The sequence below is a fragment of the Lysinibacillus sp. FSL R5-0849 genome, assembly GCF_038595075.1.
GTDB classification, from domain to species: Bacteria; Bacillota; Bacilli; order Bacillales_A; family Planococcaceae; genus Lysinibacillus; species Lysinibacillus fusiformis.
The window spans coordinates 3,397,368-3,512,710 of record NZ_CP152004.1 but is presented as its reverse complement, the minus strand read 5'-3'; the positions used below and the strand labels follow the sequence as shown (position 1 = coordinate 3,512,710).

Annotated in this window: 114 protein-coding genes, 2 riboswitches and 2 other annotated features (1 of these 118 only partly in view); of the genes, 93 read left to right on the top strand and 21 right to left on the bottom strand. The window is 37.7% G+C overall.

Annotation, left to right across the window (positions count from 1 at the left end; all coding sequences use genetic code 11):
• Positions 1 to 226: 226 nt before the first annotated feature.
• Positions 227 to 538: a hypothetical protein gene (locus MKY80_RS17265; RefSeq protein WP_342530429.1), complete on the bottom strand. Its 312-nt coding sequence runs from the start codon at positions 536 to 538 to the stop codon at positions 227 to 229.
• Between the two features lie 329 nt (positions 539 to 867).
• Here MKY80_RS17265 and MKY80_RS17260 point away from each other — a divergent pair, with 329 nt between their 5' ends.
• From MKY80_RS17260 to tnpA, 4 genes are all read left to right on the top strand, one after another.
• Positions 868 to 1,452, top strand: coding sequence for a DUF4352 domain-containing protein (locus tag MKY80_RS17260; protein ID WP_089985673.1), 585 nt, complete (start codon positions 868 to 870; stop codon positions 1,450 to 1,452).
• A gap of 143 nt (positions 1,453 to 1,595) precedes the next feature.
• Positions 1,596 to 1,850, top strand: a complete 255-nt coding sequence (locus MKY80_RS17255; protein ID WP_089985675.1) for a YolD-like family protein — start codon at positions 1,596 to 1,598, stop codon at positions 1,848 to 1,850.
• Positions 1,843 to 2,094: a hypothetical protein gene (locus MKY80_RS17250; RefSeq protein WP_089985677.1), complete on the top strand. Its 252-nt coding sequence runs from the start codon at positions 1,843 to 1,845 to the stop codon at positions 2,092 to 2,094. The genes MKY80_RS17255 and MKY80_RS17250 overlap by 8 nt, the downstream gene beginning before the upstream one ends.
• A 240-nt stretch (positions 2,095 to 2,334) precedes the next feature.
• Complete coding sequence (gene tnpA / locus MKY80_RS17245; RefSeq protein WP_342530425.1) at positions 2,335 to 2,811, top strand: IS200/IS605 family transposase; 477 nt, start codon at positions 2,335 to 2,337, stop codon at positions 2,809 to 2,811.
• Positions 2,812 to 3,178: 367 nt separating this feature from the next.
• Here the strand turns inward: tnpA and rpsD are convergent, their stop codons facing one another.
• The gene (gene rpsD, locus MKY80_RS17240) at positions 3,179 to 3,781 is read right to left on the bottom strand and encodes a 30S ribosomal protein S4 (RefSeq protein ID WP_008176787.1); all 603 of its coding nucleotides are present in this window, start codon (positions 3,779 to 3,781) and stop codon (positions 3,179 to 3,181) included.
• A gap of 469 nt (positions 3,782 to 4,250) precedes the next feature.
• Between rpsD and MKY80_RS17235 the strand changes: the two genes are divergently transcribed.
• Entirely contained in the window at positions 4,251 to 6,134 is a 1,884-nt protein-coding gene (locus MKY80_RS17235; RefSeq protein ID WP_043990210.1) for a sensor domain-containing diguanylate cyclase, read from the top strand.
• An 82-nt stretch (positions 6,135 to 6,216) separates the two neighbouring features.
• Here the strand turns inward: MKY80_RS17235 and MKY80_RS17230 are convergent, their stop codons facing one another.
• Together MKY80_RS17230 and hisJ are read right to left on the bottom strand one after the other, a co-directional pair.
• Entirely contained in the window at positions 6,217 to 6,696 is a 480-nt protein-coding gene (locus tag MKY80_RS17230; RefSeq protein ID WP_342530422.1) for a GAF domain-containing protein, read from the bottom strand.
• 24 nt (positions 6,697 to 6,720) lie between these two features.
• A complete protein-coding gene (gene hisJ, locus MKY80_RS17225) occupies positions 6,721 to 7,515 on the bottom strand; it encodes a histidinol-phosphatase HisJ (RefSeq protein ID WP_089985679.1) in 795 nt (264 codons plus the stop codon).
• 162 nt (positions 7,516 to 7,677) lie between these two features.
• On the opposite strand from hisJ, the gene ezrA reads away from it, so the two are divergent.
• The 5 genes from ezrA to MKY80_RS17200 all read left to right on the top strand — a co-directional run bounded on the left by ezrA (position 7,678) and on the right by MKY80_RS17200 (position 12,789).
• The gene (ezrA, locus tag MKY80_RS17220; protein WP_008176795.1) at positions 7,678 to 9,381 is read left to right on the top strand and encodes a septation ring formation regulator EzrA; all 1,704 of its coding nucleotides are present in this window, start codon (positions 7,678 to 7,680) and stop codon (positions 9,379 to 9,381) included.
• A gap of 83 nt (positions 9,382 to 9,464) precedes the next feature.
• Positions 9,465 to 9,932 (top strand): GNAT family N-acetyltransferase, encoded by a 468-nt coding sequence (locus MKY80_RS17215; RefSeq protein WP_043990211.1) that lies wholly within the window; start codon positions 9,465 to 9,467, stop codon positions 9,930 to 9,932.
• A gap of 118 nt (positions 9,933 to 10,050) precedes the next feature.
• The gene (locus tag MKY80_RS17210; protein ID WP_008176799.1) at positions 10,051 to 11,205 is read left to right on the top strand and encodes a cysteine desulfurase family protein; all 1,155 of its coding nucleotides are present in this window, start codon (positions 10,051 to 10,053) and stop codon (positions 11,203 to 11,205) included.
• Entirely contained in the window at positions 11,205 to 12,419 is a 1,215-nt protein-coding gene (gene thiI / locus MKY80_RS17205; RefSeq protein ID WP_008176801.1) for a tRNA uracil 4-sulfurtransferase ThiI, read from the top strand. The genes MKY80_RS17210 and thiI overlap by 1 nt, the downstream gene beginning before the upstream one ends.
• 151 nt (positions 12,420 to 12,570) lie before the next feature.
• Positions 12,571 to 12,789: an alpha/beta-type small acid-soluble spore protein gene (locus MKY80_RS17200; protein WP_008176803.1), complete on the top strand. Its 219-nt coding sequence runs from the start codon at positions 12,571 to 12,573 to the stop codon at positions 12,787 to 12,789.
• Positions 12,790 to 12,862: 73 nt separating this feature from the next.
• Here MKY80_RS17200 and thiE read toward each other — a convergent pair whose 3' ends face one another.
• Genes thiE through thiM form a run of 3 tightly spaced genes read right to left on the bottom strand, consistent with a single transcriptional unit; the run spans position 12,863 to position 15,073 of the window.
• On the bottom strand, positions 12,863 to 13,504 hold the full coding sequence (gene thiE, locus MKY80_RS17195; protein ID WP_342530415.1) for a thiamine phosphate synthase: 642 nt from the start codon (positions 13,502 to 13,504) through the stop codon (positions 12,863 to 12,865).
• Positions 13,494 to 14,318 carry a bifunctional hydroxymethylpyrimidine kinase/phosphomethylpyrimidine kinase gene (gene thiD, locus MKY80_RS17190; RefSeq protein ID WP_107922394.1) on the bottom strand — a complete coding sequence of 275 codons (825 nt, stop codon included), beginning with the start codon at positions 14,316 to 14,318 and terminating at the stop codon, positions 13,494 to 13,496. The genes thiE and thiD overlap by 11 nt, the downstream gene beginning before the upstream one ends.
• The gene (gene thiM, locus MKY80_RS17185) at positions 14,306 to 15,073 is read right to left on the bottom strand and encodes a hydroxyethylthiazole kinase (protein ID WP_008176807.1); all 768 of its coding nucleotides are present in this window, start codon (positions 15,071 to 15,073) and stop codon (positions 14,306 to 14,308) included. The genes thiD and thiM overlap by 13 nt, the downstream gene beginning before the upstream one ends.
• Positions 15,074 to 15,159: 86 nt before the next feature.
• Positions 15,160 to 15,258: riboswitch (TPP riboswitch) on the bottom strand.
• 187 nt (positions 15,259 to 15,445) lie between these two features.
• On the opposite strand from thiM, the gene MKY80_RS17180 reads away from it, so the two are divergent.
• From MKY80_RS17180 to MKY80_RS17160, 5 genes are all read left to right on the top strand, one after another.
• Positions 15,446 to 17,029: an acyl--CoA ligase gene (locus MKY80_RS17180; protein ID WP_342530412.1), complete on the top strand. Its 1,584-nt coding sequence runs from the start codon at positions 15,446 to 15,448 to the stop codon at positions 17,027 to 17,029.
• Positions 17,030 to 17,213: 184 nt separating this feature from the next.
• Entirely contained in the window at positions 17,214 to 18,227 is a 1,014-nt protein-coding gene (sppA, locus tag MKY80_RS17175) for a signal peptide peptidase SppA (RefSeq protein ID WP_008176810.1), read from the top strand.
• A 12-nt stretch (positions 18,228 to 18,239) separates the two neighbouring features.
• On the top strand, positions 18,240 to 18,866 hold the full coding sequence (locus MKY80_RS17170) for an RDD family protein (protein ID WP_008176812.1): 627 nt from the start codon (positions 18,240 to 18,242) through the stop codon (positions 18,864 to 18,866).
• A 137-nt stretch (positions 18,867 to 19,003) separates the two neighbouring features.
• Entirely contained in the window at positions 19,004 to 19,507 is a 504-nt protein-coding gene (gene tpx / locus MKY80_RS17165; protein WP_036119564.1) for a thiol peroxidase, read from the top strand.
• Positions 19,508 to 19,596: 89 nt separating this feature from the next.
• Complete coding sequence (locus MKY80_RS17160; protein ID WP_342530408.1) at positions 19,597 to 20,526, top strand: class I SAM-dependent methyltransferase; 930 nt, start codon at positions 19,597 to 19,599, stop codon at positions 20,524 to 20,526.
• Between the two features lie 58 nt (positions 20,527 to 20,584).
• Here MKY80_RS17160 and MKY80_RS17155 read toward each other — a convergent pair whose 3' ends face one another.
• Positions 20,585 to 21,034 carry a universal stress protein gene (locus MKY80_RS17155; protein WP_008176818.1) on the bottom strand — a complete coding sequence of 150 codons (450 nt, stop codon included), beginning with the start codon at positions 21,032 to 21,034 and terminating at the stop codon, positions 20,585 to 20,587.
• 402 nt (positions 21,035 to 21,436) lie between these two features.
• Between MKY80_RS17155 and ald the strand changes: the two genes are divergently transcribed.
• Positions 21,437 to 22,552, top strand: a complete 1,116-nt coding sequence (ald, locus tag MKY80_RS17150) for an alanine dehydrogenase (protein WP_008176820.1) — start codon at positions 21,437 to 21,439, stop codon at positions 22,550 to 22,552.
• Between the two features lie 183 nt (positions 22,553 to 22,735).
• Here ald and MKY80_RS17145 read toward each other — a convergent pair whose 3' ends face one another.
• A complete protein-coding gene (locus MKY80_RS17145) occupies positions 22,736 to 23,824 on the bottom strand; it encodes a Xaa-Pro peptidase family protein (RefSeq protein ID WP_089985694.1) in 1,089 nt (362 codons plus the stop codon).
• A 231-nt stretch (positions 23,825 to 24,055) separates the two neighbouring features.
• Here MKY80_RS17145 and MKY80_RS17140 point away from each other — a divergent pair, with 231 nt between their 5' ends.
• Both MKY80_RS17140 and MKY80_RS17135 read left to right on the top strand, forming a co-directional pair.
• The gene (locus tag MKY80_RS17140; RefSeq protein WP_089985696.1) at positions 24,056 to 24,739 is read left to right on the top strand and encodes a metal-dependent hydrolase; all 684 of its coding nucleotides are present in this window, start codon (positions 24,056 to 24,058) and stop codon (positions 24,737 to 24,739) included.
• Positions 24,740 to 24,891: 152 nt separating this feature from the next.
• Positions 24,892 to 26,199: a DRTGG domain-containing protein gene (locus tag MKY80_RS17135; RefSeq protein WP_008176826.1), complete on the top strand. Its 1,308-nt coding sequence runs from the start codon at positions 24,892 to 24,894 to the stop codon at positions 26,197 to 26,199.
• Between the two features lie 52 nt (positions 26,200 to 26,251).
• On the opposite strand, the gene MKY80_RS17130 is transcribed toward MKY80_RS17135, so the two are convergent.
• The gene (locus tag MKY80_RS17130) at positions 26,252 to 26,557 is read right to left on the bottom strand and encodes a YtpI family protein (RefSeq protein ID WP_008176828.1); all 306 of its coding nucleotides are present in this window, start codon (positions 26,555 to 26,557) and stop codon (positions 26,252 to 26,254) included.
• 90 nt (positions 26,558 to 26,647) lie between these two features.
• Between MKY80_RS17130 and MKY80_RS17125 the strand changes: the two genes are divergently transcribed.
• The 8 genes from MKY80_RS17125 to MKY80_RS17090 all read left to right on the top strand — a co-directional run bounded on the left by MKY80_RS17125 (position 26,648) and on the right by MKY80_RS17090 (position 36,976).
• A complete protein-coding gene (locus tag MKY80_RS17125; RefSeq protein WP_083796489.1) occupies positions 26,648 to 27,592 on the top strand; it encodes a bifunctional oligoribonuclease/PAP phosphatase NrnA in 945 nt (314 codons plus the stop codon).
• 21 nt (positions 27,593 to 27,613) lie between these two features.
• Positions 27,614 to 30,697: a DNA polymerase III subunit alpha gene (gene dnaE, locus MKY80_RS17120; protein ID WP_342530400.1), complete on the top strand. Its 3,084-nt coding sequence runs from the start codon at positions 27,614 to 27,616 to the stop codon at positions 30,695 to 30,697.
• A 132-nt stretch (positions 30,698 to 30,829) separates the two neighbouring features.
• Entirely contained in the window at positions 30,830 to 31,471 is a 642-nt protein-coding gene (locus tag MKY80_RS17115; protein WP_008176833.1) for a GntR family transcriptional regulator, read from the top strand.
• Positions 31,472 to 31,495: 24 nt separating this feature from the next.
• The gene (gene accD, locus MKY80_RS17110) at positions 31,496 to 32,353 is read left to right on the top strand and encodes an acetyl-CoA carboxylase, carboxyltransferase subunit beta (RefSeq protein WP_342530397.1); all 858 of its coding nucleotides are present in this window, start codon (positions 31,496 to 31,498) and stop codon (positions 32,351 to 32,353) included.
• On the top strand, positions 32,346 to 33,302 hold the full coding sequence (locus MKY80_RS17105; protein ID WP_008176839.1) for an acetyl-CoA carboxylase carboxyltransferase subunit alpha: 957 nt from the start codon (positions 32,346 to 32,348) through the stop codon (positions 33,300 to 33,302). The genes accD and MKY80_RS17105 overlap by 8 nt, the downstream gene beginning before the upstream one ends.
• Positions 33,303 to 33,614: 312 nt before the next feature.
• Positions 33,615 to 34,574 (top strand): 6-phosphofructokinase, encoded by a 960-nt coding sequence (pfkA, locus tag MKY80_RS17100; RefSeq protein WP_008176840.1) that lies wholly within the window; start codon positions 33,615 to 33,617, stop codon positions 34,572 to 34,574.
• Positions 34,575 to 34,599: 25 nt separating this feature from the next.
• On the top strand, positions 34,600 to 36,360 hold the full coding sequence (pyk, locus tag MKY80_RS17095; protein WP_008176842.1) for a pyruvate kinase: 1,761 nt from the start codon (positions 34,600 to 34,602) through the stop codon (positions 36,358 to 36,360).
• A 226-nt stretch (positions 36,361 to 36,586) separates the two neighbouring features.
• Entirely contained in the window at positions 36,587 to 36,976 is a 390-nt protein-coding gene (locus MKY80_RS17090) for an FxsA family protein (RefSeq protein WP_008176844.1), read from the top strand.
• Here MKY80_RS17090 and MKY80_RS17085 read toward each other — a convergent pair.
• Positions 36,960 to 37,925 (bottom strand): AI-2E family transporter, encoded by a 966-nt coding sequence (locus tag MKY80_RS17085; RefSeq protein ID WP_089985702.1) that lies wholly within the window; start codon positions 37,923 to 37,925, stop codon positions 36,960 to 36,962. The genes MKY80_RS17090 and MKY80_RS17085 overlap by 17 nt on opposite strands.
• 238 nt (positions 37,926 to 38,163) lie before the next feature.
• Here MKY80_RS17085 and citZ point away from each other — a divergent pair, with 238 nt between their 5' ends.
• The 19 genes from citZ (at position 38,164) to dnaI (ending at position 57,677) form a co-directional block, all read left to right on the top strand.
• Complete coding sequence (gene citZ, locus MKY80_RS17080; protein WP_025114482.1) at positions 38,164 to 39,279, top strand: citrate synthase; 1,116 nt, start codon at positions 38,164 to 38,166, stop codon at positions 39,277 to 39,279.
• Positions 39,280 to 39,358: 79 nt separating this feature from the next.
• A complete protein-coding gene (gene icd / locus MKY80_RS17075; RefSeq protein ID WP_025114483.1) occupies positions 39,359 to 40,621 on the top strand; it encodes an NADP-dependent isocitrate dehydrogenase in 1,263 nt (420 codons plus the stop codon).
• Between the two features lie 183 nt (positions 40,622 to 40,804).
• Positions 40,805 to 41,743 carry a malate dehydrogenase gene (mdh, locus tag MKY80_RS17070; RefSeq protein ID WP_342530390.1) on the top strand — a complete coding sequence of 313 codons (939 nt, stop codon included), beginning with the start codon at positions 40,805 to 40,807 and terminating at the stop codon, positions 41,741 to 41,743.
• Between the two features lie 285 nt (positions 41,744 to 42,028).
• Positions 42,029 to 42,469 (top strand): MaoC/PaaZ C-terminal domain-containing protein, encoded by a 441-nt coding sequence (locus MKY80_RS17065; protein WP_008176852.1) that lies wholly within the window; start codon positions 42,029 to 42,031, stop codon positions 42,467 to 42,469.
• A gap of 53 nt (positions 42,470 to 42,522) precedes the next feature.
• Positions 42,523 to 43,239 (top strand): response regulator transcription factor, encoded by a 717-nt coding sequence (locus tag MKY80_RS17060; protein ID WP_008176854.1) that lies wholly within the window; start codon positions 42,523 to 42,525, stop codon positions 43,237 to 43,239.
• Entirely contained in the window at positions 43,236 to 44,768 is a 1,533-nt protein-coding gene (locus tag MKY80_RS17055; RefSeq protein WP_089985705.1) for an ATP-binding protein, read from the top strand. Before MKY80_RS17060 ends, MKY80_RS17055 begins: the two co-directional genes overlap by 4 nt.
• A 381-nt stretch (positions 44,769 to 45,149) precedes the next feature.
• On the top strand, positions 45,150 to 45,518 hold the full coding sequence (locus tag MKY80_RS17050) for a CidA/LrgA family holin-like protein (protein WP_036119530.1): 369 nt from the start codon (positions 45,150 to 45,152) through the stop codon (positions 45,516 to 45,518).
• Positions 45,515 to 46,228, top strand: coding sequence for an LrgB family protein (locus MKY80_RS17045; RefSeq protein ID WP_008176859.1), 714 nt, complete (start codon positions 45,515 to 45,517; stop codon positions 46,226 to 46,228). The genes MKY80_RS17050 and MKY80_RS17045 overlap by 4 nt, the downstream gene beginning before the upstream one ends.
• A gap of 99 nt (positions 46,229 to 46,327) precedes the next feature.
• Positions 46,328 to 47,290, top strand: coding sequence for an FtsH protease activity modulator HflK (gene hflK / locus MKY80_RS17040; protein ID WP_089985707.1), 963 nt, complete (start codon positions 46,328 to 46,330; stop codon positions 47,288 to 47,290).
• The gene (locus MKY80_RS17035; protein WP_008176863.1) at positions 47,290 to 48,300 is read left to right on the top strand and encodes a protease modulator HflC; all 1,011 of its coding nucleotides are present in this window, start codon (positions 47,290 to 47,292) and stop codon (positions 48,298 to 48,300) included. Before hflK ends, MKY80_RS17035 begins: the two co-directional genes overlap by 1 nt.
• Positions 48,301 to 48,485: 185 nt before the next feature.
• Positions 48,486 to 48,902, top strand: a complete 417-nt coding sequence (locus tag MKY80_RS17030) for a DNA polymerase I (RefSeq protein WP_225316117.1) — start codon at positions 48,486 to 48,488, stop codon at positions 48,900 to 48,902.
• A 250-nt stretch (positions 48,903 to 49,152) separates the two neighbouring features.
• Positions 49,153 to 49,281 carry a hypothetical protein gene (locus MKY80_RS17025; RefSeq protein ID WP_258954920.1) on the top strand — a complete coding sequence of 43 codons (129 nt, stop codon included), beginning with the start codon at positions 49,153 to 49,155 and terminating at the stop codon, positions 49,279 to 49,281.
• Between the two features lie 57 nt (positions 49,282 to 49,338).
• Complete coding sequence (gene polA / locus MKY80_RS17020; RefSeq protein ID WP_342530382.1) at positions 49,339 to 51,966, top strand: DNA polymerase I; 2,628 nt, start codon at positions 49,339 to 49,341, stop codon at positions 51,964 to 51,966.
• 12 nt (positions 51,967 to 51,978) lie between these two features.
• A complete protein-coding gene (gene mutM, locus MKY80_RS17015) occupies positions 51,979 to 52,851 on the top strand; it encodes a bifunctional DNA-formamidopyrimidine glycosylase/DNA-(apurinic or apyrimidinic site) lyase (protein ID WP_089985709.1) in 873 nt (290 codons plus the stop codon).
• Between the two features lie 13 nt (positions 52,852 to 52,864).
• Positions 52,865 to 53,458, top strand: coding sequence for a dephospho-CoA kinase (gene coaE, locus MKY80_RS17010; RefSeq protein ID WP_089985710.1), 594 nt, complete (start codon positions 52,865 to 52,867; stop codon positions 53,456 to 53,458).
• Positions 53,459 to 53,663: 205 nt separating this feature from the next.
• Positions 53,664 to 54,686, top strand: coding sequence for a glyceraldehyde-3-phosphate dehydrogenase (locus MKY80_RS17005; protein ID WP_008176871.1), 1,023 nt, complete (start codon positions 53,664 to 53,666; stop codon positions 54,684 to 54,686).
• Between the two features lie 182 nt (positions 54,687 to 54,868).
• Positions 54,869 to 55,339, top strand: a complete 471-nt coding sequence (gene nrdR, locus MKY80_RS17000) for a transcriptional regulator NrdR (RefSeq protein ID WP_008176873.1) — start codon at positions 54,869 to 54,871, stop codon at positions 55,337 to 55,339.
• Between the two features lie 16 nt (positions 55,340 to 55,355).
• The gene (locus MKY80_RS16995) at positions 55,356 to 56,720 is read left to right on the top strand and encodes a DnaD domain protein (RefSeq protein WP_008176875.1); all 1,365 of its coding nucleotides are present in this window, start codon (positions 55,356 to 55,358) and stop codon (positions 56,718 to 56,720) included.
• 27 nt (positions 56,721 to 56,747) lie between these two features.
• The gene (gene dnaI, locus MKY80_RS16990) at positions 56,748 to 57,677 is read left to right on the top strand and encodes a primosomal protein DnaI (protein WP_225316173.1); all 930 of its coding nucleotides are present in this window, start codon (positions 56,748 to 56,750) and stop codon (positions 57,675 to 57,677) included.
• Between the two features lie 198 nt (positions 57,678 to 57,875).
• On the opposite strand, the gene MKY80_RS16985 is transcribed toward dnaI, so the two are convergent.
• Entirely contained in the window at positions 57,876 to 58,070 is a 195-nt protein-coding gene (locus MKY80_RS16985) for a hypothetical protein (RefSeq protein ID WP_089985711.1), read from the bottom strand.
• A gap of 35 nt (positions 58,071 to 58,105) precedes the next feature.
• Between MKY80_RS16985 and thrS the strand changes: the two genes are divergently transcribed.
• The 5 genes from thrS (at position 58,106) to MKY80_RS16960 (ending at position 61,998) form a co-directional block, all read left to right on the top strand.
• Positions 58,106 to 60,037 carry a threonine--tRNA ligase gene (gene thrS / locus MKY80_RS16980; protein WP_089985712.1) on the top strand — a complete coding sequence of 644 codons (1,932 nt, stop codon included), beginning with the start codon at positions 58,106 to 58,108 and terminating at the stop codon, positions 60,035 to 60,037.
• Positions 60,038 to 60,207: 170 nt separating this feature from the next.
• Positions 60,208 to 60,356, top strand: a sequence feature (ribosomal protein L20 leader region).
• A 95-nt stretch (positions 60,357 to 60,451) separates the two neighbouring features.
• Complete coding sequence (gene infC / locus MKY80_RS16975; protein WP_008179268.1) at positions 60,452 to 60,955, top strand: translation initiation factor IF-3; 504 nt, start codon at positions 60,452 to 60,454, stop codon at positions 60,953 to 60,955.
• 31 nt (positions 60,956 to 60,986) lie between these two features.
• On the top strand, positions 60,987 to 61,187 hold the full coding sequence (gene rpmI / locus MKY80_RS16970) for a 50S ribosomal protein L35 (protein ID WP_004226312.1): 201 nt from the start codon (positions 60,987 to 60,989) through the stop codon (positions 61,185 to 61,187).
• A gap of 55 nt (positions 61,188 to 61,242) precedes the next feature.
• Entirely contained in the window at positions 61,243 to 61,602 is a 360-nt protein-coding gene (gene rplT / locus MKY80_RS16965) for a 50S ribosomal protein L20 (RefSeq protein WP_004226314.1), read from the top strand.
• Between the two features lie 132 nt (positions 61,603 to 61,734).
• Entirely contained in the window at positions 61,735 to 61,998 is a 264-nt protein-coding gene (locus MKY80_RS16960; protein ID WP_008179262.1) for a DUF1294 domain-containing protein, read from the top strand.
• Positions 61,999 to 62,025: 27 nt separating this feature from the next.
• Here the strand turns inward: MKY80_RS16960 and MKY80_RS16955 are convergent, their stop codons facing one another.
• The gene (locus tag MKY80_RS16955) at positions 62,026 to 62,418 is read right to left on the bottom strand and encodes a sigma-w pathway protein ysdB (protein ID WP_089985713.1); all 393 of its coding nucleotides are present in this window, start codon (positions 62,416 to 62,418) and stop codon (positions 62,026 to 62,028) included.
• Between the two features lie 105 nt (positions 62,419 to 62,523).
• Between MKY80_RS16955 and MKY80_RS16950 the strand changes: the two genes are divergently transcribed.
• The 12 genes from MKY80_RS16950 (at position 62,524) to MKY80_RS16895 (ending at position 74,110) form a co-directional block, all read left to right on the top strand.
• Positions 62,524 to 63,009, top strand: a complete 486-nt coding sequence (locus tag MKY80_RS16950; RefSeq protein ID WP_008179258.1) for a dUTP diphosphatase — start codon at positions 62,524 to 62,526, stop codon at positions 63,007 to 63,009.
• Positions 63,010 to 63,106: 97 nt separating this feature from the next.
• The gene (locus MKY80_RS16945) at positions 63,107 to 64,195 is read left to right on the top strand and encodes a M42 family metallopeptidase (protein WP_008179256.1); all 1,089 of its coding nucleotides are present in this window, start codon (positions 63,107 to 63,109) and stop codon (positions 64,193 to 64,195) included.
• Positions 64,196 to 64,408: 213 nt separating this feature from the next.
• On the top strand, positions 64,409 to 65,920 hold the full coding sequence (locus MKY80_RS16940) for a thiol-activated cytolysin family protein (protein WP_107922399.1): 1,512 nt from the start codon (positions 64,409 to 64,411) through the stop codon (positions 65,918 to 65,920).
• A 336-nt stretch (positions 65,921 to 66,256) separates the two neighbouring features.
• Positions 66,257 to 67,222, top strand: a complete 966-nt coding sequence (gene argF / locus MKY80_RS16935) for an ornithine carbamoyltransferase (protein WP_043990574.1) — start codon at positions 66,257 to 66,259, stop codon at positions 67,220 to 67,222.
• Positions 67,223 to 67,526: 304 nt separating this feature from the next.
• On the top strand, positions 67,527 to 68,423 hold the full coding sequence (locus tag MKY80_RS16930; RefSeq protein ID WP_008179249.1) for a LysR family transcriptional regulator: 897 nt from the start codon (positions 67,527 to 67,529) through the stop codon (positions 68,421 to 68,423).
• A 185-nt stretch (positions 68,424 to 68,608) separates the two neighbouring features.
• Positions 68,609 to 69,937 carry an LLM class flavin-dependent oxidoreductase gene (locus MKY80_RS16925; protein WP_043990573.1) on the top strand — a complete coding sequence of 443 codons (1,329 nt, stop codon included), beginning with the start codon at positions 68,609 to 68,611 and terminating at the stop codon, positions 69,935 to 69,937.
• 46 nt (positions 69,938 to 69,983) lie between these two features.
• The gene (locus tag MKY80_RS16920; RefSeq protein ID WP_090002318.1) at positions 69,984 to 70,997 is read left to right on the top strand and encodes an LLM class flavin-dependent oxidoreductase; all 1,014 of its coding nucleotides are present in this window, start codon (positions 69,984 to 69,986) and stop codon (positions 70,995 to 70,997) included.
• A 12-nt stretch (positions 70,998 to 71,009) separates the two neighbouring features.
• Positions 71,010 to 71,288: a glutaredoxin family protein gene (locus MKY80_RS16915; protein ID WP_008179243.1), complete on the top strand. Its 279-nt coding sequence runs from the start codon at positions 71,010 to 71,012 to the stop codon at positions 71,286 to 71,288.
• A gap of 19 nt (positions 71,289 to 71,307) precedes the next feature.
• Positions 71,308 to 72,132 carry a transporter substrate-binding domain-containing protein gene (locus MKY80_RS16910; RefSeq protein WP_090002316.1) on the top strand — a complete coding sequence of 275 codons (825 nt, stop codon included), beginning with the start codon at positions 71,308 to 71,310 and terminating at the stop codon, positions 72,130 to 72,132.
• 24 nt (positions 72,133 to 72,156) lie between these two features.
• Positions 72,157 to 72,861, top strand: coding sequence for an amino acid ABC transporter permease (locus tag MKY80_RS16905; RefSeq protein WP_090002314.1), 705 nt, complete (start codon positions 72,157 to 72,159; stop codon positions 72,859 to 72,861).
• Positions 72,862 to 72,872: 11 nt separating this feature from the next.
• Positions 72,873 to 73,580 carry an amino acid ABC transporter permease gene (locus MKY80_RS16900; RefSeq protein WP_342530363.1) on the top strand — a complete coding sequence of 236 codons (708 nt, stop codon included), beginning with the start codon at positions 72,873 to 72,875 and terminating at the stop codon, positions 73,578 to 73,580.
• A 17-nt stretch (positions 73,581 to 73,597) separates the two neighbouring features.
• Positions 73,598 to 74,110 carry a GNAT family N-acetyltransferase gene (locus MKY80_RS16895; protein WP_025114512.1) on the top strand — a complete coding sequence of 171 codons (513 nt, stop codon included), beginning with the start codon at positions 73,598 to 73,600 and terminating at the stop codon, positions 74,108 to 74,110.
• Between the two features lie 40 nt (positions 74,111 to 74,150).
• On the opposite strand, the gene MKY80_RS16890 is transcribed toward MKY80_RS16895, so the two are convergent.
• Complete coding sequence (locus tag MKY80_RS16890; protein ID WP_090002310.1) at positions 74,151 to 75,530, bottom strand: FAD-linked oxidase C-terminal domain-containing protein; 1,380 nt, start codon at positions 75,528 to 75,530, stop codon at positions 74,151 to 74,153.
• Between the two features lie 78 nt (positions 75,531 to 75,608).
• Positions 75,609 to 75,818 carry a small acid-soluble spore protein SspI gene (gene sspI, locus MKY80_RS16885; protein ID WP_008179231.1) on the bottom strand — a complete coding sequence of 70 codons (210 nt, stop codon included), beginning with the start codon at positions 75,816 to 75,818 and terminating at the stop codon, positions 75,609 to 75,611.
• Between the two features lie 188 nt (positions 75,819 to 76,006).
• Here sspI and MKY80_RS16880 point away from each other — a divergent pair, with 188 nt between their 5' ends.
• Both MKY80_RS16880 and MKY80_RS16875 read left to right on the top strand, forming a co-directional pair.
• Positions 76,007 to 76,597: a sigma-70 family RNA polymerase sigma factor gene (locus MKY80_RS16880; RefSeq protein WP_170844094.1), complete on the top strand. Its 591-nt coding sequence runs from the start codon at positions 76,007 to 76,009 to the stop codon at positions 76,595 to 76,597.
• A 190-nt stretch (positions 76,598 to 76,787) separates the two neighbouring features.
• Positions 76,788 to 78,938 (top strand): EAL domain-containing protein, encoded by a 2,151-nt coding sequence (locus tag MKY80_RS16875; RefSeq protein WP_342530358.1) that lies wholly within the window; start codon positions 76,788 to 76,790, stop codon positions 78,936 to 78,938.
• 50 nt (positions 78,939 to 78,988) lie between these two features.
• Here the strand turns inward: MKY80_RS16875 and MKY80_RS16870 are convergent, their stop codons facing one another.
• The 3 genes from MKY80_RS16870 to MKY80_RS16860 form a co-directional block, all read right to left on the bottom strand.
• Positions 78,989 to 79,180 carry an H-type small acid-soluble spore protein gene (locus MKY80_RS16870; RefSeq protein WP_089985723.1) on the bottom strand — a complete coding sequence of 64 codons (192 nt, stop codon included), beginning with the start codon at positions 79,178 to 79,180 and terminating at the stop codon, positions 78,989 to 78,991.
• Positions 79,181 to 79,192: 12 nt separating this feature from the next.
• Positions 79,193 to 79,360: a YfhD family protein gene (locus MKY80_RS16865; RefSeq protein ID WP_107922400.1), complete on the bottom strand. Its 168-nt coding sequence runs from the start codon at positions 79,358 to 79,360 to the stop codon at positions 79,193 to 79,195.
• Positions 79,361 to 79,477: 117 nt separating this feature from the next.
• Complete coding sequence (locus MKY80_RS16860; protein WP_342530355.1) at positions 79,478 to 80,887, bottom strand: LysM peptidoglycan-binding domain-containing protein; 1,410 nt, start codon at positions 80,885 to 80,887, stop codon at positions 79,478 to 79,480.
• Positions 80,888 to 81,050: 163 nt separating this feature from the next.
• Here MKY80_RS16860 and MKY80_RS16855 point away from each other — a divergent pair, with 163 nt between their 5' ends.
• From MKY80_RS16855 to MKY80_RS16845, 3 genes are all read left to right on the top strand, one after another.
• Positions 81,051 to 82,400, top strand: coding sequence for an FAD-binding oxidoreductase (locus MKY80_RS16855; RefSeq protein ID WP_090002308.1), 1,350 nt, complete (start codon positions 81,051 to 81,053; stop codon positions 82,398 to 82,400).
• A 150-nt stretch (positions 82,401 to 82,550) separates the two neighbouring features.
• A complete protein-coding gene (locus MKY80_RS16850; RefSeq protein WP_090002306.1) occupies positions 82,551 to 83,342 on the top strand; it encodes an alpha/beta hydrolase in 792 nt (263 codons plus the stop codon).
• Between the two features lie 27 nt (positions 83,343 to 83,369).
• Positions 83,370 to 84,347, top strand: coding sequence for a sensor domain-containing diguanylate cyclase (locus MKY80_RS16845; RefSeq protein WP_008179216.1), 978 nt, complete (start codon positions 83,370 to 83,372; stop codon positions 84,345 to 84,347).
• A gap of 7 nt (positions 84,348 to 84,354) precedes the next feature.
• Here MKY80_RS16845 and MKY80_RS16840 read toward each other — a convergent pair whose 3' ends face one another.
• Complete coding sequence (locus MKY80_RS16840) at positions 84,355 to 84,750, bottom strand: (deoxy)nucleoside triphosphate pyrophosphohydrolase (RefSeq protein ID WP_342530352.1); 396 nt, start codon at positions 84,748 to 84,750, stop codon at positions 84,355 to 84,357.
• 196 nt (positions 84,751 to 84,946) lie between these two features.
• On the opposite strand from MKY80_RS16840, the gene MKY80_RS16835 reads away from it, so the two are divergent.
• The 3 genes from MKY80_RS16835 to pheT all read left to right on the top strand — a co-directional run bounded on the left by MKY80_RS16835 (position 84,947) and on the right by pheT (position 89,572).
• Complete coding sequence (locus MKY80_RS16835) at positions 84,947 to 85,711, top strand: RNA methyltransferase (RefSeq protein WP_096365028.1); 765 nt, start codon at positions 84,947 to 84,949, stop codon at positions 85,709 to 85,711.
• 393 nt (positions 85,712 to 86,104) lie between these two features.
• On the top strand, positions 86,105 to 87,142 hold the full coding sequence (gene pheS, locus MKY80_RS16830) for a phenylalanine--tRNA ligase subunit alpha (protein WP_008179193.1): 1,038 nt from the start codon (positions 86,105 to 86,107) through the stop codon (positions 87,140 to 87,142).
• 12 nt (positions 87,143 to 87,154) lie between these two features.
• Positions 87,155 to 89,572: a phenylalanine--tRNA ligase subunit beta gene (gene pheT, locus MKY80_RS16825; protein ID WP_239354830.1), complete on the top strand. Its 2,418-nt coding sequence runs from the start codon at positions 87,155 to 87,157 to the stop codon at positions 89,570 to 89,572.
• A 203-nt stretch (positions 89,573 to 89,775) separates the two neighbouring features.
• On the opposite strand, the gene rnhC is transcribed toward pheT, so the two are convergent.
• Positions 89,776 to 90,702, bottom strand: a complete 927-nt coding sequence (rnhC, locus tag MKY80_RS16820; RefSeq protein WP_342530348.1) for a ribonuclease HIII — start codon at positions 90,700 to 90,702, stop codon at positions 89,776 to 89,778.
• Between the two features lie 135 nt (positions 90,703 to 90,837).
• Between rnhC and zapA the strand changes: the two genes are divergently transcribed.
• The 14 genes from zapA to MKY80_RS16750 all read left to right on the top strand — a co-directional run bounded on the left by zapA (position 90,838) and on the right by MKY80_RS16750 (position 107,546).
• Positions 90,838 to 91,098: a cell division protein ZapA gene (gene zapA, locus MKY80_RS16815; protein ID WP_008179187.1), complete on the top strand. Its 261-nt coding sequence runs from the start codon at positions 90,838 to 90,840 to the stop codon at positions 91,096 to 91,098.
• 5 nt (positions 91,099 to 91,103) lie between these two features.
• Positions 91,104 to 91,643 (top strand): CvpA family protein, encoded by a 540-nt coding sequence (locus MKY80_RS16810; protein WP_012295574.1) that lies wholly within the window; start codon positions 91,104 to 91,106, stop codon positions 91,641 to 91,643.
• Positions 91,644 to 91,702: 59 nt separating this feature from the next.
• Positions 91,703 to 93,412: a DNA polymerase/3'-5' exonuclease PolX gene (gene polX, locus MKY80_RS16805; RefSeq protein WP_342530345.1), complete on the top strand. Its 1,710-nt coding sequence runs from the start codon at positions 91,703 to 91,705 to the stop codon at positions 93,410 to 93,412.
• An 18-nt stretch (positions 93,413 to 93,430) separates the two neighbouring features.
• The gene (locus tag MKY80_RS16800; protein ID WP_008179182.1) at positions 93,431 to 95,797 is read left to right on the top strand and encodes an endonuclease MutS2; all 2,367 of its coding nucleotides are present in this window, start codon (positions 93,431 to 93,433) and stop codon (positions 95,795 to 95,797) included.
• 22 nt (positions 95,798 to 95,819) lie between these two features.
• Positions 95,820 to 96,233: a DUF350 domain-containing protein gene (locus tag MKY80_RS16795; protein ID WP_008179180.1), complete on the top strand. Its 414-nt coding sequence runs from the start codon at positions 95,820 to 95,822 to the stop codon at positions 96,231 to 96,233.
• Positions 96,234 to 96,659: 426 nt separating this feature from the next.
• A complete protein-coding gene (locus tag MKY80_RS16790; RefSeq protein ID WP_342530342.1) occupies positions 96,660 to 98,354 on the top strand; it encodes a long-chain-fatty-acid--CoA ligase in 1,695 nt (564 codons plus the stop codon).
• Positions 98,355 to 98,502: 148 nt separating this feature from the next.
• Positions 98,503 to 99,084 carry a TetR/AcrR family transcriptional regulator gene (locus MKY80_RS16785; protein WP_025114529.1) on the top strand — a complete coding sequence of 194 codons (582 nt, stop codon included), beginning with the start codon at positions 98,503 to 98,505 and terminating at the stop codon, positions 99,082 to 99,084.
• A 14-nt stretch (positions 99,085 to 99,098) separates the two neighbouring features.
• Positions 99,099 to 99,872: an enoyl-CoA hydratase gene (locus MKY80_RS16780; RefSeq protein WP_008179175.1), complete on the top strand. Its 774-nt coding sequence runs from the start codon at positions 99,099 to 99,101 to the stop codon at positions 99,870 to 99,872.
• Between the two features lie 116 nt (positions 99,873 to 99,988).
• A complete protein-coding gene (locus MKY80_RS16775) occupies positions 99,989 to 100,762 on the top strand; it encodes an electron transfer flavoprotein subunit beta/FixA family protein (RefSeq protein ID WP_008179174.1) in 774 nt (257 codons plus the stop codon).
• Between the two features lie 37 nt (positions 100,763 to 100,799).
• Positions 100,800 to 101,777: an electron transfer flavoprotein subunit alpha/FixB family protein gene (locus MKY80_RS16770; RefSeq protein ID WP_008179173.1), complete on the top strand. Its 978-nt coding sequence runs from the start codon at positions 100,800 to 100,802 to the stop codon at positions 101,775 to 101,777.
• Between the two features lie 152 nt (positions 101,778 to 101,929).
• Positions 101,930 to 102,162 (top strand) — a binding site (T-box leader).
• 95 nt (positions 102,163 to 102,257) lie between these two features.
• On the top strand, positions 102,258 to 103,568 hold the full coding sequence (locus MKY80_RS16765; protein ID WP_043990579.1) for an amino acid permease: 1,311 nt from the start codon (positions 102,258 to 102,260) through the stop codon (positions 103,566 to 103,568).
• Positions 103,569 to 103,695: 127 nt separating this feature from the next.
• On the top strand, positions 103,696 to 104,007 hold the full coding sequence (gene trxA / locus MKY80_RS16760; protein WP_008179170.1) for a thioredoxin: 312 nt from the start codon (positions 103,696 to 103,698) through the stop codon (positions 104,005 to 104,007).
• A gap of 119 nt (positions 104,008 to 104,126) precedes the next feature.
• The gene (gene uvrC, locus MKY80_RS16755) at positions 104,127 to 105,917 is read left to right on the top strand and encodes an excinuclease ABC subunit UvrC (protein ID WP_008179169.1); all 1,791 of its coding nucleotides are present in this window, start codon (positions 104,127 to 104,129) and stop codon (positions 105,915 to 105,917) included.
• 92 nt (positions 105,918 to 106,009) lie between these two features.
• Positions 106,010 to 106,188, top strand: a riboswitch (Lysine riboswitch).
• 131 nt (positions 106,189 to 106,319) lie between these two features.
• Positions 106,320 to 107,546 (top strand): aspartate kinase, encoded by a 1,227-nt coding sequence (locus tag MKY80_RS16750; RefSeq protein ID WP_096365032.1) that lies wholly within the window; start codon positions 106,320 to 106,322, stop codon positions 107,544 to 107,546.
• 90 nt (positions 107,547 to 107,636) lie between these two features.
• Here MKY80_RS16750 and MKY80_RS16745 read toward each other — a convergent pair whose 3' ends face one another.
• Positions 107,637 to 108,071 carry a YslB family protein gene (locus MKY80_RS16745; RefSeq protein WP_008179166.1) on the bottom strand — a complete coding sequence of 145 codons (435 nt, stop codon included), beginning with the start codon at positions 108,069 to 108,071 and terminating at the stop codon, positions 107,637 to 107,639.
• 272 nt (positions 108,072 to 108,343) lie between these two features.
• Between MKY80_RS16745 and MKY80_RS16740 the strand changes: the two genes are divergently transcribed.
• From MKY80_RS16740 to MKY80_RS16700, 9 genes are all read left to right on the top strand, one after another.
• The gene (locus tag MKY80_RS16740) at positions 108,344 to 108,952 is read left to right on the top strand and encodes a succinate dehydrogenase cytochrome b558 subunit (RefSeq protein ID WP_008179164.1); all 609 of its coding nucleotides are present in this window, start codon (positions 108,344 to 108,346) and stop codon (positions 108,950 to 108,952) included.
• A 65-nt stretch (positions 108,953 to 109,017) separates the two neighbouring features.
• Positions 109,018 to 110,772: a succinate dehydrogenase flavoprotein subunit gene (gene sdhA, locus MKY80_RS16735; protein ID WP_008179162.1), complete on the top strand. Its 1,755-nt coding sequence runs from the start codon at positions 109,018 to 109,020 to the stop codon at positions 110,770 to 110,772.
• A gap of 5 nt (positions 110,773 to 110,777) precedes the next feature.
• Entirely contained in the window at positions 110,778 to 111,557 is a 780-nt protein-coding gene (gene sdhB, locus MKY80_RS16730; RefSeq protein WP_008179159.1) for a succinate dehydrogenase iron-sulfur subunit, read from the top strand.
• Positions 111,558 to 111,805: 248 nt separating this feature from the next.
• Positions 111,806 to 112,270: a thioesterase family protein gene (locus MKY80_RS16725; RefSeq protein WP_008179157.1), complete on the top strand. Its 465-nt coding sequence runs from the start codon at positions 111,806 to 111,808 to the stop codon at positions 112,268 to 112,270.
• Between the two features lie 188 nt (positions 112,271 to 112,458).
• A complete protein-coding gene (locus tag MKY80_RS16720) occupies positions 112,459 to 112,680 on the top strand; it encodes a LuxR C-terminal-related transcriptional regulator (RefSeq protein WP_004226437.1) in 222 nt (73 codons plus the stop codon).
• Positions 112,681 to 112,754: 74 nt separating this feature from the next.
• Positions 112,755 to 113,207, top strand: a complete 453-nt coding sequence (locus MKY80_RS16715) for a MarR family transcriptional regulator (RefSeq protein ID WP_008179154.1) — start codon at positions 112,755 to 112,757, stop codon at positions 113,205 to 113,207.
• A gap of 10 nt (positions 113,208 to 113,217) precedes the next feature.
• The gene (gene racE, locus MKY80_RS16710; protein ID WP_008179152.1) at positions 113,218 to 114,015 is read left to right on the top strand and encodes a glutamate racemase; all 798 of its coding nucleotides are present in this window, start codon (positions 113,218 to 113,220) and stop codon (positions 114,013 to 114,015) included.
• A 131-nt stretch (positions 114,016 to 114,146) separates the two neighbouring features.
• Positions 114,147 to 114,893: a ribonuclease PH gene (gene rph / locus MKY80_RS16705; protein ID WP_025114540.1), complete on the top strand. Its 747-nt coding sequence runs from the start codon at positions 114,147 to 114,149 to the stop codon at positions 114,891 to 114,893.
• Between the two features lies 1 nt (position 114,894).
• Positions 114,895 to 115,343: the 5' portion of an XTP/dITP diphosphatase gene (locus MKY80_RS16700; protein ID WP_089985737.1), read on the top strand. The gene runs 145 nt beyond the window's last position; only the first 449 of its 594 coding nucleotides appear in the window; it begins with the start codon at positions 114,895 to 114,897; its stop codon lies beyond the right edge, outside the window.

Below are 115,343 nucleotides of genomic sequence, written 5' to 3'. Positions count from 1 at the left end.
GTATGACTTTAACCAGAATGGAGAAATTCATTTTGGTTTTTTCTTTTATCGATAAGTGACTGGACTGCAAACAGATTTACTCTTTATTCACTTATACTTGTAGTAGTAAATAATTTTGTTGAAGTAAGAACGCGTAGTTATAATATGAAAGGCTGAAGTACGCGAGGATAAATAAGAAGATAATTATACTCCTGTCTGCCCCCTTAAAAATCCCCTAAAATAAAAACTAAATACCCATCTTTTCTGATAAACGTTTGAATGCATAAAATAGACAGTTATCTGCATACGGCTCTTTAGTATGTGAACCACTTTCTTTAAGTTGTTCACCATCTTCTAATAGAATTCCAGAACTCCACACTCTAATGGCATAAGAGGTTAAAGGTTCAGCTAATTCTGCAATTTCAAGTAATCGATTAAGCTGCTGGATATTCAGTACATTAGGTTCTTCTCGTTCTTCGTCGTTAATAACTACTTTAGTAAAACGATTACGAGGGATTAATTCCGCATCAACAGCCACATTAACTGTAACTTTAAACACGATGAAATAGTCGAAATATTGAAGGTTTGTAATCCTTCAATAAGGGTGTAATAACATAGGGTATTGGTGGCAGGAGTCAGTAGAAAAAATGAGCGACCTCAGTTATTGAATCTTAAAAATTTTGGTTTCTTTTCTAAAAGCAATCAGCCAAATCTTAAGCGAATGAACCAGTTATTAATAAAGCAAATCGAAAAAAGACAACTATTAAGCACTCTCATTTGAGGGTGTTTTTTCAATGAAAAGAGTGATGAAAAATGTAGAAATATGAAAAAAGTAATAGATTTACCTCGATTATCCATGTATATTTGTGTATAAGGAGGGATATTTTAATGAAAAAATTTTTAAAAATAGGTTGTGGTGGTTTTATTGCTTTATTTATCTTGTTAATAATTATCGGGATGTTTGTTGGCGATGATAATAAAGAAACAACAGATAAAGAGAAAGAACCAGTTACGGCATCAACTAACACTGATTCAAAAAATGATAAACCAGATGCTGGGAAGGACAAAAAGGTTAGTATAGGTGAAGAATTATCAGTTGGAAAAGTTATTTTTAAAGTTAATTCAATAAACGAAGTTAATGAGATTAGTGCTGCTAATGGATACATGAAATATAAACCTGATGCAGAAGGTGCAGTATTTTTGAATGTAAATGTGACTGTAAAAAATAGTGGAACAGAAATGATTCAAACAGATTCGAGTTTCTTTAAATTAAAAGCTGCTAATGGAGCATCATATTCACCATCAACTATTATCGTAGCGGATGATAAATATTTTACTTTTGAAGGAATTAATCCTGGATTAGCACTTACAGGTAACGTACTATTCGAAGTTCCAACTGGATTAACAGGTCTAGACTTACAAGTACAAACAGGTTTTTGGGGTACAGAAACAGGAATTATAAAATTAAATTAATTAATAAAGCCACCTTTGAGTGGCTTTTTATTATGCCAAAAAAGGATGTGATGACATGGCAACCATCCAAACAGCAATTCAGATTGAAGATCGTTTAAGTCAACCGATGCGTGCGATGCAGAATGCAGTATCTATGATGGTTAATCAAATATGATAAAAAACGTGACCTAACTCAGTGGGAGTTAGAGGAAATAGAACAAACCATACAGCGAGCGTTTAAATTGCAAAAATTAGTTAAATTAATGCTATGGCACCAGAATAAACTTCTAGGCCAGGTAGGGTTAATAACTGGCACCGATGTTTATAAAAAGCAATTACTATTAGAAACAGATTTATCAATTAAGCATATTACCTTTGATATGATCCGAAAGGCGTCATTGGTAGACGCTGATGATTAATCCAGAGCAACGCCAGCTTTTACACAAATACTTATTAATAGAACTAGCAGTAAAGTCACTACAGATGGATTATCAGAAAGTCGAACAACTTAAAATTAAAAAAGTCTTTGTGCCCCTAATTAGTTATAAGGAATGGAATGAATATATTCGTGCTGAGTGGGCAGAAGGATCATTTATCGGGAGAAGTAATGATAAAGAAATAAATAAAAGAGTATATGTTAATAAACATTGTAAGATTAAATGATTCTCTTATTTAAAATACAGAACAAATAAGCCATATTTACATTGTGTAAAAAGCTTAAAGTAATTATTAGTTATTATTTAAGTCGCTCATTTGAAAAATGAGTGACTATTATTGTATCTTTTGAAAACCCCTTGCTATGCGAGGGGTTCTAAAGAGCTTCTAGCTATGGACAAGAAAAAAACCCCAGCCGTACAATGAATTCAGGTCTGGTCAACCGACTTCGTACGAAAGGGGATCCAAATGGATAATAAAAGTTTAGCATACACAACATGGAATTGTAAGTATCACATCGTCTTTGCGCCAAAATATAGAAGGCAGATTATTTATGGACAAATTAAAGTAGATGTAGGTAGAATTCTTCGCCAGTTATGTGAAAGAAAAGGAGTAGAAATTATTGAAGCAACAGCATGTCCTGATCATATTCATATGTTGGTAAGTATCCCACCCAAATTAAGTGTTTCATCGTTTGTGGGTTATTTGAAAGGGAAAAGTAGTTTAATGATATTCGATCGACATGCGAACCTAAAATACAAATATGGAAACAGGAAGTTTTGGTGTCGCGGATATTATGTAGATACAGTAGGAAGAAACAGAAAAATCATTCAGGAATATATAAAAAATCAATTACAAGAGGATATTCTTGAGGATCAAATGACCATGAAAGAATTCATTGATCCATTTACAGGAGAAGAAATAAAAGCAAAAAAAGGAAAATGATAAAACCACTTTAGTGGTAGCGTGAAAACGGAGTGCGGTTGGCGGACCTTTCAGTGTGTCTTTAGACATGGGCCAGTACCCCAGCGTTTCACGCGTAGAGCAAACCACCAGTTAGACTGGTGGTTCTGATTAGGCTTAACTTTGAATAGTCGAAATACCTAGGGCTTAAAATAAAAATAAAGTACACCTGTCCGTTGTTTGTTTTTTAAAAACTAAGTAAGCAAAAAACGCTCCTCCAGTCGCTCCCCTAAACCCCCAGTAAGAAATACTAAATATCGAAAGTGAAATACAAAACAAAAACCCCGTAAACACTTGGTATACCAAGGTTACGGGGTTTAAGAATCCGAAGATTTCTATCGTTAAAAAATTAACGAGAGTAGTACTCTACGATGAATGATTCGTTGATTTCTGCTGATAACTCAGAACGCTCTGGAAGGCGAGTGAATGTACCTTCTTTTTTGTCAGCGTCAAATGTTAAGTAGTCAGGTACGAAGTTGTTTACTTCGATTGCTTCACCTACAACAGCAAGGTTTTGAGATTTTTCACGAAGAGAAATCGTTTGACCTGGTTTTACGCTGAATGATGGAATATCAACGCGTTTGCCATCTACTAAGATGTGACCGTGGTTAACTAATTGACGAGCTCCACGACGAGTACGAGCTAAACCTAAACGGTAAACTAAGTTGTCAAGGCGAGTTTCAAGAAGGATCATGAAGTTTTCACCGTGTACACCTTTCATTTTACCAGCGCGGTTAAACAGTGTACGGAATTGACGTTCGTTCATGCCGTACATGTGACGAAGTTTTTGCTTCTCTTGAAGTTGTAAACCGTATTCTGATAATTTTTTACGTTGGTTTGGACCGTGTTGTCCTGGTGCGTAAGGACGTTTTTCGATTTCTTTACCTGTACCGCTTAGTGAGATACCAAGACGACGAGATAATTTCCAAGATGGACCTGTATAACGAGACATATTGTTGTCTCCTCCTTTAAATTTGGTTTTTTTGTTGTAAAACAAAAACCAGTAGTACCCATTCTTACACGCATTTTATTTTCATGTATTTTCGCCTATGCAGCCGTTAGGTTACACAATACACCATCTATTTTTAATAGCTGACTATCTAAGTAGTTGTACAGAAGAAAATAGAGGAATAAAATACAATATAAGCTTATACCACTGCTGCGTTTATTTTACACAACCCTCATTGTAACTGCTTAGGACTTGTACGTCAATTATTAGTATTTAAAATTTTGTAACAGGCGTATAGTAGAAAATTCCTCACTGTACATTCCTAATGTGTCAGAAATAGTTAAAGATACGCTGTGAAATCTAAAATGTAAAAGTAAGGGAGAAATTACATAGTCAAAATGACACAAATTATGTATAATATATTATAAGTTAATAGTAATTGATTTGGACGTTATATAGAAAAGGTGATTTCATGACAGACCATTTACAAACGCTAAAATATATAAAATCTGATGTTTTGAGCTTTTGGGTGAGTTCTAATGAAGAACAAGCTAGTTTTAATGGGTATTTTTATTCATTAAAACAGTGTCTTAAGAAACACTTGGAAATTGATAATGCAGCTTTTCTTAGTTTTGAAGGTAATTCTTTAATACCTATTGAGGAGATGGCTTCATTAACAATTGAAACAAAGCTAAATGCTGTGTCATGGCTGATGATCGAAGCTAGTTTTTATCAACAAAAAGTAGTGAAAATTCCTTATATATTAAAGGCAAGACAGGCCTATTCAATGATGACAGATATGGTGCTTTTCCAAGCAGAGGGCAATAATCCCATTGGTGTATTACTTGTGGAGGCAACAGAGTCTTGGACAGACTTTATGACCTCAGATTACGGCGAAAAATGTATAGAAATACTTTCTCAGGTTCTTCAAATGATGAGAGATAATTTAGATGTAAAAATAAATGAAGACCAATATAGAAAACTATATAACATGACTGATTTATTTCATTCAACAATGGATATCGATTTAATTTTAGAAAATGTATTGAAAAATATAAGGGATAACTTCCCTGAATTTAATGTAGAGCTTATATTATCGAATGATCAAGACCGACACACGACCATCGATATTAAGCTTTTTGATTATTTATCCGAAAGACCTACAACTATCGAGGCTTTTGTATCAGGAGAGTTAACAACTGAACTTGCGAGTGATTTAAATTGCCGATTATTAAATGCACCTATTAAAGGAAGGCAGGCAATTTATGGCATATTACAAGTAAGTGCTCCAACTACTTACCTTTTTTCAACGACTGAAAAAGATTTTGTACGGATGCTTGCACAGGCGTCAGGAAATGCACTAGAAAATGCAAAGTTATATCATCAGTCGCATCGCCTCGTCAGTGACTTACAACTTATCAATGAAACATCACATCGTTTAAATATGAGGATTGACATTCATGAAATGTTACTTTTCCTACAAAAGCAGTTACTAAAATCTTTTCAACCAATGGAAGTTTGCTTCGCATTTAAAAAAGATGACACCTTTGAAGTAACGGGGGCAAGTACTTCGTTATTTAGTTCTGAAGAGGGTCAAACGTATATTAAGCATGTTGAACAACATTTTACTCAAACTAATGATCCGCTGTTTATAGCTGATTTTAGTCGATTAACCTCTAAACAAATTGATTATCGTTCCATAATGGCTATCCCTATTCTAATGGAAGAAAAGATCAATGGCTTTAGTATCGTCTTACATAAAGAGCCGTATTTCTTTTCGTTTGATAGCTTTAAATTAATGCAGTCTTTAATCCACCACTCATCTTTAGCAATTGCAAACTCTATTTTACGAACACAGCTTCAGGAAATGGTCGATTTGGATCATTTAACAAAACTATATGCACGTAGTTACCTAGATCATTTTGTAGAAAAGTCGCTTGAATATGATCAATCAGGGATGTTTTTACTTATTGATATTGATAATTTTAAACGTATTAATGACACGTATGGTCACCAAGTAGGTGATAAAATTCTTATGCAGATTGCCGTTCAGTTGAGGGAAACAATAGGTAGTCGAGGGATTTGTGCAAGGTGGGGCGGCGAAGAGATGTCTGTATATGTACCTAATATCAGTGAAAAAGAAGCTTTAGAATTAGCAGCAGCCATCGTTGAGGTAATCCCAAGTGCCACGGACCCTCAAGTAACGATTTCAGCAGGTCTCATTACATGGAATGATCAAGACCGACCGGCATTCCAATCTGTTTTCTTACATGCCGATACTGCTCTATATGAAGCAAAAAATAGTGGTAAAAATCGTTTTTGCATCCATGGTGATTCTTTTCAAACAAACCAATAAGATGGATGGCGTTAATGTAAATGGTACTATAAAATAAATTGCCCTGAAATGACAATGCATTTCAGGGCAATTTTTTAACACCTTATATGTGAAGCAGTAATGTTTGAACAAATTGCTCTAAGCCATCTTGATCATCCTGAGAGAAGCGATTTACAGTAGGACTATCGATATCAAGTACACCAATAATCTCACCTTGCTTCATTAAGGGTATGACAATTTCAGATTGGGAGGCAGCATCGCAGGCGATATGTCCTGGGAAATCGTGTACATCTTTGACAACAATCGTTTCTTTTGTTGCCACTGCAGTTCCACAAACTCCACGGCCAACCGGAATTCTAACACAGGCAGGCAGACCTTGGAATGGTCCAAGTACAAGCTCATCATCTTGTAAGAGATAGAAGCCAACCCAGTTAATATTTGTTAAAAATTGATTAAGAATGGCAGAAGCATTGCTTAAATTTGCAATCTGATCTGTTTCGCCAGTTAGTAGTGCATCTAATTGCTTAGATAGTGTAAGATATTGGTCAGCAATAGATCCTTCATAATTAATTAGTGTAAACATATATGCACCTCGTTTAAAAGTTATTTAGATCGGTAATATAACATTATAATGTTGATGTAAATCAGCCACGCTATGGGCATCTGAACCAAATACATAAGGTAATTCAATAGCATGACAATAATTGATAAAGGCAAATGGTGGATAGGGCTCCTGACAAAATGGCTTACTTAAACCAGCACTATTTACATCTAATTCATAGCCATCTTGCTTCATAATGTCTAAAACCTGGTGAATTCGAGTGTCGTCATTTATTTTCTCATGATGTGCTAGCTGAAATTTATGAATAAGTGATGGGTGTCCAATCCGTTTTGGTTTATAGGGACCAAGATCTGCCTTTATAGATTGTAGGACTGTATCATAATATAAATGATATACCTGTTCAACAGAGCCAACTTTCTTAGAGAAATCAATAAAGCATTCGGGAGAGTAGTCGATACATTCAAAGGTGTCCTGCCACTGTAAAAAATGAACTGACAAGATGGCATCATCTAAAAAATGTCCATATGTATCAAGAAAATGACGAGTTTCTTGTTCAAATCCTTTGATATAATCCACTTCTAACCCAATACGAATGTGAATATCTTTCGCATATTGTTTTTGCAGGCATTGTAATTCTTCAATATATGGCATAAGATACCCGGCTTTCATCCCACTATCTTGCTGTGGTGTAGGATCAATAAAACCGTCTGGTAATGGGGCGTGTTCTGTAAACGTTATATCTGTGAAATTATGAGAAATTGCTTTTTCAATATATTGAATGAACGTGTCCGAACTGCCATGTGGACAATAAGGACTATGTATATGCCCATCACGTTTCAAAATGTACCACTCCTTTAGATCTATAGACCGCTATTTTAATATTTTACAATAGCAAAAATACAGTTTTCTGAAAATCACTTAAATTTTAGTACAAAAGGCGAAAACATAGTATATAATAAATACAACTAGCCAATTCGTTTATTGTAGAATAGGAGGCTTACGATGGAGTATATCATCATTCCGATAATCCTACTATTAATTTTAGCCATAGTAGGATTTATGATGCGAAGAAAACATGTTGCAATTATTGCAAAACTTGAAAATGAAAAATTACAAATACAACATAAACCTATAAATGAAGAAATTTCAAAAGTAAAATCTTTGAACATGAACGGTGAAACGGAAGAAATGTTTGAACGATGGCGCAATATTTGGGATGAAGTCATCGATGTACATATGACTAAAATCGATTCACTTTTATTTGATGCAGAAGATCAAATTAATCGACTTCGTTTTAAAAAAGCGACATTAATTGAACGTGAAATCGAAGACTATATCGAAAAATGTGACCAAGATAAAGATAAAATTTTAGAAGAATTAAATGAATTAATTGGCAGCGAAGAAAAAAATAGAATTGAAATTGAACAGTTAAAGGAATATTACCGTTCTGCGAGAAAAACATTGCTAGCACACCAGCATTCCTTCGGTGTAGCATTACCTGCACTGGAGAAAAAGCTAGAGGAATTTGTTGAGAAGTTTGAAAAATTTGATGTTCTGACGAATGAAGGTAATTACTTGCAAGCAAGGGAAATTGTAATTAGCCTAAATCAGGAATCACAGCAGACATTCGAATATATAAATGATGTCCCAACGATTTTGACGGAATTACAAGTTAAGCTCCCAGGAGCAGTTCAGGAATTGCGTAATGGTCAACGGGAAATGGAAGACCAATCTTACTATCTGCAGCATTTAGAATTAGCGGAAGCATTAAATAAATATGAAAAAGAATTTACTTCGTTAAAAAATGACCTAGCAGAGCTAAATTTAATGGTTGTTAAACCTCGTGTAACAGAAATAAATGAAGAAATCGATCATTTTTATGATTTACTGGAAAAAGAGGTTATTGCCAAAAATTATGTGGATCAAAATTGTGATCGTTTATTAAGCTCAATCACAAACGTTATAACGTCTACAAAATCAGTGAGTGATGAGGCAACCTATGTACAACAAAGCTATCACTTAAACGAAAAGGATGCTGAAATTCCAAAAGCTGCATTAAAGCAATTGGAAGCACTGCAACGTCGTTATGATTTATTATCCATGCGTGTCAAAGAAGAAAAGTCTGCGTATTCAAGCTTGCAAGAGGAATTAATAGAAATAAGTGAAGAGCTTGAACGAATCCATGAAGAGCAAGGTCATCTGTCTAATACAATGAAGAAACTTCGTATTGATGAAAATAAGGCCCGTGCTCAAGTCGAAAACTTAAAGAAAATATTACAAGATACAGATCGTCTCCTAAATAAGGCGAATATTCCAGGAGTCCCAGAGGAGATGGACGCACGACTTGATGAAGCGGCAGAGCATATATATGTAGTTATGCAAAGTCTGCAGGAAGTTCCGCTTAATATGGGAACGGTTCATAATAATTTAAATGCTGCGACACTTTGTGTAGAGGATGTTAAAGCAAAAGCTCATGAATTAATAGAGAATGTAATGCTTATTGAACGCATTATTCAGTATGGCAATCGTCATCGTGCATCTAATCCGACATTAAATGCACGTTTAAAAGAGGCTGAGGAAGCATTCCATCAATTCCGTTATTCCAAAGCATTAGAGGAAGCAGGGACAGCAGTGGAAGAAATGGAGCCAGGTGCATTAAAGCGCATCCAAGAAATGGTTGCAGAACAGTCTATGGCAAAAAATTAAAACTACATTTGTGCTGTCTAAAAAGTATAGCAATTACTTTTTAGACAGCTTTCTTTTTAAATTTTGTAAAGGATGTGATACGAGTGGAACTATTAATTCGAAATATGAACGAAAAGTATGCTCAGGAAATTATATGTTGGCAATACGAAGAGCCCTATGATTTTTATAATAATGAATTATCCGAGGAATCCTTGCGGGAATTTCTTGACAATCCTTACTTCGCCATTATGAATGAACAAGAGGAGTTAATCGGTTTTTATTGCACGGGGTCAGCTGCCCAAGTGCCAAAAGGACATGATTTTAACGCTTATTCAGAAGAGTATATAGATATTGGTATTGGCATGAAGCCAACGCTAACAGGAAAAGGTTTTGGTACAAAATTCTTTTCATTCATCATCAAGAATATCCAGCAAGAATACGCTACGCCACTTCGTTTAACAGTTGCCCAATTCAATAAGCGAGCGATATTCCTTTATGAAAAATTAGGATTTGTGAAAGAGCTTGAATTTAGTACGCCAACGGAATTTATTACGATGTTAAAAAAATTGTAAGAGCGATCCTTTCTAATGATTAAAATATGAATTATCGTTAAAGTTAGTGGTCAATCTCCACAGATTGCGTTATGATAAAAACCGTTACATCAACGTTTTGAAAGTGTGTGAAAATATAATGAACGAGACAATTTATTTGGATAATAGTGCCACAACAAAACCATTAAAAGAAGTTCTACAGGCGTTTATGGTTGTGAATGAGCAGTATTATGCCAATCCTGCATCTATCCATGCGATGGGTGTTGAAGCAAATGATTTATTAATGCGTGCACGTGAGCAAGTAGCAGATATTTTGCAAACAGAAGCAAAAAATGTGCTATTTACTTCAGGTGGTACGGAATCGAATAATGCGGCGATTTTTGGAATAGCACGTAGCAATACACATATAGGAAAGCATATTTTAACGACTGAAATAGAACATCCTTCAGTTTTAGAGACTGTTAAACAGCTCTCAAAAGAGGGCTTTGAAGTGGAATATTTAAATGTTGATCAGCGTGGTGTTATTTCGTTGGATGAACTTCGTGCAAAAATACGAAAAGATACAATTTTAGTAAGTATGATGCATGTAAACAATGAAATGGGTGCGATTCAACCGATAGAGGAAGCTGCTAAATTAATCCATGAAATGAGTCGGGCAGCCTTACATGTGGATGCTGTACAAAGCTTTGGAAAATTGGCTGTATCCTTTAAGGGTGAAGAGGGACCGGATTGTATTTCAATCTCAGGTCATAAAATTCATGGCTTTAAAGGCTCTGGTGTATTAGCATTCCGTAAAGCGATAAGATGGCAGCCATATGCACTTGGTGGCGGCCAAGAATTTGGATTGCGTAGTGGGACTGTTGCTGTTCCACAAGCTGTCGCTTTATCTAAGGCAGCTCGGATGGCGGTTGAAACCATGAATGACCATGCAAAAAATTATCGTCAATGGCATGATGAAATACTTGCACAGTTACACGAATATGGAGAAGCTATTCATATTTTATCGACTCCGCAGGGAGCGTCACATATTATATCTTTCAGTGTTCGCGATTTAAAAGGAGAAGTCATCATTAATGCGATGCAAAAACGAGGCGTTATTGTATCTACATCCAGTGCTTGTTCTTCGAAGCAAACTAAAACAAGTCATGTTGTTGAAGCATTGCATCTAGATGAGCATTATAAAAAAGGTGTTATCCGTATTAGTTTTGGTGCACATAACACGGTCGAAGATATTGAAAAGTTTAAACAAGTATTAGCAGAAGTAATGCTAGAGCTTAAAGGAGAAATAAAGTAATGATTTGGAAAGAAATTTTAATTAGATATGGCGAACTTTCTACAAAAGGTCGCAACAAGATGGATTTTATCCGCCGTTTACGTGAAAATATCCGTCATGCATTTGCTGATTTAGGACATCTCCATATTCGTACAGAACGTGATCGAATGTTTATTGCGATAGAGAATGAAGAACAAATGCAAACACTAGTAACAGGTTTGCCTAAAATTTTTGGTATTCAATCATTTAGTCCGGTTGCAGCATGTGAAAAAGATATGGAAAGTATGAAAAAACTGGCGATTACGATAATGGAGACATTTAAAGAAAAGCCATATACATTTAAAGTGGAAGTGAAACGTACCGATAAAACCTTCCCATTAGAATCACACGCGATTCAACGGGAGATTGGTGGATATGTTTTACCTCAATTTAATAATTTATCTGTTAAAGTGAAGCGACCTGATATTGAGTTACGTGTAGAAGTCCGCCATGATGCAACCTATATGATGGCACAAGTCATTCCAGGTGCAGGCGGAATGCCTGTAGGATCAAACGGGAAGTCATTGTTAATGCTTTCAGGTGGTATTGATAGTCCAGTTGCAGGTTATTTAATGATGAAACGCGGAGTCCGTTTAGAAGCCATTCACTTTTTTAGTCCGCCCTATACAAGCGAAAATTCATTGGAAAAAGTAAAAGTGCTTGCAAATGAGTTAACGAAATTTGGAGCTAATATACGATTACATGTTATTCCTTTTACTGAAATACAAGTTCTGATTAAAGAAAAAGTACCTTCTAATGTATCAATGACAACAACTCGGCGTATGATGTTAAAAGTTGCAGATCAAGTGCGAGAAGAAATCGGTGCTCTTGCGATTGTCACAGGAGAAAGTCTTGGACAAGTAGCAAGTCAAACACTTGAAAGCTTAACAGCAATAAATGCAGTAACGAATACACCTATTTTACGACCGTTAATTTCATCAGATAAATTAGAAATCATTGAGTTAGCTGAACAAATCGGCACATATGAAACATCTATTCAGCCTTTTGAGGACTGCTGTACAATCTTTACGCCTGCTAGTCCTAAAACAAAGCCTAAGCTCGAAAAGGTTGAGCATTACGAAAGCTTTTCTGATTTTGATGAACTGATAGCACGCGCGGTCAAAAATCGTGAGGTCTATATTTTCCCTAAGAAAGAAGAAGAGCAAAAGCAAGATAAGTTTGCTGATCTTTTATAAATCAAAATTTCAAAAGCCGTCTCAAATAGCTTATTTGAGACGGCTTTTTTGTATAGTTCGCCGAATGCCAATAGAGGTACATTTTACCTTTATTTTTTTTGTATTAAAAATCTAATAACGCACATTCTATATTCACAAGGAGGTGAGAAACATGGCTTCAAACAACAACCGCAGTTCAAACCAGCTTGCAGTACCTGGTGTACAACAAGCACTTGATCAAATGAAATACGAAATTGCACAAGAATTTGGTGTTCAATTAGGGGCTGACGCTTCAGCTCGTGCTAACGGTTCCGTTGGTGGTGAAATCACTAAACGTCTTGTACAAATGGCAGAATCTCAATTAAAAGGTATGCCAAACAACAACAACTAATAAATGCTAACTAAGCATTTATAAACTCAAAACCAGTGACCGTAAAAGGCACTGGTTTTAGTTTGTTTATCAATCATTTTTTTATGCGAGATAAAGACTTAAACATGGATACTGTTTGTTCAATATCCTTACTGTCACAGATAGCAGAAATAACAGCAACTCCGTCAGCACCAGCTTGCAAAACAACATTAGCGTTTGTCCAATTTATTCCACCTATGGCTACAATGGGAAAGTTAGGCTGCAATTTGGAAGCTTGCTGTAAAAAAATTGTGCCACATGGTGGTTGTGCATCACTTTTAGATGTTGTGGCAAAAATAGGTCCAATTCCTACATAGTCCGCATGATGGTCAATAGCCGTTTGTAGCTCTTCCTGTGAATGTACAGAAACGCCAAGGAGCCGGTTTGCCATTTTTTTACGTGCAATGGCAATCTGTTCATCATCTTGGCCAATATGAACACCATCTGCACCAAGTCGAACTGCTAGATCCACATCATCGTTAATGATAAACGGCACACGGTAATGTTGACATCGTTTTTGGCATTGGCGGGCAAATTGCTCATAAGCTAATCCTGTTAATGCATTAGGACCCTTTTCACGTAATTGAAACATAGTAATGCCAGCCCGCAGCCCTTGTTCGAGTACAGCTAAAGGTTCCTGTTGGGAAACATTGCTTGTACCCATAATAAAATAAAGCTGTAAATCTTCACGTTTCAAGTAATTTCACCTCGCAGGCACCTTTATGCAACTGATAAGCAAAATGATTTGTGGGCCCATGACCATTACCAATGTCTAAATCGTGCATAATGGCTAATTGTATAAATTTTTTAGCTTCGATAATAGCTTTTTCAATGGACAAACCTTGACCAAGGAAAGCCGTGATAGCTGCTGAAAATGTACAACCTGTACCATGTGTGTTTTCCGTCGAAATACGAGGAGACTGCATGGAAAATGATTTGTCATTTTTTATAAATACATAATCAATTGCATATAACGAATTGGGTAGATGCCCACCTTTAATGATGACACATTGAACACCTAGTTGGAAAAAGCATTGAGCAATTTCCTCCATATCCGAGAAATGATTTATTTTTCTTCCCGTAAGTGCCTCTGCTTCTGGTATATTTGGTGTCACAATTGTAGCAAGAGGAAGTAAAGACATGCGCATGGCCTCGATAGCCTCTTGCTGCAGTAAGCTTTCTCCACCTTTTGCAATCATAACGGGATCAACAATTAGTGGGATTTTTAAATCGTCAATAATGTGTGCAATACCTTGAATAATTTCCGAGGAATAAAGCATCCCTGTTTTAATCGCAGCAATCGAAAAATCTTCAAGTAATGCATGAAATTGTTTTTCAACAAAGTCAACGTCAATTGGGAAAACCCCTGTTACACCAATTGTGTTTTGAGCAGTTAATGCTGTAATAACGGAGGTGCCAAAAACCCCTAATTCCTGAAATGTTTTTAAATCAGCCTGAATGCCAGCGCCACCGCCACTATCCGAGCCTGCAATTGTCGTTACAATATGCATGATGCCTCACCCTCCTTTGAAAGACGATGTAAGGCATTAAGCAAAGCAATTTGAATATCCCCGATATCCTCTGTAAATGCGGATGCTAACTCAGCTGCTTTTTTATAGTATGTCAGTGTTTCCGCTAATTGGCTATACGGATCATCTCCTGAAGAGAAGGCTGCTCCACATATAGCGCTAAGTAAACAGCCTGTACCCGTTACTTCAGTCATTTGTGAATTTCCACCTGTAATCCATTGGCTCTGCACACCGTCTGTCATAAAATCATGTTTGCCTGTAACAATGACTATACAGTTGTAGCGTTGAGCCAATAGTGTAGCCTCAGTCTCTATGGCAATAAATCCCTCACCACTATCAACACCTTTTTGTTGCCATTCTACATTGGCTAATGCCGCAAGCTCACCCTTGTTACAGCGTATGACTGCAAATTGTATAGCTGAAAGTAATAGGTGTACGGTTTCCTTGCGATAAACTGTGGCACCTGCGCCAACCGGATCTAATATAACAGGAATGGCAAGGGTATTTGCTTTTTTTCCTGCTAACAGCATTGATTCTTTTGTTCGGTCATTTAGTGTACCAATATTGATTAAAAGAGCGTCTGCAATGGCGACCATTTCCTCCACCTCATGGCTATCATCAGCCATGACAGGAGAGGCACCTAATGCCAATAGACCATTGGCTTGGAAATTAGCCACGACATAATTAGTTATACAGTGAATAAGCGGTTGTTGTTGACGAATTGTTTGAAAAATCATTTTAGTCCTCCTTTATTGGTGGACGTAAGCATGCAAAAAAGGCCCTTTTTACGTAAAAATGCACGAAAAAGAGCCTTTCATCTGAAAAAACGATGTTCATTGCTCCCTACGTCAGTATTAACTAACAGGTTCAAAGGGTCAGGTTTTACCTTCTCAACTCTTTATGAGTCCCCCTGCAATCTTGCTTATAGTTGACCAAAATGTACCATACTTTTCATATGTATTCAATAGCAAGTTTTCCTATCGACAAAACGTGACTGATGCCATATAGCTAAGCATGATAGTTGTCATGACTTTACTTAAATCAAGTGTAAACCATTGAAAATACTAGAAAAGGAGTATAATGTGTCTTAACAAAAGGGGGCATTTGCCATGAATAGACAAGAATTAGTAGCACCAGAATGGTATAACATAACAGATGAATTTGAAAAATATGCAAAGGATTCAACTAAAAATGCATTGATTATTTATCATGAGCATTCTGATGTACAATTTATCACCTACGCACATTTACTTGAAAGAGCGAATCAGGCGGCACATGTCTTTACAAAAAGTGGATTAACTAAAGGTGATGTCATTTTAGTGATGGTACCACGCTCAGTAGAAGCATACATTGTCTATATTGCTGCATTAAAAGCGGGTTTAATAATCATTCCAAGCTCTGAAATGCTAAGAACAAAAGATATTGAGTATCGTATTCATCATGCTGATGCTAAAGCTGTTGTAGCCTTTGAGCCTTATATTGAGCAATTTGATCAAGTAGGGAATTTACAAAATATACAGCAATTTGTTATCGGTAATGCACATGAACCATGGCAGCCGTTAGTAGACAAAATGCGAAAGCAACCAACAACTTACATAAGTTCTACACCAACAAAAAGTACAGACCATGCCTTTTTAGCTTACACAAGTGGCACAACAGGTAACCCGAAAGCTGCTGTGCATACTCATAGCTGGGGCTATGCACATTTACGGACAACAGCCCCACACTGGCTAGGAGTACAAGAAAATGATATTGTATGGGCAACTTCAGCACCAGGATGGCAAAAATGGATTTGGAGTCCGTTTCTCGCGATTTTAGGCAGCGGTGCCACTGCATTTGTTTATAAAGGAAAGTTTGATGCAGCAACATATTTAGCATTGCTTGAAAAATTTAAGATGAATGTCTTATGTTGCACACCGACAGAATATCGTTTTATGGCAGCACTTGAAAATTTACAGGAGTATGACATCAGTTCAATTCGACAAGCTGTTTCAGCAGGTGAGCCATTGAACAGTGATGTCATTAAAAAATTCTCAGACACTTTCCATCTACAAGTGCGAGATGGTTATGGTCAGACTGAGAATACACTTCTTGTAGGGACTATGGTTGGTATGGACGCAAGAGTTGGTTCGATGGGTAAACCTACGCCAGGCAATACGGTTGACATTATAGACGATTTTGGCGAGCCAGTTGCTATAGGAGAAGTAGGTGATATTGCTGTTCATCGAGAAACACCTGCACTTTTTAAAAAATATTTAAATGATCCTGAACGTACTAATTTACAATTCCGTGGTGATTGGTATATAACAGGGGATCGAGCTTATAAAGATGCGGACGGCTATTTTTGGTTTGAAGGCCGCGGAGATGATGTTATTATTTCCTCAGGTTACACAATTGGACCTTTTGAAGTAGAGGATGCGCTGATGAAGCATCCGACTGTGAAAGAGGTTGCTGTCATTGCAAGTCCCGATAAAGTTCGCGGGAACATCGTTAAAGCATTCATTATCCTTCATAATGGTGCTAATGGTAATCAAGAGCTTATTCAATGCCTTCAAAATCATGTCAAATCATTAACGGCACCTTATAAATACCCACGTGCTATTGAATTTGTTACTGAGTTACCCAAAACTGCATCTGGTAAAATTAGACGTGTTGAATTAAGACAACAAGAATTAAAACATCTTGTACAATAATCATTTCCTAGGAAATAATGTCGAAAATCAAAGTTCATGCAAAGAAATGAACTTTGATTTTTTTTTTATTTTTAGGTAAGGTATTATGAGGAAATAAATAGAATAAAACTTTTTGCATATTATTGCAAAAAAATGAAACAAATGAGCAAGTCATACGTATTACGAGTTAAGGAGGCGGAAAGACATGAATGTTAAAAGGTGGGTTGCATTAATAGTGGCTGGTGTTCTTTTACTGTTTTCATTAGGGATTAATACCATTTTTGCACTATTTAAAGCAGATTTCCTAGGTAATTTTGACAGTTTAATGGCAGGAAATAACCTAGATGTATATGAAAATGTAATTGAAGGAGATAATTATGATAAAAGGATTGCCTATTTAAAGGTAGATGGAACAATCCAAGATATTGGATCAAGTTCACTATGGCAACCTGTTGCATATGATCATCAATTTTTCTTAGATCAATTGGATAATATTTTGTACGATGATACGATTCAAGGAATTGTTTTAAGTGTTAACTCTCCGGGTGGAGGGGTAAAAGAATCTGCTGAAATTTATAAAAAGCTATTAAAAATTAAAGAAGAACGACAAATTCCAATTTATGTATCGATGGATTCGATGGCAGCATCTGGTGGCTATTATATTTCAGCTCCAGCAGATAAAATATTTGCCCATCGGGATACAATTACAGGCTCGATTGGTGTAATCATGCAATCTATTAATTATCAAGCATTGGCTGAAAAAGTAGGTGTCAAATTCGAAACGTTTAAATCTGGCGAGCATAAGGATATGCTAAGTCCAATGCGTGATGTGACACCAGAGGAACGAGCGATGATGCAGGATATGATTAATGAAACATACGAAGAATTTGTAGATATCGTTGAACAAGGACGTAATATGTCAGAAGCTGATGTGAAGAAAGTGGCGGATGGACGTATCCTTGGCGGTACAAAAGCACTTGAAGCCGGTTTAGTTGATGAAATTGGCGACGAAGAAGCTGCCATTGCAGCCTTACGCGCAGATTTTGGACTAGAAGATGCTGCATTATTTGAATATGCCTATGATATGGGCGGATGGCAATCTTATGTTGGAATGAAAATTGGCTCTATGTTCGGTCCTTCTGCAGAGGAAAAAATGCTAATGAAAATTATGACGGATTACAATGCACCGAAAATGATGTATTTATACGGTGAATATTAAGGAGGGAGTTCAATGACAAACAATGAAGTTGTTATGCAAGGTTCACCCTCAATGGAAAATGGCTTTTTTAACAATGGCACGGAAGATTCAACAAGTCAAAAAAACTACACATTAAAAACGGCAGGCTTTTGGATCAGATTGTGGGCATTTTTATTGGATGGATTTATTGTATCTGCTGTAGTTGGCATACTCATTAACCCTATCTTTTATTTAATGGACTGGTCCTTATCAGAATCAGTTTGGTATGCTCCAATCTCCATTATATCGGCGATTCTTTATTACAGTTATTTTGTCCTTATGACGAAATTCTTTGGTCAAACGCTAGGGAAGATGGTATTTGGGTTACGTGTAATTTCATTAAAGCATGATAACCTTACTTGGTCAGATGTGTTATTCCGTGAATGGATTGGGCGTATTATTAATAATATTGTGATGCCTCTCTATATTTTGGTAGTTATTTTGCCAGACAATCAAGGGTTGCATGACTATTTTGCCGATACAACAGTGGTGCATGAGAAAGTCTATATTGAAAAGAACTTGGCGCCACTTGCTATAGAGAAAAAGGAAGAGCTTATAGTGTCTATTGAACAAGAGGGAAAACCTGAGCTAGAAAAACTAGAAGAAAAAAATGAACAATAAACAAGAGACTGTCTCAAATGAAGAGACAGTCTTTTCTATTACTAGCTAACACTTAGAATAAAGTAAGCTATCTTAGTTGCAATTAATTCCCTTCATTTAGTAATATTATGTACATATGAAGATTAGGAGGCGTTTATATGGCACAAGTAACATTTAAAAATGGTCCAGTGACACTAGTAGGTAATGAAGTAAAGGTGGGCGATTCTGCACCAGATTTTACAGTATTAGCGAATGACCTTTCACCTGTAACATTAAAAGATTCCGAGGGGAAAATTCGTTTATTTAGTGTAGTACCATCATTAGATACTGGTGTATGTGATGCGCAAACACGTCGTTTCAATGAAGAAGCAGCTAACTTAGGCGATAATGTAGTGATTTATACAGTATCTGTAGATCTTCCATTCGCTCAAAAACGTTGGTGTGGGGCAGCAGGTATTGATGCCGTTCAAACGGTTTCTGATCACCGCGACCTTTCATTTGGTGAGGCTTATGGCGTGTACATTCAAGAATTACGTCTTCTGACACGTGCAGTATTTGTTGTGGATGCAAACAATAAAGTAACATATGTTGAGTATGTACCTGAGGCAACAGACCATCCAAACTATGAAGCGGCTATTGAAGCTGTTAAAGCACTAGCATAATGGCCTGCTTTTAGGCTAAGATAATACTAGACAAAGGGGCTGTGACGAGTGTTTGTCACGGCTCTTTTCTGCTTGAAAGGAAGTTATCTATGGAAAACATCGAGAAATTATTTGGTATGCTAAATGAGCATGCTGAAAAAATCGAAAAAGAACACAATACAACTTTGTTAGAGGGGTTACTAGATGGGCTAGAGGCATGGCTTGATGGAGAAGTGGATTTCTCACAAAAGGATGCAACAAAAGAGGATATTCGCAAGTCTATTCAAATTACCATTCTAAAAGGAATGCGTAAAAGTTCACAACCAAACCATCAAATGACGCCTGATACGTTAGGGTTATTAGTGGGCTATTTTGTTGAACAAATCTTTGCTGAACGTCTTGAGCATGACAAAATTTCGATTATGGATCCAGCAGTAGGAACAGGAAATTTATTACTAACAGTTATGAATTTATTAGATGGTAAAGTGGAGGCTACTGGTGTAGAGGTAGATGAGCTACTTATACGTTTGGCTGCAGCTACAGCTGATTTAACAGAGCAACCGATTTCTTTATATCGTCAGGATGCCTTACAAGATTTATTGGCAAATCCTGTTGATGCAGTAGTATGTGATTTACCTGTTGGTTATTATCCAAATGAAGAAATTGCCCTTGAGTATGAATTGTGCGCGCCTGAGGGAATGAGCTATGCCCACCATTTATTTATTGAGCAGTCTATGAATTATACAAAGGAAGGTGGCTACTTATTTTTCCTTGCGCCATCACATCTTTTTGATTCAGAGCAGTCTAAGCAACTTCATAAATACATTCAAAAGCATGCTTGGATTCAAGCGATTATTCAACTACCTGATTCCATGTTTGCCAATAAATCATTAGAAAAGAGCATTGTCATCTTGCAAAAGCAATCGAAGGAATGTAAATCACCTAAAGAAGTGCTTTTAGCAAAAGTACCAAATATGCAAAATAAGCAGGCACTTGCTTTATTCTTTGAAAAAGTGAAAATGTGGAAAGAGGGCAAGTAATTGCTCATAGAATTCAAAAAGGTATCCTACAGTAGGATACCTTTTTATGTATTGCTGATTAGTTTTCAGGTGTGCGGATGACAAGAACGTCACAATTAGCTGAACGTACAATTGCTTCAGATACTGAACCAATTAGGAAACGTTCTACTGCATTTAGACCTGTTGCACCACAAATGATTAGATCTGCGTCTACAATTTTAGAAAGCTCTTTAGTAATAATATTTTTTGGAGAACCATATTCGATGATTAGGTTAACATTTGCGATACCTTCATCTTCAGCTTGCTTTTTGTAACCATTTAATAGTTCTTCAGAGAATGCTTGAGCACGTTCTGCAATGGAACGGTCGTATGCTTCAATTGCAGCGAATGAACGTGTATCAATAACATTCACTAAATTTAATACAGAACCCTCATTACGCTTCGCCACGTCAATTGATTTACGAAAAGCGTATTCAGCTTCCTTAGAACCGTCTACTGCAACCACAATGCTTTTATAATGATTAGCCATTTAAAAAACCTCCCTGATTTGTATATGTTGATTATACCAAATGATTTCCTAAAGGAAATACTTTCCGGAAGAAAAATTATGAAAAAGTGAAGGCATTTCATGAAGAAAATATAATTACTTAATTCCCACTATTAGCAACGTGTAAACGTAATTTTGGCTTTCGAAATGGAGGAGTATATATCACTATAATTTTCCTTTTTATTTTATAAATATAATAATTTAAATTGTAAAATCACCGTTTAAATATTTTGTATTTTGAAAATGTTAGAAATTTTATTTGTATTTATTTTAATTAAAGCTTTTTTTTTATTTGTTTGGTAATATGGAATTGCAAGGGGTGCATCAATTTTTAATTACATAAATGATGCTGATTTTTTACGTAATGGAAGGGGATAGGAAACTATGAAAATTGGTATTCCAAAGGAAATTAAAAACAATGAAAATCGTGTAGCAATGACACCAGCAGGAGTTGTTACTTTAACACATGCAGGCCATGAGGTGTACATTGAAACTGGAGCAGGCTTAGGATCAAGCTTTACGGATGCTGATTATATTGCAGCTGGTGCCCATATTGTGCAAACGGCTAAAGAAGCTTGGTCACAAGAGATGATTATGAAGGTAAAAGAGCCTGTAGCTTCTGAGTATGATTACTTCTATGAAGGTCAAATCTTATTCACTTACTTACACTTAGCGCCAGAAGTTGAATTGACTCAGGCACTTTTAAATAAAAAAGTTGTAGGGATTGCCTACGAAACAGTTCAATTAGCAAATGGTTCACTACCATTATTAACACCGATGAGTGAAGTGGCAGGTAAAATGGCTACACAAATCGGAGCACAGTTCTTAGAGAGAAATCATGCTGGTAAAGGTATTTTACTTGGCGGTGTATCAGGTGTACAACGCGGTAAAGTAACAGTTATCGGTGGTGGTATCGCGGGAACTAACGCTGCGAAAATCGCTGTTGGTATGGGAGCAGACGTAACAGTTATCGATTTAAGCCCTGAGCGTTTACGCCAATTAGAAGATATGTTTGGTCGTGATGTTCAAACATTGATTTCTAATCCTTATAACATTGCAGAATCTGTAAAAACTTCAGATTTAGTAATTGGTGCCGTATTAATTCCAGGCGCAAAAGCACCAAAGCTTGTATCAGAAGAAATGATTCAATCAATGCAAGCAGGCTCTGTAGTAGTGGATATAGCTATTGACCAAGGCGGTATTTTTGCTTCTTCAGATCGTGTCACAACACATGATGATCCAACATACGTAAAACACGGCGTTGTACATTATGCAGTTGCGAATATGCCTGGAGCAGTACCACGTACATCAACAATTGCTTTAACAAATAATACAATTCCTTACGCACTTCAAATTGCGAATAAAGGCTATAAACAAGCTTGCCTAGACAATGTTGCACTGAAAAAAGGTGTTAATACTTTAGATGGACAACTAGTATATAAAGCTGTTGCAGATTCACAAGGACTTCCATATGTAAATGTGGATGAGCTTATTCAATAATTAGATGTAAAAATAAAAAATCCTTCGAGAAAATCACTCTCGAAGGATTTTGTGATTTTTCTTCCAAACATTTCTCTAGTAAAGATCATAGTTCAATGGAATAAAAAGACTATAGGCAAACTCTCAAAGTTTTTGAGTTTGTCTACAGTCTGAAGGAAGGTATTTGGACGCTTCCTTTTTATCTTATAGAATGATTAAATCTTTCGGGAATTTTGTTAATACTTCCACACCATCTTTTGTTACAACAACATCATCCTCAATACGTACACCTGTTACATCTGATTTATAAATTCCAGGCTCAATCGTAAAGACCATGCCCTCTTCCATTGTCATGTCATTTGTTCCTGTAACAGATGGGAATTCATGTACAGAAATGCCAAGACCATGTCCAAGACGATGTGTGAAATATTCTCCAAATCCTGCTTCGGTAATCGTATCGCGTGCGATTTTATCTAAGTCCATAGCACGGACACCAGGTTTCACAGCTGAAACGGCATTTTGGTTAGCTGCTAACACAGCATGATAAATTTCTTTTTGTGCTTCACTTGGCTCTCCAAAGGCAACTGTACGTGTAATATCAGAGCAATAGCCATCGTAAATGACACCAAGGTCAAATAGTACCATATCCCCTTTTTCTATTTTTCGTGCACCTGGATGACCATGAGGAGAGGCTGTTTTTGGTCCACTCAGTACCATTGTTTCAAAGGACATTTTACAACCTTTATCTTGAATAGCATTTTCAATGGCTGTCAAAATTTCCATTTCTGTTTTACCTTCAGCAATTTCCCTGCAACCGATTTCAATAGCATAATCAGCTAACTCTGCAGCTTTGCGTAATTTGTCTAATTCACTTTCATCCTTAATTACGCGCATTGCATTAATTTTTTCGTCTAGACGTACAAAATTTGCTTGTGGGAAGGATTGCTGTAGGGCCTCTAAGCGTTCCACAATGAGCTGTGCCTTTTCAATGGCAAACGTAGTTGGTTGAATGTCACGTGATGTAATGGCTTGTGCAAGGACCTCCATCGAATTGTCAGTGTCTTGGTGGCCAATAACCTCATAAGACCAGCCAGCCGCTTTTGCATCTGGAATTTCCATTTGCGGACAAATTAGAAAAGGTTCAGCATCTTTAAAAATTATGACACCTAGTAATCTCTCATGAGGATTACTTTTAAAGCCTGAAACGTAAAAAACATTGTCAGGTGTAGTGATAAATGCCGCATCAATGTGATTTTGCTGCAAATAACTTTGGATTTCTTCAACCTTTGACATAAATATGTCCTCCTTTTTAGTACATGGGAAATTTTAATGAGGAACCTTCGACTTTCTAAAGAAAATAGCTGTTCCTTTTTATCACTGAATAATTGTGATCTAACAACGTATAAAATTGTTAGAAGTGATACGATTATTCTCTGTACAAGCATATCAAAAAAAGGGAAAAAGCGCATGGGTAGCGAATTAAAATGGAGGGGTTTTCATTTATAAATCAAGGAGGACATGAAGATGGAAATAAGCTATCATGGACATTCTATTGTCAAAATACAAACAAATGGGAAAACAATTTTAATTGATCCTTTTATTAACGGTAATGGACAAACAGATTTAAAGGTTGCTGAGGAAGCACCAGATATTATTTTATTAACACATGGTCATAATGATCATGTTGGAGACACCGTAGAACTAGCGAAGAAAAAGGATGCGCTAGTTATTGCTCCAAATGAATTAGCCAATTGGATTTCCTGGCAGGGAGTAAAAACACATCCAATGCATATTGGAGGGGCTAAGGAATTCGATTTTGGAAAGGTGAAGTTTACGCAAGCTTTCCATGGCTCTTCTTATGTAACAGATACAAATGAAATTATTTATATGGGTATGCCAGCAGGGATATTACTATTTGTTGAAGGGTTAACGATTTATCATGCAGGCGATACAGCTCTATTTGGTGATATGAAATTAATTGGTGAACGACATCCAATAGATATAGCATTCCTACCAATCGGTGATAATTTTACAATGGGTCCAGAAGACGCTGCATGTGCAGTTTCATTCTTAAAGCCTAAGATTGTCGTACCTATTCATTACAATACATTCCCACCTATCAAGCAAGATCCACAGGTTTTTGCTGATTTAGTACAAATTTCAGAGGTTCAAATTTTAAAAGCTGGTGAGAAAGTAAACTGTTTCTAATCGTTGATAACGCTGTACTATATGAATTGACACCACGCTGGTAGTTGAAATGGTGGGGGTTTTTAAACAATTTGATCACTTTATATTAAATATTTTTATAAAAAATATGGTACACTAAGAGCAGAATTGAAGCTTAGGAAATAGGTGATATTTTGTCTACAAAACATGAGAAAATTTTACAATACATCGAGTCACTACCAGTGGGCGATAAAATTTCAGTACGTCAAATTGCGAAGGAAATGCAAGTGAGTGAAGGGACTGCATATCGTGCTATAAAAGAAGCAGAAAACCGTCGCTTAGTAAGTTCAATTGAACGTGTTGGAACAATTCGTATTGAAAAGAAAAAGAAAGAAAATATTGAACGCTTAACTTTTGCAGAAATTGTCAATATAGTAGATGGTCAAGTTTTAGGTGGAAAATCTGGTCTACATAAAACGTTAACGAAATTTGTCATAGGGGCCATGCAATTAGAAGACATGATGCGCTATACAGATGCGGGTAGCTTATTGATTGTAGGGAATCGTATTAAAGCCCATGAAAATGCCCTTCGTGCAGGTGCTGCTGTTTTAATTACAGGTGGTTTTGATACAACGGATGCCAATAAACAGCTTGCAGATTCATTGGATTTACCAATAATTTCAACTAGCTATGATACGTTTACTGTAGCAACGATGATTAACCGAGCGATCTATGATCAGCTCATCAAAAAGGATATTTTATTTATTGAAGATATTTATGTTCCTATGACTGACACAGCAGCGTTAAAAAATGATGAAACTATCCGACATTTCCAGAAGTTGAATGAACGCACAACACATGGGGCTTTTCCAGTTGTCACTCATCAAAATAAACTTGTCGGAATGATTACTGTAAAAGACGTTATTGGTCGAGAAGAAAATGAGCTAGTTGAAAAGGTTATGACGAAGAATCCAATTGCTGGCTCCATGAAGATGAGTGTTGCTTCAGCCGGGCATCGTATGATTTGGGAAGGTATTGATCTGTTACCAATCGTAAATGATGATAATATTTTACAAGGAGTCATTAGTCGTCAGGACGTACTTAAAGCATTACAGCTAGCTCAAAGACAGCCACAGCATGGTGAAACTATTGATGATTTAGTGAAAAATGAGATGAAGGTACTTGGTGATGAAGAGCTCGTTGTGGAGTTTAAAGTTACACCGCAAATGACGAATCAATACGGGGCGATTTCTTACGGTGCTTTCACGACTCTATTAGCTGAAGTGGGTTCATTTGCATTAAAGCGTCGAAAACGTGGAGATGCAGTAGCCGAGAATATGACCATTTACTTTATTAAACCAGTACAAATGGAAAGTACACTTACAGTCAAGCCACGAATATTAGACATGAGTCGTAAGTTTGTGAAAATGGATTTTGAAGTGTATAATCAACAAATACTTGTTGGTAAGGCAATGATGATGTTCCAGCTTTTAGAACGTTAAGGATTGAAAGGGATGGCCTAGCGCAATTGCTTGGTCATCCCTTTGTTACATATTATCGATTAATGCGGAATTCTTCCTCAACAAACTGACCATAATGACGCGCTTTTTTCGTATTTTCTACAACGACAAAGATGCCTAGCACGACAAGAATTGCTACAATTATAAATGTATATAAGCTAGGGAATAAGTAGGCTTGATTGAATCCGAAAAACAGTAGGAAGGAACCGAAGCCGATATTCGCCTTACTTTTATACCAATTTTTAGCGATTGGTAATGAAGAACGGAACTGTTTTGTTTTAAAATAAAAATAAAAGACAAAAGATATAATTATCGCAAACACAAATATTAAATTGAGCATAGTAAACCTCCTAGCATAACTAGACATTATTGTAACGATAATTTTGAAAAAATGCTAACGGTTCTTACTATCATTTTGGAGGAATTTATTGTGAAAAGACAAATCATCGACACAATTGCTGCCTATGAAACAATCATTATTCATCGTCATGTACGACCAGATCCAGATGCATATGGCTCACAACTTGGGTTAAAAGAATTGATTTTAGCAAATTATCCGGAGAAAAAGGTTTTTGCTGTAGGTGACCATGATGCTTCTTTAACATTTATGGCACAGCCTGATCAAGTATTGGATGACGTTTATGAGCATGCTTTAGTCATTGTGACTGACACAGCTAATACAGAACGTGTTGACGATCAACGCTATACAAAGGGAAAAATGATGATTAAAATTGATCATCATCCAAATGATGATGCCTATGGTGATCTTTTATGGGTGGAAACGACAGCAAGTTCTTGCAGTGAAATGATTTACGAGCTGTATGAGGAAGGTAAGGAAGTGGCGAACTGGCAACTGTCAGATACTGCTGCACGATTATTATTTGCAGGAATTGTAGGGGATACAGGTAGATTCCAATTCCCAAGTACTACTGCTAAGACATTTAAAGTAGCCGCAGACCTGATTACATATGATTTTGATCGAAATCAAATTTTTGATGGTATGTATGAAATGGAGCAAAAACTGCTGAATTTACAGGGCTATATTTATCAAAACTTTACAATGGATGAGTATGGAGCAGCCCATGTAAAGCTAACAAAAGAATTATTAGCAGAACATGATATTGTACCATCAGAGGCATCGTTACTGGTAGGATGCCTAGGAAGTGTTAAAGGGATCTGTTCGTGGGTTGTATTTATTGAAGAAGAGGATCAAATTCGTGTGCGTTTACGTTCGAAGGGTCCTATTATTAATACATTAGCAAAAGAGTTTAATGGTGGTGGACATCCGCTCGCTTCTGGAGCTACGGCTTATTCATGGAAAGAGGCAGATGACGTCATCGAAAGATTACAAGAGATTTGTAAAGCGTATCATTAAAAAGAAAAGGAAGGGATTCATTTGACACACGTATACACAAAGATGCATACGAGCGCGGATTTATTGAAAAGCACAATTCGGCTTGAGCAATTGATTCCTTTTTTACAAGAACAAAAGACACAAGCCTGTGCAATCGTAAATACGAAATTGTACGGGCTTTTGCCTTTTTGTAAAGCCATGCAGCAAGCAAATATACATGCTGTCATTGGCCTTTCTATAAATGTGCAATGGCATGATAAAACGTTTCCTCTTGTGCTGTATGCGCAATCTCAGGAGGGCTATCAGCATTTATTGAAGATAAGTAGTGCAGTTTCAATTAGGGAAGATGAAGTGCTGCCTTGGAAATGGCTAGAGGGCTATGCAGCAGGCTGCTTGGCATTACTTTCTTCAGATGATATAGGTGATGTAGAAGATTGGCAGGCATTAGTATCTGCCTTAGCCCATCTCTTTCAGCATCATTTTTATATGGGAATTACCAGACCTGGAGGGGTAACGCAAGCTAATGAGAAAGAACTTATAGAGTGGTGTGAAGGTCAGGCGATCCCACTTGTAGCCGTTCAAAGCTGTTATTTTTTACGTCCTGAGGATCATTTTGCATACGAGGTAGCAAGAGCTATCGATACAGGAGACAAGCTTGGCGATACGATGCTAACAGCTAATTTACAAGGTTATTTTGCACCTACAGCACAGGAGTGGCAAAGTTGGTTTGCTGATCGACCAGAATGGCTTGAATCTTGTGGACAAATGCTTGCTAGCTGTCACGCTATCATCCCAGAAATGTCTGTACAAATGCCTAAATTTCCTGTGCCAGTTGGTGAAACAGCTGAGAGCTTACTTGTTAAAGAAGCATTTGCCGGATTAGAGGGGCGGTTCAACCAGATGGATATTCCGAATGGTTACCGAGAACGATTACAATATGAGCTTGAAATAATATGTTCAATGGGCTACGCTGATTATTTTTTAGTAGTAGCTGATTTTATGCGCTTTGCGAAAGACAATCGCATTTTGACTGGACCTGGTCGTGGTTCTTCCGCTGGGTCACTGGTTGCCTATAGTTTAGCTATTACGCAAGTGGACCCCCTTGCCTATGGTTTGTTATTTGAACGATTTTTAAATCCTGAACGGATATCTTTACCTGATATAGATATTGATTTTGTCGATAGTAAACGACATCAAGTAATCCAATACGTTGCACAAAAGTATGGTAAAGCCAATGTGGCGCAAATCATTACATTCGGTACATTGTCTGCCAAAGCAGTTGCTCGAGATGTCGCGAGAGTATTTAGTTTCGGCGCAGAGACATTGGAAAAAATTTCTAAAATGATACCGAATAAACCAGGCATTACATTACAAAAGGCTTTAGAAGAATCCTATGATTTACAGGGCTGGCTCTCTGAGGATGAGCAACATCAGCGATGGTTTGACGTAGCGCTAAAATTAGAGGGGCTACCGAGAAATTCCTCTACCCATGCGGCAGGCGTTGTTATTGCACCATCCCCCTTAGTAAATACAGTCCCTATAGAGGATGGACATGAAGGCATCTATTGCACACAATGGCCGATGGGGGATATCGAGGCATGTGGTCTCGTCAAAATGGATTTTTTAGGGTTACGTAATCTTACTATTTTGGAGCAAATGCGTTGGTCCATTTATAAAGCTGGTGGACCGTGGATTGATTTTGAACGAATTCCTATGCATGATGAAAAAACTTTTCAATTATTGCAAAAGGGTGATACATCAGGTATTTTCCAATTAGAATCAGAAGGAATGAAACAAGCATTACGAGACATTCATCCCACACACTTTTTAGATATTGCTGCTGTAAACGCACTTTATCGTCCAGGTCCAATGGAATTTATACCTGTCTATGCTAAACGAAAAGCCGGCAAAGAAATGGTTGTTATGCCTCACCCTGTGCTAGAGCCCATTTTACAAGAGACTTTTGGTGTTATTGTCTATCAAGAGCAGATTATCAAAATTGCCTCTGTGCTTGCAGGATTCTCAATGGGACAAGCAGATTTACTTCGCCGTGCAGTTAGTAAGAAAAATCGCCAAGTGCTAGAGGAGCAACAGGTTTCCTTTGTGCAAGGGGCATTAAAACAAGGCTATGATCAACAGGTAGCGACAGAGGTGTACGAATTAATTGTCCGTTTTGCCGATTACGGATTCCCTAAAAGTCATGCTGTAGCCTATAGTGTTATTTCCTATCAAATGGCATATCTAAAGGCTCATTTCCCTCAAAGCTTTTACGCCGCATTATTATCTAATGCGACGGGAAATATAGATAAAATTCAACAGCTAGTGCAAGAGGCCAAGGACAAAGGTATCCCATTTTATCCACCTTCATTAAAGGACAGTACAAAATATTTTACTGTTGAGCAAGAAGGGATACGTTATAGCTTATCAGGAATTAAAGGCGTCCCTCATACTTTTATAGAGAATATCCATACTTTGCGCCAATCAAACCCTCTGGTATTGCATAATCTTTTTGATTTAGCTGTGGCATTAAGTGCACAGCATTTTAAACCGAAAGTAATAGAAGCATTAATTTATGCTGGAGCCCTAGATTATTTAGAGAAAGACCGTGCAGTACTGATCATGACAATAGACGCTGCATTAAAACACGCTGAACTCCTACGACCAACTGAGGATATTGATATATCAACTGCTACAGAATTTAGCTTTGGAAAGCCAAAATATATGCAGGTGGATGATATGCCACAAAAGGAAAAATTGATGCATGAAAAGGAAAGTTTAGGCTTTTACATTTCTGCCCATCCCGTTACGCAAGAAAGACTATATTGGGCTGATGTGAATAGTACTTGTCGTGAGTTAAAGCAGATGCGAGATGGGACGTATGTGAAAATGATTGGTGTCATTGAAGAAGTAAAAAAAATTCGTACCAAAAAAGGAGAACAGATGGCCTTTGTCCAGTTACAGGATGAGCATGGAGCTGTTTCCGCTACGTTATTCCCACAAGTTTTCCAATTCGTTCAAGACTTGTTAATAGAAGATGAAATTCTGTTTATAGAAGGAACTATAGAAAGACGTTTTGGCAAACCACAAATTAAAGTAAAACATGCGCAAGCGACGAAAAAGATATAAAATGAAACGAAAATTTAGAAACTGCATTAAATTTTATGCAGTTTTTTCTTTACTTTTGGGCAGTTATTTTGTAAGCTAGAGTCAACGTTAAAAAGTGGTCTGACCACTTTTTTGATAAGGGGAGTTAGTCGTATGGATAAAAAAACCGAACAAAAAAAAGTGTTTTTAGAAATCGTCCAACAACTACGTCAACTCATTAAATTGGAAAAAATTCAAGCAGGTGAAAAGCTTCCCTCCGAACGAGTCTTATCTGAGCGTCTAGGTGTCGGGCGATCCTCTGTCAGAGAGGCATTGCGAAGTCTAGAATTGCTAGGTCTTATAGAAACGAGACATGGTGGTGGTACTTTTCTTGCTTCCACACATAAGCATCAGCTTGTAGAAATCCTGTCGATGTTTATATTAGAAGATGTAAAATCAAAAAAAGATGTCGAATTTACGCGACAAATTCATGAAAAGGAAGCTATTCGCGTAATAAGTTGTACAGAGATTCTTCGCACACTACCTGTGTGGGATAGTTTTTTTGTGAAACTAGAATTAGAAGGTATGATTAATTGTCGTGATATATTGCGAGAACTTTTAATCACAACAGGTAATCGTTTATCATTAAAAATCTGGTTTCAATTGGCAGCTTATGATGGCGACCGTTTAAATCGAAACTCAACAGAAGATGAAAAAATAATCATTCAAACTATGTTGAAATCGATGCAGCTAGGGTACGAAAAAGAAGCACTAAAAGCTTATGAGCAGTGGATGAGTACTGTACAAAGCACTTAGACAACAACAAAGGGGGAGTCAAACATGGCAATACGTAGCTTATTTAGTGGTAATCGAAAAAAGAAAGAGGATGGACAGGAAAATGCATTTCCAGAAGGATTAATGACAAAATGTCCTGAATGCCGCCATATTCAATTAACGAAAGAACTAGAAAAGAATGATAAAGTGTGTTCAAAATGTAGTCATCATTTCAAAATGACTGCACAAGAACGTGTGGACTATTTCTTGGATGAAGGTTCATTCGTTTCGATGGACGATCATTTACAAACAAGCAATCCATTGAATTTCCCAGCATATGTAGAGAAAATTTCAGCTGACCAAGAAAAAACAGGCTTGAATGAAGCTGTACTAACAGGCGTTGGTACATTAGATGGAGAAGAAATTGTTGTTGCCATTATGGATTCTCACTTCCGTATGGGGTCCATGGGTTCAGTTGTGGGCGAAAAAATTACTCGCGCAGTAGAGAAAGCAACTGAATTAGGTGTGCCATTTATTATTTTTACGGCTAGTGGCGGTGCGCGTATGCAAGAAGGTGTACTATCTTTAATGCAAATGGCAAAAACAAGTGTTGCCTTAAAGCGTCATAGCGATCAAGGTTTATTATTTATTTCCATTTTAACGCATCCTACAACTGGTGGGGTTTCAGCAAGCTTTGCCTCTGTAGGTGATATAAATATTGCAGAACCACAAGCATTAATTGGCTTTGCAGGCCGTCGTGTTATTGAAGAAACTGTAAGAGAAAAACTACCAAATGATTTCCAAACGGCAGAATTTTTATTAGAGCATGGCCAACTTGATGCCATTTTCCCTCGCAAAGATTTACGTAAACAAGTTTCTTTACTTGTAAAAATGCATACGAAAGGCGGCGTGCAACATGTCTAAAAATTTAGCGTTTGAAGAACCAGTTATCCAATTACGAGAAAAAATTGATGAATTAAAAACAATAGCCACTGAAGCTGATGTCGATATGACGGGTGAAATCGAGAAACTAGAAACACGGCTATCCCAATTAGAGCAATCGATTTATGCGAATATGAAGCCGTGGGATCGTGTGCAAGTAGCAAGACATCCAGAAAGACCTACTACTTTACAATATATTGAAGCGATATGTGAGAATTTCATTGAATTGCATGGAGATCGTACTTTTGGTGATGATGCTGCAATTCTTGGTGGAATAGGTATTTTTGAAGGGCAACCTGTAACAATAATCGGACACCAACGTGGAAAATCAACAAAAGAAAATATACGACGTAATTTTGGTATGCCTCACCCAGAAGGTTATCGTAAAGCCCTACGTTTGATGAAGCAAGCAGAAAAATTTAATCGACCAATAATTTGTTTTATTGATACAAAAGGTGCTTATCCAGGTAAAGCTGCTGAAGAACGTGGGCAAAGTGAAGCAATCGCTAGAAACCTTGTTGAAATGGCAGGCTTAACAGTACCAGTCATCAGTATTGTGATTGGAGAAGGAGGAAGTGGTGGTGCACTAGCATTAGGTGTTGCAAACCGTGTCTTTATGCTAGAAAACTCAACCTATTCCGTTATTTCTCCAGAAGGAGCGGCGTCGATTTTATGGCGTGATGGTAGCCTTGCTAAGCAAGCGGCTGAAGCAATGCGTATAACAGCACCGGATTTAAAAGAGCTTGGTGTTATAGATGGTATCGTCCCTGAGATTATTGGTGGTGCCCATCGCAATGTAGCAAAACAGGCACTTTATATTAAAGAATGCATCAGCACTACACTTCATGCATTAAATTCTCTAAATGGAGAACAATTAATTGAAGATCGTTATGAGAAGTTCAAAAAAATCGGACAATATACAGAAGTATAAAACACATTTTTGGAAGGCTATCTTCTGATAGCAGCAAAAATATGGGGATATGAATTTGCTCGTTAAGAGACAAAATTTGTTTCTTAACATATTAAAAAGCTATAAAAATTAAAGAAGCTAGTTACGCAATCTGAACGTCAGACTTCTTGGGAATTTGTTAGATTTAGGATGTTTTTGGATGGAAAGAGTGTGTGAAAGCGCATTCTTTTCATTTTTTATGTAAAAGTTATGTTTTTGTAGCCTCAGAACCCTTACATAGTTTGTTTTTTCATGTTAATGTGAATAATAATAGTAACTGCAGGAGGTTCGACAATGAAAAAAATTGCTGTATTAACTAGTGGTGGAGATGCGCCTGGAATGAACGCAGCTATTCGAGCGGTTGTTCGTAAGGCTGCATTCCATGGAATTGATGTTGTCGGAATTAAACATGGTTATGAGGGCTTAGTAAAAGGTTATTTAGAAGAACTTGATCTAGGTTCGGTTGGTGGTATTATTCAGCGTGGTGGTACCCATTTAAATTCTGCGAGATGTCCAGAATTTAAAGAAGATGCCGTGCAACTACAAGGCATTGAAAATTTACGAGCTGCCGGAATTGAAGGACTTGTTGTCATTGGTGGCGATGGTTCTTATAGAGGGGCTATGGATTTAGTGAAAAAAGGCTTCCCTGCTGTAGGTGTACCAGGAACTATCGATAATGATGTTCCAGGAACAGAATATACGATAGGCTTTGATACGGCACTCAATACAGTAGTAGAATCCATCGATAAAATTCGTGACACAGCTACTTCTCATGAAAATTCTTTCATAGTTGAGGTTATGGGTCGTGATGCAGGAGATATTGCTTTATGGGCAGGACTTGCTGCCGGTGCTGAAACAGTCTTAATTCCAGAAGAGGATTATGACTTAGATGATATTGTGGCACGCTTAGATCGTGGTGCAGCACGTGGGAAGAAGCATAGTATCATTATTGTGGCAGAAGGCGTTATGTCTGGAAATGAACTAGCTAAGTTGATAAAAGAAAAGACTGGTAAAGAAACACGTGTTTCTGTGTTAGGTCATATTCAGCGTGGTGGTTCCCCAACTGCACGTGATCGCGTATTGGCAAGTCAGTTTGGCGCACATGCAGTGGAGTTACTAATGGAAGGCAAATATGGCCGAGCGGTAGGTATTCGCAATCATCAGGTTATCGATTATGATATGCCAGAGGCTTTTGAAAAAAATCATGAGGCAGATGTAAGTCTATACACACTTATGAAAGAACTATCAATATAATTTGTTATAAACGGAGTGGGCAAAAATGAGAAAAACAAAAATCGTATGTACAATTGGACCTGCAAGTGAGTCACCAGAAACATTAGAAAAATTAATTGAAGCAGGTATGAATGTAGCCCGCTTGAATTTTTCACATGGCTCTCATGAAGAGCATGCGGGACGAATTCATTTAATTCGTGAAGTGGCACAAAAGTTAAATAAACCAGTAGGAATTTTATTAGACACAAAAGGTCCTGAAATTCGTACGCATAACATGAAAAATGGTGAGCTTCATTTATCAGCTGGCCAAGTGATTGATATTTCAATGACTGAAGTAGAAGGTACGGAGACAAGCTTTTCTGTTACTTATGAGCAACTAGTAGAAGATGTTGAGCAAAACTCAATTATTTTACTTGATGATGGTCTGATCCAATTACGTGTACTAGCTACAGATGTTGAAAAAGGTTTAATTCATACGATTGTAGAAAATGCGGGCGTATTGAAAAATAAAAAAGGTGTCAACGTACCAGGTGTTTCTGTACAACTTCCAGGTATTACTGAAAAGGATGCTCAGGATATTTTATTTGGTATTGAACAAGGTGTAGATTTCATTGCTGCCTCATTCGTTCGTCGTGCAAAAGATGTGCTTGAAATTCGTGAGTTACTTGAGCAAAATGGCGGTGGGCATATCCAAATCATCCCGAAAATTGAAAACCAAGAGGGTGTCGATAATATCGATGAGATTATCCTTGTATCCGATGGATTGATGGTAGCACGTGGAGATCTAGGTGTTGAAATTCCAGCAGAAGAAGTACCTCTTGTACAAAAGAAGTTAATTCTAAAATGTAATCAAGTAGGAAAACCAGTTATTACGGCTACTCAAATGTTGGATTCTATGCAACGTAACCCACGTCCAACACGTGCAGAAGCAAGTGATGTAGCGAACGCCATCATTGATGGTACAGATGCAATCATGTTATCAGGAGAAACTGCTGCGGGTCTATATCCAGTGGAGTCAGTACAAACAATGAATAAAATTGCTCAACGTACTGAAAATTCATTAGATTATAAATCGATTGTTTCTACACGTAGTCGTGAAAAAGAAGCCAATATGACAGAAGCTATTTCACAAGCAGTCGCTTATACATCCATTAATTTAGGTGTCAAAGCCGTATTAGCCCCAACAGAAAGTGGAAATACAGCTAGAATGATTGCCAAATACCGACCTGGTGTACCTATTGTTGCAGTAACAGGCTCAACAAATACGGCTCAAACATTAACATTAGTGTGGGGTGTACACCCAATTGTTTGCCAACGTGTGACAACTACAGATGAGATTTTAGAATTAGCTGTAGATGAAAGCTTGAAACACGGTTTTGTCACACATGGTGATGCTGTTGTAATTACAGCAGGTGTGCCAGTTGGTGAAGCGGGTACTACAAACCTAATGAAAGTACACATTATTGGCGATTTACTAGCTCGTGGGCAAGGGATTGGCAAGGCATCGGTTGTAGGTAAAACAGTTATTGCTAAAAATGCGGCTGAGGCACTTGCTTATGATACGGAAGGAAGTATACTTGTAACAGTTGGTTCAGACCGTGAAATGATGCCAGCAATAGAAAATTGCATTGGGCTAATTACTGAAGAAGGTGGACTAACTAGTCATGCTGCAGTAGTTGGACTAAGTCTTGGTATTCCAGTAATTGTTGGCGTAAAAGAAGCAACAACATTATTACGCCATGGTCAAGAAATTACGATGGACGCTGAAACAGGCGTTATCTATAAAGGACATGCTAGCGTTCTTTAATTATAAACAAAAAGCTCTAGTGCGATTTGTTGTACTAGAGCTTTTAATAAGGGTTGTACAAATTAACTATATTTCGTGCTATATGGAAAGCTACTTTTTATATCTCCATCAAAAAAGATAAGTGATTTGGTATTATTTGATGGGAGGCATTCATTTTTTTTATGAAACTAAATGGGCTATAATAACGTATAAAAGGTATACCTTTTCAAGTAGAAAGGAGAAAAATATGCGAAAAATTTTTCTTGGTTTCATTGTCTACGCATTAGCCGAATTGGCGTTATTAATAGTTATTGGACAAAACATTGGTGTTTTAAGTACATTATTACTCATTATTGCCACTAGTGTACTTGGGGTTTATGTAATGAAAAATAAAGGTATGAATTCTGTCCAAAATGTAAAAAATACATTAGCACGTGGAGAGGCTCCGGGATCTGCGTTGGTTGATACATTATTAACTTTTAGTGGTGGACTGCTTTTAGCATTACCAGGCTTTATGACAGATCTTATTGGCTTACTACTGCTTTTGCCTTTTTCACGAAAAATGTTCCAACCGGTTGTCTATTATTGGATGCGTAAAAAAATGAAAAAAGGTCAATTTATTATCGTTCAAAGATAGAGTTTTCTTTTAGCTTAACCGCTAAAAATAAAAAGATCGGGCTAAGTAATATTCCATAAAAGCCAAATAATAGAATAGAGGCGGCGCTGATGAAAAATGTATGGAATGTACGTAATTGAAGCGTGTTGGACCAAAGCATTGATTCAGCTAGCTGCCTTGTTAATTGTACAAATAAATACAACAGTAAAATGGCTACACATAAAAATGTATTTCCATTGAAATAAAAATAAATACTCATCGGCACAAGAAATACACCGATACCGAAAAATGGCAGGACATCTGCGAAAGCTACAATAAAAGCTTTAATAATAGCTTGTTCAAATTGAAGGATCATAAAGCCTCCACAAAGAATAAGTAAGGTTATTGTAAATAATTGAAATTCCACATATAAAAAATAATGAAAAAGTTGCATGATTTTCGCGAAATGTGATTGCCATTCTTGACGATATTTCTTTGGCACATATTGAAAAAACCAATAGCGTGATTTACGCGTTTCTAGGAGAGCGAAATAATAAGCTACCAAGAAAATGAATACCTCAATGACATGTTTCATTAATAATTGGAAAAGATCAGCTGTATATATGATGATCGAATCAAAAATAGAAAGTGATTTCTCCTTTAAAACTTGTATAAACATCGATTCATATTCACTGAAAAGTGGGAAGTTTTGTAATGTATTACGAATCTCCGGAAAGATGACAATCACACTATTGATGGATATGACGACAAGCAAAAAAATACAAGTTAAAATCAATACCTCCACAATTATTGCTGCTATCCAATAGGCGATCCTGCAATATTTATGCAAGAAATTTATGACAGGGTACGTCGAAAATGACAAAAAAATCGCAAGTGATACTGGTAATACAAACCAAAGTATGACTAAGTAAAAAATAAAAAGTAAAATACTTGTGGTTCTTTCGTATGAAAAATACTTTAAATTCCTCATTTTAACAAATTCACCTCAAATCATAATGTCAAAAAATACAATAAAATCTCTTTAGGACAAATATATAGTCGTTCGGACGTCTTTTTCTTTATTTAGAGGATTTTCATTCACAAAGCTGTCAAAAATGATTATAATAGCAATGTAAGCGATTTACTTAATGGTTCATATGAGCAAAAACCGTAAATGCAAGAAAAAAACGCATTTACAACAAAATATAAATATGAGGGAGCGATAATTTATGTCAGCAACTAAAGGATTAGAAGGTATCGTAGCAGCGGAATCTAAAATCAGTTCAATTATCGATGACACACTTACATATGTTGGTTACAACATTGATGATTTAGCACAAAATGCGTCATTTGAAGAGGTAATTTACTTGTTATGGCATACTCGTTTACCAAAAGCGGACGAGCTAGCTGAGTTAAAACAACAATTGGCAGACAATATGTCAATTCCGCAAGCGATTGTCGACCAATTCAAAACATACCCACTTTCAACTGTACATCCAATGGCTGCACTACGTACTGCAGTATCTCTACTTGGTGTATTCGATGAAGAAGCGGATGTTATGGACCCAGAAGCAAACTACCGTAAAGCAATTCGTCTTCAAGCTAAAATTGCTACAGTAGTAACTGCATTTGCACGTGTTCGTAAAGGTTTAGAACCAGTTTCACCAAAACCTGAACTAGGATATGCGGCAAACTTCTTATACATGCTTAAAGGCGAAGAGCCAGCAGATATTGAAATTGAAGCATTCGACAAAGCACTAGTATTGCATGCTGACCATGAGTTAAATGCATCTACATTCACTGCACGTGTATGTGTAGCTACATTATCAGACGTTTATTCTGGTGTAACTGCAGCAATCGGCGCTTTAAAAGGGCCACTTCATGGTGGAGCAAATGAGCAAGTTATGAAGATGTTAACTGAAATTGGCTCACTTGAAAATGTTGAATCTTACATTCAAAATAAATTAGACAACAAAGAAAAAATCATGGGCTTCGGTCACCGCGTATATCGCAAAGGCGACCCTCGTGCACCACATTTACGCGTAATGTCTAAAAAATTAACTGAACTAACTGGTAAACCAGAGCTTTATGAAATGTCAGTTAAAATCCATGACATGATCGTTGAACAAAAGAAATTACCAGCTAACGTAGATTTCTTCTCTGCGTCAGTGTATGATTCTTTAGGTATTGATCATGACCTGTTCACACCAATTTTCGCAGTATCACGTACTTCAGGTTGGGTGGCACATATCCTTGAGCAATATGCAAATAACCGCCTAATCCGTCCACGTGCTGAGTATGTTGGACCAGGCATGCAAAAATATGTTCCAATCAGCGAGCGCTAATTTGGAAAATATGCTAGAATGTTTGGGACTGTGTTATCACTAACACAGTCCTATGATTATGAATTTAGGAGGCAACAGAATGTCAAACAAAATTGTAGTTGAAAATGGCGTACTTAATGTACCAAATAATCCAGTAATTCCTTTCATCGAAGGTGATGGAATTGGTCCAGATATCTGGGCAGCAGCATCACGCGTAATCGACGCAGCAGTAGAAAAAGCTTATAACGGTGAAAAGAAAATTGAATGGTTAGAAGTTTTAGCTGGTGAAAAAGCATTTAACCAAACTGGTGAATGGTTACCACAAGAAACTTTAGACAAAATTAATGAATACTTAATTGCAATCAAAGGTCCTCTTACTACACCAATCGGTGGTGGTATCCGCTCTCTTAACGTAGCATTACGTCAACAACTTGACTTATATGTATGCTTACGCCCAGTACGTCACTTTGATGGAGTGCCTTCTCCAGTTAAACGCCCAGAAGACGTTGATATGGTTATCTTCCGTGAGAACACAGAAGACATCTACGCTGGTATTGAATTCGAATCTGGTTCAGAACAAGCTCAAAAAATCATCAACTTCCTACAATCTGAATTTGGTGTAAATCAAATCCGTTTCCCAGAAACTTCTGGTATCGGTGTTAAACCTGTATCTAAAGAAGGTACTGAGCGTTTAGTACGTTCTGCTATCGAATACGCAATTAAACATAAACGCCCATCTGTTACTTTAGTTCATAAAGGTAACATCATGAAATTCACTGAAGGTGGATTCAAAAAATGGGGTTATGAATTAGCAGAAAAAGAATTTGCTGATCAAACTTTCACTTGGAACCAATACGATGCAATCAAAGCTGAACAAGGTGAAGAAGCAGCAAACAAAGCTCAATCTGATGCTTTAGCAGCTGGTAAAATCTTAGTAAAAGATTCTATCGCTGATATCTTCTTACAACAAATCTTAACTCGTCCAACTGAGTTCGATGTAGTAGCTACAATGAACTTAAATGGTGACTATATTTCTGATGCACTTGCTGCACAAGTTGGTGGTATCGGTATCGCTCCAGGAGCTAACATTAACTATGTTACTGGACATGCGATCTTCGAAGCTACTCATGGTACAGCTCCAAAATATGCTGGTTTAGATAAAGTAAACCCATCTTCAGTATTACTTTCAGGTGTATTAATGCTTGAACACTTAGGATGGCAAGAAGCTGCTGACATGATCACTAAATCTGTTGAGAATACAATTTCTTCTAAAGTTGTAACTTATGACTTCGCTCGTTTAATGGACGGCGCTACAGAAGTGAAATGTTCAGAATTCGCTAATGAGTTAATCAAAAACTTATAATTTTCTATTCTGATATAGAAATTTTCACGTGAAAGTATACTTTTATATGCTGATATAATTAGGGTAAAAGTGAATTTTCGTTAAATAAAATATTTACGATGAACTTGTTTAATCGAGGGAGTGAGATGTATTTCTCCTCCCTCTTTTAAAATATATAACCCCATTTTAAAGGAGCGTATTCAAATGTCTCTGAAACGAAAAAAATTATCAGTAATCGGTGGAGGATTTACAGGTGCTACCGCAGCTTTTTTAGCAGCTCAGAAAGAACTTGGTGACGTTGTATTAGTAGATATCCCACAAGCAGAAAATCCTACAAAGGGAAAAGCTCTAGATATGTGGGAGGCAGCGCCAATACAAGGCTTTGATGCTTATGTAAAAGGTACATCAAATTATGCAGATACAGCTAATTCTGACGTAGTCATTATTACAGCTGGGGTAGCCCGTAAACCAGGTATGAGTCGTGATGATCTTGTACAAATCAACCAGGGCGTCATGAAAACAGTGTCCAAAGAGATTGCCGCACATTCACCAAATGCCACAATTATCGTCCTTACTAATCCAGTTGATGCCATGACCTACACAGTTTATAAGGAAACTGGTTTCCAAAAAAATCGTGTTATCGGTCAATCTGGTGTTCTTGATACGGCGCGCTTCTGTGCATTTGTTGCAGAAGAGTTGAATGTCTCAGTAAAAGATATTACTGGTTTTGTATTAGGTGGTCATGGAGATACGATGGTGCCTTTAACACGTTATTCATTTGCAGGTGGTATTCCATTAGAAACATTAATCCCTGCTGAACGTCTAGAAGCTATCGTTGATCGCACTCGTAATGGGGGTGCTGAAATCGTTAACTTACTTGGAAACGGTTCAGCCTACTATGCACCTGCTGCAGCATTGATTGAAATGGCTGAAGCTATTATTAAAGATCAAAAGCGTATTCTACCATCTATTGCTTATTTAGAAGGTGAATATGGCTATAGCGATTTATATCTGGGTGTTCCTACATTACTTGGCGAAAATGGTATTGAAAAAATCTTTGAGCTTGAGTTAACAGACAAAGAAAAAGCAGCTTTAGACCAATCGGCAGATGCAGTACGCAACGTAATGAAAATTTTAGTGTAGATTAACGATGTCCGACTCAAGGTGCTTTTCGCCAGAGTCTTTAGGGCAGCATGTCGATCTCTCTCTATTTCAGCTATCGAAAAAATATATAAGCAATGTCTCTATATCTGAAGTTTCAATATCGGTACATGAGTATTTGCTGAATTAAGAAAACGAGTAGGTAACTCCTGCTCGTTTTTTTGTGCATAAGTGTGATAGGGTTAAGGTACTTCGGCTTTTCGTTGTACTTTTGGCATAAAATTGATACTATGAATGTAGTATGATAGAAAAGGGGTTGGCGTATCTTTGCTTCAAAAAAATAGTAAACTTGGTCTGACAATCGATGAAATTACAGTTGGCGAAAAGATCCATATAACTGAAAAGATTGAGGATAGAGATCTGTTGCTGTATTTAGGGCTCACGAATGATAGTAATCCACTTTATATTCAACATGATTATGCGGCGATGACACCTTTTGAAAAGCCGATTGTCCCGACCATCATGTTAAATGGTATTATTACATCAGCTGTGTCAAAGTATATTCCAGGACCGGGTGCACGAATTATTGAGCAACATTTAAAATATTTAGGGCCTCTCTATCATTATGAATTGTTTGATACGCTTTTAGAGGTAACAGCAGTCAATAAATATGAAAATACGATTACTGTGTCTGTACACTCTTATAATGAGCAAAAGCAGCTTGTGATTGAAGGTATGTTGTTGGTGACACCACCACTTGCATTATAGACGTCTTGAGGTTTGAAATGGGGGTTTCAAATCACTAACGGAGGCATTATATTATGACAAAAACGATATTAGTTATTGAAGATGAATTTTCAATCGCAACATTATTGAAATATAATTTAGAACAGGCTGGCTATTTAGTGGAAACAGCTGCAGATGGACAAGAAGGTCTGGAAAAAGCAATTGAGATACAGCCTAATTTAATTCTGTTAGATTTGATGCTACCTAAACTAGATGGTATGGAAGTATGTAAACAAATACGTCAGCAGCGTATGAATACGCCTATAATAATGTTAACAGCAAAAGATGACGAATTTGATAAAGTACTTGGTCTAGAATTAGGCGCAGATGATTATATGACTAAACCCTTTAGTCCACGGGAAGTACTAGCACGCGTTAAGGCAGTTTTAAGACGTTTTACTCAAAATGTTGTATCAGATGAGAAAGATGAGCCGCAAGAGAAAATGTTTGAGTTTGGACAATTGCGTGTATTTCCAGAACGCTTTGAAGTCTTTTTACAAGATGAGGCACTGGAGTTTACGCCAAAGGAATTTGAATTACTCATTTACTTACTTGAAAATAAAAATCGTGTATTAACACGCGATCAGCTATTAAGTGCTGTATGGAAATATGATTTTGCTGGCGATACTCGAATTGTGGATGTTCATATTAGCCACCTTCGCGATAAAATTGAGGAAAATAGCCGTAAGCCAATGTTTATTAAAACAATCAGGGGGCTTGGCTATAAATTTGAGGAGCCGAAAACGTCATGAAATCAATGAGCAACCGCTTATTTTTGACATTCATGCTTTTACTTGGAACGATATTAGCTGTCCTAATGATTGTTATAGGTCAGCTTTTTCCTGTTTATATTAAGCAATACAATGAGGATGCAAATACTCATAAACAAGCATCAATGACTCAAGTAATAGATGAACGCAAGCTCCAGCTTTCAGAGGAAGATCAAGAAGCATTATTTGCATCACAGAGCTTAGATCTAGAAGATTCTTTGACCTTTGTACGTGCCAGACTCTATATCATATTGGCCATCCTCTTCACGATTACCCTGATTTTAATCGGGATTGTCAGTCGCTATATGATACGGAATTTTACAGCACCAATCGATAATGTTACGGAAACGGCTCTTGAACTTGCAAAGGGGAACTATCGTGCACGTGCCCAGGAAAATGAATATGAACGCATGATTCCATTAAGTCATTCCATTAATATTTTGGCTCGTAATCTCCAGGATATTACGACTGTTCGTGAAGTAGAGGAAGAGAGGCTGAAAACGTTAATCGAAAATATGGGTAGCTCTCTCATGATGATTGGGCGTGAAGGCAATATTTCTATTGTGAATCGCGTATTTTTAGAACGTTTTGGGATGCAGATTGATGAAGTTCAGGGAAAGGTATTCCGGACAATTGGCTTACCAAAATCATTAGAGCAGTTTATCGATCACGTATTTCTTACAGAGATGCCTTATCGACAGCAAATTAAAATGGAGATAAAGCAGGAGCTCTATAATAAAGAAGTATATGGAGCACCTGTTATTGGGGACCATGGACGATGGCTAGGCGTTGTTATTGTTATGCATGATATAACGGAGCTTGTCCGTTTAGAGCAAATTCGCAAAGATTTTGTTGCCAATGTATCCCATGAATTGCGAACACCTATTACCTCTATTAAAGGTTTTTCTGAAACCTTATTGGATGGAGCCTATAAAGACGAAAAAATGTTAATATCTTTCTTGGAAATTATTTATAAAGAGAGTAATCGTCTTCAAATGCTCATTCAGGATTTGTTAGAGCTTTCTAAAATTGAACAACATGGCTTCACGGTCAACATTATGCCAATGGGCTTGCAGGATGTGCTGATTCGTGGAGCAGAGCTAACAGCGCCACGATTAGATGAAAAAAATATGAGCTTCCAAGTGGATATTGACCGTGACGTACAAGTAATGGGTGATGCCAATCGTATTATTCAGATCGTGACGAATTTAATTACCAATGCAATCACCTATTCTCCAGAAAATACAACAGTGTCTATTCGTTTAAAGGAAAATGAAACACATGGTATTATTGAAATTGAAGATCAAGGAATTGGAATTGAAAAGCATGAAATAGCCCGAGTCTTTGAGCGCTTTTATCGTGTTGATCGCGCACGAAGCCGGAATTCAGGTGGAACAGGCTTAGGCTTAGCAATTGTCAAGCATCTTGTAGAGGCCCATCATGGACGTATTCAAGTAGAAAGTGAAGTGGGCGTAGGGACAATAATGATTGTGATGATTCCGAAAAATTAACAAATCCTTTACATGAACAAAATGTTACATTCATATTTGGGAACTATACTTATAACTAGAAACCCCCTTATATGATTGTTAAGACTATAAACTAAAAAATCGCGCTCATCAATTTATTTGGTGATGACAGATTTTTTAATAACTGTTTTATTTTCTCCACAGAAGAATCTATTGTCTAATTATTAGGCACTAGATTCTTTTTCTGTTTTACAGAGAGGATAAATAGGTGTAAAGTATAGTAGCATAAAAGTTTAACATCAATCTGTAGTAGATAGTTTGTCAAACTAAAGCTTGAACAGTCAGTGAAATCATAACTTCTTTTCATTTGAATCGTGTTTTTCTGACTGTTGAAGCAGAGAAAAAAATGAGAGAAGGATGACCATGAAAATCGTCAAAAGTATCGTGCAAATCGGCTTTCTTTATTTCCTATTATTGATTGGGAATAGTATTGCACGCCTACTTCACTTGCCGATTCCAGGGAGCATAATAGGACTCGTTCTATTATTTTTACTTTTACAGTTTCATATTATTAAGCTTGAATGGATTGAGCTAGGGGCAGCATTATTACTAAGTGAACTCTTACTTTTCTTCATTCCATCTGCCATTGGTGTCATCGATTATGATGCATTATTCGGTGTGCAAGGCATGAAGGTTGTGTTGGTCATTGTTGGAAGTGCGATTATTGTGATGTTTGTAACGGGCTACACAGCACAATGGCTAGGGCGTCGAAAGAAGGGTGATGCAGTATGAGTTTATGGATAGCTGGTAGTAGCTTACTTGGAACAATTATTATTTTTTATATTTGTAAAATAATCTATAAGAAATATAAAAAGGAATGGCTGACACCTATGCTGGTGACGCCGATCGTTATTATTATCTTACTATTACTAACAGGTATACCGTATACAACTTATAATGCAGGAGCTAGTGTTTTAACGAATTTACTAGGACCAGCAACGGTTGCTTTTGCGGTTCCTATCTATAAAAATGTCAATTTATTAAAAAAACATGCCTTCGAAATCTTTATAAGTATTGCGGTTGGCTCCACAGTCGCCATTATTTCATCTTTTATAATGGCCTTAGTAGTAGGGTTAAACAATGAGCTTGTGCATAGTTTAGTGCCACGTTCAGTGACAACACCTATTGCAATGGACATTTCAAATATGATTGGAGGCTCTCCTACTTTAACAGCTGTCTTTGTTATGACGACAGGCATTTTAGGAAGCCTATTAGCACCTATTGTTATTAAAATATGTCGATTCCACAACCCATCGTCTAGAGGATTAATGTTAGGAATGGGCGCGCATGGGGCAGGTACATCTAGAGCATTTGAATTTGGTGAACTAGAGGGTACATTTGCCAGCTTAGCAATGATTGTTGCTGCTTTAATTAGCATTGTATTAACCACAACCATTTTCCCAGTCTTTGAACATCTAGTTATTAATATCCTGTTACCATAAAAGGTAGCAGGATTTTTTTATGCTAAATTCACTATATTTTGAAACTTTTTATAAAACTCTTCCGTAAACAATAGTAATCAATAAAAGGGAGGAACAGACATGAGTGTGAAAAGGACACTAATGATGGTTGGACTTGGGATTTTTGGAGTTATTGCACTTATTACCGTATTTACATCTTGGTACACAGTAGATGAATCAGAACAAGCGGTTGTCATTACATTTGGCCGTGCCGATGAAATGGTTACAAACCCAGGACTTCATTTTAAATTACCTTGGCCAGTTCAATCAGTTGAAATTTTATCGAAAGAAACGTTCAGTTTACAGTTTGGCTATAAGCAAAATAAGGCAGGAGAGCTAGAAGCCTATGATGCTGAGACAAAGATGATTACAGGAGATGAATATATTGTATTAACTGATCTTGTTGTACAATGGAAAATTACCGACCCTCGTAAATTTTTATTTAACGCACAAAGCCCCGAAGAAATTTTACATAGCGCCACATCAAGCGCCATTCGTTCAATTATTGGTAGCTCTACAATTGATGCAGCATTAACAGATGGGAAGGCTGAAATTGAAGCAAAAACACGTGATTTACTAGTGTCCTTAATCGAAAAATATGATATTGGTATTGGCGTATTAGGTGTGAAATTACAAGACGTTGAATTACCAAACAAGGAAGTGCGTGCTGCCTTCACAGCAGTAACGGATGCACGTGAAACAAAGAATACAAAAACGAATGAAGCACAAAAGTATATGAATCAGCGTAAAAGTGAAGCTGAAGGTGAAAAAGATGCTATTATTTCCAAGGCACAAGGTGCAAAAACAGCACGTATCGAGCAAGCTCAAGGTGATGTAGCTGTCTTTAATAAGATGTATGAGCAATATAGAGGAAATCAACAAATTACACGAGAGCGATTAATTCTAGAAACACTTGAAAACGTCTTACCGAAGGCGCAAATATACATTATGAATGATGATGGCAGTACGATGAAGTACTTACCACTACAGCCATTACAGCCTCAGCAGGCACAATCAGATAAAAAAGAAGGGAGCAGTAATTAATGGACCAAAAAAATAAGGACCTTGACAAATTCCTCAATTTTTTATCAGGAAAAAGCAAAAAAGCGGCTCCAACAGACAGTGATTCGGGAGACAATGTCGTGAAAATGGCGAAAAAAGGCCCGCTCAACCCTAAAAAATATCTGTCTATTGTCATCACATTAACAGTTGTTTTTGCTACAGCTATCATTATTTTTGCGAATGTTTATATTGTAAAGGAATCTGAATATGCCGTGGTTCGCCAGTTTGGAGAAGTAGTGAAATTTGAACGAGATCCAGGCTTAAAAATGAAAATACCTTTTATTCAAAGTGTTACACGATTACCAAAAAATCAGATGACCTATAATATTTCAGAAGAAGAAATTAATACAAAGGATAAAAAAAGAATTATCATCGATAACTATGCTGTTTGGCGTATTACAGATCCAAAAGCTTTAATATCGAATGCAGGTACACTTAGCAAGGCAGAGACTCGAATGGAGGAGTTTATTTACTCCGTCATAAGAACAGAGCTTGGCCAACTGCGATACGATGAAATTATTAATGATGAAAAATCTTCACGAGGAAGCATCAATGATCGTGTAACAGAGCGAGTTAATGAACTGTTACAAAACGACAAGTATGGTGTAGAAGTAGTGGATGTACGTATTCGTCGTACAGACTTACCGGCAGAAAATGAACAGTCTGTATTTACCCGCATGATTTCAGAGCGTGAATCAACGGCTCAATTATATCTTTCTGAAGGGGATGCAGATAAACGACGTATCGAAGCCCAAACGGATCAACAAGTGCAGGAAATGTTAGCTACAGCGAATAAGGAGGCATCCATTATTCAAGCTGAGGGAGAAGCAGAAGCTGCGAAAATATACAATAAATCATTCTCTCAAGATCCTGAATTTTACTCTTTATACCGTACGTTAGAATCCTATAAGAAAACGGTTGGAGAGGATACGGTCATTATTTTGCCAGCATCATCACCTTATGCAAAAATTTTATCTGGTTATTTAAAATAATAGATAGCAAAGTCGTCTTTCCTATTAGGAAGGCGACTTTTTGGTTACTATGAAAATTATAAATATCCCTACAATTGACTTGTTATATTGTGAAAATAATAGAAACATACAAATTTCTATTCCCCAACAGCCTATAATTTGATAGAATGATAATGTTTAAAAAAGAACTGTTGGGGGTAATAGCTGTGAAATTGCGAATTAGCACTTGGCTCCAAAATGTAGGAATTGCTTGTAGTATAGCATCGTTATTGACTCTGTTCTTCCGCCTATCTGATTTTGCATGGATGACAAAGAGTGTTTATCATATACCTGTATTTTTTGTAAGTATCTTTTTAGTTAGTATTATTATTGCAAATGATGTAAGAAATCTGTTTAAAAGGTTGTTTTGGTATGAAAAACGTAAGGTCAAGCGTCCTATTTGGCAAGTCGGTATTGGCTTCATTTTCTTTTTAGCGCAAATTAGTGCTGTAATGGTATTTAGTAAAGAGTTAACACAGCCACAACTGGGTGGAATGCCATTATTTTTAGTATTTGCCTTTATGAATGCCTTTATTTTAACGATTATATATGAAGAAATTTTTCATCGAACAGCCAATCAATAATATCTATAATAGAACTTTCATTCACTGGGACTTTCTCCGCGAATGGGAGTTTTTTTACGTTTTTATGCGTTGAATACGAGGAATCCTTTACTATTGAGGCGAACAAGTTGCTATTACATTAAATGAAGCAATAATATACACTGATCCTGTGACAGGAGAAACCTCATTACCTGCTGCTATGGATTTTCACAATAAAGGGCTCACATTCGCTATAGGTTGAAATGCAGGAGTGATGGATAGCATGTTATAAGTGACTGATAAAACAAAGAAAGTGACGGATAGCGAGCCAAAAGTGACGGATAAAACCGAGAGAGTGACGGATAGCGAGTCAAAAGTAGCGGATAACCTTAGCGAGGACCCGTCTGCTTTTTTTACTTGAAATGTATTGTTATGATAAAGTAGAAGGAAGTAGAAGACAACGCAGGAGGATAATATTATGACAAAGGAAAAATTACTATTATTGGACGGTAATAGTTTAGCATATCGCGCGTTTTTTGCGTTGCCATTGTTGACGAATGATAGTGGAATTCATACTAATGCTGTGTACGGCTTTACAACGATGCTACAAAGAATATTAGAGGAAGAGCAACCAACGCAAATTTTAGTGGCTTTTGATGCTGGAAAAACAACTTTCCGCCATGAAACCTTTACAGAATATAAAGGTGGACGACAAAAGACGCCACCAGAATTATCGGAGCAATTCCCTTATATACGCAAGCTAATTGATGCTTATGGAATTAAGCAATATGAACAAGACCTATATGAAGCGGATGATATTATTGGGACGCTGGCAAAAGAGGCTTCATCACAGGATATGGATGTTATCATCGTATCTGGAGACCGCGATTTAACACAGCTTGCGACAGAGCAAGTTACGGTTTATATTACGAAAAAAGGGATTACGGAAATTGAGAGAAATACGCCAGCCTTTATTGCAGAAAAATACGGTTTAACGCCCTTACAAATTATTGATATGAAGGGCTTAATGGGGGATTCTTCAGATAATATTCCTGGTGTGCCAGGTGTTGGCGAAAAGACGGCTGTCAAACTATTAAAAGAGCATGGCTCCGTTGAGGCACTTTACGAGGCGATGGATACATTGAAAGCTTCTAAGATGAAAGAAAAGCTGGTAGCCAATGAAGAGCAGGCTAAGATGAGTAAGAAGCTGGCAACGATTTTTACAGATGCCCCAATTACCATTTCATTAACTGATCTCGCGTACCATGGACCGAATGAAGAAGAATTGATCAATGTATGGCGTGAGCTCGGCTTTAAATCATTGCTCGAGAAAAGTGATTTTACTGTGCAGGAGCAAGAGCAAACACCTTTTGATTTTGAACAAATTCAAGAAGTTCGACAAGAAGACTTACAAGATGTGATGGCTGTGCATGTTGAGCTAGAGAATGAACATTACCAAACTTGTGCGCTACTTGGAATTGCCTTATCTGATGGGACCAAGACTCAATACATTCCTTTTGATATTGCGGCAAAATCAGATATATTACGTTGCTGGTTAGAGGACTCCTCAAAAATAAAATACATGTCTGATTCCAAAGCGTCTCAAGCAGCATTAAAACGAGCAGGTATTCAATTAGCTGGCATTGATTTTGATTTAGTGCTTGCTTCGTATATTAATAATCCTGGACTTAGTGGGGATGATGTTGCCACTCTTGCAAGGGAGCTTGGGTATTATGATGTACAAGCAGATGAAACGGTCTATGGCAAGGGGGCTAAACGTGCTATACCTGAAATAGATAAGCTTGCACAGCATGTTAGCCGAAAAGCTTATGCTGTCTGGTCATTACAGCCGAAGCTAGAGGCATTATTAAAGGAAAATGAACAATTTGATCTTTATAAAGACTTGGAATTGCCACTGGCAGCCATTTTAGGTGAGATGGAAAGTGAAGGCATTACCGTTAACCGTGCTACGCTAGAAAAAATGGGCCAAGAGCTTAATGAAAAGCTTGTTGTGCTTGAACAAGAAATTTATGCGGAGGCAGGAGAAACGTTTAATATTAATTCACCAAAACAATTAGGTGTTATTTTATTCGATAAATTAGGTTTACCTGTTATTAAAAAAACGAAGACGGGCTATTCAACGGCTGCTGATGTATTAGAGAAGTTAAAATCTGAGCATGCCATTATTGAATATATTCTGTTATATCGTCAGCTTGGTAAATTACAGTCTACTTATATTGAAGGGTTGCTAAAGGAAATCCATGAAAAGGATAGCAAGGTGCATACTCGTTTCCAACAAGCTTTAACTGCTACAGGACGACTAAGCTCAACAGATCCAAATTTACAAAACATCCCTATCCGTTTAGAGGAGGGACGTAAAATCCGTCAAGCATTTGTTCCTTCAAATGAGAATTGGATACTGTTTTCAGCGGACTATTCGCAAATCGAATTACGTGTACTCGCACATATGTCGGAGGATAAAAACCTTGTAGAGGCCTTCCGTGAAGGGATGGACGTTCATACACGAACAGCGATGGACGTATTCCATGTATCCGAAGATGAAGTTGATAGTAATATGCGTCGTGCAGCGAAGGCTGTTAACTTTGGGATTGTTTATGGTATCAGTGATTATGGTCTATCACAAAATTTAGATATTACCCGTAAGGAAGCGGCAACTTTTATTGATAAATATTTCGCTAGTTTCCCAGGTGTTAAACAGTATATGGATGATATTGTGCAAAATGCGAAGTTCAATGGCTATGTTACAACAATTTTAAATAGACGTCGTTATTTACCAGATATTACGAGCTCAAACTTTAATTTAAGAAGCTTTGCTGAGCGTACGGCGATGAATACCCCGATTCAGGGAAGTGCTGCGGATATTATTAAAAAAGCGATGATTGATATGGATGCTCGACTAAAAAAGGAAAATATGCAGGCAAAGCTACTTTTACAAGTGCATGATGAGTTGATTTTTGAAGCACCTAAGGAAGAGATTGCGTTGCTAGAAAAAATTGTGCCAGAGGTAATGGAAAATGCAATCGAGCTCTCCGTACCGCTAAAAGTAGATTTTAACCATGGTTCGACATGGTATGAAGCAAAATAAGGAGGGGTTCAAATGCCTGAATTACCAGAGGTAGAAGGTGTCGTCCAGGCATTGAAGCCAAAGGTTGAAGGACGTACAATTCAACATGTACAGCTATCTGAAAGGGTACACTTTTCTTTTAGTGAGGGGAAACAATGTATTGTTAAGCAAGCAGAGCCTGATGCATTTGAATTAACGTTGTCTGAAATGACGATTACAAAAATTGAACGACGTGCAAAATATATTTTCTTTCACTTATTCAAAGATGAGGTTCCTTATGTACTTGTTAGTCACTTAGGAATGACAGGTGCATGGTTTGTTGTGAATTCACCAGAAGACATCGATGAAGCAAAATTCCAAAAGCATATACATGCCACCTTTAAGATGGCTGATGGTGGTTACTTAATTTATTCAGATATACGACGCTTTGGTGAACTACGATTTCTGGCAAAAATTGAAGATCATGTACCATTAACAAAAATGGCGCCAGAGCCGTTTGATGAATTAGCGTGTGATTTTTTTATAACAAAATCAACATTACCAAAATATGAGAATAAGGCCGTAAAAGAAGTGATTATGGATGGGCAAGTCGTTTCGGGCTGTGGCAATATTTATGCAACAGAGGCGCTGTTTGCTCAAAAAATTCATCCTGCTCGAAAAATGAACCATATTAGTGAGAAGCGTAAACGAGCATTATTTGAGGAGATCGTTGCTGTTTTGCGTCAAAGTATTGAAGCAGGTGGTTCTACCATCTCTGATTATCGAAATATTAATGGGGAAGCTGGGAGCATGCAGAATCGTTTGAAAATGTATGGGAAAAAGATATGCCCAGCATGTGAAACGGCAACAAGTCAAATGACGATTGGTGGGCGAACATCGGTTTTTTGCCCAAATTGTCAACATTAAAGGGGATTTAACAATGATTATCGGACTTACAGGAAGTATTGCAAGCGGAAAAAGTACAGTAGCAAAAATGATGCTCGAACTAGGATTACCGATTGTTGATGCAGATATTGTAGCGCGAGATGTCGTCGAGCCAGGAACGGAGACACTGGCATTTATTGCAGAAAACTTTGGCCAAGATATTTTACTAGAGGATGGCAATTTAAATCGGACAATGCTCGGAGATATTATTTTTCATGAGCCTGCCAAACGCAAAATTTTAAATGATATTATGCATCCGGCCATTAGAAAGGAAATGCTACGACAACGTGATGCCTATTTAGAGGATGGCCATGAGCATGTTGTCATGGATATTCCCCTGTTATTTGAAAGTAAGCTTCAGCATTTTGTAGAGCGTATCATTGTAGTGTCGGTAAGTGAAGAGGTTCAGCTTCGACGCTTAATGGAACGCAATCATTTATCAAAAGAGGATGCCTTAGCACGCATGCACTCACAGTTGCCTATGTCTGTCAAAGAAAAGGGAGCTCATGCGGTCATTTATAATAATGAGAATCTGGAAAATACAGAGGAACAACTAAAGAAAATTCTAGCTTTCTGGGGTGTAATTTAAAGTGTTTCAAGCTAAAAATGTGTAGCAAGTAAATCTTGCTACACATTTTTTTTATGGGCAAATGCCATAATAAAAGATAATTTTTCAGAAAATAAGAACTTTTATAATATGACTATTTAATGTTCATCTTTTTTAAAATTGTGTTATACTAATCACCATAAAGTATATAATTAATCTGAGTATGTACTCACAGGAGGATTTTTAAATGACAGTATCAATTGCTATTAATGGTTTCGGACGTATCGGACGTATGGTTTTCCGCCAAGCGATCGTACAAGAAAATTTAAATATTGTTGCTATTAACGCTAGCTATCCAGCAGAAACGTTAGCACATTTGATTAAGTATGACACAAATCACGGAACATTTGAAGGTACAGTAGAACCAGCAGGCGATGCTTTAGTTGTAAATGGTAAACGTGTTCAAATTATTAGCGAACGCGATCCATTAAAATTACCTTGGGCTACAATGGGTGTTGATATCGTTATCGAAGCTACAGGTAAATTTAATGAACGTGATAAAGCAGCAATGCACTTAGAAGCTGGCGCGAAAAAAGTTATCTTAACAGCACCTGGTAAAAACGAAGATGTAACAATTGTTTTAGGTGTGAATGATGACAAACTTGATATTGCTAAACATGATGTAATTTCAAACGCTTCTTGTACAACAAACTGCTTAGCACCAGTTGCAAAAGTATTAAATGATACATTTGGTATTGAAAATGGTTTAATGACAACTGTTCATGCTTATACAAACGATCAAAAGAACTTAGATAATCCACATAAAGATTTACGTCGTGCACGTGGGTGTGCACAATCAATTATTCCTACATCTACAGGCGCTGCCAAAGCATTAAAATTAGTTTTACCTGAGTTAGAAGGTAAAATTCATGGTATGGCACTTCGCGTTCCAACACCAAATGTTTCTTTAGTTGACCTTGTAGTAGATTTAAATACAGATGTAACAGTTGATGCTGTTAATGCAGCATTTGTAAAAGCTGCAACAGAAGGTCCAATGAAAGGCATTTTAAATTTCTCAGTTGAGCCACTAGTATCTTCTGATTACAACACAACGACTTACTCATCAACAGTTGATGGACTTTCCACAATGGTATTAGGTAACCGTAAAGTAAAAGTACTTGCTTGGTATGACAATGAGTGGGGTTACTCTGCACGCGTTGTTGACCTAGTGAAAAAAGTGGCTAATGCATTAGAAACGGTAAACGCATAATATTTTCATTTTGAGCACATTGAAATCTAACTGGTTTCAATGTGCTTTTTTAAAAAAACTTTCCTTGTACTTTAGGTGCTTTAGGTTTATCATGAGCTCACTACGTGAATGCACTTTTCTTATATGTAGGAAATTTGTTATAATAGAAATATTAAATTGTTGTAAACCAGGAGAGTAATTATATGAGATGTCCATCTTGCCAATTTAACGGAACGCGTGTTGTGGATTCGAGGCCAGTAGATGATAATAAAGAAATTCGTAGACGTCGTGAATGTGAGTCATGTGGCTTCCGTTTTACAACGTTTGAAAAAATTGAAGAGACCCCATTAGTTGTAGTGAAAAAAGAAGGTTCACGAGAGGAATTTAGCCGTGAAAAGGTACTTCGTGGACTTATTCGTGCCTGTGAGAAACGCCCAGTTGCGCTTGATATACTGGAGCAACTTGTCCTATCGATTGAAAAAGATCTTCGTCGTATTGGAAATTCAGAAGTACGCTCAGAAGATGTCGGTGAATTGGTAATGGATCGCTTAGCCAAAATTGATGAGGTGGCTTATGTCCGTTTTGCATCGGTCTACCGACAGTTTAAGGATATCAATGTCTTTATTGAGGAGATTAAAGATATTATTCAACGTCAAACGGAGCAGAAATCATAGAAAATAGAGAGGATGAATGACGTTGATTCATTTATTTAAGGAATTGCAGCCTGGCGATCCTTTTGACATTCGTCTACCTCATGCATTTTCTACTCAAGAGCGTCAATTAGTAACATTATTCTATCAACCGTTAACGGGCTCAGACCCTATTAGCCTTTATTTAACTTTATGGGCAGAAGCAGAACAGATACCAAAGACGCAAATGACACATTATTATTTAATGAATGTGCTCGGTCTGCCTATTGGTAAAGTGTTTGAGGCACGTATAGCCCTTGAAGCGATTGGTTTACTACGTACATGGAAAAAAGAAAATGCTGGTGAGCGAAGTTTTTTATATGAGCTACAGCGCCCATTAGATGCGGAAAGCTTTATGAAAGACCCCTTGTTGTCGATGTTTTTATTTAGCAAAATTGGAGAGCAGGCATATCGTAATTTACGTCAACGTTTTATATACCCTGTGAGGGACGCGGATTTTAAAGATGTATCTCGTGCCTTTATAGATGTCTATAAGCCCGTTCATTCCAATATTCCATCAGATTTACAAGTGGATACGAATCGTAAGGATAAACAACAAAGGGTGTATCCTTTTTATTTGGAGCAATTTGACTTCGATCTGTTGCAAGCAGGTTTATCTGAGCAATTGGTGCCATCCAATTTACTGACATTAGAAGTTCGTGAGGCTATTGCTAAGCTGGCATTTTTATATCATTTAACAGCGCTTGATATGCAAAAAGTAGTGATTCTTGCTTTGGACGATGATTTAGGGATTTCACAAGAGCGCTTACGCAAGGCAGCTGCTGATTTCTATAAGTTAACGATGTCAAAAGAGCCACCAAAAATAGCGAGAGTTAGCGAGCCGTTGCCAGTAGAAGAAACTGGACAAAAATCAAAGGATCAGGAGCTACAACACTATTTAGAGACTACGGCTCCTATTCAAGTGTTGCGTGACATTAATAATGGGAAAGAACCTTTGCAAACCTCTGTACAACTTGCAGAAAGTTTAATTGTGCAGCACGGCATGCCGATTGGGGTAGTCAATGCGTTACTTGAGTATGTTATGTTAACAACGGATATGAAGTTACCTAAAAAATATGTGGAAACAATTGCGGATCATTGGGTTCGTAAAAATATCCAAACTGCTAAAGAAGCAATGGAACTTGCACGCCAAGAGCATGATAAATATACAACTTGGAAAAACAAACCACAAACAACCACTAAAACGAGCCAGCGAACTAAGGGACGTTCAGGACATCAACGAGAAGAAAAAGTCCCCGAGTGGTTTTATAAACGTGATGAGAAACAAGAGGAAAGTACTTCTAGCACGATAGATTTTGAAAAAGAACGTCAAAAAATATTAGAGATGCTAGGGAAAAGTGAATAGTAAAGAAGGTGAGCAACAATCGAACCTATAAATGGACCATTAAAACGAGCTATTAATGTACCCTCGTTTCAAGAACGCTATGAAGCCATGCGACGTGAAATTTTAGAAAATCCACGCGTACAAGAATTTCTAGCACGTCATGCAGATGAATTAAGCTATGATAATATCGAACGAAATTTACCTAAACTTCATGAATTTATTAGTCAATCTACGGAATGCTGTGGTTGTGATAACACAGAACATTGTACAAACTATTTAAAAGGCTTCCTTCCTACTTTAAGGGTAGTTCGGAATACAGTTGAAATTGATTATGTACGCTGTGAGCAAAAAATTAGAGAAGAAGAGCGTCGGGATGTCGCGAATATGATTGCTAGTATGCATATGCCCAAAGATGTGCTTCAAGCAACGATTCACGATTTAAGTATTGATGATGAGTCTCGAGTGATGATTGCCCAAAAAGCAGCGCAATTTGTTAAAGCGACAAAAGAATCAGGTCATTTACCATCAAAAGGTTTTTACTTATACGGTAAATTCGGCGTAGGGAAGTCTTTTGTACTTGGTGCACTTGCCAATGAATTAGCGTCTATTAAAATACGTTCAGTTGTTGTCTTCGTGCCAGAATTTTTACGGGAAATGAAAAATGCTATTGGCGATAATACATTGAATGAAAAAATAGACTATATTAAAAAGGCTCCTGTTTTAATGCTCGATGATTTAGGGGCAGAAACAATGACCGCATGGACAAGGGATGAAATTTTAGGGACTATTTTCCATTATCGAATGGCTGAACAATTGCCAACGTTTATTACATCTAATTTTAATTATGGAGAATTAGAGCACCATTTAGCCCAATCGCAAAAAGGTGATATTGAGGTTGTCAAGGCGGGCCGTATAATGGAGCGTATTAAAGCCTTAACAGAGCCAATTGAAATGCGTGGCAATAACCGTAGGATGTAACATTGGTAGTTGCATTTTTCGACAATCGAGCGTATACTGACTCATATACTAAATATCAATATGCATTGATGAGGACATGAATTTTGTGTATCAGCTTCTAGAGAGGGAAGTCAACGGCTGAAAGCTTCCTAGTATGAACGCATCATTTACTACCTACTGAGCAGCGAAAGGGATAATCTTTCGCCGGTCCCTAGCCCGTTAGCTAGCCTTGAGCTTCGTCTGACTTGATAAGTCGGAAGGAAGAAGGGTGGAACCACGAGCATACGCTTCGTCCCTTTCCTGAGGGACGGGGCTTTTTTTATTTTGTGGAGAGATCTTGCTCAATTCGAGTTGAAGAGCGCTCATATAAGCAGCCGTATCACTTGATTCATTAGTCAACATTTCATCAATCATTATGTATTCAACCATAACAAAGGAGTGTAACGAATATGTCAGAAATGATTAAATTAACTTTCCCAGATGGTGCTGTAAAGGAATTTGTAAAAGGTACATCAACAGATGACGTAGCCTTATCAATCAGCCCTGGCTTACGAAAAAAAGCTTACGCAGGTAAAATTAATGGTGTATTAGTAGATTTAAAAACACCAATCGAAGAAGATGCTGCCATTGCCATTATCACACAAGATGATGCAGAAGCACTTGAAATTTTACGTCACTCAACAGCCCACTTAACTGCACAGGCAATTAAACGTTTATTCCCTGATGTAAAGCTTGGTATTGGTCCTGTTATCGATGGTGGATTCTACTACGATATTGATTCTCCTACACCAATCACTGCCGAAGATCTACCAGCAATTGAAAAGGAAATGAAAAAAATTATTGCTGAAAATCTAGAGGTAGAACGTAAAAATGTAAGTCGTGCGGAAGCACAAGCAATGTATGAAAAAATTGGCGATGAATATAAATTAGAATTACTAGAAGCAATCCCTGCAGATGAGCAAGTGTCCATTTATTATCAAGGGGAATTTTTCGATCTTTGCCGTGGTATTCACGTACCATCTACTGGTAAACTTCGCGAATTCAAGCTGTTATCATTAGCAGGTGCCTATTGGAGAGGAAACTCTGATAACAAAATGCTACAACGTATTTATGGTACGGCGTTCTTCAAAAAAGAAGAATTAAAACATCACCTACAAATGCTAGAAGAAGCAAAAGAACGTGATCACCGTAAAATCGGGAAGGAATTAGAGCTATTTACAACTTCTCAAAAGGTCGGCCAAGGTTTACCACTTTGGTTACCAAATGGTGCAACAATTCGTCGTGTTATTGAGCGTTATATCGTCGATAAAGAATTATCTCTTGGGTATAAGCATGTTTATACACCTGTATTAGGTTCAAAAGAGCTTTACCAAACTTCAGGTCACTGGGATCATTACCAAGATTCTATTTTCCCACCAATGGAAATGGACAACGAGACATTAATTATGCGTCCAATGAACTGTCCTCACCATATGATGGTTTACAAAAATAGCATGCATTCTTACCGTAGTTTACCATTACGCATTGCAGAGCTTGGTACAATGCACCGCTATGAAATGTCAGGAGCAGTTTCTGGCCTACAGCGTGTACGTGGAATGACTTTAAACGATGCACATATCTTTGTTCGCCCAGACCAAATTAAAGCAGAGTTCCAAAAAGTAGTGCAGTTAATCTTAGAGGTGTATAAAGATTTCGATTTAAATGATTATTCATTCCGTTTATCGTATCGCGACCCTGCAGATACTGAAAAATACTTCAATGATGATGCTATGTGGGAAAAAGCACAAAGCATGTTAAAAGAAGCAATGGATGAGCTTGGCTTAGATTACTTCGAGGCAGAAGGTGAAGCAGCATTCTATGGCCCTAAACTGGATGTGCAAGTAAAAACAGCGATTGGTAAAGAAGAAACTTTATCAACTGTTCAGCTAGACTTCTTATTACCAGAACGTTTCGATTTAAGTTACGTTGGAGAAGATGGCAAACCACATCGTCCAGTCGTAATTCACCGCGGCGTTGTCTCAACAATGGAACGTTTCGTTGCATTCTTAATTGAAGAATATAAAGGTGCATTCCCAACTTGGTTAGCTCCAGTGCAAGTAGAAGTCATTCCAGTATCGAATGAAGCTCACTTCGATTATGCAAAACAAATTGAAGAGCAATTAACAGCAGCGGGCTTACGTGTGGAAATGGATGATCGTGAAGAAAAATTAGGCTATAAAATCCGTGAAGCACAAATGAAAAAGATTCCGTATATGCTTGTCATTGGTGATAAAGAAGTTGAAGCTAATGGTGTAAATGTTCGCCGTTATGGCTCTAAAGATTCCGAAACAATTAGCTTTGAGAATTTCCTAGCAGCTATAAAAGCGGAAATTACAAAATAATCTTTCATAAAAAATCTCACTTGCATAAGTGAGGTTTTTTGTATAAAATGAATCTTGCTGTTGTATAAATTATTTAAGATTAGGTCAATCTAGGTATGATAAGAAAATTAGTGTTTGACAGCTTATCATATACATGCTAATATAATTAAGGTTAATGAATACAAAGTTTGTGGTTGAAGTAGAGGCTGCCCGCTTCTCACCTGATACAACGCTTTAAAGGCTGTGAACAGGTATGACACGTTGAATTGTTTTGCGTAGACTTGCGCATGCACATATAGCGGGCGGACATCTTCAAAAATGTCCGTCCTTTTTTTATGGACATGACAAGAGGATGTACCGTTCAACCGGGCAAGGCTTTGCCCAAACCATGTATTCGCGACAACTACTTGGAGGTGGATTACTATTAGCAAAGACATGTATGTAAACGAAGGCATTCGCGCACGTGAACTTCGATTAATCGATCACAATGGTGACCAGCTTGGTGTAAAGACACGTAATGAAGCGCTAGAAATCGCCGCTCGTGTAAACTTGGATCTTGTCCTTGTGGCCCCTCAAGCCAAGCCGCCAGTCGCTCGTATCATGGACTATGGTAAATTTAAGTTTGAACAGCAAAAGAAAGACCGTGAAATTCGTAAAAATCAAAAGGTCATCGTAATGAAAGAGGTTCGTCTGAGCCCATCAATCGATGAACATGATTTCCAAACGAAGTTACGTAATGCGATTAAATTCCTTGAAAAAGGCGATAAAGTAAAATGTAGCCTACGTTTCAAAGGTCGTGCGATTACACACAAAGATATTGGTCAACGTGTGTTAGATCGTTTTGCTGAAGCTTGTGCTGAAGTATCAACGGTAGAACAAAAACCGAAGATGGAAGGCCGAAGCATGTTCTTAGTTCTTCAACCAAAGAACGAGAAATAATATTAGACGAACAGTTTAGGAGGAATTCGACATGCCAAAAATGAAAACTCACCGTGGAGCTGCGAAACGTTTCAAAAAAACGGGTTCAGGTAAATTAAAATATGACCGTGCTTATGGAAGCCACTTATTCGCTAACAAATCTACGAAACAAAAACGTCACCTACGTAAAGCAAACATCGTTTCATCTGGTGACTTCAAACGCATCAAATCTTTACTTGTTTACATGAAATAATTGACTACAAAAATACTAACATTCATTTTTTAATGAAAAGCAGGAGGTAATTCATATGCCACGCGTAAAAGGCGGAACAGTGACGCGCAAACGTCGTAAAAAAGTATTAAAATTAGCTAAAGGTTACTATGGTTCAAAACATACATTATATAAAGTTGCCAACCAAGCAGTAATGAAGTCAGGTCAATATGCATACCGTGACCGTCGTCAGAAAAAACGTGATTTCCGTAAATTATGGATCACTCGTATTAACGCAGCTGCTCGTATGAACGGTCTTTCTTACAGCCGTTTAATGCACGGTTTAAAAGTTGCTGGTATCGAAGTTAACCGTAAAATGTTAGCTGACCTTGCGGTAACTGATGCTGCTGCATTCACTCAATTAGCAGACGCTGCTAAAAAAGCTGTAGCTAAATAATATTTGACCCAGTTAAATATTATTTCTCCACCGAAAGCGGATGCGACAGGTGTAAAAAAGGCTGATGGATTTTTCCATCAGTCTTTTTTGTGTTAGATTAATAATATACGTTTGTTAATAAAGGAGTAGAGAATGGGACAAGCATTATTAGCTTATATGAGTATTATATCGATGGTGTTACTCATTTTAATGGGTATGGACAAATCACGTGCTAAAAAGCATGAATGGCGTATTGCAGAGCGTACTTTGTTTACACTAGCCATCGTAGGAGGGGCAGTAGGCGGAGTGCTTGGCATGTATTTATTCCGTCATAAAACACGCCATAATAGTTTTGCATTTGGATTTCCTCTACTTGCAGCCATCCAAATATTTATTATCGTACAGCTTTGGATATAAATGAAAACATTTTAAAACACATCCTCATCAAGAGGATGTGTTACGCATAAGCTGTTCAATGGGCTGCTTCCAATTGATTTTCGCACTTGGATAATTCAATAGAATTTCTTGCTGTAAATATTCAAAGTCGCCTTTTGTAAAGCCCTGCAATGTTGCAGTATCACGTGCACCAACAAAAATAGTGACAACCTCGAAGGCATCCTCAGTGGTGCCTAAGTATTTTTCGCCTTCAAAAAGAGCACTCTTATAGGAAATAAAGAAATTTTTCCGGACGTTTTTAACGTCATCATAAAAGTAATATTGGCCTTTTTCATAGGCTTCATCAAGTTTGCGTTTAGGATCAGTTATATAACGAATCGCTTTATAAAATACATAAATAATAAGCGCAATTACAGCAAGTCGAATAAGTAACGGCAACATGTTTAAATTTCCCCCTTGAAGAAAGGTTATTCTTTCCTATACGATTAGGGAGGTCAAATAGTTTCACTTTTATTTAAATATTTTTTAGAAATTTAGGAGAAAAAAATGAATATACAACAATTGTTTATGATGCAAAAAGAGCTGGATGATTTTATTGAGCAAACTCAAAATATTCAGCAAGATGTATTTCAAGAAAAAGGACTAGCATTAATGGTAGAGCTAGCTGAGCTAGCCAATGAAACGCGCTGCTTTAAATTTTGGAGCACAAAAGGGCCATCAGCACGAGAAGTCATTTTAGAAGAATATGTGGATTCTATTCATTTTATCCTTTCCTTAGGCTTATTAAAGAACTATACAACAATCGAAAAGTGGCCAGTGATAGAAGAACAGAGACATTTAACAGCAACATTTTTAGAGACACAAGGTGCTATTTTAGCATTTATCCAACAACCGACAGAGGATCGATATCTAGCAATTTGGCAATGCTATGGTTTACTTGCGTACAATCTTGGTTTTACCTTCGAAGATGTAGTTCGTGCGTATATTGAAAAAAACGAGGAAAATTATAATCGTCAACGGACAGGATATTAAATAATTAAGAAATACACCAATTTTCAGACGATTAAGCTAGGAATATTTCGGTAAACGAAGTATAATAAAATAGATACAAGACGTAGGAGGCAAAAGGATGACACAACTAGATCCAACATTACAAATGTTTAAAGATTTAACAGATGCAAATGGTATTGCAGGCAATGAACGTGCACCACGTGAGGTCATGAAAAAATATATTGCACCATATGCAGATACTGTAGAGACAGATAACTTAGGTAGTGTAATTGCTAAAAAAGTAGGCGATGAAAACGGTCCTAAAATCGTCGTGGCAGGACATTTAGATGAAGTAGGCTTCATGGTTACACAAATTGATGACAAAGGCTTTATCAAATTCCAAACAGTTGGTGGCTGGTGGAGCCAAGTTATGCTAGCACAGCGCGTTACAATTACGACACGTAAAGGCGATGAAGTAATTGGGGTTATCGGTTCAAAACCACCTCATATTTTACCTGCTGATGTGCGCAATAAAGTAGTAGACATTAAAGATATGTTTATTGATATTGGTGCCGCTTCTAAAGATGAAGTGCTTGAGTGGGGCGTACGTCCTGGCGATATGGTAACACCATATTTCGAATTTAATGTGATGAAAAATGAAAAATATCTATTAGCAAAAGCTTGGGATAATCGCATTGGTTGTGCCATTGCTATTGATGTAATGAAAGCTTTACAAAATGAAAAACATCCTAATATTCTTTATTCAGTAGGAAATGTGCAAGAAGAAGTTGGACTTCGTGGAGCTAAAACGGCAACACATAAAATCCAACCGGATATTGGATTTGCAGTTGATGTAGGTGTAGCGGGAGATACTCCAGGAGTAACAGCTAAAGAATCAACTAGTAAAATGGGGGCAGGCCCTCAAATCGTTGTGTATGATGCATCTATGGTATCACACCGTGGCTTACGTGAATTCGTATTAGACGTAGCGGACGAGAACAATATTCCATACCAATTTGAAGCAATGGCTGGCGGTGGTACAGATGCTGGCTCTATCCACGTAACAGCAAATGGCGTACCAGCATTATCCATCGGTATTGCGACACGCTACATTCATTCACATGCAGGTATCCTACATCGTGATGATTATGATAATGCCGTAAAATTAATGGTGGAAGTCATTAAAAAATTAGATCGAGATGCAGTCAATAAAATTACATTCGATTAATTGAATGGAAAAAACTAAATAGAATTACATGCGGTTTGCCTTCTAACTAAAATGTTAGGAGGCTTTTTTTATTAAAAAAGGAATCGCAACGATTTAACATAGTAGTTATGAATATAAATCATAAGTACATGTTATGAGTACGATGAAAATGAAACGAAAATACTATATTTAAAAATTATTTTTATATGGTATAATTTCCTATAAAAGGAGTGGATTTATTTGGGAATTCGAAAAACAATCAAGTTTTTACTATGTTTATCTATTAGTTTATGCCTTCTAACTTATCCAAGTATTTCATTAGCTGAAACACTTGATACTAATAGTTCTAGTGATATTGATACGGGTATAGCAAACTTGAATTACAACAACAGGGAAATATTAGCAGTCAATGGTGACAGGGTTGATAGCTTTGTTCCTAAAGAAGGAGTTAGCTCAAATGATAAATTTATAGTGGTGGAACGTAACAAGAAATCACTGACAACCTCACCAGTGGATATATCAATTATTGATTCTATGGCGAATCGAACATATCCAGGAGCATTACAACTTGCCAACCAAGCTTTTGTAGACAATCAACCTAACTTATTGGTGGCTAAAAGAAAACCATTAAATATTAGCATTGATTTACCTGGTATGAAAAGGGAAAATACTTTGACTGTGGATAATCCGACATATGGAAATGTATCTGGTGCAGTGGATGAGTTAGTGTCTACTTGGAGTGAGAAGTATTCCACAACACATACTTTGCCTGCAAGACTACAATATTCAGAATCTATGGTTTATAGCAAATCTCAAATAGCAAGCGCTTTGAATGTAAACGCTCAAGTTCTCGACAATTCGCTGGGGATTGACTTTAATGCGATTGCGAATGGAGAGAAAAAAGTGATGGTTGCGGCATACAAACAGATTTTTTATACCGTAAGTGCTGAATTGCCTAACAATCCATCAGACCTTTTCGATGATAGCGTTAATTTTGCAGAGTTAACTCGTAAAGGAGTAAACAATGATGCCCCTCCTGTTATGGTGTCGAATGTAGCCTATGGGAGAACCATTTATGTGAAATTAGAAACAAGCTCAAAGAGTAAGGATGTACAAGCTGCTTTTAAAGCATTACTGAAGAATGCTAATACGAATGTAGAAACTAGTGCACAATACAAGGATATTTTTGAGGAAAGTTCCTTTACGGCTGTAGTATTAGGCGGAGATTCACAAAAGCATAATCAAATTGTCTCAAAGGACTTTAATGATATTAGAGAAGTAATTAAAGATAATGGAGAATTTAGTCTTAAAAATCCAGGCTATCCAATCTCATATACAAGTGTTTTCTTAAAGGATCATTCAATTGCTGCTGTTCATAATAATACAGATTATATCGAGACGACAGCTACGGAATATTCTAAAGGAAAGATCATCCTCGATCATTATGGTGCATACGTTGCTCAATTTGAAGTAGCTTGGGACGAATTCTCATATGATGAAAATGGAAATGAAGTATTAACCCATAAAACTTGGGATGGCAATTGGAAGGACAAAACCGCTCATTTCTCTACAGTCATACCGCTTCCGGCTAATTCAAAAAATATAAGAATTTATGCAAGAGAATGTACAGGTCTTGCATGGGAATGGTGGAGAACGGTTATTGATGAATATAATGTTCCAATGTCTAATGAAATCAAAGTCTCCATTGGAGGAACTACATTATACCCAACAGGTAGTATCGAGTAAGTAGCAATATATAAAGGTAATGACATGTATAAAGAAATTTTACCTCCTAACAAATTATTGTTAGGAGGTTTTTAACGCTTTCAAATTCTTTCAATAACTGCTCTCCCTTTTCTTTCTTTATTCTTAACCCTTTTCTTTCTTTATTCTTAACCCCTTTCTTTCAGTGAATTTCTACAAAGAATTCAATCGTAAAAATGGTTGATATGAATAAATATTCAAATTGACGAATTTTTGTCACATTTAATATTTCCTTAATAAAATTATAAAAATTCATTTGATTTTATATTTATGCATGTTATACTGATTTCAACAGCAATGATACAAGGAGCGAAGGCCATGAAATTACTCGAAGAAGTACAGCTAAAGTTAGTTTCTAGTTTAAAAGGAAAAGACCTATTAACTTTGCTAGACTATACAAGTCAAGAAGTTGCAGAACTTATTGAATTAGCAACACAGCTTAAAATGATTACCAAAGAGGGGAAATGCCCAAGATTATTAGAAGGCAAAACACTTGGTATGATTTTTGAAAAACATTCAACGCGTACTCGTATTTCATTTGAAGTCGGTATGAATCAGCTAGGTGGAAAAAGTATGTTTATGCATGCGCGTGATTTACAAATAGGTCGTGGTGAATCCATTTACGATACAGCACATGTCTTATCAGGCTATTTGGATGGCATTATGATCCGAGCAAATTCCCATGCAATGGTGAGGGAACTAGCAGAGCATGCAACTATTCCTGTTATCAATGGATTAACAGATATTTATCATCCATGCCAAGCTTTAGCGGATTTAGAAACAATTGCAGAGAACAAAGGTTTTTTAAAGGGGCTTAAAATTGCCTATGTGGGAGATGGCAACAACGTAGCACATTCTTTAATAGTTGCTTCAGCACATGTTGGGATGAATGTAGCTGTGGCGACACCAGCGGGCTATGAATGTGATGCGGAAGTTATCGCTAAAGCACAAGCAATTGCCGCGGCAAATGGCAGCACGATTCTGGTGACACATGACCCTGTGGAAGCGGTATTAAATGCAGATGTTGTTTATGCAGATGTTTGGACATCAATGGGGCAAGAGGAAGAAGCAGCAAAACGTTTGCAAGATTTTGCAGATTACCAAATTAATGATGAGCTTGTAGCGTATGCAAAACCGAACTACATGTTTCTGCACTGCTTGCCAGCACATCGTGAGGAAGAAGTGGCAACATCTGTTATTGATGGCCCTAATTCTTATATTTTTGAGCAAGCTGAGAACCGACTTCATGCACAGAAAGCAGTTCTTGCATCGATTCTAGCGTAAAATGTGACCTTTATTTTCGGGGTGAGAAGTACAATAAATAGAGTTTACATGGGCAACAGAGGGTGCCTATGTGAATAACATACAGTGGCTGACAGACAGAGGGATGTTCACCACGCGCGATGCTTGTTGTCAAGATGGATGGCTACATCGCTACATAGTTAAGTAACCTGGGAGACGCTGGGTTACTTTTTTCTTTTGTATCGAGGGGTATAGGACTAAAAACTAAGTTTTCCTATAAAATATAGAGAATATAAAGAATTATTTATATAATAGAGTAACTAAGGAGTGAAGGGATGGAATTCACATGAATATAGATCATATCGAGGCTTTTTTATATGTTGTCCATTATAAGAGTACGCATAAGGCAGCCAGCGCCTTGTTTCTTTCTCAACCGACTGTGACTGCACGCATCAAATCATTGGAGCGGGAGCTAGGGGTTGAGTTATTTTATCGAGAGGGACGAAGTGTAACCTTATCAGATAAAGGCAAAGATTTCTTACCTTTTGCGACTCAAATCGTACAAACATTTCAGCAAGGAAAGAAGCAATTGGAAAAGACACAGGAAACAGATGATGTATGTATTGGTGCAAATGGCGTAACAGCCCAATATTTTTTAGCGTATGCGTTGCCTAAATGGAAAGAACAATTTCCTAATTTACGTTTTCAATTGGTGACAGGTTCAACAGCTACTCTATTAGAGAAATTAGAGAGTCACCAAATTCATGTAGCTTTTATTCAGTATGTGCACAGAGAAGGGATATTCAACGAGTTATTATTAGATAATGCGGTGAAGCTTGTGAAGCATTGTGAACACCCATTACCACAATATGAATGCATCGAAGCGAAAGAATTGGCACAACAGAAGCTGGTGTTTTTTGAGTGTGGAGCGTTTGATTGGAATTATGTGCATAAAATGTTCGACATAAAGGGTGTAGCAGCCAATATAGAGGTTCGAACCGACCATTTAGAGGTCGCTAAGGCTTTCATTCGCACAAAAAACTATATTAGCTTTTTACCACAGCTTTGTGTCAAAAATGAACTTGAAAGCGGCGAATTTATTGAAGTAGATATCAAGCATTTACTGGATATGAATCAACATATCTTCCTAACTTATAAAAATAAAGATGCATTGACTTCAGCTTTTTGGGAGACAATCTGTCATACAGCGAAGGATTTTGAAAGGGTACAAATGGTGGAGTGATAAAATTTTTTATATAAACGCTAAATTTTTTCTATTACTGAACCTATTGCAAATTGTCTGAATGAACTGTAATATCATTCTCAATCCAAATTTATTTATGAGTGATCGTAAATAAATATTTTTTTAACACTAAAACATACTTAACCACTATGTTTAGTAAAAAATAAAAATGAGGAGGAATGGATATGGCTAGACAAGACAAAATTCGTTTTGGAGCAATTATTCACGGGGTAGGTGGTAATATTTCAAGTTGGCGTCATCCCAAGGTAGCGAGCAATCAAAGTGTCAACCTACCTTTTTATATTCAACAGGCACAAAAGGCAGAGGAAGGGAAATTTGATGTTGCTTTTATTGCGGATGGCTTATTTATTAATGATAAATCGATTCCTCATTTTTTAAATCGTTTTGAGCCTATTACGATATTATCAGCATTGGCTGTAGCAACTAACAATATTGGGTTAGTTGGAACGGTATCGACTTCCTATAGCGAACCATTCACAGTGGCACGCCAGTTTGCTTCTTTAGATCATATTAGTGCAGGGCGTGCAGGCTGGAATGTTGTCACTACTCCTTTAGAAAGTACTGCTTTGAACTACAATAAAACGATTGAACAACATCCTAGTCATGCAGAACGCTATCAAATCGCTGAAGAATATTTAGAGGTTGTCAAAGGTTTATGGGATTCATGGGAAGATGATGCCTTTATCGCAGATGCCGAAAACGACCAATTTTTTGATCCAGAAAAATTGCACACGCTACATCATAAAGGGCAGTATTTTTCAGTCCAAGGTCCACTTAATATTGGACGAACAAAGCAAGGTCAGCCAGTTATATTCCAGGCTGGTGCATCTGATGCCGGGATTCGGTTGGCTGCCAAGGATGCAGATGCCATTTTTACACATGGAGCATCTATTGAAGAATCTCAAAAATTTTATAAAAGAGTAAAAGCAGAGATTGCAGCATTTGAGCGAAATCCAGATGAGGTAAAGATTTTTCCAGGTATTTCCCCAATCATTGGCGATACAGTTGAGGAAGCAGAGGCAAAATACCAGGAAATTGTTGAATTAGTTTCCATTGACCGTGCTTTGGCTTATCTTGGACGTTATTTTGATCATCATGATTTTACACAATATGATGTGGACGCACTGTTTCCTGAGCTAGGTGATATTGGAGCCAATAGCTTTAGAAGTACGACTGATTATATTAAAAGCTATGCTAAGCAGGAGGGACTTACATTACGTCAAGTCGCTTTACGTGAGGCGACTCCTAAAACAGCATTTTTTGGAACGGCAGAGCAGGTGGCAGATCTTGTACAGGAATGGTTTGAGCAGGAGGCCGCAGATGGCTTCATAATCGGTGTAACGGTACCAGGTGCCTTAGAAGATTTTGTTGATAAAGTAGTACCGATATTACAAGCTAGAGGACTTTATCGAGAAGACTATGAAGCAGATACATTGCGTGGGAATTTAGGTTTGCCATTTAAAGAAAGCCGATACATCAAACAGTCTGTCTAAAAACCGAGTAAATTTATTTGAATAAGTGAAATTAAGGAGGCTGTGTATGAGTTATACATTAGGCATATTAGATCAAAGTCCAATTATTGATGAAGCTACAAATGAGCAAACCTTACAAAAAACCGTCGCATTGGCACAGAAAGCGGAGCAGTTAGGCTACTCACGTTTTTGGGTATCGGAGCATCATCATACGGATGCACTAGCAGGGTCATCTCCAGAAGTATTAGTATCCTATTTACTTGCAAAAACCGCGTCTATTCGCATTGGGTCTGGTGGAGTCATGCTTCAGCATTACAGTCCATACAAAGTAGCTGAAAACTTTCATGTTCTTGCATCATTAGAGCCGGGGCGTGTTGATTTAGGCATTGGGAAGGCACCAGGTGGTTTACCGCTTTCTACAAAAGCTTTACAATATGGCACGCTCAATCAAGGAGAGGACTTTGAGGAGAGACTAACATTTTTACAGCAATTAATTGAACAAAATGTACCTACGAATCATGATCTTCATGGCGTGCAAGCAACACCCATTCCAAAAATAAAGCCGGCTCTATTCTTATTAGGGGCAAGTCCGCAAAGTGCAGAACTTGCAGGGAGACTTGGTATTGCATTTGTCTTTGCCCGATTTATTAATAGCGACAATGAATTATTGGCACAGTCGTCTAGTATTTATCGTGAACATCATCCAAATGGTCACTTTGCTGTCTCGATTGCAGCCGTTGCAGCACCGACAAATAAAGAGGCAAAAGGCTTGATAGAAGACCAAAAAATTACAAAAGTTCATTTAGCAAGCGGTAGGACATTGACTTTACAATCAGTAGAGCTAGCAGAAAAATTTGGGCAGGAATCTGGAGAGGCATATACGGTCAAACAATATGATGCGGATATTGTTTATGGGTCGCCAGAAGAAATTAAAGATCTACTAGATCATTTTCACGTGCAATATCAAATAGATGAATTCATTTTGCACACGCCTGTACGAAAGGAATTTGAACGGCAACGCTCCTTTGAGCTTTTAAGTCCTATTCATTTAAAGCTACAGCAACAAGTAACGGTAAGCTAAGGAGGAAAATTAATGACAGTGACAAGAGATATCATTGTTTGGTCGAAGCAGGGATGTAGCTATTGTGATGATATAAAAGCGTATTTACATGAACAGCATATTCCTTATAAAACAGTCGATGTAACTAATAATGATACATTTAGAGACATTCTTGACTTAAAATATGGCGTTCGTTATGTGCCGATTGTGGAAATTGGCTCGAGTGAAAGTGGTGTCTATAGAGCCATAACAGAAATTGGATTAGAGCATGTAAAGAATGCACTTGCCGTGGGCTTACCCTCACATATATAGAAGAAGGAGAGGGAAATATATGAAAAAAATATTGTTTTTGCTGTTACTTTTACTGATGACGCTATTAACAGCATGTGCGAGTTCAGAAATATCGGACGGAGGTTCAAATGAACAAAAAACAGCACAAGGTGGGAAAGATGTCCAAAAAATTATTGTCGGTACAGGTACACAATTTCCAAATATTTGTTTTATAGATGAAAAAGGAAACTTAACTGGCTATGATGTAGAACTAGTTCGAGCAATCGATGAAAAGCTACCTGAATATGAATTCGAATTGAAAACAATGGAATTTTCAAATTTATTACTAAGTTTAGAAACAAGAAAAATAGATTTTATTGCCCATCAAATGGAAGTTAATAGTGAACGAGAAGAAAAATTTTTATTTAATAAAGAACCCTATAACGTTTTCCCATTAAAGGTGACCGTTAATGAAAAGAATAATGAGATTCAATCTATTGAAGATTTGAAAGGAAAGAATGTTAGCGTTTCGCCAACAAGTAACTCCGCTGTCTTTATTGAAAAATATAATAAGGACCATCATTTAGGCGCAAATATCGTTTATTCTTCAGGTTCAGTCGATGTGAATAATCAACTGGCAAGTGGCCGTATTGATGCCATTATTACGACACCCTTTGCGGTGAAATACTATAACGAAAGCAATGAGGCACAGCAAAAGGTCGTTGGGGATGCATTATTAAATTCGAAGGTTTATTTCTTATTAAATAAGGATGAAGTGAAGTTACAAGAGCGTCTAGATGAGGCCATTGTTGAGCTAAAGAAAGAGGGAGTGATTAGCGATCTAAGTAAGAAATGGTTAGGAGATGATTACACAGTAGACTTCTAACAATCAGGAAAGGAAGAAAGAAGTATGGATAATAATTTTGATTTCGTACTTATTGCGAAAGTACTTCCGACATTGCTTCAGTATTTACCAGTAACAGCTGAAATACTAGTGTTCTCCATACTTTTTGGTATGGTGCTTGGAATTATGCTAGCTATACCAAAGCTTCTAAACGTAGCGGGATTAAAGCAACTTATTACAATTTATATTTCATTTATTCGTGGCACACCCATTTTAGTGCAGTTGTTTTTAGTATTTTATGGTGTACCAGCACTCCTCAAGCTCATTCATATTGATGTTACTCGAATGGATGCGATGTATTTTGTCATTATTACGTATACTTTGAGCAATGCGGCAGCCTTTGCTGAAATATTTCGTGCAGCTATATTAACTGTTGACCGCGGGCAAATGGAGGCAGCCTATTGTGTGGGATTAAGCGGTCCTCAGGCTTTTCTGCGAATTGTTTTCCCACAAGCAATCCGCGTTGCTTTTCCAAATATAGCGAACACAATGATTAGTTCGTTAAAAGATACATCACTCGCTTTTTCCATAGGTGTAATGGATATGGTTGGGCGTGGAGAAGCTTTAATCGCGTCCACAACTCGGGCATTTGAAATATATGTGGCATTATCGATCGTTTACTTTGCGATTGTCATAATTCTTGAAAAAATATTCAAATTCAATGAACGTTATTTCAACCGCTATATGCCAAAAGAAGTTGCCACTCATTAGGGGGAAGTACTATGACCATTGATATTGCATTTGTGTTGGTGGCTTTACGAGAAATTAGTAGAGTAATACCGCTAACTCTATTCATGACATTTACACCTATTTTATTAGGTATTGTAATAGGAATACTTATAGCCTTTGTGCGGATAAAACAAATAATATTTTTGACACCCTTCTTAAATTTTTATGTTTCCTTTTTCAGAGGCACACCTATTATAATGCATATCATGCTTGTTTATTTTGGATTACCCATGCTAGTCGATGTTGTGTCCAATATTTTCCACTTATCATTTCAATCCAGCTCCATTCCAATATTATTTTTTGTCATACTTGCACTAACATTCAGTGCAGGTGCTTATGCATCGGAAATTATTCGTTCTGGTATTTTAAGTGTACCGAAAGGGCAATTGGAAGCGGCGTATGCAATAGGTTTAACCTTTACACAAGCAATGCGACGTTATATTTTACCCCAAGCATTTGGTAAGTCCATTCCTAACTTTACGAATGTCTTTATTGGTTTTTTACATGCTACATCATTAGCCTTTTTTCTGTCGATTAAAGAATTGACAGGAGTGGCGAACATTGTTGCTTCTGTGAACTTGAAGTTTTTAGAGGCTTTCATTGCGGTTGGTATCATTTATTGGGGGATTTCAATTATTACAGAATGGATCTCACATCGTATTGAAAAAAGAGTAACGGCCTATAGTAAAAGTGGCTTATAGTAGAAAGGGGATAATATATGACAATAGCGGAAATTGTTATTGAACATTTACAAGAGGAAGATTATGCAAATTATCTTGAGGTTTTAGTAGAAAGCTATGGGCAATATGAAAAGGATTATAAGGACCCAGAGAACTGGGCTTCGTATTTAAATGATATTCGAGCATCCGTTGGCAATCCAAACGCCGAAACGATACTAGTTGCAAAGCGAGGGGATGAGATTTTAGGAGGACTACAATTATTTACCGATGCGGAGAAAGCATATGGGCTGCCTGAGCTTAATATTCAATCGACCATCGTGCGTTTATTGGGGGTCCATCCAAAAGGGAGAGGGCAGGGAGTGGCCAAGAAATTATTACAGGAAAGCTTTTCCTTTGCAAGAAAGAGACAGGATCAAGCCCTATATTTGCATTCAGGAGATATTATGCAGGCTGCCATTAATCTTTATTTATCATTAGGTTTTGTAAGAGACGAGTCGAAGGAATTTTATAAGGGAGATATATTAGTAAAGAGCTTCCGTTATGATTTATAAATAAAAACCGCTGATTATTGGAATCAGCGGTTTCTTATGGCTATAGGGAGAAAATTTTCCCTGGATTCATGATGTTAAGGGGGTCAAGTGCTATCTTAATACTTTTCATGACAGCAAGGGAGCTACCGTGTTCAGTTGCCTGATATCTCATCTTGCCAATTCCAACACCGTGTTCTCCTGTACATGTGCCTCCACGAAGTAGAGCATATTGAACGATGTGCTCGTTGAAGCGATCGGCTGTTGCCTGCTCCTCCGCATCATCGGGATTTAACATTAACAGCGCATGGAAGTTACCGTCTCCTACATGCCCGACAATTCCTCCTGCTAGTCCAACAGTATTTAGTTGCTCCCTAGCATATAAAATAGTTTCTGCAAGCATGGAAATAGGAACACAAACATCTGTCGACATAAGCTTTTTACCAGGATGAGCATGCATATAAGCATAGGCCAATGAATGGCGTGCTTCCCAAAGCTTATTACGTCCAGCATTATCGTGTTCAAACTCAACAGATAGGCAATGAAAGTCCTCAAAAATTTCTGTAGCAAATGCTATGTCTGCATGCATACCTGCTTCATTTCCATGGAACTCTAAAAAGAGTGTCGGCTTTTCGCTAAAGGCAGTGTCATTATAAATATTGGCTTGTTGAATGGAGGCCTCATCGACCAATTCCACCCGACCAACTGATATTCCTGTTTGTAATAATGCTGTGACGGAACTGACAGCATCACCGACTGTATTAAAGACAGCCCGCCCTGCGGTCACAAATTCAGGTATTCCATATACTTTCAGTGTAAGTTCTGTAAAGCAACCAAGCGTACCTTCTGAGCCAACGAATAAACCGTTTAAATGATAGCCAGATGAGGACTTCGCTGCCAAATTTCCTGTATGGATGACAGAGCCGTCTGCCAGTACTACTTCTAAATCGCGAACTTGATCCCGCATCACACCGTAGCGAACTGCAGTAGTGCCGCTAGCATTAGTAGCTGCCATACCACCTAGTGTGGCATCTGCACCCGGGTCCACTGTAAATTGTAGCCCATGCTTTTTTAATTCTTTATTCAATTGTGAACGTGTGACGCCTGGCTGTACTTTTACAAGAAGGTCTTCAGGTCTAACTTCTAAAATAGCATTCATTTCAGAGAAATCAATTGAAATACCATTTGCTATGGGAATTGCATTTCCTTCAAGACTTGAGCCAACACCGAATGGTACAACTGGAACACGTTGTGCATGCGCGACTTTTAAGATGGCACTGACATCAGCGGTGGAACGGGGAAAAACAACGATATCAGGTAAGCTCATCGGATGATGGGATTCATCCTTACCATGTAGCTGTCGTACCGTTTCGTTTGTTGACACTTGTTCTTCTAATAATACCTGTTTGAGTTGATTGATAATTAATTCTACTGCAACAGTCATTCCAATCCCTCCAAATTTTCTGATAAGTAAAACATTATCATGCATTTATTGGAAATGGAATGCATTGCTTATAAAAAATCAGTTTGCAAATGCTTTTTCTAACTTTTGAACGAATGCTTCCTGTTCAGTGGAGCTTGATTGCTTCCACCATTTTTCAAAAAATACCCCAAGTCCTGGCAGTAAATGCTCTTCTCCACGGCTAATGGCATCTTCAACAATGTCTTTAATTTCTGCTGCAGATTGACCGTGTACATTGGCTGTAATCGCATCTCTAATTTGAAAATTCATCTATTTCGCCTCCTTACTAGTAATTTGTCCAAGTATCGTTTTAATATGTACGAAATGCCAAAGAAAATATATCAAATTTACAAAAATAAGCTGTAATTATGATGAATACTGAGAGGAATTTGAACCATATTAAGCGATTAAATGATAAAAGTGAACATTCGATTTCGAGAAATATCCAGTTTAAGATAATGTCACCTAGGAATATTAGACTGTGCATAGTCGATAGGAAGAGACAAGTGACCCTTCGTAACAATCGAAAGCTCACAACTACCCAATCATTTGAGGAAGTCTTGGAAAGCGTGCAACCGATGATTAGCTCTATTCTTACAAGTTTGAGAATTTATAAAGATTATGATTATTATCGTCAAGTAGCGGCTATTGCTGTTTGGAAGGCATGGCTAAAGGCAGATCCATCAAAAGGACAATTATCTGGTTATATTTATTCCGCAATAAAAGGAGAACTATTAAATGAATTAATAAAGGAAAAAAACTATGTAGAGAAAATAGCAATAGTGGATGATGAAACCCTTGATTTTCTTCGTAATGAGCTTGAGCGGGAGGAATATAACTATCCACAAAGTTCCAACTTTCTAGAAGGTTTGATGTGCCAGTTTAAACAGGTAGAAAGGAGCATTTTATACCTATATTATGTAGAAGATCTCAGTGATCAAGACATCGCTAATCTACTAGGTTTTTCAGTAGAAGCCAGTAAAAAAAGAAGGCAAAGAATCATTAAGAAGTTAAGAAATAAGGATTTTGAAGTGAGAAAAAAGCAATAATATATCAAAAGTATGCTAATATTGTAATAAAATGAATATTAGCATACTTCACTTGAATGCATACAAATTACGATAAAAGTGTTATGATTTGTAAGTAGTCAAAGAAAAATACAATTTTACATAAATTATTCAATTGTGATAGTTAAAAATACCTAGCGATTTTTTTACATAGTAGTATGGAGGGTTTGTGTTGGGCAAATGGTTTAATCAGATCGATAAAAAAGAGGTTTGGTACATGGTATTACCATTACTGCTGGTGATACCATTATTAAGTTTTAGCAATCAAATATACGGTGTTTTTCAAGGTGAAATTTATACAAATTTAAAATTGATTATACAAGTATTAATTATTGTATTTACGATGGCAATTGCCATACAATCGTATTTAGTTTTTTCCCACTTACTATCAAATCAAACTTTATACATAGGAAATGTGTTTTTTATTTTAGCATTACTTGAATTAGTCAGTTTATTTTTTAGCCATAATCATTCCATCAGATGGGCCTTTATGGAGGATACTTTACATATATTAATACGTTTTTACTTATCACTCGGCTTTTTATTCATTATTTTATACCCTAAAAAACAATTAACAATGAAGCATCGAATCCTTAGTTATAGTGGTTCTCTACTTTTTGTTATAGCAAGTATTCTCCTAGTATATATCTCACCAAAATTATTGCCAGTGCAATGGATAGATCATATTGATAATATCGTACACCTATTTTCTATTGTTCTTCAACTGATAACGATAAACATTATTAGTAGATTTTTGAAGAAAATGCCAAAGCGTTCCATGTGGCTCATCAGTGCAGCTATCTCGCTCATTGTAAGTGATACGTTTTTCATTATAAGCCAAGATACGCATGCGATATGGGATTTCTCCGCCCTTATCTATCAATTTTTAGCATTTTACTTTTTCCTAAAGGCTATTTATTATACATCTGTTGAAAAACCATTTCAACAACTTTTAAAAATAAAGAAGGATCTTGAACAATCACAACGGGAGCTACAATTCCAAGCCTATCATGACGATATTACACTATTACCAAATGAACATTTATTACTTAAAACATTAAAAGAAAAATTACATGAAAATGGACATCAAAAGGCAATCATTGCCATTGAAATTGATCGGTTTGCAGCCATTCGTTCTTCCATAGGGATTAGTCATTCTAATAAAATGATGAAGCTAGTGGCAGAACGTATACAAACGATCTTACCACCGCATTATTTTGCGACCAAACTACAAGAGGGCCAATTTGTCATTTATATTAATCATGTAAAGACAATTGAAGAGCTATTACAATTTTGTTTGAATTTAAAAAGTGCTATGAAAAAACCTTTACAGGTACAATTATTTTCGTTAAATGGCAATTTAAATATGGGAATAGCCTTACAGGAGGAAAAATGGACGGGTGAAGAGCTATTGATGCATGCCCAATTAGCGATGCGAGAGTCTAGACAAATACCACAAAGATTTCTTTTCTATAAGCCATATATGTCTAAAGGAATAGCAGAACGTATATTGTTAGAGCAAGATTTACATAATGCGTTAGCCAATAACGAATTTTATTTAGATTATCAACCACAGGTAAATTTAAAAAGTGGTGCGATTGAGTCAGTTGAAGCATTAGTGCGCTGGCAACATCCAAATCGAGGATTTGTGTCACCTGAAATATTTATTCCGATTGCAGAAGAATGTGGTCTCATTATTCCTCTTGGCAAATGGATATTAGAAACGGCCTGTCAGCAAGCGAAACAATGGGAAGAACAAGGATTACCTCCAATCAAAGTGGCTGTTAATCTTTCACTTGGACAATTATTTCAACAGGATTTAGTTGAAATGGTGGGTGAAATATTACAGCGTTCGAAATTAGATGCTCATTATTTGCAATTAGAAATTACGGAAAGTATGACAATGAATATTGATCAAATGACACAGCTTCTGCATGAATTAAAGGCGCTAGGTATTCAAATAGCAGTCGATGATTTTGGAACAGGATATTCATCTTTATCCTATTTAAAGGATTTTCCCATTGATTGTCTAAAAATTGACCGTACTTTTGTGAGAAATGTTCAACATAATCCAAATGATGAGGCTCTTGTGTCGATGATTATTTCGATGGCGAAGCATTTACGCTTGAAGGTTGTGGCGGAGGGCATCGAAGAGGTTGAGCAGCTGTCGTTTCTGATGGAAGGTGGATGTGATTATATTCAAGGTTATTTATTTAGTAGACCGATTTCACCTCAGCAAATTTCGGAAACCTTTCATGATTTGCACCACCATGTAGATGAAGTCTTAACGCAGCTTCAATATAAAGAACATTATAGTATGTAAAGTAATGCAAAGAACCTGCTTAGGTAAAAATGAAGCAGGTTCTTTCCTTTCTAGTGAACGAGATATTCTTCCTTAAGTTCGGATATATCCACATCTGAACTTTCCCCTAAAGAACGACGTAGGAGAACAGTCGCTGTTTTCTCATCAGCATGGATTTTATCGATCCAAACGGAAACGCCATTATAGCTCACTTCATATTCTAACGGTGAGGCGACAATTTCATGTGCACGTTGAAAATCCAACTGAAGCCCCCCTTATTTTTGCTTCTTATTGTGCTGTTTTTGCGTTACTGTATTTATCAGCTCCATGAACTCTTGAGAAAATTCCTCACTAATCTTATTAGGGGCGATTTTCTGGTTTTTTGGCGTTTGAGGTAATGAACCTTTATTGTTACTTTGACCTTGTTTATTGTCTCTTCCCATGTGAGTTGCTCCTTTCAAATTGGTATATCTTAATATGGCTCTGAAATGAGTTTTTTATCATGGGAAAAAATCGGGAAATGTAGCATATCTTTATTAGTTGCGTGCACAATAAAAAAATTAAGGCTTTTTTATAGAAAAATTTTCATTTAAAAGTACCCAATTTTGTGGGAATGGGAAACCTAAAGCCCAATAACTAATTCCTCGAAGATTGTATTGTTTGACCATGTCAAATTTAGCTTGTGCACTTCTCGCATCTTCAAACCATACCTCATGATTTCTTCCTTGTTCATCGACATAACGATAAAATGGGGATTGCGCTGTTTGGTCATATTGGATGGTGGCACCATATTTAATGGCTCGATTAAGAGCCTCCTGTGGACTAAATGTCTCGGCTTCTTGACCTTTGACATGAGGTAATAACCAATCACGGGCATAGAGCTCAAAGCCTAATAAAATTTTATCCGCAGGCATTTCTGTAAGTGCATATTCAACAACTCTTCTCATCTCATTAATGGGGGAAATGGCTTGAGGAGATCCAAAACGATATCCCCATTCATACGTCATCAAAACTACAAAATCTGCTATTCGACCATGTGCCTCGTAATCATGTGCTTCATATAACGTTCCAACTTGCGTTGCACTGGTTTTAGGTGCGAGTGCAGTTGATACGAGATAACCCTTTGGATGTAGCATATCCACTGCTAATTGGATAAATGCATTGTAATTTTCTCGATCAGCAGGCAAAACATTTTCAAAATCAATATTCAAAACTTGATAGCCCTTCTCTTGCATCACCTGTAAAACATTATTCATGACTTTGACACGCAACTCTTCATTGGACAAGACAACATGTGCCAAATTAGAGCCTTCTTCTGTTGAAGTAAAATTAGTGAGCGTTAACATAGGAATGATGTTTTTAGCCTTTGCAGCTGCTATCATTTTTTCATCATTTATAGGCTGTAATGTACCGTCTTCCTTCATCTTATAAGCAAAAGGACTAAAATAAGTAAGTAGATGACCAACAGCATTAATGGAATCAATTGCTTCCTCAGGTGGTTGGTAAGAATAAGCATTTACTTCGATAAGTGGTAATTTTCTAGGGATGATTAATTGAGCACCAACATAAATCATATTAGGGTTGTTAATATGATTTGCAGCAATAATTGCTTGGATGGTCGTATCATAATTTTGAGCTATTTGCCATAAAGTTTCACCAGGCTGCACAATATGAACGACTGGTGGAATAATTAATTTAGTGCCAGGTGTTAACATATCAGGGTTCGTAAGATGATTGTCTGCAATGATTGCTTGTAGCGGAACGCCAAATTGTTGGGCAATCGACCATAATGTATCTCCGCTTTTCACGGTATAAGTGGTATACGATGAAGGGATAACAAGTGATTGTCCGATGGCTAATTGATCTGGTGTAGCTAACGCATTTAACAGGGTAATAGATTGCACAGATACCCCATAACGATTGGCAATATACCAAAGCGTTTCCCCAGCACTTACTACATGAATAATCATAGAACACCTCCTAAATGATAGTTCATTACTGCATCATATGATTCAAATGATGAAATGAGTATTTTATAAGAGATATGCAAAAGCTTAAAGCTTCAAATTCTTTCCCTAGGATACCTAGCATAGGATATGACATAAATTAGATGTGATGGGGAAGGGGTTTAAGGTGAAGAAAGCGAAGCTTACAGGTAGAATCGTTACTCCTGAAGATCCGAATTATGAACAAGCGCGGACGAATAATAATTTAAATAATTCCAAGTATCCGAGTTTAATTGTATTTTGTCAAAGAACAAAAGATGTGGTCAATGCCATAAAATGGGCAAGGGAAAACAATGAACCTTTCAGGGTTCGCAGTGGTCGGCATAGCTATGAAAATTTTTCGTTATTAAATAAGGGTCTTGTTATTGATATAAGTGACATGAATAATATCGCTATTAATCTCCAAGACATGTCGGTCAAAATCGAGGCTGGTGCCAATTTAGGAAAGGTATACAGAGAATTATGGGAAAAAGGTGTAACGATACCTGCTGGTACAGAAAGTAGCGTTGGCGTAGTTGGCTTAACCCTTGGTGGAGGGATTGGCATGCTGTCACGACTTTTTGGGCTAACTTGTGATAATCTCCTGGAAATAGAGATAGTGATTGCAAGTGGACAGGATGGTGCCAAGATGATCCAAGCAAATAGGCAACACAATAATGACCTTTTTTGGGCCAGTTGTGGTGGCGGTGGTGGGAATTTCGGTATTGTCACTTCATTAACATTCAAGCTCCATGCTATCAGTGAAGTTTCGCTCTTTTCCATCACATGGGGATGGAGTGATTTTGAGCTTGCTTTTGATACATGGCAAAAATGGGCTCCATTTACTGATAGTCGTCTGACATCACAAATTGAATTAAAGACGAAGGAAGTTGGGGAGATCGTATCTCAAGGAGAATTTGTGGGTTCCACAGCGGAATTAAAAAAACTTCTTCGACCATTAAGAAAGGCAGGTTCACCAATAAATATATGGATAAAGGAAGTACCCTATATAAAGGCAGTAGAATTTTTTGATCTACCAAGTGGTAATCAACCAATGCTCTATAAAAGATCAGGTTCTTTTATTGAGAGACCGCTTCCTTTTGAGGCCATTAAGAGAATGAAGGAATTTTTAACGCATGCCCCTAATCCAAATACGACAATTTGGCAGCAATCCTTAAGAGGAGCCGTCAGTGAAATTGCTCCAAATCACACAGCCTATTTCTACCGAAATGCCATAATGGCTCAAGAATACAATACCTCTTGGAAAAACCCAGATGATGAAAGGCAAAATATAAAATGGGTGGAGGACATACGGAGGGCTTTATCTCCATATACCACAGGCGATTATGTCAATTTCCCCGATCGATTTATTCAAGATTGGCCAACAGCCTATTATGGTCGTAATTTTAGAAGGTTGAGAGAAGTGAAAACAAAATATGATCCATTTAATGTATTTCAATTTCCGCAAAGTATTCCGCCTATTAGCAAATGGTTATAGTCTATAAGATGAGCAGTATGCGGACGCATTGCTGCTCTCTTCTTATAGTGAAAGCATGTCCAATCTATAAGTGGAAATTAATCTTGATAATTACAGGACCAAAGGTCACAATAAAACTATTACATATATTTCTAAAAAGGAGTTAGCAGGATGGAAAATATTGTTGTTCGTAATCATGTGAAAGTAATTGGACAAGGAGATCAACCGATTATTTTTGGACATGGTTTTGGCTGTGATCAAAACATGTGGCGTTTTATTACGCCTGCATTTATGGACAAATATAAAATTATATTATTCGATTATGTCGGATCTGGAAGCTCAGATAAAAATGCCTATACATCAGAGAAATATCAAAATTTGCAAGGCTACGTGCAAGATTTATTGGATGTTATTGAATCTTTAAAATTACAGCAAAGTATTTTTGTAGGGCATTCTATTAGTTCTATGATTGGATTACTTGCATCCATCAAACGACCTGAATACTTTAAAAAATTGATTATGATTGGACCTTCTCCGTGTTATTTAAATGATGGTGAATATATGGGTGGATTTGAGCGTAGTGATATTTCGGAATTATTAGATATGATGGAAATGAACTTTGCTGGTTGGGCAAGTTATATGGCTCCTATCGCAATGAGCAATCCTGAAAATCCAGCATTAACGGATGAGCTCAAACAAACATTTAAATCTGCAGATCCTGTCATTGCGAGAGAATTTGCCGAGGTAACATTTTTATCGGATCATCGAAATGAATTATCAAAGGTAACAGTCCCAGTTTTAATTATCCAATGCTCTGAGGACAGTATTGTGCCTATAAGTGTAGGAGATTATTTACATAAACATATTAAAGGCAGTACTTTTAGCTTAATGGAAGCGAAAGGACATTACCCTCACATTAGTCACCCAAATGAAACCATCCAGTGTATTACGGGTTTTTTGTAGGGAAGAATAATGAAAGGATTATTGTAAATGGAACAACGACTTAATGATGCGCCATGTGGTTTTCTTTCCATCACTCACGAAGGAGTAATTGCAGAGGTCAATCACACCTTATTAAATTGGATAGGCTTTGAGCAGGTAGATTTGCTGCAACAACATCTAGAGGTACTTCTATCTACTGCTAATAAATTAATTTTTCACTCGTATTTTTATCCGATGATAAATTTAGAACAGCAAGTAGAGGAATTGTTTATTCATCTCAAACATAAGGAAGGGATGGCTATACCATTTCTAATGAATGCTAGATTGTACAAGGAAGATACGGTAGAGCGAATTGATTGTATTTTAGTCAAAATGCAAAAGCGTATTGATTATGAACAAGAGTTACGTTCAGCTAAAAAGCTGCTAGAGGCAGCCTACCAAGAAAAAGAACAGGCATTAGCCAATTTGGAGCAAATTCATGTAGAAATCGAACAACAACAGGCAAAATTATTAGCCGTGAATGCTACTTTAATTGAATTGTCGGAGACAGACAAACTTACGGGTTTGAAAAATAGAAGATTCTTTCAAGATAAACTTGAACAACAGCTCAATAGTTATTATGAATCAGCTAAGCCTTTCTCACTATGTATTCTTGATATTGACCATTTTAAAAAAGTTAATGATACGTTTGGACATCAAGTAGGTGACGATGTTCTTGCTCAATTGGCACAGCTATTAACACAACGAGCGCGTAAAGAAGATACCGTTGCTCGTTATGGTGGTGAGGAATTTGTCATGATTTTACCGGAAACTGAGATTGCCGCAGCAAAAGAGTTAGGGGAGCAAATTAGAAAAACAGTTGCGTTAGATCATTGGCCAGCTGGTCAGGTGACGATAAGTATTGGAATGGCAACCGTCACATCAGAAGATACTGGTACGACATTGCTAAAAAATGCGGATGATGCCTTGTATGCATCGAAAAAAAATGGTCGTAACCAAGTGACTCATTTTTTTGATATGAAGTAAATATGTGTTATGGCTCCGCTAATAATTTTTTAATGGAAGGTAAATCGGCAGGTGCAAAAGAAAGCTTAAGCAATTGCTGACGAGGAACCCATTTTGCTTCAGCGTGTTCCAATATTTGTGGAGTACCTTTAATAATAGTGGCTAGATAAGTTTCTAGGTGAACAAAAAATTGTTCGTATTCATAAAGAGTTTTGGTCACTGGCTCACCAACTTGAATGACGCAGTTGAATTCCTCAAGGATTTCTCGATAAAGTGCTTGCTGGGGAGTTTCGCCGGGTTCAATTTTACCGCCAGGGAATTCCCAATAATTAGCGAGTACCATATGGGCATTTCTTAAAGCACAGAAAATTTCTTGTTGATCATTTTCAATAATGGCACCAACTACATGTATTGTTTTTTTCATCCTGATCACCTTTTTTCTCGATACTGTAAAATTATTACAAAGTATGTATCATTATAACATGGTGGAGTTGTTAGACACAGCATTAAAATTACACTTGTCCTAGAAAAAAACAGTTTTCTCACATAGCTATGAAATTTAGTATTTACTAAGGTATAATAATGGTCAATATATAGGAAAAAGGCGGTAAGAGGTAGCAATGAAGAGAATCGAATCTACGCAAAATGCGCTAGTGAAATATTGGAAAAAATTAGCGACAACACGAAAAGAACGGGAACGATCAGGTGAATTCATAGTGGAAGGCTTTCACCTTGTAGAAGAAGCATTAAAAAATAAAGAGCAAGTCCTGCAAATTATTGTACGTGAAGGTGTAGATTTACCGATGCTATGGCCAATTGATGGCATTGCTATTGTAGAGGTTACGTCAGTAGTAGCGAAGGAATTTGCGGAAACAGAAACGTCACAAGGTGTTTTTGCTATTTGTAGACAGCCTGCATTAGAGGAGGAAGTAAAGGCATCCTGGCGTAAAGTGTTATTGATCGATGCTGTTCAAGACCCAGGCAATATTGGGACGATGATTCGTACAGCCGATGCAGCTGGATTAGATGCCGTTATTTTAGGGAAGGGCTGTGCCGATGTCTACAACCCTAAAACGTTACGAGCTGCACAAGGCTCACATTTCCACATCCCTGTAGTACGTGAAGAGTTAACGGAATGTGTAGACTTTTTACAGGATCAAGGAGTTCCAGTATTTGGTACGGCATTGGATGAAGACGCCGTGCCATATAGCGACATTCAGCATACTGGTGCATTTGCGATTATTATGGGGAATGAAGGTAGTGGTATTCAGCCACAGCTTTTAGCAATGACAGACCAAAATATAATCATTCCAATTTTTGGTCAGGCTGAATCACTTAATGTAGCTGTAGCAACTGGTATAGTTTTATATGGTTTTGTGAAATAACTGACAGAATCATGCGGGTTTCCGCTAGTTGCCCCTTGATTTGCAACTGATCGTTATTGTATAATCAATTCTAAAATGTAAGTTTAAATATGAAATGCTATGACCGGGAAGTAGTAAAGATTGTGAATGGACGACAGGGAGCGTGTGGCCGGAGATTGAGAGCCAACGCCGTACCGATGCAATTTTGAATTCAGCCCGCGAGCAGCTACCGGGACCAGCTTGATGCTGTAAAGGTAAGCCGGCTTTATCAAGTCGTTATGTGAATGAAGTGATTGTAAGGATATTGGCCTTGCAATAACTAGGGTGGTACCGCGAATATGTCCTCGTCCCTTTTTTAGGGGCGAGTTTTTTTATGCCTAAAAACAGGCGTTAATTTTCTAAGGAGGTTTTAACATGGAAGAGCAATTAAAACAATTAGAGCAAGAAGCACTTGCTAAAATTGAAGCAGCAGCAAGTCTAAAAGAATTAAATGAAGTGCGTGTTGCATATTTAGGGAAAAAAGGACCTATTACTGATTTATTAAAAGGAATGGGTAAATTATCAGCTGAAGAGCGACCAAAAATGGGTGCTTTAGTGAATAATGTTCGTGAAAACGTAACGGCAGTATTAGAGTCAAAAGCTGCTGTACTTGAAGAAGCGGCTATTGCTGAAAAATTAGCAAGTGAGTCGATTGATGTTACTTTACCTGGACGTGAAATAAAAGTAGGGAATCGCCATCCATTGACACGTGTCATTGAGGAAATTGAAGATTTATTTATTGGCATGGGCTATGAAATTGCAGAGGGTCCTGAAGTAGAGAAGGACTACTATAACTTTGAAGCATTAAATTTACCAAAGGGTCATCCCGCTCGTGATATGCAAGACTCGTTCTATATTTCCGAGGAAATATTATTACGTACTCATACATCGCCTGTACAGGCTCGTACTATGGAAGCTAAAAAAGGTGAATCTATTCGTATCATATGTCCAGGAAAAGTATTCCGTCGTGATAATGATGATGCCACGCACTCACATCAATTTATGCAAATTGAAGGTTTAGTAATTGGCGAAAATATTCGTATGAGTGATCTAAAAGGAACTTTAGATACTTTAGCAAAAAAAATGTTTGGTGCTGAACGTGAAATTCGACTTCGTCCGAGCTTCTTCCCATTCACAGAACCATCTGTTGAAATGGATATCTCGTGCTTTAAATGCGGTGGTGCAGGATGTAACGTATGTAAGAGCACTGGCTGGATTGAAATACTAGGCGCAGGTATGGTTCATCCAAACGTCTTAGAAATGGCTGGCTATGATCCGAAGAAAGTTTCTGGTTTCGCATTTGGTATTGGTGCAGAGCGTATTGCCATGTTGAAATATGGTGTCGATGATATTCGACATTTCTATACGAGTGACACTCGTTTCTTATCACAATTCGAGCGAACAGAGGCGTAAGGGGGATAAAACATGTTAGTTTCATTAGAATGGTTAAAAGATTATGTCAATACACAGGACTTAGCACCTGAGCTATTAGCAGAAAAAATTACACGTTCAGGAATTGAAGTAGACGCAGTCATTGATCGTGCAAATGCAATGGAAAAAGTTGTAGTCGGATATGTGGTATCAAAGGAAAAACATCCAGAAGCCGATAAATTAAATATTTGTCAAGTGGATGTTGGTGAAGAAGAGCCTCAACAAATTATTTGTGGTGCTCCCAATGTAGATGCTGGTCAAAAAGTAATTGTGGCTCGCCCAGGTGCCCATTTGCCAGGCGGTATTAAAATTAAAAAAGCTAAACTTCGTGGACATGAATCAAATGGCATGATTTGTTCATTACAAGAGCTAGGTATTGAAGGAAAGCTTGTACCTAAAGCTTACTCTGAGGGCATTTACGTACTTCCAGAAGATGCGCAAGTAGGAACGGACGCACTGGCTATTCTAGGCTTACGAGATACAGTGCTAGAGCTTGGTTTAACACCAAATCGATCAGATGCCCTTTCAATGCTAGGTGTAGCATATGAGGTGGGTGCTATCCTGTCAGAGGAAGTAAAGTATCCAGATATTTCTTATCAAGCTGCCAGCGAAAAAGCAGAGGATTTACTAAAGCTTCGTGTGGAAGATATGCAAGCAAACCCAATGTACGTCGCAAAAGTTGTGAAAAACGTCAAAATTGGGGAGTCACCAATGTGGCTTCAAAATCGTTTGATGGCAGCAGGTGTACGCCCGCATAATAACGTAGTGGACGTAACGAATTATGTGTTAATGGAATATGGTCAACCACTTCATGCCTTTGACTATGATAGTCTAGCAACAGGTGAAATCGTTGTTCGTAAAGCAACGGAGGGTGAGAAAATCACAACTTTGGATGACCAAGAACGTACCTTAAAAGCGTCAGATTTAGTTATTACGAATGGCAAAGAGCCAGTTGCTATTGCTGGTGTAATGGGTGGTGCTAATTCTGAGGTAACAGATTCTACAACGACTGTTGTCATTGAATCGGCTTATTTCGACGACTTAACAGTGCGTCAAACATCTCGTCATCTTGGCCTTCGATCTGATGCATCTGCCCGCTTTGAAAAAGGGGTAGACCCGAATCGTGTTTTACCTGCAGCTGAACGTGCTGCAACATTACTTGCTGCATTAGCTGGTGGTGAAGTATTGGAAGGTACATGTGTGGTAGACGATTTAGATAAAACACCAGCGCGTGTTGTCGTATCACCAGATTTTATTAACGAACGTTTAGGCATGAAAATCGCATTAGAGGATATGCTTTCTATTTTAGAGCGCTTAAAATTCGGAGTAGAAGCTGCAAATGGTTTATTAATTATTGATGCACCAACACGTCGTCAGGATATTAAAATCGAAGAGGATATCGTAGAGGAAATTGCTCGTCTTTATGGCTACGACGAGATTCCAACGACATTACCAGAGGGTGCTACACAAGTAGGTAGTTTAACAGCTTATCAAGCTAATCGTCGTGTTGTTCGTAATTATATGGAGAGTGCTGGCTTGTATCAAGCTGTGACGTATTCATTAACATCTGATGTGCTGTCACAACGATTTGCATTGAAAGCTGAACCAGTCACTCGTTTACTAATGCCTATGAGTGAAGAACGCTCTACATTACGACAAAGCCTAGTTCCACACTTAATTGAAGCAGCAGCCTATAATGTTGCCCGCCAAGCAGACAGTGTAGCTCTATATGAAATCGGCTCAGTATTCCTTGGTCAATCGGAGGAAGGGCAACCTTTCGAAGAAGAGCATCTTGCAGTAGTCCTTACAGGGAAATGGCTAGATCACGCATGGCAAGGCGAGAAAAAAGCCGTAGATTTCTTCGTCTTAAAAGGTGTAATAGAAGGTGTTATTGGCAAGCTTGGCCTAGGAAATCGCATTTCATTTGAAAAAGCACAAATTGATGGATTACACCCAGGTCGTACAGCTAGTATAGTATTGGATGGCGAGCAAGTGGGTATTATTGGTGGACTACACCCTGCAGAGGAAAAGGCATGGGGTGTAAAAGATACGTATGTTATGGAAATGAACCTTGTTGCTCTATTAAATGCAACTGATCAAGAAGCGCCACTTTCCTACAAACCAGTACCTCGTTTCCCTGCGATGTCTCGTGATATTGCGCTTATTATGGATCGTACAACAACTGCAGGCGAAGTCGTAAAAGCTATTAATGTAGCTGGTGTGAAATTATTGAAGGATATCCGCGTATTTGACGTATACGAGGGTGAGAAAATGGAGCAAGGGAAAAAATCCGTAGCATTCTCGCTCACATACTTCGACCCAGAACGCACGTTAACAGACGAAGAAGTAGTAGCTGCACACAATAAAGTACTAAAAGCAATTGCTACAATCGATGGTACAGAAGTACGCTAAAATTATAAAAAGACTGTCGTACTAGATAGTCTCAGACTTAGTCAAAAGTCATCGAGAAGTTTACTCTCGATGGCTTTTGTCATTTTTCTTACACGGTCATAAGGATAATGACTTTCTCATGGGAAATAACGCCTTTACTTTATTTTGGTAAAGAAAAAAGACTGTCATCTAGACAATCTTTTTCGTTTGGAGCTTCATGTTTTTTAAATCATCTTTCTCGCTTTTTCTGTATTAGCAAAATGCCATTTTGTAATGGAGCGTAGAAATTCTTCGCCCTGTTTACGCCAAATACGTGCAGCTTGCACATCTACCTTGTTGGAGGCCCCTTTCATTAACTCTAAACCCGCTATTTCACTGAGACGATCCATTTCCTTTAAAAACGCAGCACGAGCTAGAATGGATGCTGTAGCCACGGCTACATGTAATTGCTCGGCTTTAGTAGAAAAGTACACGCTTTCCTGTACAATTTCTCGTTCGTTTTTTAAGTAATTGTAATAAACGCCTCGTTCTGCAAACTGATCAATTAAAATACATTCAGGTTTTTCAGGAGCCATTTTTGTCATTGTGTTTTGCAGTGCCTTGTTATGCATCATGGCTTTCATTTTCCCTTGGGAGTAGCCCTTTGCCTGTAAGCTGTTATATTTTTCATTGCGTAAGACGAGAACACTATGAACGCAAGCTGCGCGTAAATCAGGAGCAATTTTCCGCATGTAATCATCCGATAACAATTTTGAATCTTTGACACCAAGCTCATTGATCAGTTCAATTTTGGAGGCAGGTACATATACGGCAGCTACTGTAATAGGGCCAAAATAATCACCAGTGCCTGTTTCATCTGAGCCTAATACGGACATCGTTGCAAATTGGTCGGGTAGTGTATCACCCTTTGCTCCAATACTAGATGCTTTCGAGTTCGATGTTTTTTCAATGGTCCCCCAGCGGGCAGCTTCACGTTCAGCTCCACCACCCTGAAACATTAATTTTCCTGATTTATACATGGTTATGGAGGTATCTGGTAGTTTTGCGGCGAAGATTACACCAGCAGCCTTGCGTTCAATATAATTGGATGCATAGTATGCCATCACCTCTTTTTGAATATTTGTTGAAATGGAAAGTACAATATTTGACATTTAATCGATCCTTTCTGTCCTCATTGTTCACAATTTTATACCTTTCATGGTATGATAATAAATAGCTTTTTTGTGTGATGGTGCTAGCAAGCCAAAAAAATCTTGCATGTATCGAATTTATAGGAGGGTGCGACTATGGAAAAACAAGAAAAGAATAAAATTTCTGTGGAAATATATGGTCATACATATAAAATGGTCGGCTTGGAATCCATTGGCCATATGCGACTTGTTGCTTCGATTGTTGATGACCGTATGCGCGAGATGAACGTACATAATCCCTCACTTGATAGCACAAAACTTGCTGTTCTGACAGCAGTAAATACAGTACATGATCATTTACTATTAAAAGAGCGGCTGGAGCAGCTGGAAGAAGAATTGAAAAAATTAAAGGGTTGAAGAGAATGTTAGATTTAATCATATTAGTGGTACTGTTAGCTGGAATTGGTGTCGGTGCAAAACGTGGTTTCATTGTACAAATGATGCACATTGTCAGCTTTATAGTAGCCCTAATTGTTGCGTATATTTATTATAAGCCATTAGCACAAAAATTTGTATTTTGGGTTCCGTATCCAGGAGTTACTGATACAGGTAGTCTTGGTGTCGTGATAGACAGTCTAGATTTAGACCGCACATTCTATCGTGTAATTGCTTTTGCGGTAATTTTCTTTGCCGTAAAAATAACATTGCAAATTGTGGCATCGATTTTTGATTTTATTGCTTATTTACCTGTACTGAACACAGTAAATCGTTGGCTTGGAGCGCTATTCGGCATGATTGAAAACTATTTAATTATGTTTATTTTGCTATATGTATGCGCACTGCTACCGATTGATAGCATACAAAATTTAATGTCGAAGTCATTGTTAAGTGGTCTTATTTTAGAGCATACACCGGTCATTACAAAGATGTTCCAAAACTGGTGGTATATTTATATGCAATAGTCAACTATGCACTTCTCTCTGTTTGGAGAGAAGTGTTTTTACGATAGGAGGAATTATTGGTGAATAAAAAAACCATTATTCGCACGCTCGAAAAAATTGCTCTGTATATGGAATTACAAGGTGAAAATCCATTCAAGGTATCCGCCTTTCGAAAAGCAGCTGCGGCACTTGAAGGAGACGAGCGTTCATTAAGTGAAATGGATGATGTGACAAAACTAAAAGGAATTGGCAAGGGGACAGCTGCTGTTATTGAGGATTTGATGGTAACAGGTGAGTCAAGTTTGCTTAAGGAACTAGAAGAGATTGTCCCTAAAGGGTTATTGCCATTGTTAAAGTTGCCAGGCTTAGGTGGAAAAAAGATAGCCAAGCTTCACCAAGAGCTAGGCATCGACTCAGCAGAAAGCTTAAAGGCGGCTTGTGAAGCGGGCAAAGTACGTGAATTAGCTGGCTTTGCTGCCAAAACAGAGGAGAAAATTTTAAAGGAACTTGCCAATTTAGCTAATCGCTCTGAGCGTCTACCCATTTGGCAGCTAGAGCCTGTGGTTTTACAAATAGAGGCCCTTCTAGATAGTATGGAGGAAGTGGAACGTTTTTCTGTAGCTGGAAGTTTCCGTCGTGCAGTGGAAACTAGTAAAGATATTGATTTTATTGTTGTAACAGAAGCGGTTGAGGCAGTCCGTGAACAATTATTAAATACATTAGCCATCCAAGAAGTCGTTGCAGCAGGAGATACAAAAATTTCGGTGATCTTGGACTTAGATGAGCCAGTAAGCGTTGATTTTCGCTTAGTGAAGGATACGGAATATGCGACTGCCTTGCATCATTTTACAGGTTCTAAGGACCATAATGTACGCATGCGCCAGCTTGCAAAAGCGCGAGGTGAAAAAATTAGTGAATATGGAGTGGAGCAGGAAGATGGAACTGTTCTAACATTTCAAGATGAAGCGGCATTTTTTGCTCATTTTGATTTACCTTGGATTCCACCAAGCTTGCGTACAGGGACAGTAGAATTTGACAAAACAGAGGATATCCAAAAATTGGTCCGACTAGAAGATATTAAGGCCGATTTGCATATGCATACGACATGGTCAGATGGTGCATACTCTGTTGCAGAAATGGGCCAGGCATTACTAGCGCGTGGCTATCAATATAGCGTTATTACGGATCACTCCCAATTTCTAAAAGTCGCAAATGGTTTAACACCAGAGCGTATAGAAAAACAGCGAGTGGAAATTGAGGCATTTAATGAAGCTCACCCAGAATTTCATTTATTTTCAGGGACAGAAATGGATATATTACCGGATGGTAGCTTAGATTTTGATGATCAAGTTTTGCGTGAATTAGATTTTGTAATTGCTTCTATACATTCAAGTTTTACACAAACACAGGAAAAAATTATGGCACGTCTACTGACAGCTATGCAAAATCCTTATGTCCATATGATTGCCCATCCTACAGGGCGAATTATTGAAGATCGTGATGGCTATAATCCTGATATGCAACAGTTAATTGCCTGGGCGAAGGAATATGGTAAAATTTTAGAGTTAAATGCTAATCCATATCGTCTTGATTTATGTGTTGAACATTTAGAGATGGCTTTAGCAGCAGGTGTGCCAATAGCGATTAATACGGATGCGCATGATACCGCACATCTACGTTTTATGGATATTGGAGTTCGCTATGCCAATAGAGCATGGATACCAAAAGATTTGATTGTGAATACATGGACGCGTGAACAATTTGAGGCGTTCATACGACTAAATAAATAGGTTGAGGAGGTGTTCTCAGTGATTGCAGAACGCGCATTGAAAACACTAGAATACGATAAAGTACGGCAACAAGTGGCTACCTATTGTACTTCTTCAATTGGGAAATCAGCCATCGAGGAGCTTGTACCACAGACTGACTTTGATAAAGTAGTACAACTATTAGAAGAAATGGACGAAGGTTTATCCATTTTACGTGTAAAAGGTAATGTACCGATGGGTGGAATATTTGATGTTCGACCATCTGCAAGACGTGCCCAAATAGGAGGCATGTTAGCGGCGATAGAGCTAATGGAAATTTCTAGTACAATTCGAGCTAGTAGAATTCTTCGCAATTTTATTGAGGATTTGGAAGCCGATGAAGTGATTGAAATTCCTCATTTTATCGCCAAAAAGGAAACAATGCCTGTATTAACGGGATTACAGCATGAAATTAATAACTGTATTGATGATAACGGAGCTGTTTTAGATTCGGCTAGTACAACTTTACGAACTATTCGCCAATCCTTACGCTCGGAGGAAGCAAAGGTACGCTCTAAATTGGAGAGCTTAATCCGTGGCAGTAATGCATCGAAAATGCTATCTGATACACTTGTTACAATTCGGAATGATCGCTTTGTTATTCCCGTTAAGCAAGAATATCGTCATCATTATGGTGGAATCGTTCATGACCAATCTTCTTCTGGACAAACCTTATTCATTGAGCCAGATTCTATTGTCCAAGCGAATAATGAAATTCATCGTTTGAAAATGAAAGAACAGGCTGAGGTTGAACGAATTTTACTAGCATTAAGCGCAATGGTGCAAGATGTAGCACCAGATTTATTTAACTTAGTAAAGGTATTAGGGGATATCGATGTCATTTTAGCTAAAGGCAAGTATGGCCAAGCCAATAAGTGTACAATGCCTAAAATGAATCAGGATGGCTATATCCGCCTTGTTCGTGCACGCCACCCACTATTACCAATAGATACAGCTGTGCCAAACGATATTGAGTTTGGGAAAGACATTACGGCAATAGTAATTACGGGTCCAAATACAGGTGGTAAAACGGTAACATTAAAAACAGTGGGCTTGTGTACATTAATGGCTCAAGCTGGGTTACCAGTACCAGCATTGGATGGATCTCAGCTTGCTGTGTTTAAACAATTGTTTGCTGATATTGGTGATGAGCAATCTATAGAGCAATCGCTTTCAACATTCTCATCTCATATGGTCAATATTGTCGACATCTTACAAAAATTTGATGATGAGTCACTTGTTCTTTTTGATGAGTTAGGAGCAGGTACAGACCCACAAGAAGGGGCAGCTTTAGCCATTTCTATTTTAGACGAGGTACATGGTCGTGGTGCACGTGTGATGGCAACGACTCACTACCCTGAGCTCAAAGCATACGGTTATAATCGACCTGGTGTTGCCAATGCTAGTGTAGAATTTGATATAGAAACATTGAGTCCTACCTATCGTCTACTAATTGGTGTTCCTGGACGTTCGAATGCATTTGAAATCTCTAGTCGCTTAGGGCTCCCTGAAACCATTATTGAGCGTGCTAAAGGCTTCACAGGAACAGATCGACATGAGGTTGAATCGATGATTGCTTCATTAGAGGAAACACGTCGTCAATCTGAAGATGATGCAGAGCGTTCCCATGCATTATTGTTAGAGTCAGAGAGCTTACGTAAAGAGCTGCAAGATAAATTACAAGCCTATGATGAGCGTAAAGAGGCACTTGATAAGAAAGCTAAAGAAAAAGCTCGTAAAATTGTAGAAGAAGCGAAACATGAAGCGGAAGGCATTATTGCTGAGCTGAGAGAAATGCGAAAAAATGCCGACCAAGTTGTTAAAGAGCATGAGCTAATTGAAGCGCGTAAGCGTTTGGAAGAAGCAACACCGCTTGACAATAATAAAGTACTAAAAAAAGCTGCACAAGTAAAAGCCCGTGCGCAAAACTTAGTTGTCGGGGACGAGGTAAAGGTGTTAAGCTATGGTCAAAGAGGTACTTTGTTAGAAAAAGTATCGAATACTGAATGGGTTGTCCAAATGGGAATTTTAAAAATGAAAATCTCTGATAGTGATTTGGAGTATATTAAACCTGAAAAAGAGCCTATTGTACGAACAGCTGGTGTAAAAAATCGAAATGGCCATGTGAAATTAGAATTGGATTTGCGTGGAGAGCGCTATGAAGATGCAATTTTAAGGACAGAAAAGTATATTGATGATGCATTACTTGCGAATTATGGTCGGGTATCTATTATCCATGGTGTTGGTACTGGGGCTTTACGCCAAGGTATTCAAAGCTATTTGAAAAACAATAAGCGTGTGAAATCCTTCCGTTTTGGTGAAGCCGGCGAAGGGGGCTTAGGCGTCACAGTTGTTGAATTGAAATAAGCTATAAAGGGGACGGAGAAAAATGCTGAATTCTGGCTTTTGGCGATATCCAATTATCGAAACGGCAGGATACTTTAGTGTTGTTGTGTTATGTTTAGTCGTGTCGATGGCATTGTTCGAAGTCGTGACGAAGTATAAAAATTGGGAAGAAATTAAAAAAGGTAATGTTGCTGTGGCACTTGCAACAGGCGGAAAAATACTAGGAATTTGTAATATTTTTCGTTTTTCTATTGCTCGTCATAGTACATTAAGTGAAATGATTGGCTGGGGTCTTTTTGGTTTTACGTTGTTAATTGTTGCCTATTTCTTATTTGAATTTATGACACCTCGTTTTAATGTTGATCAAGAGATTGCCAATGATAATCGCTCAGTTGGTTTCATTTCCTTTACCATTTCAGTTGGTCTATCGTTTGTAATTGGGGCAAGTATTGCATAGGAGTGTCATGACATGGAAAAATTAGCAAAGGTACTAATCATTGTCTGTATCGCATTTTTGGCAGTGGGCGTCTATTATATGATGACTATTTAAGCACATTAACGCATCCTTTTTAAAGGATGCGTTTTTTATTGAGCTTATAGCAGGTGGCTTCAACTAAACCTATTAAAGCCCTGATAGGAAAAATTGTTTTTCAAATATAGCAATATATAGGTTATTTCTAATCTGAAAAACGAGAGAATGAATGAGTATTCATCGTATCTACCCATACAAATCCTATTTAGAATTAGTCATAATAATGTTGTTAAATGCATAATAATTAATCGAAAATGCGTTTATTTTCTATTTTCTGTTTGAAAGTGCATTTCTTTTTCATTATAATAAAATTAAGAATTGACAAAGTTTGGGACAAAGGGGAGAGGACGTATGACAGTAAAACCATGGCTAGCAAATTATCCTGAAGAAGTACCATCGTCTTTAACGTTTGAGGAAATTCCAGTGCAAGAGTTTTTGACACGCGCCTATAAGAAGAATCCATCAAAAGTAGCGATTCATTTTATGGGGAAGGATTTGACGTACACCGAACTATATGAGTCTGCTTTAAGATTCGCAAACTATTTACAATCATTAGGTGTGGAAAAGGGAGACCGAGTGGCAATTATGTTACCTAACTCGCCTCAAAGTGTAATCGCTTACTACGGTGCCATGTATGCAGGTGCTGTTGTCGTACAAACAAATCCACTTTATACTGAACGTGAGCTTCAATATCAAATGGCAGATTCGGGTGCAAAAGTTATTCTTGTGATGGATATTTTGTACCCAAGAGTGATGAAAATTATAAAAGAAACCGCCCTAGAAAATGTCATTGTGACAGCCATCAAAGATTATTTACCATTCCCAAAAAATTTAGTCTATCCATTTATTCAAAAAAAGCAATATGGCTTTAGTGTCAAGGTTGAACATAGTGGACAAAATCATTTGTTTTCAGAAATAATGCGTTCTGCACCAATCAAGGTAATGGATCATATTCCTTTTGATTTTGAAGAAGACCTAGCATTACTACAATACACAGGTGGAACAACCGGATTCCCTAAAGGAGTCATGCTAACCCATAAAAATTTAATCGCCAATACGACAATGTGTGATGCATGGATGTATAAATGTGTGCACGGTGATGAGGTCATTATGGGTATCCTACCATTCTTCCACGTCTATGGTATGACAACTGTTATGCTTTTATCAGTCTTCACTCAAAATAAAATGGTGCTGTTACCGAAATTTGATGCTGAAACTGCATTAAAGACAATTGATAAGCAAAAGCCAACACTTTTCCCTGGTGCGCCAACCCTATACATCGGTTTATTAAATCATCCAGACATTGCTAATTACGATTTATCATCTATTAAGGCCTGCCTAAGTGGCTCTGCTTCATTGCCAATTGAAGTGCAAGAGAAGTTTGAAGAGGTAACAGGTGGAAAATTAGTAGAGGGTTATGGATTAACTGAAACATCACCAGTGACACATGCTACTCCAATTTGGGGCAAGCGGGTGATTGGCTCAATAGGATTACCTTGGCCAAATACAGAAGCGATTATTTTGCGGACAGGGGATACGGAAGAATTGCCAGTTGGTGAAGTTGGTGAAATTGCAGTTAAAGGACCACAAGTGATGAAGGGCTATTGGAATCGCCCAGAGGATACGGCCGCTACATTTACAGATGACTGGTTTTTAACAGGAGATCTTGGCTATATGGATGAGCAAGGCTATTTCTATGTAGTGGATCGTAAAAAAGATATGATTATTGCAGGGGGCTTTAATATATACCCTCGTGAGGTTGAAGAAGTGTTATACGAGCGTGAGGAAATTCAAGAATGCGTTGTAGCAGGTATACCTGATCCTTATCGAGGAGAAACGGTAAAAGCTTATATTGTTTTAAAAGAAGGATATTCGATTACAGAAGACGAATTAAATAAATATTGCCGTCAGCATCTAGCGTCATTTAAAGTTCCACGGTATTATGAATTTAAAGATGAGCTGCCAAAAACAGCCGTTGGGAAAATTTTGCGCCGTACATTAGTGGATGAAGAAAAAACAAAAATGGCGAATAAAGAAGCGAAATAAATACGTGGTAAAGTATTGACAAGCAATGATGTAAAATATAATATGAAAATATGAATGAATGACCATTCATATTTTCATATTTTTTTAGGTTCTCACGTCATACTTGATTATGTTGACGTGCGCATGTTTTTTAGGTGGTGATATAAAAGTGAAACGAGATAAGCCAAAATATAAACAAATTATTGATGCAGCTGTCATCGTTATTGCGGAAAATGGGTATCACCAAGCGCAAGTATCGAAAATCGCCAAACAGGCTGGGGTGGCCGATGGAACAATCTATTTATATTTTAAAAATAAAGAAGATATATTAATTTCTGTCTTTAATGAAAAAATGGCTGTTTTTGTAGAGTCATTACAAGATATAATAGAAAATGGGAATACGTCTAAAGACAAACTTTCCCGAATGATTGAAAATCATTTTAATGTTCTAGCGACAGATCGATACCTAGCAACCGTCACACAATTAGAGCTTCGCCAATCAAATAAAGACTTACGACTAAAAATTAATTCAGTATTACGTGAGTATTTACATTTACTTGATCAAATTTTAATCGAAGGTATGCTTTCAGGTGAGTTCAATCAAACGATGGATGTACGCTTGGCACGTCAAATGGTTTTTGGAACAATCGATGAAACTATTACGTCGTGGGTTATGAATGACTATCGATATGATTTGATGGAGCAGGTTCCGAAGGTTCAGGCATTAATCCTGAACGCCATTAAAGGTTAAAAGGATGTGGAGAAATGGAATTTCTAAGTTGGAAAGTGGAAGATGGGGTAGCAAATATTACAATTGCACGTCCACCAGCAAATGCATTATCTCGCGGTATTATTGCAGAAGTAAATTCTGTGCTAGATGCTGTAGAACATGATGATGCTGTAAGAGTCCTTGTACTTCATGGTGAAGGCCGTTTCTTCTCTGCAGGTGCAGATATTAAAGAATTTACTGGGGTAGAATCTGGAGAAGAGTTTACGAAGCTAGCTAGCAATGGACAGCAAGTATTTGAGCGTGTGGAATCATTCCCTAAGCCGATTATCGCAGCTATTCATGGTGCAGCATTAGGCGGTGGGCTTGAGCTAGCAATGAGCTGTCATATGCGCTTTGTGACGGAATCAGCGAAACTAGGTTTACCTGAGTTACAATTAGGCCTTATTCCTGGCTTCGGCGGTACGCAACGACTACCACGTTATGTTGGTGTAGCAAAGGCTGCTGAAATGATGTTTACGAGCGAACCGATTTCCGGTACAGAAGCTGTGCAATGGGGCTTAGCAAACCGTGCATTCTCAGAAGAGACACTGTTAGAGGAAACATTAAATATTGCAAAGAATATTGCCAAGAAGAGCCCAATTGCTTTGAAGGCAGCTATTCAAACCTTGCAATATGCAAAGCATGCTTCATTTTATGAAGGGATTGAAGCGGAAGCGAAATCCTTTGGCACAGTATTCATCACAGAAGATGCAAAAGAAGGAATTCAAGCATTCATTGAAAAGCGAGAGCCTATGTTTACTGGCAAATAAATTTCCCATATGTCGATAGTAACGAGCAAGGATGTTATCGATGTTATTGAAACTAAATATATATAATATTTATAAGTTTACTTAGAATTATAAAACGTTCCAGGAGGTATGGATATATGAATATTTTTGCATTAATTAAACGTACGTTTGATACAGAAGAAAAAATCGTTGTGTCGGGTGGTAAAATCCAAGAGGACGGCGCAGAATTCATTATTAACCCTTACGATGAATATGCCATCGAAGAAGCAATCCAAGTGCGTGACGCTGCTGGCGGTAAAGTGACGGTAGTAACAATTGGCGGCGAGGATGCTGAGAAGCAATTACGAACAGCGCTAGCAATGGGCGCTGATGAAGCAGTGCTTATCAATACGGAAGATGATTTAGATGAATTAGATCAAAATGCTGCTGCTTTTCTATTAGCAGAATACTTAAAAGATAAAGATGCTGATTTAATTTTAACAGGAAATGTTGCGATTGATGGTGGTTCTGGTCAAGTGGGTCCACGTGTTGCAGATTTATTAGATATTAATTATGTAACAACGATTACAAAGCTTGAGATTGATGGAACTTCTGCAAAAATTGTTCGTGATATAGAAGGAGATTCAGAAGTAATTGAAACTTCCTTACCGCTGTTAGTAACAGCTCAACAAGGTTTAAATGAGCCACGTTATCCATCTCTACCAGGTATTATGAAAGCGAAGAAGAAACCGCTTGCAGAGCTTGAATTAGATGATTTAGATATCGATGAAGATGACGTAGAAGTGAAGATTGAAACGGTTGATATCTTCTTACCAGCTCAAAAAGCAGCAGGCCGTGTTCTTGAAGGCGACCTTTCTGTACAAGTAAAAGAATTGGTAAATCTACTTCACACAGAAGCAAAAGTAGTTTAAAAAATCGAATCTTAAAGGGTAACGGAGGGAATATGCTATGTCAAAAAAAGTATTAGTATTAAGTGAAGTTCGTGAAGGAAGCTTACGTAATGTTTCTTTCGAAGCAATTGCAGCTGCAAAACAAATCGCTGATGGTGGCGAGGTTGTAGGGGTACTTTTAGGGGATGCTGTAGCAAATTTAACAGGTCCATTATTTGAATACGGTGCTGATCGAGTTGTAACGGTGGAACACCCACATTTAAAACAATATACATCTGATGGCTATAGTCAAGCACTACTAGCTGTTATTGAGCAAGAAAAGCCAGCTGGCATTGTCTTTGGCCATACGGCAAATGGGAAAGATTTATCGCCAAAAATTGCAAGTAAATTACAAGCAGGTTTAGTATCTGATGTTACTACAATTGAAGGCGCAGGCGATGATGTTGTATTCATCCGACCAATCTACTCGGGTAAAGCTTTTGAAAAGGTGAAAGTAAAAGACGGAATTGTATTAGCATCTATTCGTCCAAATAACATTGCACCTTTAGAAAAAGTTGATGGTAAAACAGGAGATGTTTCGGCAGTTACTGTAGAAATTACAAACCTTCGCACAATTATTAAAGAGGTTGTTCGTAAATCTTCAGAAGGTGTTGACTTATCAGAGGCAAAAGTAGTAGTTGCTGGTGGCCGTGGTGTAAAATCTGAAGAAGGATTTGAGCCACTAAAAGAGCTTGCAGATTTACTAGGTGGTGCAGTAGGAGCATCACGTGGTGCATGTGATGCTGAGTATTGTGACTATTCACTGCAAATTGGTCAAACTGGTAAGGTTGTAACGCCTGATCTTTATATTGCTGCTGGTATTTCAGGGGCTATTCAGCATTTAGCAGGAATGTCAAACTCTAAAGTCATTGTTGCTATCAATAAAGATCCTGAAGCAAATATTTTCAAAGTAGCCGATTATGGAATCGTTGGAGATTTATTTGAAGTAGTTCCGCTTCTAATTGAGGAATTTAAGGCTTTAAAAGTGAATGCATAAAGGTTATTGCAGGAAGGGATGAGCCTTCCTGCTTTTTTCATTTTCTAAGCAAGTAACTGCTATTTGAAAATTATCGCAAAATAAAATATTGACATAACTAACAGTTGCGATTATAGTGTTGAATAATCATTAAATTTACAATCATAATGTTTTTAAACGCAAAGATTAGGAGTAGTAAAAGCTCATTATTCGGTAAAGAGAGCTGCGGGTTGGTGCAACGCAGACCAATAAGACTTTGAACTTGCCTAGGAGTGGTAAGATAAATGGAATTGTCTGATTATTCTATTTGTTTGACGATTAACCTTCGTTACAAGGTTTTAAGTTGGGTTCATATTGAGCCAATTAGAGTGGTACCGCGGTTTGCTTATGGCATATCGTCTCTTCTTTCATTTGATGATGAAGGAACAGACGGTATGCCTTTTTTGATTTTTAGGAGGTAGGAAAGTGGAAAAGAACAATCAGCAACAATTAAAACGAACAATGACCTCGCGTCACATTACGATGATGGCATTAGGTGGTGCTATTGGCGCAGGATTATTTAAAGGAAGTAGTGCAGCCATCGATATGGCAGGTCCATCAGTGCTCATAGCCTATTTATTAGGGGGCATTATTTTACTATTTGTTATGCAAGGTCTTGCAGAAATGGCAGTCCGCAATAAAGAGGCAAGAACGTTTAGAGATTTAGTTGAATCCGTTTTAGGTAAATATCCAGCTTATTTTTTAGACTGGATTTATTGGAAGATGTGGGTATTAAATATTGCTGCCGAATCTGTAGTGGCCGCTATTTTTATTCAATATTGGCTGCCTGAATATCCAATTTGGATATTGGCGTTATCTGTCTCGGTGCTAGTGACAGCTATTAATCTGTTATCTGTGAAGATTTTTGCTGAAACGGAATATTGGCTAGCATTGATTAAAATTACAGTTATTATTGTATTTATTATTGCAGGACTCATTTTATTGCTTGTCTCATTTGGTCATCATAGTGCTGTAGGTTTCTCTAACTTAACTTCTCACGGTGGTTTTTTCCCAAATGGATCAATGGGATTGATTGCAGCTATGCTTGTGGTGATCTATTCCTATGGTGGAACGGAAATCATAGGGATTACATTAGCTGAAACAAAAAATCCTGAAAAGGTAGTCCCAAAAGCTGTGCGCAGTACATTAATCCGAATTGTTACTTTCTATTTACTGCCATTCTTTATTATTGTTAGTTTGATTCCTTGGAATGAAGTGAATGGAGTACCAGAAAGTCCATTTGTCATGGTATTTAAAATGATCGGAATTCCTGGCGCGGATCATATTATGAATGCTGTCGTTTTACTTGCCATTATTTCTTCGATGAATTCGGGCCTTTATGGTTCATCCCGTGTACTTTATACGCAAGCGGTAGACGGTCGTGTCCCTAAAATATTTGCTCAATTATCCAAAAGAAATGTTCCCGTATATGCGATTTTGATGTGTACTTTAGCATTGTATGTAGGTGTCATCTTTTCGTTATATGCTGGAAGCAAGACGTTTGATTTTCTAATGGGGTCACTTGGATATACTGTATTATTTATTTGGTTAATTATTGCAATAGCCCATTTAAAATCAAGAAAAAAACAGTCATCCAACTCAAGTGTGTATGAAGTGAAATGGTACCCTTATACTACTTGGATAGCGATTATTGCGTTGAGTACGATCTTAATTGGTATTATTTTTACCACTTCAATAATCGTGACAGGTATTACTTTAGCAATCTACATTTTCATTACGTTAACTTATTTATGGAAAGGCCGTCATCAATAGAATTAATCGATAGCATTTAATTTTTCAACACGGATTTTCATAAAAAATACATTACAGGCAGATTGTTCGCTCAAGTGAATTTATCCATGCTATACTACAATCATAGTAAGTTTAAGGAGGATTTCAAATGGCAATTGTACATGCAACAGATGCTACGTTCCAAAGCGATATTAAAGAAGGGTTAGTATTAGTGGACTTTTGGGCTGCTTGGTGCGGACCTTGTAAAATGATTGGGCCAGTTCTTGAAGAAATGGACGCTGCAGGTAGTGCGGCTAAAATTGTAAAAGTTGACGTAGATAATAACCAAGGTACTGCTGCTGAGTATCAAATCATGTCAATCCCATCATTATTATTATTTAAAGATGGAGAATTAGTTGACAAAACTGTAGGCTTCCAACCGAAAGAAGCTTTAGAAGCATTTATCGCAAAACATGCGTAATGAATGAAGTTCACAAAAGCCGGACCATCAATTGATGTGTTCGGCTTTTTTTCGTTATATAATAAGGAAAGATAAAAATGATTCATTGAGGGGAATCTTACGTAGGGGGCAGGTAGGTAATGAACGATTTAATCAAGCGTAAACTGGATATTCTACCAGACCAGCCTGGCTGCTATTTGATGAAAGATCGACAGGGGACAATTATATATGTCGGTAAAGCGAAGGTACTGAAAAATCGTGTTCGTTCTTATTTTACAGGAACACATGAAGGTAAAACGCAAAGACTTGTAAGCGAAATAGAAGATTTTGAGTATATCGTGACATCATCGAATATTGAAGCACTCATTTTAGAGCTGAATCTCATCAAACTGCATGATCCAAAATACAATGTCATGTTAACAGATGATAAGACGTATCCATATTTAAAAATTACGAATGAAAAACATCCTCGTCTAATTACGACACGTAAAGTAAAAAAGGATAAGGCTAAATATTTTGGACCGTATCCCAATGCCTATGCGGCAAGTGAAACAAAGAAGCTGTTGGACCGTTTATATCCACTACGAAAATGTGTGCAGCTACCTTCAAAAGTTTGTTTGTATTATCATATGGGTCAATGTATAGCACCTTGTGTGAAACAAATTGATGGTCATGTTTACCAGGAAATGATTGAGGATATGACGAAGTTTCTTAACGGCGGTGTGGAGGCAGTCAAAAAGGAGCTTGAAATAAAAATGCTTGCGGCTGCCGAAAACTTAGAGTTTGAACGAGCTAAGGAGTTTCGTGATCAAATCGCCCATATTGATACAGTTATGCAGAAGCAAAAAATAGTATCAAGTGACACTACTAACCGTGATATCTTTGGCTATGCTGTGGAAAAAGGATGGATGTGTGTTCAGGTTTTCTTCGTTCGGCAAGGTAAACTGATCGAGCGAGATGTTTCTATTTTCCCGATCTATCAAGACGCAGAGGAAGAGTTCCTAACATTTGTGGGACGGTTTTATGAAAAACCAGAACATATTAAGCCAAAAGAAGTTTTTATTCCACAAGCAATTGATGGTGCCATTTTAACGGAATTGTTAGGTATCAAAGTTCTTACGCCAAAACGAGGTCAAAAAAAGGAGTTGGTAGATTTAGCGACGAAAAATGCTGAAATTGCAGTGTCCGCTAAATTCCAACTTATTGAACGACAGGAAGAACGTACTATTGGTGCATGCGAGGCACTTGGTGATGCAATGGGCATAACGACACCATTACGAATTGAAGCTTTTGATAATAGTCATATGCATGGAACAGACGCCGTATCTGCAATGGTTGTTTTTATTGATGGCAAACCCGCCAAAAAGGAATATCGCAAATATAAAACCCGTACAGCAGCCAAGCATGATGATTATGGTGCTATGCAAGAGGTAATCCGTCGACGCTATATTCGTGTTTTGAAGGAAGGTCTTCCATTACCAGATTTAGTGCTAATTGATGGTGGTAAAGGTCAAATGGAAGTTGCGCGTGAAGTATTAGAGGATGAATTAGGACTAGTTATACCTATTGCTGGTTTAGCAAAGGATGACAAGCATAATACATCCCAGCTATTGTTTGGTGATCCGCCAGAGGTCATTGCCTTAAAACGTACAAGTGACGGTTTTTATTTATTACAACGAATACAAGATGAAGTCCATCGTTTTGCGATTACCTTCTTGCGTCAACAGCATGAAAAGCATGCTATACAGTCTGTTCTGGATCAAATCGAAGGTGTCGGTCCAAAACGAAAACAGCAGTTACTGAAACACTTTGGTTCCGTGAAGAAAATACGGGAGGCTAGTGAGCTAGCTTTACAGGAAGCTGGGATGCCAGCTAATTTAGCAAATCATATTTATGCCTATTTTCAGCAGGAGACATTGTCAAAGGAATAGACATATGCTAAGGTTGTAAATAACATTATGATCCAATGTTATTAGCCCACTTGCTATATGAGGGCGGAAAAATTTAATATAATCACTTTTAAGGTGATGATAGAGGTGCAAGATTCAAAAGTAGCGCAAAAGAGGATGAACAAATCCTAAGACATTGCGTGAAAGGGGACCTTGCCGAAGTACAGCATTGTTGTTTCCGCTGTTGTACTGGTTTTGCATTTAAAAAATGTAAGACTGTCGATTCTAAACGTTTCGGAGAGCTATCACACATGCGCAAGTTTCGTTATTGTACATGTTATAGGCAGCTTTCACGTTTTGTGAAGGCTGCCTTTTTAGTTTTCTAGAGGCTGTTTTACACCTCATTTTAGGTGAATTACATGACTGGAAAGGAGAACAAAAGAAATGTCTAGAATAGTAATGAAATTTGGAGGGGCTGCTTTAGCATCGCCCGAACAAATTCAAGAGGCTGCACGAAAAGCAATTGCTGAAAGAGATAGAGGATTCGATGTGGTAGTAGTAGTTGGTGCGATGAGACAAACGATACAGGATGTGAAAATGAGCGTACTTCATTTCACGGATGATGTGTCAAAACGTGAATTAGATGCAGTTGTATCTTCATGCTCTCAGTTATCAAGCTCCGTATTTGCCATTGCAATACAAGAAGCTGGCTATAATGCGGTGTCACTAACAGGCTGGCAGGCTGGCATTTCCACGGATCATATGCATAGTCATGCAAGGATCAATCATATCGATGTTAGCCGTATTGATGAACATTTGCTGCAAGGACAAATCGTCGTTATTGCTGGAGATCAAGGCATTGACAATGACCAAAATATAACAACGCTTGGGAAAGGTGGAACCGAAACGACAGCCGTTGCACTTGCTGTTGCATTAGATGCTGATCGGACAGACATTTACACGAATGTTGATGGTGTGTATACAGCAGATCCACGCTTTGTTGTAAAGGCACAAAAACTACAGGAAATTTCCTATGATGAAATGTTAGAGATAGCACATTTAGGATCACACATCATTCATCCACGTGCAGTGGAGTTAGCTAAAAAGTTCCAAATGCCAGTGATCATACGCTCTAGTTTAGTGGAGTCAGTAGGTACTTTATTGAAGGAGGAAGTAGAGATGGAGAAAAATTTAGTAGTGCGTGGTGTTGCCTTTGAATCAGATGTTATTCGTTTAACAATTGGGTATGATGCTTATTCACATGCTTCATTAGCGGATATATTTTCAACTCTTGCTGAAAATCGCATCAACGTGGATATCATTGTTCAAGCAATCATTGATGGATTAAAACCAACTGTGTCCTTTTCGATTTTGAAAGAAGAATTTGCAGAAGCTTTACGTGTTTTAGAGGATAGTAAAGTATCACTTGGCTTTAGCTTTGCTGATTTCGAAATTGGATTGGCGAAAGTTTCGATAGTTGGCTCCGGTATGGTTTCGAATCCAGGTGTCGCTGCTCGCATGTTCGATCGTTTACGTCGTGAGAATATCCCTGTGAAGATGGTGAGCACCTCAGAAATTAAAGTGTCTGTTGTAGTACCACAGGATGAAATGATTCGTGCAGCAAATGCATTGCATGATGAATTTAATTTAGAGCAGGCTCTTTACATATAATAATAGAAGAAACAGCATTTTCTGTAATTGCCCGAAATAAAAGGAAGGATTGTCATCCCGTTTATTGAATGGGGAGACAATCCTTTTTTGTTACTCTGTTGGAATCGTATGCATAATTCGTTCCTTCACGTCCCATTTGACTGTAAACATAACGTAATGTTGCTTTTCACGTTTTTCATCATAACATTCTGTTAAATAGCCTTTAGCTAGCTGAATCTGTTCAGCTATAAATCCTGCTTCAAGTCTGAAGCTGCGTTGTTTGATTTGCAAGATTTCAGGGTCGTTTGTCAACTGGAAAATACGTCCGTCCTTCGATTCTTTCATTAGCTCTAATGTACCCCAACAGGCATCTGCGAAAAATGCGATTAGTTCGTCTTGACTTTTACATGGAAACTTGCGCGCAAGCTCTTTACCTGCCCAATAAAGGACATCATCCTCATGTTTACCGAGTATAGAAGATAGAATATGATCGCGAATGATCTCATAACCAAAGGATGAGATTGTAGGAGATGGAGTGTTTAACATTGTTATCCTTCTTTCTTAGAATTTTCTTATAATTTAACGTTAATAAAGTAATGGTAGATTTTTCGAGAAAAAACGACGCATTATGCACTAGATTAGTTCTTTAATAAGCTCTATGAAAAACTCCGAGTTGCCTTGACGCTCGTAGCTCTTGAGAGTACAATAAACATGTCATAATATTGTACCATGATGAAATACACAGTCAATGAAGTATCATTTACAAAATGATGACTTCTTTTGTTGTGCTATTTTAAGTACTAAGGGGGGTAACAGTCTTGTCGAAAGATCGAGAGTTTTTATGGCGTCGCTTACATTCTCTACTTGGGATCATTCCAGTAGGTCTGTTTTTAACGATGCACCTGTTCATTAACTTTACAGCAACAGGCGGGGCAGATAGTTATAACGATGCTACCGCAGTAATGGAAAAGATTCCATTCCTTATCCTAGTTGAATGGATTGTCATCTATATTCCATTGATGTTCCATGCATTTTATGGAGTGTTCATTGCATTCACTGCTTCACCAAACACAGGACGTTTCAGCACATACCGTAACTGGATGTTCTCATTACAACGTTTCACTGGTGTATTCCTAGTGATTTTCATTGCATGGCATATTTTCCAAACTCGTATTCAAAAAGCACTTGGAACACACGTTGATTACGACATGATGGCGAATATTGTTGCTAATCCATTCATGCTTGGGTTCTACATTGTTGGTATTTTATCAGCAACTTTCCACTTATCTAACGGTTTATGGGCATTCCTAGTAAGCTGGGGTATTGTACAATCTCCTCAGTCTCAAAAGATTGCTACTTACGTAACAAACATCATTTTCGTAATTCTAAGTGTAGTTGGTGTGGCTGCTATTTTAGCTTTCGTATAATTCAATAGAGCTACGATAGAGCACATGCAATCATTGCAATTTTTTAAGAGGAGTGAGAAATAATCATGGCGAAAAGCAAAGTAATTGTTGTCGGCGGTGGTCTTGCCGGTCTGATGGCAACGATTAAAGCAGCTGAAGTTGGTACTGAAGTTGATTTATTCTCATTAGTTCCTGTAAAACGCTCACACTCTGTTTGTGCGCAGGGCGGAATTAATGGTGCAGTAAATACAAAAGGTGAAGGGGATTCTCCATGGATCCACTTTGATGATACAGTATATGGTGGGGACTTCTTAGCGAACCAACCACCAGTTAAGGGTATGTGTGATGCAGCACCTGGCATTATCCATTTAATGGACCGTATGGGTGTTATGTTCAACCGTACACCAGAAGGATTATTAGATTTCCGTCGTTTTGGCGGTACTTTAATGCACCGTACAGCTTTCTCTGGTGCAACAACTGGTCAACAATTACTATATGCGCTTGATGAGCAAGTTCGTTCTCATGAAGTAGCTGGTTTAGTAAATAAATATGAGCACTGGGAATTCCTTGGTGTTATTATCGATGAAGACGGCGTGTGCCGTGGTATCGTAGCGCAAGATATGCGTACAGAAGAAATTAAATCATTCCGTGCAGACGCTGTTATTATGGCGACTGGTGGCCCTGGTATTATTTTCGGTAAAACAACAAACTCTGTTATTAACACAGGTTCTGCTGCTTCTATCGTTTACCAACAAGGTGCTTCATATGCGAATGGTGAGTTCATCCAAATTCACCCTACAGCGATTCCTGGAGATGACAAAAACCGTCTAATGTCAGAATCAGCTCGTGGTGAAGGTGGTCGTATTTGGACTTATAAAGACGGTAAACCTTGGTACTTCTTAGAAGAAAAATACCCAGCTTACGGTAACTTAGTGCCACGTGATATTGCAACACGTGAAATTTTCGACGTTTGTGTAAACCAAAAACTTGGTATCAATGGCGAGAACATGGTATACCTAGATCTTTCTCATAAAGATCCACATGAGTTGGACGTTAAACTTGGTGGAATCATCGAAATCTACGAAAAATTCGTAGGAGATGACCCACGTAAATTACCTATGAAAATTTTCCCAGCAGTTCACTATTCAATGGGTGGATTATGGGTTGACTACAACCAAATGACTGAAATTCCTGGTCTATTTGCAGCAGGTGAATGTGATTACTCTCAACACGGCGCAAACCGTCTTGGTGCGAACTCATTATTATCTGCTATCTATGGCGGTATGGTTGCAGGACCAAACGCAGTAGATTATGTAAAACATCTTAAAAAGCATGCAGAAGATATTCCACAAGAGATTTACGATGCTCGCGTAACAGAAGAACAAGCGAAATGGGATGCTATCATGAAAATGGAAGGCACAGAAAACGCTTACTTACTGCATAAAGAGCTTGGTGAAATGATGACTGCTACAATGACTGTAGTACGTTACAATGATCAGCTTGAAGATACATTGAAAAAACTTGATGACCTTACTGAGCGTTGGAACAACATCAACATCAACGATACGCAAAAATGGAGTAATCAAGGCGCTCACTTTACACGTCAGCTTAAAAATATGTTAGTGCTTGCGAAAGTAATGACAAAAGGTGCATTATTACGTAATGAATCTCGTGGTGCGCACTATAAACCTGATTTCCCTAACCGTGATGACGAGCAATTCTTGAAAACAACAATGGCGAAGTTTGACCCAACTACTGGTAATCCAATCATCACGTACCAAGAAGTCGACGTTTCTTTAATCCCACCACGTAAACGCGACTACTCTGCGAAAGGAGACTAAAAGTTATGCAAATCGCAGCTAATACTGGAAGAATGGTTAAAGTTGAAATCTTACGTCAAGATACACAGGGCGGAAATAGCTACTGGCAAAAATTCCAAGTGCCTTACCGTCATGGTATGAACGTAATTTCTATTTTAATGGAAATTCAAAAAAATCCTGTTACTGAAAATGGTGAAAATACTTCGCCAGTATCATGGGATATGAACTGTTTAGAAGAAGTTTGTGGTGCATGTTCAATGGTTATTAATGGCCGTCCACGTCAATCATGTTCAACACTTGTTGACCAATTGACTGAGCCAATTAAATTAGAGCCAATGAAAACATTCCCTGTTATTCGTGACTTACAAGTTGACCGTGAACGTATGTTCAACGCGCTTAAAAAAGTGAAAGCATGGGTACCGATCGATGGTACTTATGATTTAGGTGAAGGTCCACGTATGCCAGAAGGTAAACGTCAATGGGCTTATGAATTATCTAAATGTATGACTTGTGGTGTATGTATGGAAGCATGTCCAAACGTGTCTGAAAAAGCTTCATTCATCGGGCCAGCTCCATTATCACAAGTACGTCTTTTCAACACTCACCCAACTGGTGCAATGATTAAAGATGAACGTTTAAATGCTATTATGGGCGATGGTGGCCTTGCAAACTGTGGTAACTCTCAAAACTGTGTTGCTGCATGTCCAAAAGGTATTCCTTTAACAACATCAATCGCTTCATTAAACCGTGCTACTACAGTGCAAATGTTCCGTAACTTCTTCGGTTCTGACCACTTCGTAGACTAATCGGACAAGCTGACTCCCTTACACTTAGTGTGAGGGAGTTTTTTATTGTGATATAAACATAGTTAGCATAGTTCAAGGAAAAACCATACTATAGAAAGAAAAGAGATGTAGCAATAAAATAAGGGAATTTTGGTTTTTCCTATGATAATATAGCATTTTCTTTTATAATGAATTTGTATTCATTGTTTATGGGCTGTCTGAACCAAACTAAAAAAGATGGCCAATTAATTATAGGGGATGGTGCTAATATGAAAGCAAGTTATATTGAAGACTTCCAAGAGTGGGAAAAGGGTTTTTCCTTTTATAGTGAGGCACGAGTACGATTTTCAGAAACAGATATGTATGGACATATGAATAATACGGTAAGCTTTACATATTTTGAACAGGCAAGAATTGATTATTTCCGACATGTAGGTATTTTAATGCCATCTGTAGCTGATGAGAATGTAAAGAGTATACCGATTGTAGCAGATTTACAATGTGATTATGTAAAGCAGGTTTTCTTTGATGACGTGCTACGAATTTACACTAAAATAGCGAAAGTTGGAAGTTCATCAATGGATATTCATTATTTAGCAAAAAATCAAAGGGATGAAGTGTGCTTCACAGGTCGAGGAACAATTGTGCAAATGGACCCTCGAACAGGTAAAAGTGTACCGATTTCTAAAGAAGAAAGAGCACACTTGATTAGTTTGGAAATTATCCCTCATTAAGTGAGTAGGGCTATTGCATAAATAATTATGAGAATAGTAGGAATTATGTTTTACATAAAATTTATGAAAATGTCGAAGCAATTTCCGAAATTTTTAAGGAAACATGTAATAATCATGCAAATAGCCGTCACCGCTTCAAGCCCCTTAACATAAGTTACAATACGTGCGGGGGAGGAGGGTGTAACTGAATGAATGGCTCTCATCATCGTTCTCTATTAACGAACCGAGAACGTGAAATATTTGCGCTTTTATTAGCTGAAAAAACAACGAGAGATATTGCAGAGCAGCTTGGTATTAGTGAAAAAACAGTGCGAAATCACATTTCCAATACAATTCAAAAGCTAGGTGTAACAAATCGATCTCAGGCGTTAATTGAGCTGTTACGCTTAGAAGAATTTAAATTAGACTAATGGACACTTGCTATTTCGTGAAAAAAACGACAAAATAGAACTATTCAACGTATTTTTAGGAGTGAAATAGTTATATGTCGGATGAAGTAACAAAACACTCACCTGAAACCGTTGCAACGGTTGAAAAGGAATTACGCTATATAGCGGCCATCGTGAAGCAAAAGGGAAGAGAAATTGTTTCCGACTATGCGATTACGCCGCCACAATTTGTTGCATTACAGTGGTTAGAAGAGCTTGGTGATATTACAATTGGCGAATTATCAAACCGTTTATATTTAGCTTTTAGCACGACAACAGATTTAGTGGACCGGATGGAGAAAAATGAATTAGTCAAGCGTATGCGTGATGAAAATGACCGCCGTGTCGTTGTTGTTCATCTTCTCGAAAAGGGCGAACGTATTATTCAAGAGGTTATAGAAAAAAGACAGCAATATTTGCAAGAGATGCTTGTAGGATTTGATGAGCAAGAAGTCGCGCAATTATCAAGCTACCTAGAAAAACTACATGTACACATGAAACAGGATTGAGGCGGAAAGTATGAATGCCCCGATAGGCGTTATTGATTCAGGAGTAGGCGGGTTAACCGTAGCAAAAGAAATTATGAAGCGATTGCCAAACGAAACGATTTATTATATTGGCGATACAGCAAGATGTCCATATGGTCCAAGAAGCCGTCAGGAAGTACGGAACTTCACTTGGCAAATGGCGAAAGCGCTAGAAAAAATGAATGTTAAGATGCTCGTTATTGCTTGTAATACAGCGACTGCAGTAGCACTCGAAAGTTTACAAAGAAATATGCCTTTTCCGGTACTAGGCGTTATAAATGCTGGCGCACGTGCAGCTGTAAAGAAAACGAAGCGACATGAAGTCGTTGTGCTTGCAACAGAAGGAACAATTAAAAGTGGTGCATATGAAGAGGCCTTACTGTCACTTAATACGTCAACACATATTATTCCACTAGCCTGTCCAACTTTCGTTCCACTTGTAGAAAGTGGCGAATATAAAGGTGAATTTGCGACGAAGTTAATAGCAGAAGGCTTAAAGCCGTTGAAAAATCAACAATTTGATACGGTTATTTTAGGGTGTACACATTACCCTATTCTACAAAAACAAATTGAAGCTGTCGTAGGAGATGAAGTGAATGTTTTATCTTCTGCGGAAGAAACAGCAAAGGATGTTCAAGAAATGCTAGCTTATAATGGCACTTTAGCAAATGCAAATACAGTGCCTGCTCATAAATTTTTTGCAACTGGTTCTGTTCCAATTTTCCGTTCAATCGCTGAAAATTGGTTGGAGCAAGGTACTCTCGACATAAAACGCATTACATTAAAATAAAAAATCAGCTTAGCAATGGGCTAGGCTGATTTTTGCCGTTTTCAGCATTTTACATAATCATTGAGTACTTTTTTGAAGAAATAAATTATGATAAGATGAGGGCGCGAAAGTTTTTAGGAGGAACAATAAATATGACAAGATTTGATGGAAGAATGGCAGATGAACTGCGACCTGTAAAAATGGATGGGGAGTATTTATTACACCCAGAGGGCTCGGTCTTAATTCAAGTAGGAAATACAAAAGTAATTTGTACAGCAACAATCGAAGACAAAGTGCCTGGCTTTTTACGCGGGCAAGGGAAAGGCTGGATCACAGCTGAATATTCGATGCTACCTCGTGCAACAGCTCAACGTACACCGCGTGAATCATCTCGTGGGAAGGTCAATGGACGTACAATGGAGATTCAACGCCTAATTGGGCGTGCATTACGTGCTGTGGTCGATTTAGAGGCTCTTGGAGAGCGTACGGTATGGATCGATTGTGATGTGATTCAAGCAGATGGTGGCACTCGTACAGCCTCTATTACGGGAGCATTTGTTGCGATGACACAGGCAATTGCTAAATTTGCGGAAGAAAAGCCGTTCGTCAAGTTTCCTGTAACCGATTTTTTAGCGGCAACTAGTGTAGGGATTGTGGAAGAACAGGGTGCTGTTTTAGATTTAAATTATGTAGAAGATGTGGCTGCTGCTGTTGATATGAATATTGTTATGACAGGTGCAGGTCGCTTTGTGGAATTACAAGGTACTGGCGAGGAAGCAACATTCTCTCGTGAAGAATTGAATGATTTATTAGCACTAGGTGAAAAAGGCATCCAGCAATTAGTTGAGCTCCAAAAAACAGCGCTTGCTGAACAAGCAAACATGGTCGGAGGGAAATAATATGAAACAGGTAGTGATCGCAACAAAAAATAAAGGAAAAGCCAAAGATTTCGAAGCATTATTTGGCCCACTTGGTTATGAAGTTGTCACAATGTTTGAAGTAGCTCCAGACATGGAAATAGAAGAAACAGGTACAACATTTGAAGAAAATGCAATCTTAAAGGCAGAAGCCCTAGCGAAAAATCTTGGTACCATTGTGATTGCTGATGATAGTGGTTTAGCAGTAGATGCATTAAATGGTGAGCCAGGGGTCTACTCTGCACGTTATGCTGGTGATCATGATGATGAAGCTAATATGGTGAAGCTGCTAGAAAACCTACAAGGTGTTGAAGATGGCAAACGTACCGCTCGATTCTGCTGCTGTATTGCTATTGCGGGTCCAGATTTTGAAACGACGACTGTATTTGGTACTTGTGAGGGCGTGATTGCACATGAGAAACGTGGTACGAA

Excerpts from the sequence above, each read along its gene's own strand:
- MKY80_RS17260 (WP_089985673.1), top strand. The coding sequence starts at position 868 with ATGAAAAAATTTTTAAAAATAGGTTGTGGTGGTTTTATTGCTTTATTT.
- MKY80_RS17250 (WP_089985677.1), top strand. The coding sequence starts at position 1,843 with ATGATTAATCCAGAGCAACGCCAGCTTTTACACAAATACTTATTAATA.
- tnpA (WP_342530425.1), top strand. The coding sequence starts at position 2,335 with ATGGATAATAAAAGTTTAGCATACACAACATGGAATTGTAAGTATCAC.
- rpsD (WP_008176787.1), bottom strand. The coding sequence starts at position 3,781 with ATGTCTCGTTATACAGGTCCATCTTGGAAATTATCTCGTCGTCTTGGT.
- MKY80_RS17235 (WP_043990210.1), top strand. The coding sequence starts at position 4,251 with ATGACAGACCATTTACAAACGCTAAAATATATAAAATCTGATGTTTTG.
- MKY80_RS17230 (WP_342530422.1), bottom strand. The coding sequence starts at position 6,696 with ATGTTTACACTAATTAATTATGAAGGATCTATTGCTGACCAATATCTT.
- ezrA (WP_008176795.1), top strand. The coding sequence starts at position 7,678 with ATGGAGTATATCATCATTCCGATAATCCTACTATTAATTTTAGCCATA.
- MKY80_RS17210 (WP_008176799.1), top strand. The coding sequence starts at position 10,051 with ATGAACGAGACAATTTATTTGGATAATAGTGCCACAACAAAACCATTA.
- thiI (WP_008176801.1), top strand. The coding sequence starts at position 11,205 with ATGATTTGGAAAGAAATTTTAATTAGATATGGCGAACTTTCTACAAAA.
- MKY80_RS17200 (WP_008176803.1), top strand. The coding sequence starts at position 12,571 with ATGGCTTCAAACAACAACCGCAGTTCAAACCAGCTTGCAGTACCTGGT.
- thiD (WP_107922394.1), bottom strand. The coding sequence starts at position 14,318 with ATGCATATTGTAACGACAATTGCAGGCTCGGATAGTGGCGGTGGCGCT.
- thiM (WP_008176807.1), bottom strand. The coding sequence starts at position 15,073 with ATGATTTTTCAAACAATTCGTCAACAACAACCGCTTATTCACTGTATA.
- MKY80_RS17180 (WP_342530412.1), top strand. The coding sequence starts at position 15,446 with ATGAATAGACAAGAATTAGTAGCACCAGAATGGTATAACATAACAGAT.
- sppA (WP_008176810.1), top strand. The coding sequence starts at position 17,214 with ATGAATGTTAAAAGGTGGGTTGCATTAATAGTGGCTGGTGTTCTTTTA.
- MKY80_RS17170 (WP_008176812.1), top strand. The coding sequence starts at position 18,240 with ATGACAAACAATGAAGTTGTTATGCAAGGTTCACCCTCAATGGAAAAT.
- tpx (WP_036119564.1), top strand. The coding sequence starts at position 19,004 with ATGGCACAAGTAACATTTAAAAATGGTCCAGTGACACTAGTAGGTAAT.
- MKY80_RS17160 (WP_342530408.1), top strand. The coding sequence starts at position 19,597 with ATGGAAAACATCGAGAAATTATTTGGTATGCTAAATGAGCATGCTGAA.
- MKY80_RS17155 (WP_008176818.1), bottom strand. The coding sequence starts at position 21,034 with ATGGCTAATCATTATAAAAGCATTGTGGTTGCAGTAGACGGTTCTAAG.
- ald (WP_008176820.1), top strand. The coding sequence starts at position 21,437 with ATGAAAATTGGTATTCCAAAGGAAATTAAAAACAATGAAAATCGTGTA.
- MKY80_RS17145 (WP_089985694.1), bottom strand. The coding sequence starts at position 23,824 with ATGTCAAAGGTTGAAGAAATCCAAAGTTATTTGCAGCAAAATCACATT.
- MKY80_RS17140 (WP_089985696.1), top strand. The coding sequence starts at position 24,056 with ATGGAAATAAGCTATCATGGACATTCTATTGTCAAAATACAAACAAAT.
- MKY80_RS17130 (WP_008176828.1), bottom strand. The coding sequence starts at position 26,557 with ATGCTCAATTTAATATTTGTGTTTGCGATAATTATATCTTTTGTCTTT.
- MKY80_RS17115 (WP_008176833.1), top strand. The coding sequence starts at position 30,830 with ATGGATAAAAAAACCGAACAAAAAAAAGTGTTTTTAGAAATCGTCCAA.
- accD (WP_342530397.1), top strand. The coding sequence starts at position 31,496 with ATGGCAATACGTAGCTTATTTAGTGGTAATCGAAAAAAGAAAGAGGAT.
- MKY80_RS17105 (WP_008176839.1), top strand. The coding sequence starts at position 32,346 with ATGTCTAAAAATTTAGCGTTTGAAGAACCAGTTATCCAATTACGAGAA.
- pfkA (WP_008176840.1), top strand. The coding sequence starts at position 33,615 with ATGAAAAAAATTGCTGTATTAACTAGTGGTGGAGATGCGCCTGGAATG.
- pyk (WP_008176842.1), top strand. The coding sequence starts at position 34,600 with ATGAGAAAAACAAAAATCGTATGTACAATTGGACCTGCAAGTGAGTCA.
- MKY80_RS17090 (WP_008176844.1), top strand. The coding sequence starts at position 36,587 with ATGCGAAAAATTTTTCTTGGTTTCATTGTCTACGCATTAGCCGAATTG.
- MKY80_RS17085 (WP_089985702.1), bottom strand. The coding sequence starts at position 37,925 with ATGAGGAATTTAAAGTATTTTTCATACGAAAGAACCACAAGTATTTTA.
- citZ (WP_025114482.1), top strand. The coding sequence starts at position 38,164 with ATGTCAGCAACTAAAGGATTAGAAGGTATCGTAGCAGCGGAATCTAAA.
- icd (WP_025114483.1), top strand. The coding sequence starts at position 39,359 with ATGTCAAACAAAATTGTAGTTGAAAATGGCGTACTTAATGTACCAAAT.
- mdh (WP_342530390.1), top strand. The coding sequence starts at position 40,805 with ATGTCTCTGAAACGAAAAAAATTATCAGTAATCGGTGGAGGATTTACA.
- MKY80_RS17060 (WP_008176854.1), top strand. The coding sequence starts at position 42,523 with ATGACAAAAACGATATTAGTTATTGAAGATGAATTTTCAATCGCAACA.
- MKY80_RS17055 (WP_089985705.1), top strand. The coding sequence starts at position 43,236 with ATGAAATCAATGAGCAACCGCTTATTTTTGACATTCATGCTTTTACTT.
- MKY80_RS17050 (WP_036119530.1), top strand. The coding sequence starts at position 45,150 with ATGAAAATCGTCAAAAGTATCGTGCAAATCGGCTTTCTTTATTTCCTA.
- MKY80_RS17045 (WP_008176859.1), top strand. The coding sequence starts at position 45,515 with ATGAGTTTATGGATAGCTGGTAGTAGCTTACTTGGAACAATTATTATT.
- hflK (WP_089985707.1), top strand. The coding sequence starts at position 46,328 with ATGAGTGTGAAAAGGACACTAATGATGGTTGGACTTGGGATTTTTGGA.
- MKY80_RS17035 (WP_008176863.1), top strand. The coding sequence starts at position 47,290 with ATGGACCAAAAAAATAAGGACCTTGACAAATTCCTCAATTTTTTATCA.
- polA (WP_342530382.1), top strand. The coding sequence starts at position 49,339 with ATGACAAAGGAAAAATTACTATTATTGGACGGTAATAGTTTAGCATAT.
- mutM (WP_089985709.1), top strand. The coding sequence starts at position 51,979 with ATGCCTGAATTACCAGAGGTAGAAGGTGTCGTCCAGGCATTGAAGCCA.
- coaE (WP_089985710.1), top strand. The coding sequence starts at position 52,865 with ATGATTATCGGACTTACAGGAAGTATTGCAAGCGGAAAAAGTACAGTA.
- MKY80_RS17005 (WP_008176871.1), top strand. The coding sequence starts at position 53,664 with ATGACAGTATCAATTGCTATTAATGGTTTCGGACGTATCGGACGTATG.
- nrdR (WP_008176873.1), top strand. The coding sequence starts at position 54,869 with ATGAGATGTCCATCTTGCCAATTTAACGGAACGCGTGTTGTGGATTCG.
- MKY80_RS16995 (WP_008176875.1), top strand. The coding sequence starts at position 55,356 with ATGACGTTGATTCATTTATTTAAGGAATTGCAGCCTGGCGATCCTTTT.
- MKY80_RS16985 (WP_089985711.1), bottom strand. The coding sequence starts at position 58,070 with ATGATTGATGAAATGTTGACTAATGAATCAAGTGATACGGCTGCTTAT.
- thrS (WP_089985712.1), top strand. The coding sequence starts at position 58,106 with ATGTCAGAAATGATTAAATTAACTTTCCCAGATGGTGCTGTAAAGGAA.
- infC (WP_008179268.1), top strand. The coding sequence starts at position 60,452 with ATGTATGTAAACGAAGGCATTCGCGCACGTGAACTTCGATTAATCGAT.
- rpmI (WP_004226312.1), top strand. The coding sequence starts at position 60,987 with ATGCCAAAAATGAAAACTCACCGTGGAGCTGCGAAACGTTTCAAAAAA.
- rplT (WP_004226314.1), top strand. The coding sequence starts at position 61,243 with ATGCCACGCGTAAAAGGCGGAACAGTGACGCGCAAACGTCGTAAAAAA.
- MKY80_RS16960 (WP_008179262.1), top strand. The coding sequence starts at position 61,735 with ATGGGACAAGCATTATTAGCTTATATGAGTATTATATCGATGGTGTTA.
- MKY80_RS16955 (WP_089985713.1), bottom strand. The coding sequence starts at position 62,418 with ATGTTGCCGTTACTTATTCGACTTGCTGTAATTGCGCTTATTATTTAT.
- MKY80_RS16950 (WP_008179258.1), top strand. The coding sequence starts at position 62,524 with ATGAATATACAACAATTGTTTATGATGCAAAAAGAGCTGGATGATTTT.
- MKY80_RS16945 (WP_008179256.1), top strand. The coding sequence starts at position 63,107 with ATGACACAACTAGATCCAACATTACAAATGTTTAAAGATTTAACAGAT.
- argF (WP_043990574.1), top strand. The coding sequence starts at position 66,257 with ATGAAATTACTCGAAGAAGTACAGCTAAAGTTAGTTTCTAGTTTAAAA.
- MKY80_RS16930 (WP_008179249.1), top strand. The coding sequence starts at position 67,527 with ATGAATATAGATCATATCGAGGCTTTTTTATATGTTGTCCATTATAAG.
- MKY80_RS16925 (WP_043990573.1), top strand. The coding sequence starts at position 68,609 with ATGGCTAGACAAGACAAAATTCGTTTTGGAGCAATTATTCACGGGGTA.
- MKY80_RS16920 (WP_090002318.1), top strand. The coding sequence starts at position 69,984 with ATGAGTTATACATTAGGCATATTAGATCAAAGTCCAATTATTGATGAA.
- MKY80_RS16915 (WP_008179243.1), top strand. The coding sequence starts at position 71,010 with ATGACAGTGACAAGAGATATCATTGTTTGGTCGAAGCAGGGATGTAGC.
- MKY80_RS16910 (WP_090002316.1), top strand. The coding sequence starts at position 71,308 with ATGAAAAAAATATTGTTTTTGCTGTTACTTTTACTGATGACGCTATTA.
- MKY80_RS16905 (WP_090002314.1), top strand. The coding sequence starts at position 72,157 with ATGGATAATAATTTTGATTTCGTACTTATTGCGAAAGTACTTCCGACA.
- MKY80_RS16900 (WP_342530363.1), top strand. The coding sequence starts at position 72,873 with ATGACCATTGATATTGCATTTGTGTTGGTGGCTTTACGAGAAATTAGT.
- MKY80_RS16895 (WP_025114512.1), top strand. The coding sequence starts at position 73,598 with ATGACAATAGCGGAAATTGTTATTGAACATTTACAAGAGGAAGATTAT.
- MKY80_RS16890 (WP_090002310.1), bottom strand. The coding sequence starts at position 75,530 with ATGACTGTTGCAGTAGAATTAATTATCAATCAACTCAAACAGGTATTA.
- sspI (WP_008179231.1), bottom strand. The coding sequence starts at position 75,818 with ATGAATTTTCAAATTAGAGATGCGATTACAGCCAATGTACACGGTCAA.
- MKY80_RS16880 (WP_170844094.1), top strand. The coding sequence starts at position 76,007 with ATGTCACCTAGGAATATTAGACTGTGCATAGTCGATAGGAAGAGACAA.
- MKY80_RS16865 (WP_107922400.1), bottom strand. The coding sequence starts at position 79,360 with ATGGGAAGAGACAATAAACAAGGTCAAAGTAACAATAAAGGTTCATTA.
- MKY80_RS16860 (WP_342530355.1), bottom strand. The coding sequence starts at position 80,887 with ATGATTATTCATGTAGTAAGTGCTGGGGAAACGCTTTGGTATATTGCC.
- MKY80_RS16850 (WP_090002306.1), top strand. The coding sequence starts at position 82,551 with ATGGAAAATATTGTTGTTCGTAATCATGTGAAAGTAATTGGACAAGGA.
- MKY80_RS16845 (WP_008179216.1), top strand. The coding sequence starts at position 83,370 with ATGGAACAACGACTTAATGATGCGCCATGTGGTTTTCTTTCCATCACT.
- MKY80_RS16840 (WP_342530352.1), bottom strand. The coding sequence starts at position 84,750 with ATGAAAAAAACAATACATGTAGTTGGTGCCATTATTGAAAATGATCAA.
- MKY80_RS16835 (WP_096365028.1), top strand. The coding sequence starts at position 84,947 with ATGAAGAGAATCGAATCTACGCAAAATGCGCTAGTGAAATATTGGAAA.
- pheS (WP_008179193.1), top strand. The coding sequence starts at position 86,105 with ATGGAAGAGCAATTAAAACAATTAGAGCAAGAAGCACTTGCTAAAATT.
- pheT (WP_239354830.1), top strand. The coding sequence starts at position 87,155 with ATGTTAGTTTCATTAGAATGGTTAAAAGATTATGTCAATACACAGGAC.
- rnhC (WP_342530348.1), bottom strand. The coding sequence starts at position 90,702 with ATGTCAAATATTGTACTTTCCATTTCAACAAATATTCAAAAAGAGGTG.
- zapA (WP_008179187.1), top strand. The coding sequence starts at position 90,838 with ATGGAAAAACAAGAAAAGAATAAAATTTCTGTGGAAATATATGGTCAT.
- MKY80_RS16810 (WP_012295574.1), top strand. The coding sequence starts at position 91,104 with ATGTTAGATTTAATCATATTAGTGGTACTGTTAGCTGGAATTGGTGTC.
- MKY80_RS16795 (WP_008179180.1), top strand. The coding sequence starts at position 95,820 with ATGCTGAATTCTGGCTTTTGGCGATATCCAATTATCGAAACGGCAGGA.
- MKY80_RS16790 (WP_342530342.1), top strand. The coding sequence starts at position 96,660 with ATGACAGTAAAACCATGGCTAGCAAATTATCCTGAAGAAGTACCATCG.
- MKY80_RS16780 (WP_008179175.1), top strand. The coding sequence starts at position 99,099 with ATGGAATTTCTAAGTTGGAAAGTGGAAGATGGGGTAGCAAATATTACA.
- MKY80_RS16775 (WP_008179174.1), top strand. The coding sequence starts at position 99,989 with ATGAATATTTTTGCATTAATTAAACGTACGTTTGATACAGAAGAAAAA.
- MKY80_RS16770 (WP_008179173.1), top strand. The coding sequence starts at position 100,800 with ATGTCAAAAAAAGTATTAGTATTAAGTGAAGTTCGTGAAGGAAGCTTA.
- MKY80_RS16765 (WP_043990579.1), top strand. The coding sequence starts at position 102,258 with ATGACCTCGCGTCACATTACGATGATGGCATTAGGTGGTGCTATTGGC.
- trxA (WP_008179170.1), top strand. The coding sequence starts at position 103,696 with ATGGCAATTGTACATGCAACAGATGCTACGTTCCAAAGCGATATTAAA.
- uvrC (WP_008179169.1), top strand. The coding sequence starts at position 104,127 with ATGAACGATTTAATCAAGCGTAAACTGGATATTCTACCAGACCAGCCT.
- MKY80_RS16750 (WP_096365032.1), top strand. The coding sequence starts at position 106,320 with ATGTCTAGAATAGTAATGAAATTTGGAGGGGCTGCTTTAGCATCGCCC.
- MKY80_RS16745 (WP_008179166.1), bottom strand. The coding sequence starts at position 108,071 with ATGTTAAACACTCCATCTCCTACAATCTCATCCTTTGGTTATGAGATC.
- sdhA (WP_008179162.1), top strand. The coding sequence starts at position 109,018 with ATGGCGAAAAGCAAAGTAATTGTTGTCGGCGGTGGTCTTGCCGGTCTG.
- sdhB (WP_008179159.1), top strand. The coding sequence starts at position 110,778 with ATGCAAATCGCAGCTAATACTGGAAGAATGGTTAAAGTTGAAATCTTA.
- MKY80_RS16725 (WP_008179157.1), top strand. The coding sequence starts at position 111,806 with ATGAAAGCAAGTTATATTGAAGACTTCCAAGAGTGGGAAAAGGGTTTT.
- MKY80_RS16720 (WP_004226437.1), top strand. The coding sequence starts at position 112,459 with ATGAATGGCTCTCATCATCGTTCTCTATTAACGAACCGAGAACGTGAA.
- MKY80_RS16715 (WP_008179154.1), top strand. The coding sequence starts at position 112,755 with ATGTCGGATGAAGTAACAAAACACTCACCTGAAACCGTTGCAACGGTT.
- racE (WP_008179152.1), top strand. The coding sequence starts at position 113,218 with ATGAATGCCCCGATAGGCGTTATTGATTCAGGAGTAGGCGGGTTAACC.
- rph (WP_025114540.1), top strand. The coding sequence starts at position 114,147 with ATGACAAGATTTGATGGAAGAATGGCAGATGAACTGCGACCTGTAAAA.